We start from the raw sequence: 115,343 nt of genomic DNA, 5'->3' as shown, positions 1-115,343 counted from the left end.
CCTGCAGATGCCAGTTCCATAAACCGCTGCTCAAGGGTGGCATGGGCAATCCGCACATCAAGCACAGCGAGCTCCTGCTGTTCAGCCGTAGTCAGCAGCTCCAGCAAGGCATCCCGCAGATTGCCTGCGGAGTACAAGGAATAGCCCTGCCTTTCCCCTTCGTAGCGGCATTGCTCGAAGGCCTGCCCGGCAAGGGACCGCTCTGTCTGCAGATAGATCCGGCTTAATCCTGCAGCATTCCGTGTCAGCTCCTGTGCCGTACCGGAGAAAGCAATCCGGCCATCCCGCAGAATAATCAGCCGGTCGCAGAGGCTCTCCACCTCTGCCATATCATGGCTGGCCATCAGAATCGTTGTGCCCTGCTGCTTCAGCCTGCGGATCACGCTATGCAGCGATAAGCGGCCCGCCACATCCAGCCCTGACGTCGGCTCATCCAGAATGAGGATATCCGGGGAACCGATGACCGCGAGCGCCAGATGCAGCCTTCTTTTTTGACCCGTCGACATGTCCTTATAAGGCTTGCGCCCCAGATCCTCCAGCCCAAATTCTCCAGCTTCAGCCTCTCCAGTCCCCGCTTTATTCTTGCTCCACTTGCGAAATAGAGTGACTACCTCATAAGCCCTTATATTGGGCGGCAGCGATGCAGACTGCAGTTGGACGCCGATTCTGCCTTCGACCGCGATGGTTCCGCTATCGATACTGCGCAGCTGCTCAATACATTCCAGCAAAGTTGATTTGCCGGCTCCGTTGGCTCCAAGCAAGCCGAATATCTCGCCGCGCCCCACCGTGAAGCTGACCCCTTTCAGTACGGTAATGTCCCCATAGCTTTTGGTAAGGCCTTCTACCCGCAGTACTGTGTTCATCCCTGTGCCTCCAGCTCCGGCAACCCGATGCCCTGATTCTGCAAATACATCTGCAGCGCCTCACCGATAAAAGCATCCGCCCGATTCTGCTTCGCCTGCATCTCAGCAGTCCAGCCCTGCTTGTTCCGGTCGAACTTGATCAGCTCAGGCAGCATTTCCAGATCGCCGCCGGTGAAATCCATCACCATCGCCCACCACTGCGCCACCAGTTGCTGCCCTTCTTCGCTTCCCGGAGCAACTCCCTGCTCCTGCAGCCACAGCGTGTCGTCACACATCCTCTGCCACCGCTCAAACAAGGCCGCCCCCTGCTCAGGTGATCCGGTGTAACGCTCCTTGATATGGGTCAGCAGCTTGTCGTCCAACAGCTTCACGACCCAATACGCATCATTCTTCTGGCGCAGCAGGGCGACAATATCCGCGTATTTGCTGAAATCAACCTCCTGCATCTGCCCCACCTCTGCCTGCAGCAGGGATATCGCCGTATGCGCTTCGGACAGATGGACGATCTGCTGCTCAATCACCCGCTTTTGCTGCTCCAATACTTGAAGAACCTCGGCGGCAGTATCCAGAGAGATCACCTGATTCTTAATCTCGGCCAGTGAGAAGCCCAGAAATTTCATCGACAGAATCTGATGCAGCTTCACCATGTCTTTTTGCGTATACAGCCTCCGCCCGCCCACACTGGTGGCCGAAGGCCTCAGCAGGCCTTCCTTGTCGTAATATTGCAGCGTGCGGACCGTAATGCCCATCTTCTCGGCCAGCTCGCCTACCATCAGCAGCTCCTTCTTCTTCATAACGCTTCACCTCCATTGCTATAAATATACAATGTGACGTCGCGTCATAAGCAAGGATTCTGTGGAGAAATAATGGAGGCGATATCGGATTATTCCACCCTAGAGAAGCTCCAGGCGGCAAGCACCGTGAATAGTACCCCCAAGCCCAGCAGCAATACCGTTTCGTCCCATGCTGTGACCGGATGGTTGAATATTTCCAGATTAAGCCCCATCGCCTGCTTCAGCACAGGGCTTAGATTCTCGGCATCCAGTACAATCCGTTTGATGAAGTCCACAACATAGGTCATGGGATTGAGCTTCACAATCACTTCCATCCACCGCGGAATCCCGTTCAGAGGAAAGAAGGCCCCGGACAAGAAGAACATCGGATACAGCACGACTTGCACCACCATTTGATAGCCTTGAATATTCTTAAAGAAGGAGCCCAGCAGAATACTGATAGATGAAAGCGTGAAGGAGACAAGCAGCATCGCAAGCAGCAGCTTAACGACAATATCGAGGCTTAGCGACATGCCTATAAAAGGCACAAATACAAGCATCAGCAGCCCTTGAATTAACGCAGAGGTCGAGCACCCCAGAATGGTTCCCAAGGCGACGGATACCCGTGACACCGGGGACACCAGCACTTCCTTCATATAACCGAACTGACGGTCCTGAATTAAGGTGAAGCCGGAGAACATGGATGCCGTAAAGATGGCCATCGATACAATGCCGGGAAACATAAACTCTATGAAATCAAACTTCGCCAATTCCTGTGGTGCATTCGCCCCGATCAGCATCGATTTGATCGCACCGCTCATCCCGCTTCCGAACACAACCAGAAACAGGAAGGGCAAAGCAAATGCACTGACGATGGTAAACTTGTCACGGATAAACTTAATTAATGCTCTCTGCCATAAGCCATACACAGCTTCCATTAGATTCAGCCTCCTAGTAGTAAGTTAATCTCTGATCTGCTTGCCCGTCAGTTTCAGAAAAACATCGTTAAGCGTCGGTCTTCTAAGATTGATGCTCGTGATCCTGAAATCGGCATTCTTCACGAATTCCGCGATGAATTCATTGCCCTTCTCAACCTCAAAGATGAGGATGCTGTCTTGTTCCTTCACCGTTCTTCCATATTTCTGCTCCAGCTCTTCCTTCGCTTTCAAGTTGTTATCTGCAGATATCTCAATAATGTCGCCCCCTACGCCATCCTTCAAGCCGGCCGGTGTATCGAGGGCAATAATCCTGCCGTCATCAATGATGGCAATTTTATCGCAGATTTCAGCTTCATCCATGTAATGCGTGGTAAGAAAGATCGTGATCCCAATTTCCTCCCTCAGCTTATGTATATAATCCCAAATATGCGCACGCGTCTGCGGATCAAGCCCCACGGTAGGCTCATCCAGAAAAAGCACCTTGGGGTAGTGCAGCAGTCCCCGCGCAATCTCCAATCTCCGTTTCATCCCGCCCGAGAACGTGCCCACGAAGCTGTTCTTCCGGTCCGACAGTTCAACCATTTCCAGCACCCGGTCAATCCGGGTCATCCGCTCCTGCGCAGGCACCTTATAGAATCGGCAGTGAAGCATTAAATTCTCTTTGGCAGTAAGCTTCTCATCCAGCGTATTGTCTTGAAAAATAATCCCGATCGTTTCGCGCACACTAGCCCGCTCCTTCATCAGATCGAAGCCGCCGATCTTCGCGCTGCCGCCGGAAGGCTTCAGCATGGTGCACAGCATATTGATCGTCGTGCTTTTGCCCGCACCGTTGGGACCGAGGAATCCGAAGCATTCCCCTTCATACACATCCAGGTCCACCCCCTTGACCGCTTCCAGCTCTCCATAGCTTTTCTTCAAGCCTTTGACGTCTATCACTTTCTGCATGTACTCACTCTCCTTGGTTATTTGTCTGCTAGAGTTCTCTATAATACTGCTCCAGCCTGTCCATTATATGCGGCCCAATATCCTTTTGATCCGGGTTGATCAACTTTCCTGAAACTCCTTCGTTGAACAAGTTAATATACTCGGTAATCTGCTTTAGATTAAGTCCTCTTTGCATTAGACCAATCACACCCGGGAAATCAAAGTTGTACTGGGGAATCCATAAGGAATTCTTAATGTTCAAGAACATGTCCTGCACCATATGAAATGCTGTGTTGGAGTCCATTGTCTGATGTGTCCACTCGAAGCCGACTCCTTTAATTCCATGCTTATCCCGATTAGCCCATATCGGTGCAAGCGTCGAACAATACCATACCTGAGGCCGGTAGAACGTAGGGCGGCATTCTTCAATAAATTGTACCGTTTCACGATACGTATCCTGATCTTCTCCGATAAAACCAATAATAAAAGAAGCTTCTGAAACGATACCATATTCATTTAGCAAGCTTATCCCTTGCTTGTATTGCTCCACTGTCGCAGCTTTGTTCATATTCTTTAATATTTTATTGCTTCCGGATTCGATACCCAGAATAACACCTTCGCAACCGCTTTCCTTCATAAGTTCTACCATTTCCCGGTCAGCGAACTGGCAACGAAAATAAGAGTTCCATTTGAATGGGTATTTGTTTCTGATCATCATTCGAAGAATGTCTTTGAATCTTTTAGTCGGTATGTTAAAGGTATCGTCAATAAAACTGACACTTGTCACCCGCTTCAGATCATTGATCGCATTAAGCTCCTTTTCTATCGACTCCACGCTTGTATAGCGGTATTTCCCCGCTCTTTCGGGATACTCACAGAAGTAACAGGAAAAGGGACAGGATATGGCTGTACGAACGCTCACACTTTTACCCAGCCTGTCGGAAAACATGGTCCAGTTAATCATATTTTCCTCAAGCCTGTTGTCCTCCAAAGATAACGATGTAGAGGAATAGACATTGCCGTCTTTATACAAGACATTCTCGATATCGCTCACATTCTTGTTATGTTTTAGCGCGTCAACAACCTTAGATAGGGTTTCCTCTCCTTGCGCTGAATTGATGTAATAATCAGCATTGATGGACTTCAGCATATACTGGATGGCAGTTTCGTTGCTGCCCGACAGATTGTTTGCAATAAACGGACCTCCCAGTATTACTTTTGCTGTCTGATTATATTGTTTGATCAGCTTCATGATTTCAAGTACGGGAAACCCGGAAACGTAAAGAGTCGTAGGAATGGCAATGGCTGTAATGTGATTATTCTTCAGCTTCTCGATCAATAACTGCTTGTCAACCTGAAACGAATTTACATAATCTGTAGTTAGACCTCTTCGCTGCAAGTAGCTGCTCAAATAAGCAATCGCGTTGCTGAATAAATTGCCCAGGTTCAATGGGCCAAAGTCATCTTTCCTCCCTCCCTTCTCGTAATAATAATAGTTAAATAAATCAGGTGCATTGAACAACCTTCCATCTTTCTGTATAAAACTGAAGTTCAGGTCACGATACGCTCCGGATTTCACACTCATAGCTCTAATGATTTTTTCATATTCTTCAAATTTCATCTCGTTATGTCCGATAAACAGGCAATCGATATTATCTCCCATGTGCTTCCTCCAACTTGCCGGACCTCAAAAGCGCTTCGTTTAAGATCCGTTTGATTAACCGGCCGTTGGCATCGGAATATTGGGCGAAGATCATATCCGCATGCGGTCCGGTTCCCTGATAAGTTTGTACAGTCTTGCTGGTGTAGTTGTTCCACTGCCCCTCCAAATCGATTCCGATACTGGAGTCGGATTTCACCACATGGATTTCGGAATGGACAACACCCTCGTGCTCTAAGCTGTTATAAAATTGTGCATAACCTTCTGAACGCTTCAGCACCTCATTCACTATCTGATCAATGTTGATATTGCTGCTATTCTGAACACTGTAATCCAAGAGAAACTTAGAGACCATCTCATCGACAACTCCATGGGTCATGGAGAATTCCTCATGCTTTTCAATGTAAGAATCCATTAGAATGATATCCGATACGCATTGTCCTTTCTCTTCAAGTCTACGTGCAACCTCATATGCCAGATTTCCTCCGGCTGAGTAGCCTAACAGCACGTACGGGCCTTCTTGCTGAATACTCATTATTAATTCCACATAAATTTCTAAATTTCCTTTATTTTCAATATAATCAAAGCTATAGAAAGAATGGGTGTCAATTATTCGTGCCAGACGATGAAACCCTATGGAATATCCAATAATCGGAGGAAAGGCAAAAATATGCCGATCCTTCTTCTCATTTAAGAGCAGCATGGACTTCTCAATAGGCAACTTTCCGCTGTAGTATCTTAAATGATCTACATAATCTGCCAGTTCCTTCAGGGTTGGGTTGGCGAATATATCAGTTACTTTCAGTTGAAGGCTCAGCCGTTCCATGATCAGTGATATCACTTGTACAGCCTTTAACGAATGTCCGCCCAGCTCGAAGAAATTATCATTAGTGCCTACACTTACAATCTCAAGTACATCTCGCCATATGGCCGCCAGCTCCATTTCCGTCTCGCTTGCAGGCTCCACATATTGAACACCTGTATTTAGGTTAATTACGGGATCAGGAAATTCCTTCCTGTTCAATTTGCCGTTTGCTGTTAACGGAATCGTATCCAGTCTCACAAAGTAAGAAGGAATAGCGTAATCGTTCAACTCTTTGGACAAAAACTCCCTAATTTCTAATACAGTCAACTCCTTATCCGAGATCAGGTAAGCACATAAGTAGATATCCCCACTAGAATCTTGTCGGTCGACTACCACGGCCTCGCTGATTGATTCATGTTGGATCAGATACGCCTCGATCTCTCCCCGCTCGATTCGGTATCCCCGAATCTTCACCTGCTGGTCCTTTCTGCCCAAATACTCCAAATCACCGTCAGGCAGCAGCCTTACAATATCTCCAGACCTATAGAGTCTTTCACCCGGCTTGTACGGATTCTGAATAAACTTGCTGTAAGTTAATTCCGCTCTGTTTAAGTACCCCCGTGAGACACCTGTTCCTCCCACACATAATTCCCCGGGAATACCGACGGGTTGAAGCTTCAGGGCATCATTCATGACATAAGCAGTCACTGTGGGCAAGGGTCTTCCAATATTGCTTCGGCCGGATTCAATTTCCTGATCCGTGATTTCTTTGTACGTAACATGAACCGTTGTCTCCGTGATGCCATACATATTAATTAGCTTGGTAAGAGGATAACGTTCCTTCCATTTTTTCAACATGCCGGCCTGTAAAGCTTCGCCTCCGAAGATCAAATATCTCAAACACAGCTCCGCCTCAGACAACTTTGCTTCCTCATTCATTAATCGATAAAATGCGGAAGGCGTCTGGTTCAACACTGTTACCTTCTCTTCCTGTATAAGCAATAGGAACTCCTTAGTATCCTGTGCCACAGCTTTGGGGACGACGACAAGCTTGCCACCGTACAAGAGCGCGCCATACATCTCCCACACGGAAAAATCAAAACAATACGAGTGGAACAGGGTCCAGACATCATTTTCATTGAAGTTAAACCGCATGTTGTCATGCTTTAGAAGCTGTACCACATTCTGATGCTCTATCATCGCCCCCTTCGGTTTTCCTGTTGTACCAGATGTGTAAATGACGTAGGCCAGATTATTTTGCATTGCCTTGGCTTGAATGCGTTCGCAATCATATAGAGCAACATCATTGAATCCATGTTGATTTTTGTGCTTGCTTCTTCCCCTGTTTACGTGTGCTGGATTGTTATCGACCAGGATCATAACATCATAACGGTATTGGGTTAACTCATTCTTGATCGTGTGGATCTTATCCGAGAATCTGATCTCCTGGATGCTTATGATGTCAGTTTGCAGATCTTCAAAGAAGGCTCTGGATAAGAACAACTCCACTGACCAATCGGTTTTGGTCCTGTAATTGCTATTTGGGTAGCTGCGCTTGAACTCCAACATGGATCGAATAAGTTCATCTTTACTATCCTGGTCCATGATATCGCCGATAAAAAGTATGCCAGAACGTTTCATAAGCTTGATAGATTTGTTTATGATATCCCTCAGATAGTTATGACCATGAAAACATTGGACAACGGAGTTGATGATAATAATATCGAAATCCCGTTCTTCGATTTGATTGATATCATGGGCAGGCAGACAGGAGAGCTTGATGTTGTTCAGTCCTGTGGCGGCAACCCGACCTTTATTTCTCTCGATAATTACTTGAGACAAGTCGGTCCCATAATATAAACCAACTTCTGGAGCGATTCTGTACATACTCAAACCGGAAGCGCATCCAATCTCTAACACTCTTGTGTCCTTCCTCAGACACGGCTTAAGCTTCTGATAGATATTGTCGGAATACTCCTCCATTTCCATTTCACTCAGATTGTTTCCTGTATAACTGTTCGTCCAAGCCCCGCCTTCAATATCATTACTGGCATTTAGCCCAACAACCCTCCATACTTCTTCACGCATCAAATCGTTTTTCTCCGCTTCCTTCTCACTATGAACCTCTGTGGAATCAACGCATAGAAATGTACGTAGGCATTCGGTTTCCCACTGCAGCCTGTTTAACGTCCTTATGTTCTTCTTGCTAGAGATCAGCAAAGCTAACCCTGCATCTTCAATAATGGATTTAATTCTTTCTTCCGGTGCTTCCGGATCAATAGGAATATACGCCCCTCCGGATTTTAAAATGCCTAGGGTGACGGCAATCAGCTCATCTGTCTTCTCAAGCATCACGCCAACGAGTGAATCTGGTCCGATTCCATGGGTTTTGTTCAAGTAGTTGGCGTACCGGTTTGCACGTCTGTCAAGCTCGCCGTAACTCACTCTTTTCCCTTCAAATACTACGGCAATGCGGTCAGGCGTCCGGTCTACCTGCTCTTCGAATAACCGGTGGATCGTACTCTCCTTGATATAGGCCGGAACATCATTGTTAAACTCATGGAGTACTGTCTGCATCTCTTCATTCGTAACCATCTCAAGTTCATTAATCTTACTGTTCCTATCGGTAACAATTTGTTGAAGAATACTAATAAACCGTCTGGACATTCTTTCTATGGTTTCTCTCTTATAAAGTTTAGAGCTATACTCCATGATAAATTCCAGGTTACTATCGTTCTCTACAGCACATAACCAAATATCGAATTTAGCCGTTATGTTCTCAAATTTATACAGGGATGCCTGGAGACTAGCGGATTTCAGTCCCTTCATATCCGTATTCTGTAATACAAAAGCTACATCAAACAACGGATTTCTGCTCATATCCCTTTCTAAATTCAGATTGTCTATCAGCTCTTCGAATTGATAATCTTGATTCTCATAGGCTTGCAGCGAGTTCTCCTTTACTTCCTCAAGGAATTGTAGGAATGTCCTCTCACCTTGCGGATAGTTCCTCATGGCAAGGGTATTGACGAACATACCCACAACATTATACAGATCACTATGGGACCGTCCTGCTATCGGTGAACCGACGATAATATCCTCTTGGCCTGAATATTTGGACAGCAATACATTAAACACTGCGAGAAGCACCATATATAATGTGGCTCCGGTCTCTACTGCCAAGGCATTCAGCCTCTCTGTCAATATTGCAGAAACATCAAATGAAATGGAGCCCCCCTCAAAGCTTTGCTTGACAGGCCGGATGAAATCCGTCGGCATTCTGAGAACAGGCAGCTCATCGGAGAATCTGCGCAACCAATATTTTTCCTGCTTTTTAAAGCCATCTGAATGCGCTTGGTTATTCTGCCATTCTGCAAAATCCTTGTATTGCACCTTCAGCTCCGACAACATACCGCCCTCGTAAGAAGCAAGGAAATCGGACATGATGATACCCAGGGATGTGCCATCCGAGATAATATGGTGCATATCAAAAAGAACTATATGTTTGTTCCTTGCGAGCTTCGCCAAACCAACTCTTACTAACGGGGGTTTCGTTAGATCAAACGGCTGAATAAAGCTTAATACGGCTTTATTCATATCATGCTCACCACAATCAAACGATACAATATCGAAATCTTCATACGGAACAATTATTTGCCGGGGCTGATTATCGACCAGAATGAAGGCGGTTCTGAACGCTTCATGCCTCTTGATCAAGACCTGAATGGCTTCTGCAAACCTGTCATTGTCCAATTCACCTTCGATGATCATTGCCGCAGGAATGTTATAGCTAGTCCTAATATCTTCCATTTGATCGAGAATATACAATCTTTTTTGCGCAGAAGACATAGGATAATATTCCTTTTGCTCCACTGGCTGAATAGACCGATAACTGCTTGTTTTCAGGCTTTCGATTAGCATGGAGAGCTCACGAACGATCTGCTTGTTGAAGAACTCCCTAAGTGGCACCTGAACATGGAATTCCTGTGTAATCCTGAACATGATGATGGTTGCCTTCAGTGAATGGCCACCCAGCTCGAAGAAATTATCGGTCACGCCTACATGTTCAATATCCAGAATATCCTGCCAAATTTCAGCCAGCTTAGCTTCGGAATCGTTAGCAGGAGCAACATAAGAGCCGGATGACAACATATTCCCCACAGGCTGCGGCAGCTTATTGCGATCTACTTTGCCGTTAGACGTTAGCGGAAGCTCCTCCATCCGGATGAAATAGGAAGGAATCATGTAGTCAGGTACACCAGCCCCCAGAAACGCTCTTAATTCAGCAACCGAAAGCTCACAGGCGCTTACGATATAGGCACATAAGTAATCGCCATTCATACTATCTTCCCATGGAAGGAGTATAACCTCGCTGATGGCCTCATGCTGAATAAGTCGGGATTCAATTTCCCCCAGCTCAATTCGATAACCTCTGATCTTCACCTGATGGTCGATTCTTCCCAGGTACTCCAGTTCCCCTTCAGCAATCAGCCTGACAATATCACCAGAGCGATATAGCATTTCTCCCGGCTCAAAAGGGTTCTCAATGAATTTTAGCGAGGTCAGTTCTCCACGGTTAAGGTAGCCTCGTCCCACGCCTTTGCCGCCTACCAGCAATTCTCCTGCAACTCCCCTTGGTTGGAGCCTCAAGTTGCTGTCTACTATATAAGCTGTGTAGGTAGGCAATGGTCGTCCGATATTATTTCGGGTAGAGGATATATCCTCTTTAGTTATTTCTTTATGCGTCACGAACACTGTTGTCTCCGTAATACCGTACATATTAATTAGTTTCGTGTTGGAGTACCTGTCGCTCCATTCTTTCAAGAGACCGGCCTTTAAGGCTTCCCCCCCAAAAATCACACAGCGCAATTGGAGTTCAGCCGCCGTCCTCTTCAGTTCCTCTTCCATTAACCGATAGAATGCGGAAGGTGTCTGATTCAGTACCGTCACCTTCTCTTTGATTAACAGATCCAAGAACTCTTTAGTATCCTGCGCGGTGAACTTAGGCACAATAACAAGCTTGCCTCCATACAATAAAGCTCCGTACATTTCCCATACGGAAAAATCAAAACTGTAAGAATGGAATAAGGTCCAGGTATCCTTTTCGCCAAAATGGAACAGCTCATTGTTCTCCATCACCAGCTGTACCACATTTCTATCCTCGATCATTGCTCCCTTTGGCCGTCCTGTAGTCCCTGAGGTATAGATAACATAAGCAAGGTTCTCAGTCTTGCCCATAATATGGGTATTGGTTGTGTCCCAATGATAGGTTTCACATTCATCAACATAAAGAACATCCACTGGATAGGCCAGCCCATGATGCAGATTTTTGTGCGTGAGAATCAGTTTGGCGCAGCTGTCCTCCAAGGTATAGCTGATCCGGTCCGCTGGATAGTTGGGATCAATGGGAAGATAAGCTCCGCCTGACTTCAGAACTCCCATGATACTGATCATCATATCCAGAGAGCGTTCAACAAGGATAGCAACAATATCCTCGGAGTGTATCCCATGCCCGATCAAACCTCTGGCTAATGCGTTAGCTTTCTCATTCAGCTCCCGATAAGTCATAGTTTGATTCTCAAAGACCAGGGCAATATGATCCGGCGTTCTTGCCGCTTGTTCCTCAAACAATTGACAGATCGTCTTATTGCCGTTACCCCAGGCCCAAGGCTTTCTGCAATCCAGCAGCAGTTGATTCCTATCGGCCAAGGTCAGAAGCTCCAGCTCTTCGAGCCGGATAGATGCATTCTCCGTAACCTGATCAAGGATATACTCATAGTGGTGTAGCAGTCTCTCTACTGTCTCCCGTTTGAACAGCTTAGTGCAGTATTCCATCGTCAACCGGATGCGACCGTTTGTCTCAAGCACATTTAAGGTCAAGTCGAATTTGGCGACATTGAAGTTCACAGGGAAAGGCTTCATGCTGACGCCATCAAGTTCAGTGCTGTATACGTCAACGCTCTGCATCGCAAACATGACATCGAAGAGTGGGTTTCTGCTTAAGTCTCTTCTCACACTCAACATATCAACAAGCTCATCAAACGGGTAATCCTGATTCTCATAAGCTTGTAATGAGCTGTCCTTCACCTCCATGAGAAACTGCTTAAAGGTTTTTCCATTATTCGGATAGTTTCTCAAGGCAAGCGTATTAACAAACATGCCGACAATGTTCTCCAAATCGGCATGGGGCCTGCCGGCAATCGGAGATCCGACAACAATGTCTTCCTGTCCGGTATATTTCGCCAATATCACATTGTAAGCAGCAAGCAACACCATATAAAGAGTCGTCCCCGTCCCCATTGTCAGGGTGCTCAGCTTTGCGACCAAATTCGGTCTCAACTCCAGTCCAATGGTATCGCCCTCAAAGCTTTGGACAGCTGGACGCGGGTAGTCAGTAGGCATATTAAGAACAGGGACGTCATCCGTAAACATTTGCTTCCAGTATGCTCTCAGCTTCCTGAGTGCATCAGATGCGAGATAACTGTTCTGCCAATCTGAGTAATCCTTATAATGAATGCGGAGTGGTGGCAGTGTCTGAGCTTGGTACAGGCTTAGGAACTCTCGGACGAGAATATCCATTGAGGTTCCATCGGCGATGATGTGGTGCATGTCGAACACCAGGACATGTCTGTCATGGCACAGTCTCACAAGTCCAACCCGCAGCAATGGTGCCTGACTTAAATTAAAAGGCTGGATGAAGCTTGTGATGAGCTGCTCAACCTGCTGCTCAGTGGATTTCAGGAAACGGATTTCTATGACAGCTTCATGTTGTACTTTTTGAACAGGTTCTCCGTTAACCACCGCGAATGATGTCCGGAACGCTTCATGTCTGTTGACCAATGTCTTGACAGCGTGTTCCACTCGCTCCCGATTCACGGCGCCTTCAATCAGGAGCGTTCCTGGAACGTTGTATAACAAGTCTTCACTGTTGAATTGGCTGAGAATGAATATCCGTTTCTGGGCTGCCGAAACCGGATAGAATTCTTTATCCTGTGCCGGAACAATTGAGTGAAAAACAGCCCGTTTCGCTTCTTTAATGGCAACCGCCAAGTTCTCCAGGGTCTGGTTGCTGAATACTTCTTTGATTGGAAGATGTACATTGAATTCTTTGGCTATCCTCGACACCAGGCTGGTAGCTTTTAAGGAATGGCCGCCCAATTCAAAGAAGTTATCCTTAATGCTAATAGTCTCCACACCTAAAAGTTCATGCCAAATTGCCTTCAAACGTTCTTCAACGTCATCTCGGGCCTCAATGTATTCTGTTCCTGTATCCATCATTTCCTTGGGTTCCGGCAATACATCCCTGTTTACTTTTCCATTGCTTGTGAGCGCAATCTCCTTCACAGTGATGAAATAGGAGGGAATCTCATATTCCGGAAGAGAGCCACTTAAGAATGTTCTCAGTTCAGAGGTTGTCATGACTTCATTCGAAACAATGTATGCACATAATACCTTATGCCCGTTGGAATCAGTCTTGTCCGTTACAGCAGTCTGAATAACTGATGGATGACGCAGAAGCTGAGCTTCCACTTCACCTAATTCAATCCGATGGCCTCTTATTTTCACCTGGCGGTCTATTCTTCCGAGAAATTCAATATTTCCATCGGGCAGCCACCGGGCAAGGTCACCTGTTCTGTACATTCGTTCTCCCTGGAAAAAGGGATGGGGCACAAACTTCTCTTCTGTCAGCGGGGCATTGCACACGTATCCCCGAGCCAAACCTGTGCCGGAAATGCACAACTCACCGGACACTCCAATGGGCAGAAGGTTGTTACAGCTGTCTAATATAAGTGCTTGACAGTTGCTGATGGGCTTCCCCACAGGGATTTTCTCTGATTCTTCTGTAATTTTGAAACTGGTCGCTACAACCGTATTTTCGGTCGGACCATAGTTGTTGAAGAGCTCGTAGCTCTTCTTCTTCACATATTTTAAATAATCACCGCCTGTAAGAAGTTTCTTCAAGGATTTATTGTCCAGCCTCAAGAACTGCTCGCAGATAGGTGTAGGCAAGAAGCTGATGGTAATACCGTGTTCTTCCATGAAGCTGTTTAGTTGTTCTACATCAAGCCTAATTTCTTTAGTTATGATATAAATAGCTGATCCGGAAATTAAATACGGAAATATCTCCCACACAGAAGCATCGAATCCGAATCCGGCATATTTAGTGCTTCGGTCAGTACTTGTCACAGCATAATAAGCGATATGCCAAGAACATAAATTAACCAACGCCCGATGCTCGACCATAACCCCTTTCGGATTTCCTGTAGAGCCTGACGTATAGATCACATAAGCCAGATCCTGTGGTGCATTATCCAAACCAACATCGGAAACGTCTACTGTCTCAATGATCGGGTCATCTAGGCAAACAACTGCTGCAAGATTCTCATAAGGCTTCACTAAATGGCTGTTGCCAAGAAGAAGACAACAATCGCTGTCCTGAAGCATATAGCTTGTTCTTTCAACAGGATAATCAGGGTCAATGGGCAGATAGGCTCCGCCCGCCTTCAAGATACCGAGCATACCAATGATCATTTCAAAAGATGGCTCGGCTATTAACGCAACAATATAATCAGTCCTTACACCTTTTCCCCTGAGAATTGCAGCCACCTGATTGGACTTGTCATTCAACTCCTTATAGCTCATCGTGCGGTTATCATAGACCAGGGCAGTATTATCAGGCGTTTGATTGACTTGTCTCATGAACAACTCATGAATGGTATGGTCTGCCGGGTAATCCATGCCAGTGTTATTAAAAACAGATAGGATCTGTTGCTGTTCCTCTACTGTAGCCAATTCGATGTCTCTAAGCCGGGCATCAGGGTTCTTAACAAGCTGTTTGATAATGTAGACAAGATGTACGGCTAATCTATCCATTTTCTCTCTTGCAAACAGATCTGTGTTGTACTCTAAACGGAATTCTATTAACCCCGTTTCCTTTGCTTCTACAGCTTGCAGGGTCAGATCAAACTTGGATATTTTGTACTCAAATTCATAAGGCTTAAATGTTAGGCCTTCGATTTCTACATCTGCAGCATCCATGTTGAGCATGGAGAATACGGTGTCGAATAACGGATTCCTGCTCAGATCCCTGCTCAGGTTCAGTCTATCCACCAGTTCTTCAAAGGGATAATCCTGGTTGTCCAATGCATCAAGTGATGTAAGCTTCACATCTTCCAGAAACTGTTTGAACGTTTGGCCTGCTCGAGGAAAGCTCCTTATCGCCAGAGTATTCACGAACATTCCCACCATGTGCTGCACATCGGTATGTTGCCGTCCTGCTACCGGAGAGCCAACGATGATGTCCTCTTGTCCAGTGTATTTGTGCAGAAGAATATTGTAGGCTGCAAGCAGAATCATATACACGGTAGCCCCTGATTCAGATGCCAATTCATTCAGCTGCTGAGTCAGTTCCTTCGACAACCCGAATGTAACCGCATCTCCCGCATAGCTCTGAACTGAAGGACGCGGATAATCCACAGGCATATTAAGCAGAGGCAATTCACCTAAAAATTGCTGCATCCAATATTGTTCCTGTCTCTGAAAAGCCTCTGACCGGAACCAATTATTCTGCCACTCCGAATAGTCTTTATATTGAATCCGCAACGACTGACTTGCGCTGCCTTCATAGGCACTCACGAAATCTCTCATAAGTATTCCTATTGAAGTTCCATCTGCAATAATATGATGCATATCAAATATGAGAATGTATTTTTGTTCACATACTTCAATAAGCCCGACCCTAAGAAGCGGTGCTACCGTTAGATCAAACGGCTGGATAAAATCACGGATAATTGATTCCACCCGATCCTCTGAAGATGAGAAAGTTTGAATGTCCACTAGCGTATCGGTATGAATTCTCTGGACAGGTTCTCCATCCGCCAATATGAAAGACGTCCTAAATACTTCATGTCTGCCAACGATCCCCTCGATGCAAGATTTCAGCAGTTCACTGTCCAGCGTGCCCTCAATCGTCATAACCACAGGAATATTATAGCCCACTCCCCCCTGGTCCAATTGACTTAACACATACAGCCTCTTCTGAGCAGCAGATAATTCGTAGCTATCCTTCTTCTCCGCCTGCTCAATAGCTGCGAACCGGCTCTTTTTGCTGAGTTCAATGAATACTGCCAGCTCCTTAAGCGTCTGATTCTTGAAGATAGCAGCAAGCGGCACTTCAACATCAAACACTTTGTGGATCATAGAAATAAGAATAGTTGCTTTTAGGGAATGACCGCCTAATTCAAAGAAATTGTCCAGAATCCCGATTGTATCAACCTTCAGAACTTGCTTCCATACCTCTATTAATGTCTCTTCGGTTTCATTCGTTGCTCCCAGATACTCGATCCCTGTATTGATATTGTTCAGCGGATTCGGCAACCCCCTCTTGTTCACTTTTCCGTTATAGGTTAAGGGGATATAGTCCATCTGAACAAAGTACGAAGGAATCGCATACTCGGGCAGCATTGTAGAGAGATATAGCTTCAAATCATGAACTGTTAAAGGTATTTCCGAAACATAATAAGCACATAACATATTCTCTTGGTGGTTGTCCGAATGGGCCACGACTACGGCTTCTTTAATTTCTTCATGCATGTGCAGAATATGCTCTACTTCGCTAAGTTCAATCCGGTGTCCACGAATTTTGACCTGCTGATCCATTCTTCCACAGTACTCTAATTCCCCGTTAGGGAGCAGCTTGGCCAAGTCGCCGGACCTGTAAAGACGCTGACCGGGTTGATACGGGTTGTCAACAAATTTATCCAGGGTCTGGGCAGGCCTGTTCAAGTATCCTCTACACACACCATCCCCGCCTATACAGAGTTCCCCTACTATACCTGCTGGAAGTAATCTCATGTTGTCACTCATGACGTAAGCCTTTAAAGTAGGGATCGGCTTGCCGATGTTGCTGCAGTTCGTTTGAATTTCAGAGAGGCCAATCTCCTTATACGTTGCATGCACTGTGGTTTCTGTGATCCCGTACATATTGATCAGCTTAGTATGACTGTATTTCCTCTGCCAGTCAGACAGCACTCCCGGTCTCAGTGCTTCACCGCCGAATATAACGTAGCGCAGGTTAAGCCCGCTTCCGCCAGACTCCAAATCTTGCTCGATCAATCTGTAGAATGCAGAGGGAGTTTGATTCAATACCGTAACTTTGTTTTGCTTCAACAAAGTCAAGAAACCGCTTGTATCCTGTGCGATTGGTTTCGGAATCACGATTAGCTTGCCGCCGTATAATAAAGCACCATACATTTCCCATACCGAGAAATCAAAAGAGTAGGAGTGGAACATAGTCCAAACATCCTCTTCGTTAAATTCAAAGGGCATTCTGCTGTTAGACATAAGCCTTACCACGTTGCGGTGTTCAATCATAGCTCCTTTCGGTTTCCCGGTAGTACCGGATGTATAAATAATATAGGCAAGACTGTTCGGGCTGACCTGAGAATGAAACCGGTCATTTCGATATCGGTTCAGCTCTTGAAGCCCGTGTTGAAGCTTAAGCTTCGGTTGGAGCGTTTGTGATGTTCCAGACTTGTCAACATGGATAATGGCGTCATATCGGAATGCAGTCAGTTCATTAGTTATCGTGTGGATCTTGTCAGAAATCTGAATAGCGGTTATTTCCGTGAAATCGGCTCTCAAATCTTCAAAAAAACCTGGAGATAGAAAAAGCTCCACAGACCAGTCTGTCTTCGTTCTGTAGTTCTTGTCCTCATGAGCTTGTTTAAACTCCACAAGAGATTTCAGCAAATCTGCTTTACGCTCCTGATCCATAACATCACCGATAAACAGTATCCCCTGGTTGCGAAGCATGCCGAGACATTTTGAAATTACATTCTTGAAGTAATTGTGTCCATGGAAGCATTGAACGACACTGTTTAGAATCACTACGTCGAAATCTGCTTCTTCCAGTTTATCGATGTCATGGGCGGGAATACATGCCAGCTTGATATTGCCAATACCCTCCTTCTGTACTCGCTCCCTGTTCTTGCCTATAATGACCTCGGACAGATCCGTACCGTAATACCAACCGACCTGCGGTGCCAGTGGATACATACTAAGACCCGAAGCGCATCCGATCTCCAAAACTCTTGTAGTCGAATTCAAATACGGCTTAAGCTTGCATTCAATATTATTCGTGTACTCTTCCATGTCTTCTTTTGACAGATTCCCTCCCGTGTAGCTGCTTGTCCAGGCTCCGCCTTCAATATCGTCCTTCGCATTCAAACCGACGTACTTCCACACCTCTTCGCCCATTAGTTCATTTTTTTCATTTTCTTCTTCCTGCATAACATTATGAGTGTCAACACATAAGAAGGCTTTGAAATTGTTACACTCCCACTGGAGCTTATTTAGGGTCTTAATGTATCTCTTGCCGGAAATAATCAGATGCATCCCAGCATCCTCAATAATCATCTTCAGACGCTCTTCAGGGTATTCCGGATCCATCGGGACATAAGCTCCTCCGGCTTTCAAGATACCGAGTGTGACGGCTATAAGCTCATCCGACTTATCGAGCATAACCCCTACCAAGGTACCCGGAGTAAGATCATGCTCCTGAAGCAAGTAATTGGCATATACATTGGCCTGTTCATCCAGTTGTTTGTAGGTAACCCTTTTGTTTTGGTATTGGATGGCGATATGATGCGGTGTCCGGTCCGCTTGCTCTTCAAAGAGCTGATGTAGCGTCTTGTCCCCGCAGTACTCAGCATCCGTATCATTCCACGCAAATAATAGTTTGTTCTTTTCTTCCAATGACAAGTATTCTATCTCACATAGCCTAGTCTCTGGACTTTCGATCCAATTGTGCAGCAGATTGAAGAAATGCTCGGCAAATGCCGACACCTTGCTCTCATTCAGCTTAGGAATCCTGTATTCCATCTTTACAGCAATACTACTGTCGCCTATATAGAAGGAAACGACCAGTTCCGCACTGTTATTGCAGGCGTTAATAGAATCATGAAAACCGTCGAGCAACACGACCGTTCTAAATTCCGGAAACAAACCATCCGCTGTTTGGATCGCCAACAGCTCTGCTACACCGTCCATCGGGAAATGCTTATGCTCGTCCGCTTCCATCACGACGTGGTTCACATCATTCAATAATTCCTTTAAGGTGAAATTTCTACTCAAATGGCTTCTTAGGGGAAGCAGACGATTCATTCGGCTTTCTAGCGGGTCTGCTTTGAAGACGGGCATTCCAACCAACACATCTTCATGGTTATTGTAAATCACGAAGAGACTCTTCAAGGCAGTCAGTAGAATCAGATAGACTCCCAGCTCCGAGCTGTTGCCTATTTTCATGATTCGCTCGAAATCCCCACCTGAAATTTCTCTTGTGAAGCTTGAACTACCCTTGGATTCTATGCTTGAACACAGGCTATCGGCAGGAATCCCTGCCATAACCAAATCTCCTTGCAGTTTGTTCATCCAATAATGTCTCTCTGTCTGATAGGCTTCGCTGGACATCACAATATTTCTGGTCACTTTATCCATCTAGTATTCGTGCTCCTCCCTATTAGAAATTGAAGCTGATATTTTGCTTTAATGCGGAAGTTTTTTTAAAGCTAGTATCCAGAATTTCAATCTCGGAGAGTTTCCTGTCTTGATTTCCCATGATGCTCGCAACGATTTTCAAATAATCCTGCGCCATCCTATTGACCGAATCCTCTGTGAACAATTGCACACAATAGTAGAAATTGAAGAATAGTTGCCCGGATTGCTCATAGGCTTCGAGCAGGATGTCGAACAGAGCGGATCTGTCCTTGTAAGCAAAATCCATTATTTTGAAGTTATCGTACTGCAAAGGCGGGATGTAAGCGTTCTGAAGGACAAATACGGTATTGAATAATGGGTTTCTGCTCACATCTCTTTTGATTCCCAGCTTATTGACAAGCTCCTCGAAGGGGTAACTCTGATTCTCATAGGCAAGTAATGAGTTCTGCTTGACCTCTTCCAGAAACTCCGAGAATGTCTTGTGACCCTCTGGATAGTTTCTTAGCGCTATCATGTTAGAGAACATTCCTATGGTGTCCTCGAAATCACTATGAAGCCGACCCGCGATCGGTGTTCCTACGATAATATCTTCCTGGACCGAATATTTGGAGAGCAGAATATAAAAGGCGGCAAGCAGGACTATGTACAGGGTGGAGCCTGTTTCAGCCGCTAATCCCTTTAGATTCTGCGTTCCCCATTCGTCCACATTGAATTTGACCACATTTCCCTCATAACTTTGCATTTCTGGCCTCTTATAATCTGTCGGCAAATTCAGCACAGGTAGGGTGCCTGAGAAGCAATTCAGCCAGAATTCCTCCTGCTGTCCAACCTCGTCCGACTGTATAAATGTGTTGTGCCAGACGGAGTAATCTTTATACTGGATTTTCAGCTCCGGTAGTTCAGTACCCGAGAAAAGCGCGAGAAAATCCTTCATCAAGATGCCTGCCGAAGTACCATCTGAGATGATGTGATGGACATCCAGAAAAAGCATGTGCCGGTCTTTGCCGATGCAAACAATCCCTACCCGGAACAACGGCGCTCTGTTCAAGTCAAAGGGCTTGACCATTTGCTTGACCAACCCATTCAAATCCTGGTCCATTGCTTCAAAGTAATCCACTTTGAAGCCGACCGATGGCCATATTCTCTGCATCGGCTCTCCATCAACTGTCTCAAAGGAAGTGCGAAGTGACTCATGCCGATCTATCAGCCTCACAAATGTATCTTCGATTCTGTCCAGATCAAGCTTCCCATCTATAATCTTGATATCCTGGATATTATATCCTATACTCTGCGGCTGCATAAACTGCAACAGAAACAATCGTTTCTGGGCCGAGGATAACGGATAAAGCTCTTGTTGATACGGTATCAGTGTTGCCTTGGATGCAGGCTTCAACCCTCCTTCAATCGTGTGAAGAAAGGTTTGATTCTCATTCAAGGAGAACAGCTTCTCTATCTTCTTGAAATCCAGGTCGCCTATCGAACATAACCCGATATCTACTAATTCAGCGGACTGTGTCAGTGAAGATACCATGATTCCTGTATCGATACAGCCATAGAAATAACCCAAGGATCCATACTTAGGCATGTTCACACCCGCGTTATAGATCATAAATATTGAGAATGCAGAGGATTTATAGATCGCCTTATTAGTGTGATAGTGGGTATCTACAGGTAGTTCATCCTGATCATTGACAATCTGCAGGCTGTTGTCGATTGGACTGTAGTAATACAATCCCATCTTCACTCCCTCAATCCTGTTCTTCTTCACATAAACGAAGATATCAATTGAATAGAGTCCTCCGGCACTGGCGTAATAATAGGTGATCTCCCCTTGAACCCGCTGCTGCATAAATACAGACAGCATCTGGGAAAAATCCGCAAAAGGAATATTCCTGCTCTCATCAAATACTCTGTATGAACGTCTTTCACTCATGTATGAAGGCAATTCATAGGTTCTATGAAGCAAAATTTTGTTCGCTCCGGTTTTGGAAATGCCCCTGTTCAATTGCTTGACTTTGAAATCATGGTACGCTGCGTCATCATAGAGCAATTCTTCTCCATACGGATTCTTAAAAAATTTGCTCTGCACATACGAAACTTCATGATAAGACAGCATCTTGTCCACAAGCACCCGCTTTTGAATCAATTCGTTCAAGAATTTCCGGATATCTCCGGGATGCAAGTCAGAGAACTCCTGCAGAATTTCGTTAACTGTGGTTCCTTTCTGCGCGATGAAATACAGTGTTGGGAATAAATCTAAGGCAATCCCCTGATATGAATACATTTCAATGTCGATTGCATGTTCACTGCGGCTCCAATGAGCTACCGGTGACCAATAATATGTCATTTCCGATGCCTCATGAGTCGTTGGGGCAGCCTCCACAACCTTGAGGCTTGGGTTCCCATTCAGGATTGTTTCACTAATCTGTTCGATAGTCGGCTCTCTAAAGAGAGTAACAATAGGAATTCTCACACCCATCTTACGATTGATTCTGTTGATAAAGTTCTGGGCCTGAAGGGAATCCCCACCAAGCTCAAAGAAGTTATCTGTTACGCTAACCTTCTCCAAACCGAGTAAATCCTTAGCTATGTCCGCAACTTCAGCTTCTGTTGCATTCCTTGGGGAAATATATTGAGTATCCGTATAATCCTGTGCCTCAGGCTCTGGAAGAGATCTCCGATCAACCTTGCCATTGGGTGTAAGCGGAATCCGATTCATCCACACATAACTGGAAGGAATCATATATTGAGGAAGTTCTTTAGCTAAATGCAGCTTTAGCTCGGATGATCCAAGCGATGTGTTCGCACTGTAGTATGTGCATAAATACTTATGGCCGTGCGCATCCATACGGTCGATTACTGCTGCTTGTTTTACGGCTGGATGTTTGATAAGACTACGCTCAATTTCATCGCATTCGATCCGATAGCCATTTATTTTAACCTGATTATCCTGTCTGCCGAGGAATTCGATCCAGCCTTCACGGTGAAGCATTCCATAATCACCTGTACGATACAAGCTGCCCAGTGCAGGATGAGGAATAAACGCATGTCTGGTTTTGTCCTTGTCATTATCATATCCTTCAGCAAGTCCAACTCCGCCAATATACAGCTCTCCCGGTACACCAACCGGACACAGCTCCATAGTAAAATTCAGTACATACAAGCTCTGGTTCGCTAGCGGCATGCCGTATGGTATAGTTCTCCAAGCATCACTCACCTGCTTAATCGGGTAATAAATCGACCATATCGATACCTCTGTTGCCCCCCCAAGGCTAACAACCTCTGCATTCGCAAAAACAGTTTTGATCCTGCCTGGCAAGGTCAGAGAAATCCGGTCTCCGCTAAGAAGTACGAGCCTTAACCCTGTACTTCCCAGGGGTTCTTCCAGATTGTCCACCATCATATCCATGATTGCCGGTACGGAATTCCAGATCGTAATATCATGTCTATCCATCATATCCCACAGTAAGCCGGTATCTCTCTGATCGGAAACCATGACAAGAGTTGCTCCGGTACTCAATGCTCCAAACACATCATAAACCGAGAGATCAAAACACATAGAAGAAAGTCCTATAAAAGTATCTCTTTCCGTAACCGCAAATTTGCGGTTCATGTCCAATATAGTATTGGAGACAGCAGCGTGGGAAATGACAACACCTTTGGGTTTTCCGGTACTTCCTGAAGTGTATATGATGTAAGCTATATCCTTCGTATGATGAACTGAATTAAACTCAGCACTTTCAACTGCAAGGTTGTGATCTGCATACAGTTCTGGCCCCAGTATGGCTCTGCAGCCGCTGTTGGTTCGGATATAATTCTTGCGTTCTTCAGGATACTCAGGGTCGATGGGTACATAAGCCGCTCCGGTCTTCAAAATTCCCAGCATATTCACAATTGCAGGAATACAACGTTCAGCTAACAAGCCAATCCGGTCGTCCCTCCCAATTCCCTGGCGTTTCAAATAATTCGCTACCTTATTGCTTCTTCTATGCAGTTCGTGATAAGTCAAGCTGACCTCCCCCGAGATCACAGCAATCTGGTCAGGCGTCAAGGCCACTTGTTTGGCAAACATTCCGTTCAATGTATCCGGCTCTATATTCTCTGCTGTGCGATTGTAGGTTAGAATGAGATCCTTATCAGATTCAGGCGGACATAACTTGTACTCAGCATCCGAATTTATCAAACCCATCAATACGCCGGTGTACTGGTCAAAAATGGACTTAATCACATTGCTCTCAAACAGCTCATCCACAAACTCAAACCACAGTTCAAGATTCCCATCGAGCTCCATGGCCTGATTATCGATGAAGACCTGCGACGTTTGACCAATCCCAAGCTTCAATTCGCCAAGTTGCTTGAAGTGATCCGCATTTCCATTCATATCGCCAAACAATAAGCTTGTGAATACGATAGGCATTGCTGCTTTGGTACCAAGATTGTTGTATCTGGAGAATTCTCTGATCAATTCAATCCCGTCATAATTCCTGTGCTCTAGAGCTTCCATTAATATAGATTGTACATACCTGGCGCTATCCCAGAAGGAGTGCGCTGGGTTAAGCTCCATCCCAAGCAACACAACGGATGTGAAATCGCCGACAAGCTCATTAACCTCCATGTGAAAGGGGTAACGGTTGAATACGGTAAGATTGACAGCTAGATCAGACTGATTGCTCCAATACGATAACACTCGTGCGTAAGCCGTACAGATCAATGCGGATGGAGTAATATTATGCTGTCTGGATTTTGCCTTCAGCTTGTCCCAATCAGACTTAGTGATGCTGCTGCTGAACCTTGTGAAATGCGGTTCGAAGGCCTCCGCTAGTTTTTTCATTGGCAACTCAGGCGCCTGGGGAAAATGTTCAAGCTTGTCGAGCCAGTATTTTCTGTCTATGGCATAGGCTTCGGAATTCTTGAATGCACTATGGGCCAGAATGTAATCCCGAAAGGTGAACTCCAACTGTTTCAGTTCAGCCTCAGGATTGATATACCATTCAATGAGATCCTTGCCGATGATCTGCATGCTCGCTGCATCGGCAATTAATAAATCACGTCCAAAAAAAAGATAACTCCTATCCTCGGAGAGCTTATAAGCCTTCAGTTCAAACAATGGCCATTCATCCGTCTTAAATATATAATGGGACATGCGCTCCCGTTCTTCCACCATGCACTCGTGCTGGATGTCTGTATGAAGACCGCTGATATCCTTCACTTGTATTACATAATCCGGAACTGATTCAAGAATCTGCTGCTGGCCGTCAGGATGTATTACTGCCCGGAGCATGGGATGTCTCTGGATTGTTTTCTGGAGGCTGCGCTCCAGCCGTTTGATATCGAGCTTCGTTTCAATTTCCATATAGGAATGTGTTGAAATGCCACCCATTTCGAAGTGAGTATCCCTACCCATCAAATAGGCCATCTGAACATCCGTTAAAGGAAAAGGTATGCCGATATCCTCAGGGTTAAGCACAGCCCTGTGGTAAATGGAGGCAGAACCTTCATTCTCCAACTCTCCCTGTGCGGCAGAGAGCTCTTGCACGGCTTCACAATGATCGGAAATTCTCTTCAGATAACTGATGATATGATCTGCAAAATGCTCAATGGTTATCTGAGTGAATTCCGCCCTGTTGTAGCCTACAAGCAACTTCAGTTGGCCTTCCAATATGACAGCGTTCATATCAAGGGCATACAACCGCTTGGCTTCAGGATCAATCAGTTGTCCGGCCGGCAGATCCGAGATGCTGAATCCACTTGAATGCAGCTCCGTGTCAAGCTGCCCGAAGAAATTAAAGCAAATATCCGGCTTGGCATCAAATCTTAATCCCGATTCAGATTCAGGGCTCAAATATTTCAGAATGCCATATCCAATGCCTCTGTTCGGCACTTGCTTCAACATAATCTTAACAGCTGACAGGCTCTTTTCGATGTCCCCATCCTCTGATACCTGCAAGAGAACAGGAAATAATGACGTAAACCATCCGACTGTTCTTGAAATCTCCGTGGTCTCACAAACTTGTTCTCTTCCGTGGCCCTCCAGATCAATGAGCGAATGGCAGTCCCCTGTCCAATCCCTTAAGGCAAGCCCTAGAGCAGTTAGTAAAACATCGTTGTATTCCAACCCGTATGTTCGTTGCGCCGTTCTAAACAGCTTGTCCGTTTCAGGTCGGCTCAGTTGGACAGCAACGGAACTCTGATCCGACTGAAAGTTGCTTATTGGAATTCCATCTTTAGGCAGCTGAGTACCGCTGAAACCTATTACACTCTCCCAATAAGCTGCTTCCTTCTCAAGCTCCTCACTATGTGCGTACTTTTCCAGAGAAGATGACCATTCCTGATAAGAATCTGTTTTACTTGGAAGCTTAATCTCCTGTTGCTGCAGAAATTGTTCATAACCGGAAGCGAAATCCTCAAGGATGATTCTCCAGGAAACACCGTCAACCACCAGATGGTGAATAACGATGAGCAGGAAATCCCCAATGTCTGTTCTAAATAAACATAGCTTCACTAACAGCCCATTCTGAATCGATAGCCCAGATTGGACTCCGTGAGCTTCTTCATTCATTTCAGACGGGTAATCGGTATGCCCGCAGAGATCAATGGTTTTCAGCGTCATTAGATCTTCGTCGAATTTTTTGTTATATTGCTGCCATCTTCCAGTTTCATATGTATAGGTCATACGGAGCGCATCATGATGCCGGAGCAATTGTTTCATTGCTTGTTCAGCTGCTTCAACGTCAATTCCCTCTTTCCGGTAAAGAAGAAGGGATTGGTTAAAGTGACTCTTATTTGCCGATTGCCGTGCAAAGAACCATCTTTGTATAGGGGTAAGCTTCACGATACCTTCCACCGGACCTTGATCTATAGTTCTCATCGGGATTGTAATATAGGAGCTTAATTCTTTAATTGTTGGGTATTGAAACAAATCCTTCATTTCCAGCTTCAGATGATAGTCGTGTAGAATCGACATCATCTTCATTGCTTTTATGGAATCTCCACCTAAAGCAAGAAAACTATCATTGATTCCGATCTTCTCCATTCTAAGGACTTGGACCCAGGCTTGAACAAGCTGTTGTTCTATAGCATTCCGGGGAGCCTCATAAATCCCACCTGTAACGATATAGGATTCCAGCTCCGGCAGTGCTTTGCGGTCCAGCTTACCGTTGTTGTTAACCGGTAGCTTGTTCAATTGCACGAAATAGGAAGGAATCATATAGTCAGGCAGCATCACTTCAAGGGAACCTCTCAACTCCATTGCTGTTAGTTGAACCGGCGCTGTGAAATAGGCGCATAATGACTTGGTGGAATCTTTATCCTCTCTGACGACAACAGCTGCTTCCTTGATCTGTGGTACTTTCAGAAGGACCGCTTCTATTTCTGCGAGTTCAATTCTGTTTCCCCGTATCTTAACCTGATCATCCATTCGGCCCACATACTCAAGATTTCCGTCTGGCAGCCATTTCACCAAATCTCCTGTCCTGTACAGTCTCTCCCCGTCAAGAAATGGATTCGGAATAAACTTCTCCTTCGTCAGTTCAGGGCGATTCAGATACCCCCTTGCCAGTCCATCACCGGAGATACATAGTTCTCCGGGAAGCCCTACCGGTTGAAGCTTCAAACCGTTCATGACGTAAAGCCTCGTATTATCAATGGGCTTGCCAATGGGTACTCTGGTGTACAAGGTGCTCTCTGAGCAATCAAAATAAGAGACGTCAATACACGCTTCTGTAGGACCGTAAAGATTATGCAGCTTGATTGCCAAGGATGCATTCCACAACTGGTTGAACCTCTGGACCTGGACAAAGTTTAGAGCCTCTCCGCTTGCAAACACCTGTCTTAACGTATTCAGTTTATCCACACAGGTATGGCTTTCCACATATTCCAAAAACGGAGAAAGCATGGACGGGACAAAATGTGCTGTCGTTATTTTATGCTTGCTGATTGTGTCAGCGATGATGGACGGATCTTTCTCCCCATCCGGTTGGAGCATGCATACACTTGAACCTGTAAAAGACCACCAGAACAATTCCCACACCGAAACATCGAAAGTAAACGGAGTCTTCTGCAGAATAACGTCAGTCTCCGTTAATGGATATTGCTTCTGCATCCAATTTAACCGGTTAATAACGGAATGGTGCTCAATCATCGTACCTTTTGGCCTTCCCGTCGAACCGGAAGTATAAATCAGGTAACACAGATCTGTGGAATTATTGAACGGGCCCAGATTTTGTTCTCCCATTCCGGATAAAGACAGGTCTTCAAGCTGGATCACTTCGCCCTGAAAGTCGGCAGGTATAGACCCAGCCCGGTAAGCAAGCAGCAGATTCGCCCGGCTGTCTGATAATATGTATTGCTTTCGCTCGGCAGGATAATTAGGGTCTATCGGCAAATAAGCGCCACCTGCCTTCAAAATGGCAAAGATCCCGACGATCATGTGGATCGAACGTTCGACCATGATGGCCACAATATGATCCGGCCCCACACCCTTGCTGCGCAACATGCGCGCTAATTGATTAGCCCTGTTGTTCAATTCCTTGTAAGACACGGCTTCATTGCCGGAAACTACAGCAATATGGTCCGGTGTAAGCTCAACCTGCTCCTCGAACAGGCTGTGAATTGTTATCTCTTTCCGGTAGCTGGCTTCAGTTAAATTAAATTCCACCAGAATTTGCTGTTTCTCTTCCAAAGATAGTAGATCCAGATCTGCAATACGGATTTGAATGTTATCGGAAATCGCCTCAAAAAGACGGAGCATATGCTCGCTAAGACGTTGGATCGTCTGATTTTTGTACAAGTGACCATTGTATTCCAACTGACAGGTAATTGATCCCTCATCTTCAAGAAAGGCGAATATAAGGTTTGAATTCGCATCCCCGATATAACTTCTGTCATGAATATTAAGCAGCAGCACCGAGGTATCAAACAATTCGGAACAGCCGCCTTTCAGATTCTCCAGCAAGTATTCCACTGGATAATTTGCATTCTGATAGGCATTCTGAATCGTCTCTCTAACCTTAAGCAGATAGTCTTTAAACAACCATTGCCCATCGATTTGATCTATAAGTGGCAGCCTTGTGTTAACAAACTCCGCATCCATGCCCTGCCTATAGATAGATGTGCCGATGGATACTAATTCAGCAGCGGTATACTTATAATGAAGACATCTTACGGCTGCCAGCAGGATAACAAACAGCCGTTTGTGTGAATGGTTGCTGATCGTAATTAATTTGGAAGAAGTTGCTTGGCCCAGCTGGAAGTTGAACGTCTCATACCGGAGTTCTCCCTCCTGCTGTTGAATATAATCATAAGGAAAAGCGCCTGTTTCAAAATCCTCCGCCAGCTGCTGTTCCCAATATTGTTTCTCACCGGAGAATTCGTCACTTGCCGTCATTACTTTACGCAATAGTTTCATGTAAAGACCCCCTTGCTGGTTTAACAGACAACCTAAAAAGCAAAGTCCCCGACATCGTCCGTTTCTTGCTTCACAGCCATTAATTGATCTGAAAAAGACAATTCATTAATCGTTAGATTTAGATTGCAGGAAACGGCCTGCAGAATTTTATGATAATAACTGAGGAAATCCTCAATGGTGCTTCGTTTGTACAAACTTGTCTTATATTCCAGAACCATATCAAGCTTATGGTCAGCAGTAGCCGCAATCAGTGTCATATCGAATTTTGAGGTTGTGCTTACATATTCCACGGTTTTGATGACAAGTCCCTGGATTGAGAGCTGCTTGGCAGGATCAATACGGTCTGAAATATTCATCATATTGAAGCAGACATCAAACAACGGATTCCTGTTGTAAACCCGGGTGAAATGCAACTTATCCAACAAGCTCTCCAACGGATAGTTCTGATGGTCATAAGCTGACAAGCTTATCCTCTTCACTTCATTTAAATAATCTTTAAATGTCTGATCCCCATATATACAGCTTCTAATCGGAAGGGTGTTAACGAACATTCCCATGGTTTGTTGAATATCCACATGGGTTCTACCAAGAACATTACAGCCGATAATTATATCTTTTTGCAGGGTGAATTTGCTGAGCAGAACATAAAATGCTGCAGTTAATACCATGTTAATTGTTGTTCCGGCTTCCAAAGCAGCCTTATAGAGCGAAGCACACAGGTTCTCATCCAACACTAGCCTGATGCTATCCCCTTCATACGACGGTACTGAAGGTCTTGGGAAATCCGTAGGCAGATTAAGGAGAGGAATCTCCCCTTTGAACATATTGAGCCAAAACAACTCGGATTTTTTTACTTTTTCAGAGGAATACAAGGCAGCCTGCCATTGGGCGTAATCGCTATATTGCATACCTGGTTCTGAGAGTGGCTTGTGGTCCAATAACTGAAAGAATTCATTCAATAGAATGCCAACCGATGCACGGTCTGCTAGGATATGGTGGATATCCAGCAGCAGAAGGTAGCGTTCTGAGCCAAGCTTTACGGTTTCCACGCGGAGCAGTGGAGGCTCTTCGAGGCTGAACGGCTTGACGAAGTTTCTCATGATCTCCTTGATGTCTTGCCTTGGTGCTTCGGAATGCCCCATCTTAAAATCGGCTTCTTCATGAACGCGGAATACCGGCATTCCATCGTTCATACTGAAGGACGTTCTTAACACTTCATGACGTTTTATTAACTGTATAATCATTCTTTCGAATAGCTCTACATCCAGATGCCCGTGGATATCCAGAGCAATCGGCGTGTTATAGCTGGTATTCCTGGGCAATCTCTGATAGTGAAGGTATATGCCCTTTTGCTGTGCAGTTATCGAATAGAAATCTTTAGCTTCAACATGTTTGATAATACCTGTCTCATTCGTATCCGGCCCTTCTCCTCTATTCACCCCTTCGCGGTCCACATATTCGGAAAGTTCGTTAACTGTTTGGTAGTTGAACACATCCACAATGCCTATGTTCATATTCAGTTGTTTGCTAAGACTATTGACCAGTTTCATAGCAAATACAGAATCACCGCCCAGATCATAAAAACTGTCATATATATTAATGGTCTGGAACCCTAATACCTCCCCCCATACCTTGGAAACCAGCAGCTCGGTGGCGGTATATTCTCCGTCGCTCCGCCCTTGAACCTCAACGTCAACACTGCTAGAATCGACCTTTTGGCTCAGCAACCGCACCCTTCTAAGCTTGGCTTTCAAACCTTCAGAGAACCCAACCGGAACTCTGTCTATCATGTCACTACCGTAATCTAACTCTCCTATGATGACTCTACCTACCTGCTTTTGAAGCACTTTGTCAAACGCCTGGACCGCGTCTTGGGTAGAAATCGCCTTGAACAACATATCCACATTGGAATTGTAATTAACAGCCATACCGGTTTCTCCCCATGCCGGCCAGTTAATCACAAGCATCCTTCTGCCTCGCTGATTGGAGTAGTCAGAGAATGCATCGAGAAATGCGTTTGCTGCCGTATAGTCGCCCTGTCCGGGATACGCAACCAATGAAGCGATAGAAGAGAATAACACGAACATGTCTAGTTCATCATGTTCTGTTAAGTGGCTTAACACCCATGCACCGTATATTTTGGGATGAATCACGCTATGAAAGGTATGGAAGTCTTTATCCAATAAGAGGCCTTGTCCTGCAACGCCTGCGCTGTGGATCACACCTCGAATCCGACCGAATTTACGCCTTAAATCTGCCAAGACAAAAGTCATTTGTTCATAATCAGCTGCATCTGCACTGTAACTAACTATTTCAGCGCCTGCACTTCTGAGAACAGCCAATTGCTTCAGCGTCTTACCTAGCCTTCTCTCTTCCCCAGACAAAATGCTCGCATCCCATCGTTCTATTTCCGGTAGAGGAGTACGGCTAATCAGTGCAAGATTAACGGGTCCCCTGGAGGCCAGGTACTTGCATATCTCCATACCGATTCCACCAGTGCCGCCCGTAATGATATAAACGCCTTCTCCTCCGATTTCTATGCTTTGATCAGGTATAGAATCGAGATTCAAGGCCTGAATTTCTTCCATATAAGGAATGCCATCCCGGAATGCAACCGCTCCTCCGCCCACAAGGGAATGATTCAATGCTTCGGCCAGTTCCGTACCAGTCATGCTATCACCCATGTCAATGCATCTGCAGCGTAGAATCGGATACTCATTGGAGATTACCTTACCCAGTCCGAAGAACGAGGCATGATAGGGCTGTAGCTTATGCTCTTTACCGGTTATCGAATATACATTGCGGGACACCAGATAGACTGATAGCGTCTGACTTCGGATACAACGGACAAGATGCTTGGTTAGGAAGAACAAACTGTGCAAGCCCTGGTCAAGAACAGCACGCAACCCTTCTGTATCTTGTATCTCCTGCTCCTCACTGAGGGAGGCCATATGAATAATATGGGTTAACCCGTCCACCTTGGCGTCTCTCAACAGTGAGACATAATCCTCTTCCTTAGCTGCCACTTCATAGTGATACTCGTCTATCTTCCGATAGGAAGAACCTACGCTTATTTCAACCACCTCACAACCTTGGCTGGTCAGCTGGTGTATCAGATCCTCGGAAATACCTAACTGATCCTTCAGGACCAAGGCTTTCTTTGGAGTAATGAAGGAACTTGCAGCAACTTCAGCAGGAACCCACTTTATGGTATGGAAGGAATCATCACTCTTTAACAGGTTTGCCTTCTTAATGCTGTATCCGTTCACTTCGGCAAAAACTTTGCCTGTCTTATCCCTCATAATAACCTCATAGCTCTTCATGCCATGAGAGTCGGAATGCAATCCGTTATCCGCAGCGGTAATATAACTGGTAAACGTTGAAGGTGTTGGTCCATAGATCTTCATACTTTTGTAGGCAAAAGGCAGATACTTCTCGTCCACAGTCAAAGCCAGGGCATTGAGCGACAGATCCAAGAGTGCCGGGTGAAGGAAATACTGCTTCAAGTCCTCTTGATATTCCTTAGGCAAATGCAGTTCTGCAACAGCGTTATCCTTTCCTGTTATAAGTGCTGCACAGTCCCTCCATCTGCTTCCGAATTCAATAAAGCCTTTCGTGTATTCATTAGGATTAATTTTGCCGACAGATTGTGTACAATGCGCTGAGAATACACCTGCATCCAAGACTGTTTCCGGCTGATTTACTAGTGGCTGGATCTTGCCCTGGACATATTGTGTAAACCAGCAACCGGTGCCGTCCACATCTGCCTCTTCTCCTGCGATAACAAAATTCAGCAAGCCATCTTCATGTTTCACGATAGTTTGGATTTTCTTACTTTCCCCTTCCTTTACCATCAGAGGAGAGATGACCGCGATATCCATTAGCTCCAACTGCTGTAAGCCATAATGCACCTTGCCAACATACATCGCCATTTCGATAAAAGCTGTACCCGGCATGATATAATGGCCTGCTACTTTATGTTCTTTCAGCACCCAGGTGTCAGCAGGGCTTATTTCGTTTACATAAATGTCCTGATTAATGGTCCGCAGGTACAATCTTCCCACCAGCGGATGCTCCTGATCTTGAATCTTTTCTCTTAGGACGGCAGTGTTGCTTTTTGCCCAATATGGCTTACATTCAAAAGGATAGGTCGGCAGCGCGACCTTTCGTGTACTGGAGTCACTGAACAGACTGTCCCAAGGTACACTAGCACCTTCACTGTACATTTGGCACAGATCATCCAATAACTCACGGTCGCGCTGTCCGCCTTCAACATAGCTGCGGGCTTTAGTTACAGACAGTTCGTCATGGGTCCGAATCGCTGACTTGGCAACCATTCCGGGTTCCGACTTATGCATGGCAACGGAAACGGGCTTACAATTTCCATAATAAGCGCAGTGATCCCAAGCCTTCTCTAACCCATCTCTAATGATAAGCTGAAGCCTGTTCCGCAGATCATGGATACCGGTTGCAACCATGGCAAGCCGGTAATCCTGATGAACTCTGCCGGTGTTGGCTGTGAAGCAGACATCACCTATCCGCTCATCCTCAAACTCGCCAAGGCACTCGCTGTATTTACGAATGTATTGCAATAATGCCGCATCGCTTTTTGCTGAGCATGTAAAGATAAACGGTTTATTTATATTAACTGACTGCTTTACGCTATCCTCCACATACTCATCTACAATGACATAAGCATTGGTTCCACTTATCCCAAACGAGCTTACGCTTGCCCGCAGGGGACCTTGATCGGACTTCCAATCCAGCATCCTGTCATTAAAGAAAACCGGCGATTCAACAAAATTAATATATGGATTGGGATTGTTAAAATGGATAGTCGGTGGAATCTTGTTATGTTTCATGGCCAGCACTACCTTGATCAGGCCTGCCAGACCAGAGGCAGCAACCAAATGCCCCAAGTTCCCTTTAACCGTGCCAATCGGACAAAATTGCTTCTTATTGGTGTATCTCCTGTAAGCATTGGTTATACCTTTAATTTCAACCGGATCGCCAAGCGGCGTACCTGTCCCATGGGCTTCAATATAAGAGATCGACTCCGGATTGATCTTCAATCTATCCCATAAATCTGCAATTAGGTTCTCCTGGGCAATCGCATTCGGCGCAGAGATACCGTTCGAAGCACCGTCATTATTGATCGCACTCCCTTTGATAACGGCGTATACATGATCCCTGTCCCTTATAGCTTTGGAGAGCGGTTTCAGAACAACGGCAGTGATACCTTCACCCCAAACCGTACCGTTAGACATGCTGTCAAATGGTCTTAGTGTATGGTCAGGGGACTCTAAAGCCGACAGTTTATTCTCTTGCAACGGCATCAGCATGATCCGGACCCCGCCAGCCACTGCAGTCTCACATTCGTTGTTCAAGAGTGCCCGGCAAGCCAGATGAAGGGCAACCAGACCGGAGGAGCAGGCGGTATCCACTACAAGGCTCGGACCGTTGAGATTCAGGATATAGGAGATTCGACTGGCTAATATCCCAGTAGCAGAGCCATTGAAGGCGATCATGTCAAATTCCTCAATAAAGTCTTTATAGAGGGGTTCGTTTAAATGTGCTTTGCCCACAAATACCCCAGTCTTTGAGCCATTAAGCTTGGAGAAATTTACCCCTGCATCTTCCAAAGCTCCCCAGACCACCATCAAAAACAATCTCTGTATAGGGTCCATTGTCGAGGCCTCAGCCGGTGAAATATTAAAAAAAGCTGCATCGAAGCCTGATATATCTTCCAGATAACCTTGCTTTAGCAATCCTTCTTCCCCTGAGTTCTCCTGAAGCTTCAAAAAACGTCCTAATTCCTCTCTCCGCTTCTCTGGAATAATTTCTGTACAATCATGCCCCTGTATCAACTGATCCCAATATTGCTGCACATTATTAGCCTGCGGAAGCCTGCAATCCATTCCTATGATCGCAATGTCCTCCGAGCTCTCCATGCTCTCCGACTGAGGAGCGGTTGTTTCGTATAATTCCTTCAGCATTACCGCAGCGTCTGTCTTGGACAGCTTCTGTGAGATGACCTGCTCATAAATGTATTTCTTTATGCGCTCCATGCTAGGTTGTACCTCCGGTTCTCATAACTGCGTCTGCATCATTAATGGAAATCTCACCTTTTATCAGCTTATCCAGCACGTCCTCAATTGGCTCAACCTTGGCACTGCTCCGGGTGTATATTTGTTGCTTTAGGTAGGCCGCAAGCTGACTTACTGATGAATAGGAAAAAATATCCGCTATATCAAGCATTCCGGGAAACTCCCGGTCCAATTCTTTGAATAGCTTAGTCGCAAGAATAGAGTCTCCGCCCATCTCATAAAAACCTTCGTATAAATTAATTTCTCTCATGCCCAATACCTTGGCCCATATCTCCGCTAATTGAATTTGGATTTCATCGAGATCCCCGATATCCTTATCGATAATACTTATTTGGGGATTCTCATGGGTTATGCCAGGCTTCAGTCCGACTCGCTTCAATCTTTTTTGAACCTTGGACAGCAGACTGGCGGATACAATTCCTCTTCCGTTTGTTTCGGCTATATGCTCTGTATCCAGTTGCCCGATGATAACGGTTGACAGCTTCTTGTTAAGCACCTCATCAAAAGCAGACAGCGCCTCAGCATTGGAGATGGACTTAAACATCGTATCTATATCGACACCGTAGTCTACAGCCATTCCGGTTTCCCTCCATGCCGACCAATTGATAGAAACCGTATTACGTCCTTGCTTGTTTCTCCATTCGGAATAAGCATTCAGAAAGGCGTTAGCCGCCGTGTAATCGCCTTGCCCCGGATAAGCCAGTATGGACGCCACAGAGGAAAAGAAAACCATAAAATCAAGGTCATCCTGGACCGTCAGCAAATCCAAGTTGAGTGTTCCATGAATCTTAGGTCCGATGACCTTCTGCAGTTCGGCTTCCTCTTTCATAAATATATATCCCCTGCCCGCTAACCCGGCAGCGTGAATAACACCATGAATCTGGCCCCATTCCGCTCTTATCTTATCCATAGCAATCCGAGTCTGTTCGTAGCTGGATATATCGGCGCTGCAATACAGTACCTTAGAACCCATAGACTCAATTTCAAGGATTCTTTCCACCAGGCGGGCCTGCTTGCTGCCGTTCTGAAAAGCAATCAATTCCGTCCACTCCTGGCGCTGTGGAATATCCATACGTCCGATCAATGCCAGCTTCATCGGCTTTTTGGATGCCAGATGCTTCGCAATTACAAGTCCAAGTCCACCAGAGCCTCCGGTAATGACATACACGCCTTCTTCCTTGAATTCGACCGCTTGATTCGGCAGGTCCTCGATATTCAGCAGTTCAACTTGTGGGAAATAACGCTCGTTGGCTCTCAGGGCGATATGAACTCCATTCGGATCGGATGAGTCTGAAAGAGCCTCATGAAGAAGAACGTCATCGCTTGTTTCGGCGTCCAAGTCAATAAACTTGCAACGAATTCCTGAGTGTTCCTTGGCAATGACCTTGCACAATCCTGAGGTCGCGGCATGTTCCGGGTTCAGTACTCTTTCATCCCCTGTCACTTCACAGGCATTTCGGGTTATGAAGACAAGGGCCATATGATCTTTCAACCCGTTGCTCACCAGGCTCTGCAGCAGGTAGTACACACTGAACAGCCCTCTATGCAGGGATTCATCCAATTCGCCTATGGATTTGATTTCAGAAGCTTCTCCAGCGGTCAGCAGATGAACGATCCGCGACAGCCTTCTTCCCTTGAGCTCTTGGATTAGACGGTCGTAGTCCGTTTTAGAGCCTGTTATACGATAGAGGAGGCTATCTGCTTGCTCGTAGACAGCCCCTAGTTCGGCCTCTACAACGTCTCCGCCTATAGCTTTGATTCTCCCCGCAAGTCTAATACTCGCAGCATCTTGATCCCTCAGAATCAAGGTAAGTCCTGTAGGTGCAGGAAGCTCCTTGTGGACAAGAGCTTCAACATTCCACTTAACCGATGTCATGATGTTATCCCTGACCAGTGTTTTGAATTCATGAACTTTTTTAAGTGAGAAGTCTGTAATATTCGCAAAGACCTGGCCGTTCCCATCCATCAGGTCAATATCAAAGCTGACAACCTCATCATTTATACCTGTACGGATCTGTTTAATATAGCTGTAGAAATTAGATGGCATTCTTCCATATAGCTTGATTTGCTTATAAGACAAGGGAAGATACCGCTTCTCAAAGGTAAAGCAGTAAGCAGCCACAGCCATATCAAGCATGCAAGGGTGTATATAATAGGTGTCCAGATCAAGCAAAAACTCGTCAGGGAGAGACAGCTTGGCAAGGGCTGTAGTCCTGCCTATCCACAACTTATGAAAAGTAAGCCACCTTGGACCAAACTCTATAAAACCTTTGGAAAGCTCATTCTGGTTGATAGGAAGAACTCTCGAATTACATTGGTCCTTAAGTGCTCCTATATCATAGGAACCCGTGGCGGAGTCATGATGGGTGCTAAATCTCCCTTCTGCATGTTTGGTCCATTGTTTGAACGATACATGGCCGCCGCCTTCTTCTCTGCTTACTATAGTAAATTCATATTGATCCTCTTTATATTTTACAATGGTTTGAATCTGACGCTTCTCATCCTCATCCAGCATGACAAGCGGTTTATAGAAGCTGATGTCTTTAATGACAACTTCCGCATCGGGAACCAGTCGTTTCCCAGCTTGAACGATCATCTCAATATAGGTGGTTCCTGGCAGCACGTAGCTTCCCATAATCATATGATCATGCAACACGAAATGCTTTTTCGGACTGAAATCCGTTGTATATATAATCTGATCCCAGGTATCTGCCAGCACATGTTCCAGTAAGGGATGAATTGCCTTCCCCGAACTCTTTGAAGAACGCGGCTCAAGGGATTCAACGTTAATCCAGCACCTCTGTTGATCAAATGGATAGGTGGGCAGGCTGATTCGCCTTGCCTCAAAGCCTTCTCCATAGAGGGCATCCCAATCCACTTCGGCTCCCTGTACATAATGAGTGCATAAAAGCTCCAGTCCCTCCTCATTGAACATAGGGACTTTCTCCAGTTGTTCAACCAGCAAGCCAGCTTCTAACGAAAGAGAATCTCTGAAGGCTTTATCCTGCAGCAGGCTATGTTTCCCGTAGAATACGGCTTGCTCCATTTCTTCATACAATCCCTTACGGAGAACTGCCTTTATGTTGTAAAGCAGCTCTTTGGTATCTTTTACTATGAAAGCCAAGCGATAGGGGTGATGTACTCTCCCTGTATTCACAGTTTTGCACACATCATTCAGGCGAACGGGATCGGGCTTGTCCAGAAAATTCTCATAGCTGCGCATCAGTTCAAGCAAGGCGGTTTCCGTTTTCGCTGTCAGCGTAATGATTTGGGGCTGACTATTCGTCTTAATATCTGTTGCGGTGATTACCGGTGCTTCTTCAAGAACGACATGACAGTTTGTGCCACTGAATCCGAAAGAGCTTATTCCGCATCTTCTGGGAACACTATCAACCTCCCATTGTTTCAGCCTGTTATTGATAAACAAGGCGGAGTCAGCAAAGTTAATGGCTTGGTTCGGTTGAGAATAATGAATCGAAGGAGCCAGTGTTCTATGCTGTAACGACATAACAGCTTTCACCAATCCCGCCAATCCTGCAGCCTCATACAGATGCCCCATATTAGACTTTACCGTGCTGACCGCACAGAAGTTCTTCTTGTCTGTGTACTGCCTGAAAGCTTCATTAACCGCTTCTATTTCGATCGGATCTCCCAGCTTTGTACCTGTTCCATGCGCTTCGATGTAAGATAGCGTGGCCGGATCAATCTTCGAATTCTTCCAGGCCTGAAGGATTACTTCCGTTTGTGCCTTTACGTTAGGTGCAGTAATTCCAACAGAGGCTCCATCCTGATTGACGGCACTGCCCTTAATGACGCCATAAATATGGTCGTGATCGTTCAAAGCCCTGCTTAAAGGCTTAAGAACAATACAGATTACTCCTTCTCCGATCCCAGTACCGTCTGAATCGTCATCGAAGGCTCTCGTTCTGGCAGTCGAGGATTCAATACCGATCTTCAACTCGTTAGCCAGAGGGATAATATTTATCTTCACCCCTCCCACCAGGGCCGTGTTGCATTCCCCGCTCAGGAGGCTCTGGCAAGCCATATGGACAGCCACCAAGGATGAAGAACATGCAGTATCCACCAAGATGCTCGGCCCTTTAAGATCAAGAAGATAGGAGACCCTGCTAGGAATAATGGATGTCAGGTTTCCCGCCAGTGCAACGGTAAGATCCTCAGGACTGGTTTCTGCAATAAGATCGATATAACTGTTAAGCGGATGGTTGGAGAATCCGACAAAAACTCCTGTTTGGGTATTCTTTAGTTGATGCCCGCCATAGCCCGCATCTTCTATTGCTGCCCACGCTGTCTGCAAAAACTTCCGTTGGTTAGGATCCATCAGTGAAGCTTCTTTCGGAGACAGCTTGAAAAATTTATAATCGAACATATCGATATCGTCCAGATATGCTGCTTCCATGAAATCCGCTTCTCCGGCTTCCTTCCCCAGGAACTGGAGGTAGGCATCAATGTCTTTTTTTCTGTTATCAGGTATCGGACCGATCATATCCTTGCCGCTACGTAGATGTTCCCAGAATACGTCCAAATCTGTACCGGTGGGCATATTGGCTCCGATTCCAATAATTGCAACTCCGCTGTCTCTGTCATCGGTGCTCTCCAACTTCTGAGCCGGTACGCCGGCACCATATGTAGGGTCCTGCTCACTTAAATATTGGGCCAGCTCTGAGATGCTCGGATATGCAAACACTTTAGTCAGACTTAACCTGCCTACGAATTGCTTATCCAACGCTTGGAACATTTGAGTTAATGATATCGAATCTGCGCCCAAGTCAAAAAAATTATCATAAACATCGATTTCCTTATAGCCAAGGACGTTCATGCATATTTCAGCAACCTTCTGTTCGATGGAACTGTATTGATTCGTAAGCTTACCCTTAAGCTTTACTTTTGTTCCCATGGACGCAGCCTCATGTTTGACTGGACGCTTGCGGCCGTTTAACTGTGTAAGCTTTGACCTCAGTTCTTCCGATAGGCTGAATGACGTATTCTTCAGTAGGGCTGCCGCCATATGGTTATCGAAGTTAAGTTCCCCGATCAGAACCCGTGAAAGATCGCGTGCAAACACCTTCTCGAAACCATTCATCCCTTTCTTGGTCGATAAAGCCTTGAAAATCGTATCCATTGTGAATCCTGTCTGCAAAGCCATACCGGTCTCTTTCCAAGCTACCCAATTAATAGTAAGAGCAGGCTTTCCGTTTATCCTCCGATAATCGCAAAAGGAATCCAAATATGCGTTCGCTGCAGCATAATCCCCTTGCCCTGGTGCTGCGATTATGGATGATACTGAAGAAAACATAACAAAGAAATCAAGTTTTTCCTTGCTTGTTAAATGATGTAGAAGCCACGTTCCATGAACCTTCGGACGTAAAATGGCATCAAAGCCCTCTTTGGTTTGATTGGCAATAAGACAATCGTCTGTGACGCCCGCACTATGAATAATTCCATCAATCTTGCCGTACTTTGCGCTGATACGATCAATAGCTTGCTCCATATGTTGCAAATTGGAAACATCTGCGCGAAGGTACTCCACGGTGGAACCTGCAGCCTCCAAACTCCGGATTGCAGCGATTCCTCCGGTGAGCTTATGATCCGCATTGCTTACTATTAATTCATCCCACTTCTCCCGTTCCGGTATGGATGTACGGTTCATTAAAATGAGATGAACCTTCGCCGCTGCAGTTAAATATTTCGCAACTTCATAACCAATCCCGCTTAATCCACCGCTGATGAGATACGTGCCATTTTCTTTAATCTCAACATTCGAATGAGTGGTGGCTTCAAGCTGAAGAGATTGCAGGTATTCTGCATACCTGACACCGTTTCGATAAGCAACCTGCCCTTCATTATTCTCGCAACTGAGTTCGTCAAGCAACTGCTCCACAGTGAAGGTATCGTCAACATCAATAGTTCTGCACGAGACTTGCGGGAATTCACGATTGATTACTTTGGCCAATCCTATCATTGTTCCGTTCTCGGGTATAACCAGATCGTCTTGCGCTGCGACTTTGCCGGCCCTCCCGGCAATAAGATCAACACGAATTGGATCTGACGTTTCCAGATGCTTTAGCGCCTTCGCCAAATAAAAAACGTTATAAACTCCCAACTCCAGATTACGATCCAATTCATTGAGATTTTGAGCTTCTGCTTCAAGCCCAGCAGCTAACAAATGGACGATATGAACGGGGAGATCAGGAGAGACATTCCAGAATAAGCGTGCAAAACCTTCTTCCGAGTTGTCGATTACATAACTGCTGGTGTTGATCCGCTCAAAGGACTTGCCAATAGTTACTGAAATGACAAGATTCCCTGTTCCTCGAAGCTGTTCTTCGATCGATTCATAACTGCTGGTAGTATTTTTGAACAAGATTATTTGTTTGGAGACTGCTGTGCCGTTGCCCTTCACCAACGCATTAGGTTCCCACGCCATCGTAAAGAAGGGATTCCCGCTTTCTGGCTGAGAACCGTCTATGGGTTGATCGGCAATGCTACACCAGCATCGTTCCCTGTCAAAGGAATAAGTAGGCAGGCTGACTGTTCTAAGTTTTTCTTTATCGTATAGAAGATTCCAATCAATCGTTGCACCGCTTGCATACAAGCTGCATATTTCTTGGAAAAGTCCTTTATTTCCCTTGCCGCTGCTTACATATTCTTTCATCTTAAACCTGGCCAGGCAGTTCTTACCTTCCAATTGCTCTTCCGTAAGGTCTCCGTCTCTGAGTGCACCCTTCGTTCGGTTAACTATTGTAAATTGGTTGAAGTATATATTCTCTTGCAGCAATCCGTCTAAGCCCGAAGCACATAAACTCTCTATGGAATTCTTAAGCTCCTTCAGTTCAGTGGCAATGATAGCCAAGCGGTAATTAAAATGATCCCTGCCCGTGTTCGCTGTGTAACATAGATTCTTCATACAGATTGCAGGGTTCTCACTTAAAAATGTTCGATAATCGAGAAGCAGCCTTTCCAACGAGCCTCTTGACTTTGAGGATAGAGTCAGTACGCTCGGTCCCCCTCTGTACGCTTCAGGGCCTGCTTCAACTTCCGGGGACTGCTCCAACACCATATGGCAATTCGTTCCACTAAAGCCGAAGGAGCTGATACCTGCCCTTCTCTGTTCTCCTCCGAAGTCCCATTTCGTCCATTTATCCTGCACATACACTGGAGAATCTTCAAACTCGATTCTCCGGTTCGGCCGGTTGAGGTGAAGGGTTGGCGGTATTTCCCCATGCTTCAAGCAAAGGGCAAGCTTAATAAGTCCAGCGATACCGGCTGCCTCGTTTAAATGTCCTATATTGGATTTCACTGAACCAATCGCACAGAACTGTTTCTTGTTTGTGAAGCGCTCAAAGGCTTTCTTAATTCCTTCGATCTCAATGGGGTCACCGATTCTGGTCCCTGTTCCATGGGCCTCAATATAAGACAGAGTCTCCGGGTTGATTCTGGCATTATTCCATGCCTTAGCAATTACATTTGCCTGCTCTGCCACGTTAGGAGCGGTTATACCAATGGAGTTCCCATCCTGATTTATAGCGCTTCCTTTAATTACCGCGTATATGTGATCCCGATCCCTTAACGCCTTACTCAACGGCTTCAACATTACCGCCGCTGAACCTTCGCCAACGCCGATTCCGTCGGAGCTGTCGTCAAAGGCCTTGGAACGGTAAGTCGGAGAATCCAGGCCAAGCTTCACCTTATTCTTAACTGGAACCAGAAACAGCTTAATTCCACCAACAAGAGCCGTGTCACATTCTCCATTCCTGATCGATTGGCATGCCAGATGCACAGCAACCAGAGAGGAGGAGCAAGCTGTATCAACAACCAGACTGGGGCCTTTCAAATCAAGGTAATACGAGATTCTGCTGGGAATCATGGATGACAGATTCCCTGTAAAAATGCCTGGATTCAGGGCATCGCTACTGCTGGCTAAAATATCCTCATATGTATTTCCGACCGTATCACCGATATATCCGACAAAAACGCCGGTTTTGCTGCCAATAATCTTACTTCCTGCATAACCTGCATCCTCTATTGTTGTGTAAGCAGTCTGAAGAAATAGACGTTGAACCGGACTCATCAGGCTGGCTTCCGCCGGAGTAAGCCGGAAAAAGCGGTAGTCGAATGTATCCACTTCATCAAGAAATGCCGCTTGAAAGTATTCATATCCCTCCAGAGCATTAGGGTTCACGGACAAATATTTATCAATCTCCGCGCGTCTGGTTTCAGGAAATTCTGTTATCAGGTCTTTGCCGTTCTTGATATTATTCCAGTATGCGTCACAATCCTTGGCTCCGGGGAAATTAACAGACATTCCGATAATGGCAATATCCGTATTATGAGCGTCTTCATCACCTATCCCCCTATGCCCATTAATAAGAGGCGTTTCATTTGACTGGACAAGACTTAATTCCGAGAGATTAAATCCCATAACATCACCCGTCTATGGTTTATTGGAAGAGCCCTTTATGCAAGATCGCTTCAGTGGAGAACATTGCTGACGTCCCCGACTCCCTGAACAATTGCTGTAATCTTTCCGTTTGCTCGTCAATAGGTGCTTTTTTAGTTACAAAAACGGATTTTAGCATTTGGATGGCCTGAACCATTTCATCATAAGCAGGCTGTCTGTTCTCACTCTCTATCTTGTCCTGCATAAGCTTCACCTGCCGATAGGGCTCTACAACACCTAATCTGTACTCCCCCTCGCTCCAATTCCGGTTTCTTGTGCAGATTGCGATTGCCAGACAGCGCTCCACTAAGCTGTGAGTACTAGTCGTTGCTTCAGGCTCCGTTGTCTTCCATGCATTAAGTAATTCCTCCATAAGATCCATGCTCTCTACACCTTTGTAGGAATAGGTCTTAATCTGGGGTTCATTCCATTTCATCAAGTTTCTCAGCACGTTTCTGGGCTCCATTTCGATGGCTGCTTCCACTTGATTGTACTTAAGGTACTGCATGGACTTGCTCCACATCACCGTACTGACCATCTGCCTTGTAAGATAATCCGCAATATCATGATAGGATCTATAAGGGAGTGCCGTTACGTTGGATAATACCGGCCATTTCAGTTCACTGAACTGAATTCTGTTCAACTCCGCAGCAAACTCACAGGAGGCTTGTTTCATCAACGGACTGTGGAAGGCAGCGCTTACGTTTAAAAGTGTCGCATATGCTCCTTCTTCAGTGAGAAGTTCGCAAGCCTTGGTCACCATTCTTGTATCTCCCGATATCACGATCTGATCCGGTGAATTGATGTTGGACAGAACAAGGATTTGATCATGATTCGAATATTCCGCACATTTCTTCTCAATCATTTCTAATGGCATACCGCTTATGGCCGCCATCGACCCAGGAGCGGAAATACTAGCTTCTCTCATCAGATAACCTCTTCTTCTTACAAGGCGTAAACCATCTTGAAAGCGGATTGCGCCACTGGCAACCAAAGCCGAAATTTCTCCGAGGCTGTGTCCGGCAAGTATAAACGGCTTAATCGGTGTTTCCGCCATCAAGGTCCGGAAAGCTGCCATACTTACAGTAAGAATTGCTGGCTGAGCGTTATAGGTATCTGTCAGTTCCGTCAAATCCCCCTTAAAGCATAGCTTTGCAACATCAAAACCCAGCACATCATTGGCTTCTTCGAATATTTGTCTGGCTACAGCTGATTCAAGAAATAAAGCATTTCCCATTCCGACGTATTGAGAGCCCTGCCCCGGAAATAAAAAAGCGGTTCTGACAGCCATCTGTCTACCTCCTAAGTACATACTGGCTAATAAGGGTTTCTATTAATTTCTGGTACTGGCTAACGACTCTACCCATGCCTTCCTTGCTCAGTCTTAACGCGTTGTACTCACAAATAAAAGTAAGCGTATCCTCGTACTCATCGATCCTGCCTGTGATATCGAAAATCTCCATTAAGTTCAGATTGGAGTTCAGATTGCTTCTCGAATAAACAAGCGCCAACACTGATCTTTCACTCTTTAGTATCCGGGCATCCGCAAACGCATGGATGCTCCTGCCGCTGCCGGAACCACCCTTTCGGATGTGAAGCACCTCTTGCAGTAATCGGGAAAAATCCATAGTTTGACTAAAATCAACTGTGACAGGATAAATTCTTCCCTCATCATGCAGGACCTGAAGGGGAACTGACTGAACTCCGGCTATTTGTGAAACCGCAAAGGCAAACAACAGCACTAATACATCTTGGACACCAATAGCTTCATTCGCTGAAATGTCCCGCAACATACTATAGTGTTGTTCTTCCATCACAAAGCTGTATTCTTGAATAGGGCTCTGAAGGTAAGAAGCATTGTTATCTACAAAAAAGGTTTCGGGCAGCTCCAGCAATGTTATGGATTGGGAAGGCTCCTGCTTTCGGGAAGCGCTATCAATATGTTCTGCCAGCCCTTTGATTGTTGGTGTCTCAAATGGGTCCGTGATATTTATAGTCCCAGGATAATCAGCATCAATGTAGGATATCATCTGAACCATAAGAGTGGAGTTCCCTCCAATCTCGAAGAAATTATCATTCACACTGATTTGATCAGCTTCAACTTGCAGCACACAGGACCATATCTGGAGCAGTTTGTGTTCGATCCCATTAACCGGAAGATGATCCTGCGCCTGCTCAATACTCCGATTGGCCAACTGCTTCAATTCTAGTGAAATATCGTTGAACAGACCCATGCTATATTCATCTGCGAGCTTATACCGCTGAATTTTCCCGCTGGTGGTTTTCGGAAGCCTGCGCAAGGGAATAACGTCTTTCACCTCCACACCCAGCTGTCTACCAACCCATTTTTTCACGTCCGCATACATATCAAGGAACTCTTCTAGCTTCTTTTTATGAATTACAAACACGACGATTTCTTCCTTCTGCTGCTCTGCATCAAACACTCCGCATGCAGCCACCCCACCATATTTCGCTCCATCTATCTGTTCTACGATTCTTTCTATATCATAAGGATAATAATTCTGCCCATTGATGAAAATAATGTCCTTTAATCTTCCGGTTATAACGAGTTTTCCATTCTGTAAGAATCCTAAATCCCCTGTTCTCAACCATCCGTCCCCGGTCAATATACGGTCCGTCGCTTCCTGATTCCTGTAATAGCCGCTGGTCACATTTCTTCCGCTAATTTGAATCTCCCCAACTGTTTTTTCATTGAGCACATTATCTTGGGTATCGCATATTCGCAGTAAACAGTCGTCCACAGGAGAGCCTACTTCCACCAAAGTGATGCAATCGGCATCCTTGGGATCGACATTTCGGATCATATCAAGAACATTCAAATTACGGCGGTCGAGATTCACTTCCTTCAACTCTTCGCCTGGAACGGGAAAGGAGACAGCGACCGATGCTTCCGCAAGTCCGTAAACGGGAAAAATAACGGTTTCCTTAAGACCATATCTGGACATCTGATCCAGAAATTCATGACACAATTCAGTAGAAATAGGCTCAGCACCATTGTATATAATCTTGACATGGGATAGATCCCAGTCGTAATTGCTTTCAGGCTTGTAAAACGATAACAAATACCTAAATCCAAAATTAGGGGATGATAAGATTGTTGCTTGATGCTCAGAAGTTTTTTTCAGCCACAGGGTAGGCCTTCTGATAAATAAGGAAGTTGGTATGAGATATTGGTTGATACCTGCTACCAAAGGAAGCATATGGGAACCGATCATTCCCATATCGTGGGTTAGGGGCATCCAGGTCAGCATAGAGTCTTGTCTGCTTGTTCCTGAACATTTGATGGAGGCGTAGATGTTCGCAAGTAAGTTATCGTGAGTCAGTATGACGCCTTTGGGTTCTCCTGTTGATCCAGACGAGAATTGGATGAATACGATTTCAAAATCTTCCAGAGGCTCGATCTGCCCCGCTTGGGAAACCGGTTGCATTTGATCCACAAGCAAGGTTTTAGCATTTATTCCATGCAACTCCCCATTTAAGTCGTTGGACTCTGCATATTTCTCTAAGTATGCCAGTTGCCGCTTGCTTGTTGCCAGAAAGGGGTTGTTTAATATTTTCATAATCTGAAAAACTTTATTTCTGTGTTCATCATTATTGCCTATCGTAACCGGAACGGGAATTATTCTACCAAGAATACATGCCCAAAAAAAAGTTACAAAATCGATTTGATCCTCAATCTGTAGAACCAGTTCATCTCCTGACTGAACTCCATTGGCCTGGAGCACACCCAGAATTAAAGCTGCCTTCTCATAAAGGTCTTTGTACGAAACGAACGTTTCCTCATCATCTCCGGCAATAAACGTAATACCTATGCTGACTTCACTGCTTCTTTCCCGGATGGCTTCAACCAAAGTACGAAACCTTGTCATGTTATCCTCCTTCGTCAGCGAGCAAAGAAACTATTCAACAAAGCTGTATTAATAACTTCAACCACCTTATGTTTATCATTATGTATAAAAAAGTGCCCACCATTGAATACATGGAATTCACAGCTGCCGTTGACATGCTTCTTCCAAGAACCGGTATCACCATATGTATAAATGTCATCCTTGCCGTACATCACTGTTACGTTCGTATCCATTTTTCTGCCTGTGGGCTTGTACTGATAGGTCTGTACAATTTTGAAATCTGCCCTCAGCAAGGGAATAAAGATGTCTGCCAGCTCTTTGTTATCAAATATTTCCCTTGGAGTTCCCTCATACTGCATCACTTTATTAGTGAACTCCAATTCCGGCAAATTATAAGTGATTTCATAATCTGGTATTTCAGGAGCCTTTCTTCCTGATATAAAGAGATGGACGGGTGCCTTATGGTTCATTTCCATAATTTTAAAATACAGTTCATACAAAATAATACTCCCCATGCTGTGTCCGAAAATAGCATAGGGCGTTTGATTAAGATCAGGTTTAATGCTCTTGTATACATCATCCACTGCCTCTTCGATACTGTTGTAATACGGCTCGGAAAAACGCTTTCCTCTTCCCGTAAGCTCAACCGGACATAATTGAACAACATCTGCAAGTTCACTTTTCCATTTTAGATAGGAATATGCCGAACCTCCTCCATAAGGCAAACAAAATAATTTAACCTGACGCATATTGTCAACTCCAGACTAGTTAAATCTGCTTATGGTTTGGTTTTATTTGTATTTTAATGTAACTTTATAGAAAGTATATAATAATAGAAGCAAATATGTAAACCAATATTTTTGGGGAGTCTGAAAGAGTAATGAGTATTCACTAGTTAGAACGACAAAAAGGACTTCAGCCCGAAGGCTGAAACCCTTTTTGTCGTTTGTTATTGATGCGGTCAAGAGGACTCGAACCTCCACGATATTGCTACCACTGGCACCTGAAGCCAGCGCGTCTGCCAATTCCGCCATGACCGCATATTATAATAGCAAATTAATCGCTACCCTTAAGACTATACACTCTTTGTAGGAATTAATCAACTATTATTTTATCAAGCATAGTTTAAGCTTCCATCTGTTCTCCCGAACCTTTTCTGGGCAAACACATATACCGAATGATCAGCTCCGCGGCTAAAGGCCCCGGAGTTTTTGGTTGTTTGGACCTGTAGGTGAATGATAAATATGTACTTGTTAAATTTATCATAATAAGGTATTTTGGCTTTAAAACTAATGATAAGAAGGTGTAGTATCTTGGATGCATTGGATTCCAAAATAATAGTAGCGCTGATGGACAATGGCAGAATGACCTGGGCAGAGCTTGCGGGGCTGCTGGGCCTGTCTTCCCCGGCGGCGGCGGACCGGGTACGGCGGCTGGAAGAACAAGGAGTAATCAAGGGCTACACGGCGCTGATCAATGCCGAATCCGCAGGCTACGGGCTGACCGCGCTGGTGGCTGTCTCCCTGGAGCGCCCGAAACACCGTGAGGCCTTCCTTGCACTGGTGATGTCACTGCCGGAGATTCAGGAATGCCATCACACCGCAGGTGAAGATGATTATCTGCTGAAGGTTCGCTGCAGGGGGACACGCGATCTGGAGCGGATTCTCAGCAGCCAGCTGAAAGAGCTGGACGGCATTGTACGAACCCGGACAACCATTGTGCTGGACACGCTTAAAGAGACTCCGAACCTGCCCCACCCTCCTGTCGAATGAGCCAGACTGTGATGTGGTCCGTGCTCGCGAGCGGGTATGGCTTTGGCCTGCTGCTTGCTGCCCCGGTAGGTCCGATGTCCCTGCTCTGCATGAACCGTACCCTGCGGCAGGGCTTCCGGGCCGGACTGGCCACTGGCCTTGGCATCGCTGCGGCTGATGCCTTCTATGCCTTCGTATCTGTATCCGGGCTCAGGCTGGTGAGTGATTTCACCGCCGCCTATGCCTTGCCGCTACAGCTGCTGGGCAGTCTTTTTCTGGGCTGCCTGGGCGTTAAAGGACTGCTGCAGGGTAGAGACGGTGAACAGGAGGAGCGCCGTTCCTGGCGCAACTTCAACTTCCTGTCCGCCCTGCTGCTGACACTGGCGAACCCGGCCACGGTGCTGACCTTTCTGGCGCTGGCAGCCTCGCTGGGCCATGCGAGCGGCAGTTCCCTGCTGCTGCCGTCCGGGATCGCGCTCGGCTCCTCCAGCTGGTGGCTGCTGCTGACTCTAACGGTCAACTGGCTAAGCCGCAAGGTATCCCCCGCTTTTATTCACCGGATGAATGTGATTTCAGCGTTAATTTTTATCGGCTTCAGTCTGGTTAGTCTTATAGGCGTTATCAATAAACTCTATTAACTCTATATATTTCACTTATAAGGAGGCTATGTGGTACAACATAGATACATAGGATGTTACTGTTACTCCGGCCACGGTATGATGAGAACCATCGAAGACTTAGATTCGCGTTATTCGCCTGATTTCTCGCGGTCCGACTGAATTTAGTTGCAGTTTCGCATCTATTTGCTCGAAACGTTCCAGGTAACATTCTAGTTGCGCGTCGGGACCACCTAAGTTGTAACTAATCATAGGATGTCCACGAAAGGAGTCTGCTTATGGATCAGTTATGGAATACAAGCACTTATGATAAGGATATGGCATTTGTGTCGCGTTACGGGGAGTCTCTCGTCGAGCTGCTGGACCCGCAGCCAGAGGAGCATGTGATTGACTGGGGCTGCGGCAGCGGTGATCTGGCGGCGGCCATTGCCGCCCGGGGCGCAGTGGTGAGCGGAATCGACGCTTCAGCCGAGATGCTCGAGGCGGCGCGCAGCAAATATCCGCAGTTCCGGTTCATCCTGGCCGACGGCCAGACCTACCGGGCCGAGGAGCCGGCGGATGCGGTCTTCAGCAATGCCGCCTTGCACTGGCTGAGCGATGCCGGCGGCGCGGCCGCCTCCATCTCGGCCAGCCTGCGCCCGGGCGGGCGCCTGATCGCCGAGTTCGGCGGTCAGGGCAACATCGCATCGGTCAGCGGCGCGCCGCAGCCGGCTTTTGCGTCAGCCGGCTGCGGCGGCAAGCGGCGGCTGCCCTGGTATTTCCCCAGCATCGGTCAATACGCCTCGCTGCTGGAGCAGCATGGGCTGACCGTCGAGCTGGCGCTCTGCTACGACCGCCCGACTCCGCTCGCGGGTGGTGCGGAGGGTCTTCGCCGTTGGCTGGATACCTTCGCCAACGGCATCCTGAGCGTGCTGACGCCGTCAGAACGCTCGAATGTGCTCAGCTCCATGGAACAGGAGCTGAAGCCGGCGCTGTACCGCGAGGACCGCTGGGTGCTGGACTACCGGAGAATCCGGGTAGCGGCGTTTAAGCGGTGAGGCGCGCGGGAGCGTTGGCGCGTGGAGCGTAGGTGTGTGAGGCGCGCGGAGCGTGAGGCCGTTCGCGGCGGCGGGAGCCGGCGCTTAGGCCGCATGAAGCCGGTATGGGCGCTTGAGCCGGCGTGTGGACGCGCAGAGCCGGTGCGTGAGCGCGTGCGTAGGCACGCCAGGGGAACGAGTACGCCGCAGCGACCGACCGACGCGTAGCAGGCGCGGGTACGACACCGGCGTACCCCGGTAAGTCGATCCTTCCTGACCCTCAGTAAGAGCAAACCTGCAAAAGTGCAGGTTTTTCAGCCAGAAAAGGCCTGAAATGACTAAATTCCTGCAAATATACATCTTTATTCGGAGTAATGTTCTTAAATGTAACATAGGCATCTAAATACCTGCACAATTGCAGGTATTGATGGGTACGGCGGCCAGCCGTTGTCAAAGCCTGCACTTTTGCAGGCTTTTCCCTCTATATTACGCCCCCCAACCTCCTACACGTCCAACAGAACACATGCTGTGCCGCGGCTCCCCCTTCTGCGAGCGAGATCAAGGAGCAGGTGCAACCGCCCAACCGCCCACTTGATGTATACGCAAAAAAACTGCCAGCCCCGGTGGCCGGCAGGAATCTTTTTAGAGATAACAGATGAATTAAACCCAGAGCGCTTTAGAGATAATTACCAGCAAGATGAACAGAACCAGGATCGCACTAGTCGAAGTGAAGCCGCCATGTCCTCCAGCATATTCGCCCATTGTAATTCCTCCTTTATGGTTGAGTACAAGATAATATATGTGACTACGCCCGCCAGCGTCTGGGTATCCCGGCAATAAAACAGGATTGACAAATCCCGGAACCATCTTTAGTATCCTTAAGAGAAGGCTATTTGAGAATCAATCTCATTTACGAAGGAATACACACTGCCTACTAATCCATCAGAAAAGAGTGAACACTAGATGCTGCGTCGTTTCTTCTCCTATTACCGTCCTTACCGAAAGCTGTTTATTCTGGATTTCACCTGTGCTGTGGGTGCAGGGCTGCTGGAGCTGGCATTTCCGGTCGCCGTGAACAAATTTATAGATGATCTGCTGCCGGGCCAGGACTGGCCGCTGATCCTGATTGCCTGTGTCGCCCTGCTGGCGATCTATGCGCTCAACACAGTCATGCAGTACGTCGTTACCTATTGGGGGCATATGCTGGGTATCAACATCGAGACGGATATGCGCAAAAAAATGTTCGATCACATTCAAAAGCTCTCCTTCCGTTTCTTCGACAATAACAAAACCGGTCATCTGATCGGACGGATCACGAATGATCTCAATGATATCGGCGAGGTAGCGCATCATGGTCCTGAGGATGTGTTCATAGCGATCATGACTCTCGTCGGCGCTTTTGTGCTGATGGCGCAGATCAATCTGGAGCTGGCGATCATTACCTTCATCGTGGTGCCGCTAATGGGCTGGCTGATTATTTACTTCGGACGCAGCATGACCTCCACCTATCACCGGCTGTTCGGCAACGTGGGCAGCTTCAATGCCCGGATCGAAGACAATGTAGGCGGAATCCGTGTGGTGCAGTCTTTTGCCAATGAAGCTTATGAAAAAGAATTGTTCGCGGTCGACAACCAGAAGTTCCGTGAGACGAAATTGCTGGCGTACAAGCTGATGGCTCGCAGCTCTTCGATCAGCTACATGATGACCCGTCTGGTTACTGTACTGGTGATGGTCAGCGGCGCGTGGTTCTTCATTCAGGGGAAGATTGAGATCGGCGAATTCGTCGCGTTCATTCTGCTGTCCAATGTGTTCTTCCGCCCGATTGACAAAATCAATTCCGTTATTGAGAGCTATCCCAAAGGGATCGCCGGCTTCAGACGTTATCTGGAAATTATAGATACCGAACCGGATATCAGCGATAAACCTGACGCAGTGGATGTACAGGCGTTGCACGGGGATATCCGCTTCAACCAGGTGTCCTTCGGCTACGAGCCGAACCGGGAGGTGCTCAGCGAGATCAGCCTGACGGTGAACTCGGGGGAGACGGTGGCTTTTGTCGGACCTTCGGGCGCAGGCAAAACCACCATCTGCAGCCTGCTGCCAAGGTTCTATGATGTCACCGGGGGCGCAATCACCATCGACGGGATCGATATCCGTGATATGAAGCTGGCTGACCTGCGCAAGCAGATCGGAATTGTGCAGCAGGATGTGTTCCTGTTCTCCGGCACGATCCGCGAGAACATCGCATACGGCAAGCTGGAGGCAGAGCTGCCCGAAATCTGGGAAGCAGCCCGCCGCGCCCACCTGGAGGAATTGATCCTCAGCCTGCCGGACGGTATGGATACGGTGATCGGGGAACGCGGCGTGAAGCTGTCCGGCGGCCAGAAGCAGCGCCTCGCGATTGCCCGGATGTTCCTGAAGAATCCGCCGATTCTGATTCTGGACGAAGCCACCTCGGCGCTTGATACCGAAACGGAGGCGGCGATTCAGGAATCGCTGGCCGCCCTGTCGGTGGGCCGCACGACCCTGGTCATTGCCCACCGGCTGACCACGATCAAGAATGCCGACCGCATCGTCGTCGTCAACGAGGACGGCATTTCCGAGGAGGGCCGCCACGAGGACCTGGTGAACGCCGGAGGCACGTACAGCCGCTTGTATCAGGCCCAGTACAATAACTGATTCGCTGATAAGAAGCAGTCCTTATTCATAGCAAAAGCCGTCATCTTACGCTCAAGTGTGCAGGAATACACAGCTGAGCGGGATGACGGCTTTTTTCTATATATAATAAGATAAAAGTTACTTCCAATCCTCCAGCAGCTAGCCACTTTGGAACCTTCGGAGTAATTAGATGCGGAACTGCAACAAAATTCAGCTGAAACTCCAATCAGGAGACGAATAAGTGTGAACCTGCAGCTAATCTCGGGTAAATCGGGCCTGATACGTTTAAACGCCCAGATTAGATGCCTTTTCGGTTACTACTTAGGTCCCCTAGCCCTCTTCGCTCGTAACCCTCGCTTCGATTTCAGATGGTTGCGGACTCAGGAGCCTCTATTTGCTGTACATAGGCCGTTTTGCAGGATTAACGGACCCAGGAGCCTCTATATCACAGAAAACCCTCGCTTTAGAGCCTGTTTTGACGACTTAGGGGCTATACGGTCCGTAAGACGTCAAAAGATCGCAGATAAGAGGAAATAGGGGCTATATGGTCCGCTAGAATGCAGGTTACCTAGTTCAAGGGCTTGGAGTGTCGCAGGGTCCTAAGTAGTAACCCTTTTCGCATCTATTTCTTCCTAAACGGAAAAAATCAGCTATTAGGTGCATTTTCGCAACTAAATTGGTGGAGTGGTAACTCCGCGTCTAATCATGTCCACGCGCACGCTCAATATTATACGTCCACCGTTCCCAGGAACCGCAGCGCCAGCTCGCGGTAGAAGCGGATCGAAGCCAGATAGGCTTCAATGTCGACCCATTCATCAGCCTGATGGGCCTGGGCCGGTTCGCCGGGACCATAGATCAGCACCGGCAGCTTGCCCCCGTGGTGCAGCACCGAGCCATCGGTGTAGTAGGACACGCCGCGAGCCGCCTCGGCAGATTCACCCGTGATCGCAAGCGCCGTCTGGATGAGCCGCCCAGCGGGATCACTGTATACGGAGCTTCGGTCCAGCAGCAACTCTACGCTGTAGTGGTAACCGGCATGCAGCTGGGTAATCATCGCCAGCTCCTGTTCAATCTCGGCAAACAGCCGGGCATGCTCCAGCGGAGGCACGGTGCGGATGTCCACATCAATGATGCAATGATCCGGGACCACATTCGTCTGGATGCCGCCTGCGATGTGGTTCACCGACAGGCTGCTGGCGCCCAGCACAGCGTCCTGGGCCTGCCACTTCAGGGCATGCCGGTGCAGCAGCGTAATCACCGCTACCATGCCTTCAACGGCATTGACCCCCAGCTGCGGCATGGAGCCATGGGCGCTGCGCCCATGCAAGGAAATCCGCAGCCACAAGGCGCCCTTGTGCCCGACGGCCACCCGGCTTGCCGTCGGCTCGGCAATGACGATGCCGTCGAGTCCGGCAAGGCTGTGCTGCTCTGCATACAGGCGCGCTCCGCAGCTGTCCACCTCTTCGCCCGCGGTGGCCAGCCACAGCAGGTCGCCGTCCAGGCGGATGCCCTCCTGGCGCAGCGAGACCATCGCGAGCAGCATGGCGGCCAGCCCGCTTTTCATATCGGCCGCGCCCCGGCCATACAGCCGCGACCCTTCAATCACTGCGCCATGCGGCGGATAACGGCCTGCCGTCTGCGTCCAGGCCGAGACGGTGTCCAGATGGCCGCAGAACATCAGCTTCCGGCGTCCGCTCCCCCGCAGCACTGCCTCCAGATTGCTGCGGCCGGCATCCAGCAGTACCGCTTCGCTGTCCATCCCGTGTCCGTGCAGGAACTCCTGCAGCAGCAGCGACAATGCATGTTCATTGCCGGGCGGATTGCAGGTGTCCGTCTCAATCATCCGCTGCAGCAGCGGAACCGCCACTTCGCGGCTCATTACCTTGTCCATGCTTCCGCCTCCTCCAGTAGCGGCGACTTCGCCTCAAGTGGCGAAGTGCCTGCTTGTGCCGCTTGGGCACGTTTCTATATTGAAATCTACCGGAGAACCACAGCGTTCGCAAGATCAAAACGCACGGTCGGGCAAGATCAGCGGAAGTATTGGCGAATCTACCCCTTCACCGCGCTCCCGGCCACACCCTGGATGATGTAGCGCTGGCCGATCAGGAAGACCAGGATCATCGGGATAATACCCGCCGTGGCCGCTGCCATCATGCCGTTATAATCGACATTGTTCTCCAGAATGAAATTCTGCAGGCCCAGCGGCACGGTGTAGAGGTCTTTGTCCAGCAGGAAGACGAGCGCATTCTCGTAATCATTCCAGTGCCAGGAGAAGTCAATGATCGCCAGGGTAGCCAGGGCGGGCTTCGCCAGCGGCAGCACCAGCCGGAAGAAAATGCGGAAGTGCCCGGCTCCGTCGATGAAGGCAGCTTCCGAGATCTCTGCGGGTACAGAGAGGAAGAACTGGCGCAGCATAAACACACCGAAGATCGTGAACATCCCGGGCAGGATCAACGCCCAATGGGTATTGTAGATGCCTGCCCACTCAAACATCAGAAATTTGGGCACAAACAGCACCTGTGGCGGAACCATCATCATCGAGAGATAGACGAGGAATAGCGGTTCCCGGCCCTTGAATTGAATCCGTGCGAAGCCATAGGCGGCGAAGGCAGACAGGAAGACTGCACCAGCCATGCTGATCAGCGATATTTTGAGTGAATTCAGGTAATAGGTCACGAAGCTGTCGCTGCCGCTCCATACCTTGATGTGGTGCTCCCAGTTCAGGCTGGCGGGAATCCACTGAATTGGATATTTGAAGACATCTGCCGGACTTTTGAACGAAGTGCTGATCATCCAGATGAAAGGCACAATCATCAGCAGCGCGAAGCCGGACATCATCAGTGTCATCATCAGTTTGCGCAGATCGAGAATGGAATCTCCCCTGATCTTCCTTGGTTCAGCAGCCGTCTTCGGGCCAGTTACTCGTTGCATTGCGATTCCTCCTATAGAACGTGAACTTAAGAATGTTATTTTTGAGTTGTCCGGGTAGCCCTATGCACCAGGCAGTCTGACAACTCCGCCGTTTCATTCTTAAGTTCATCTTATATAACAATCAGTTTTACATCTGCCCGTCCCATGTGCTCCTGAGCTTAATAATGAACCCAGCGTTTCTGTCCAAGCCACTGCAGCACGGTAAAAATCATAATGATTACAAACAGCGCCCAGCTGATGGCTGCCGCATACCCCATCTCGTAATAACGGAAGGCGTTCTGGTAGATGAACAGAGAGAGCACGGTCGTGCTGTTTCCGGGGCCGCCTTGGGTAATGGCCTGAATAATGCCGAAGTTCTTGATCGTCATGATCAGTCCGGTAATCAGCAGCAGGAAGGTGGTTGGGCTTACCAGTGGCCAGATGATCCGGAGCAAGGTCTGCAGCGGGCGCGCCCCGTCGATTCGTGCCGCCTCCAGCAGCTCTTCCGGAATTTCCTGCAGCGCGGCCAGGTAGATGATCATGTTGTAGCCGAGCATAAACCAGATCCAGATGATGTCGATGGCATACATGGAGGATTCCGTAGTTGACAGCCAGCCAGGCGGATGGGCAATGCCAATGCCTTGCAGGAATCCGTTGATCGGACCCGAGGTCGGCTGGAACAGCAGCATCCAGACGAAGGCGATGGCTACACCGCTCGTAATGTAGGGCATGAAATAGAGCGCCCGTAGTGTTTTTTGCAGATAGACGGATTTGTTCAGCGCCACAGCTACTAGAAAGGACAGCAGAATGGACACCGGCACAGCCAGCAGGAAGATAAAGGTGTTGCGGAGCGCCACATAGAAGATCTCGTCGCCCAGCATCCGCCTTATATTCGCCAAGCCCACAAAGTTCGTATCCGGGTCCATAAACCGGTAGTCCGTAAACATCAGATAAAAGGAATACGCCGCCGGTATGATGAAAAACAACAGCACACCCAGCATATTCGGCCCGATAAACAGGTAGCCCAGCCGGCTCTGCCGCTTCATCCATGATTTATTCATTGTTACTCCCACTCCTGTCTGCTTGATCTCCCTTTCAGTGTAGCAAGCCGTTCCCGGCGGCATAAGGAACATAACCACCGAGCTGATGCCACAAAAGTATGCATTTGCCGAGAGTACCGCCAGTAGAAAAAGCTGTGGAAATGTTCTATCGTTAAAACACGTCGATCCCTCCCAAACCACTTTCGATCCCTCCCAAACCCTCCCTTCCAAGGGAGGGCCCCAAAGGGTTGCACCCTCTGGACACCTGCAAGTTTGGCGAAGGAGTCTGGCGGTACTGTGATTAGGGGGCTTTGGTGGTAGGATCGCTTATCCCTGCGGGACCGCTTGGACGCTGCTGATGTTGGCCGACTATCCCTGACGGGATGCTCGGCCGGGGACTACAGTCAAAGACGGGCTGTTCCTTCGGAATGCGCAAAACCTTAAGAGCAAAGACGGGCTGTTCCTTCGGAATGCGCAAGACCTGAAGCGCAAAGGCGGGCTGTTCCTTCGGAATGCGCAAGACCTGAAGCGCAAAAGCCGGCTGTTCCTTCGGAATGCGCAAGACCTGGATCGCAAAGGCGGGCTGTTCCTTCGGAATGCGCAAGACCTGAAGCGCAAAGGCGGGCTGTTCCTTCGGAATGCGCAAGACCTGAAGCGCAAAGGCGGGCTGTTCCTTCGGAATGCGCAAGACCTGAAGCGCAAAGACAGGCTGTTCCTTCGGAATGCGCAAGACCTTAAGGGCAAAGGCAGGCTGTTCCTTCGGAATGCGCAAGACCTGGATATCTTGTACTTCGGTCGGCTTCATCATTCTTTTCGGGACAGCTGGCGTTATGCCAGCGAACGCCAAACAGCAGACCCCCTTATGCGGAGGCCTGCTGTTTCTGACTGGAAATAAACTACATATTATCCCATTATTATTTTATGGATTCTGCTTCAGCCACCCATTGTGGCGTTTGACCATATTCTGCACGGTCTCTGCTGCGGTCTGGTTGCCGAGGAAATACTTCTCATATTCCTGAGCCCGCATATCGACGACCTCCTGGGCAATGCCGCGCACAAAGGTTGGCGTCTTGTCGCCGTAAAGCATAAATTCCAGCGACTCCTTGTCATAGGTATCGGCATGGTCGCCCAGCAGATGCTCAATGGCGGTCTGCTGATCCACCGCATTCGAGGACGGCAGGCGGCCGCCTGCGGCCATCGGAATCATGCCGCCGTCCGCATACCACTTCAGGAATTCCCAGGCCGCATCTTTATGCTTAGACTTCGCATTGATGGAGATGAGATCGCCGAGGCCGCCGCTTTTGATGAAATCCGCCTCATTCTCGGTCAATCGCGGAATCGGCGCAAACGCAATCTTGAATTCACGCGGGAACTCCGTCATGTTATTCGAGCTGCGCAGCAGCCATTCGCCGATGTTGATCATCGCCGCTTCGCCGGAGAGGAACATATTCTCCACCGGCATCTTGGAGGTCAGCTGCTCGCCGAGCGGCGGTGTAGTCAGGTCTTCCTTCATCATCCCGTTCAAGGTCTCCAGCCACTTCGTCACCAGCGGATCATCCATATTGGAGCTGCCATCCGGCTTAACGTAGCCATTCTTGACCATCACCGAGTCCAGTGAGTCCACGAACGGGGTGGTGTGCTGCACCAGGCCATATTTGAACCCCTCCGCTTTCAGCTTCACAGCATATTCCCTCGCTTCATCCCAGGTCCAGGCCTTGGGAAGAGCCAGCCCCGCCTGATCCAGCGCTTCCTTGTTCACGGCGATGAACTGCGCATTCTTCTTCGTAGGCATGCCATAGTATTTGTCGTCAATCTTCCAGGAAGCGGCGTCCGTCCCCATCTTCTCATCAATATTGTAGTCACTGAATTCACCCAGATCGAGCGCGGTGCCGCCTTTCACGCGTTTATCCAGATTGGTGAGCGTATAATTGACGAACAGATCCACATTCTGGCCGGTGGACAGCGCGGTGTCCAGCTTGAGATTGCCGTCATCATCATTGACGAAGCGCACATACTCCACCTGGACATCGGGATGCTCCTTGTTCCAGTTATCCACTACCTCCTGCGGCCCGTTCTCCGGCGGCACAGCCCCCCACATCGTCAGCTTGACCTTGTCGCCGCCTGCATTGCCGCTCCCGCTCTCGTTACCTGCCTGGTTGTTCCCGCCACAGCCGCCCAGCATACCGAGCAGCAGCACGCTTGCCATGATCCGTACAGCCAATCTTTTTTTAGTTCCCATAAGCTCCTGAGACCTCCCTGATTCTGAAGTGGATTGTTTCTTCCTGTTCATCGTAGCAGGGACCCGGCGCTGCTTATAAGCAACAAATCCACCTTCCTGACGGAACAAATATGCGGGATTTCCCAGGGTCAGATCACACACAGATTTATTCTATGGGCTACGGCGCCCGGTGACGGTATTGGCTTGGGGTAACTCCCGTCCAGCGCTTGAATATTTTGATGAAATAATTATCATTGGCGAAGCCGACCCGGTGGCCGATCTCCTGAACCGCCAGATCACTGCCGCGCAGCAGCTCTGCCGCCTTCTCCATCCGCACGCCATGCAAATAATGGATCAGCGTATGGCCGGTTTTCTTCTTGAACAGGGCGCTGATATAATTCTCCCCCATCATCACATATCGCGACATGGACTTGACCGTGATATCCTGATCGAAATGGCGGCCGATGAACTCAATGATCTTGCTGATCTCAGGATGGCTAACCACCGGCTCCTGCAGCGGCTGGAAGCCGGAGTGGGCGGGTGCTGTTGCGTGCGCTTGAAGACCGGCCTCATCGTCAGCCTCAACTTCAACCCCCTCACCCTCCTCAGCTACCGGATGAATGTCATCGGCTGAGCTGCGGCGTGGCCCCGAACGTTCACCAACTGCGGCGGCGGCTTCCGTGCCGTGGCCCTGCTTCCCTGCCCGTTCATCCAGCTCGGCGCTCACCTTGCGCAGCGTATCCCGCAGCGAATTGACGCTCATCGACAGCTTCAGAATGTAGTTGGAAGCGCCGTATTCCATAGCCTGGCGGACATATTCGAATTCGCCCATGCAGGTCAGCATTACGAACTTGGCAGACAGTCCGGCCTGCCGGGTCTGCTTCAGCAGTTCAATTCCGTCCATGCCTGGCATGATAATGTCGGCCAGCACCAGATCCGGCTTAAGACGATGGATCAGCTCCAGCGCCTCCACCCCGTTCCCGGACTCTCCGACCACGCGGAAACCAAGCTCCTCCCATTGAATGATCTCCCGGACCGACTCCCTGACGAACACTTCATCCTCCACAAGAAGAACATTCCACATCGCTGATTCCTCCTTAAACTTGGGTAGTGGGGTGCTGCTGATAAGGCGTAGACAACAGAAACGGAATGCTGAACCGGATCAGCGTGCCCGGTTCCAGCGCAATCAGCTCGAAGATGCTCTGATGCCTGAACAGCAGCTGCAGCCGCTCCTGCAAGTTGGACAGTCCGATTCCCGGGCGGCTGCGCGGAATCTGGAGGCGGCGGGACTGCTCGATGCCGATCCCGTTATCCTCCACCTCCAGCGTCAGCCGGCCGCCGTCAGCCTTATAGATCCTTATGCAAATCCTGCCCCGCTCTGGCAGATGGGCTACTCCATGGCGGATCGCATTCTCCACCAGCGGCTGCAGGCTCAGCTTCGGCACCAGTGCGTATTCCAGCTCATCGGCGAACTCACAAGTCACCTCGAAGCTGCCCTGGTAACGGATGCGCTGGATATGCAGATAGGCCTGCACCAGCTCAATCTCGTCCTTCAGGTAGACCATCTCCACCTGCGAGTTGAGACTGACCTCCAACAGCTTGCCGAGCGAGACACAGATTTCGGAGATTTCCTCATTTCCGCTGCGAATCGCACTCCATTTCATCGTATTGAGTGTATTGAGCAGAAAATGCGGATTCATCTGCGCCAGCAGCATATGGAAATGAACCGCTTCCTTCTGGCGTTCCTCCGCCTTCAATTGCCCGATCAGCTTGTTGGCATCATCCAGCATGGTATTGAAGGTGCGGGTCAGCTCCAGCACCTCGCCGCGGCTTCGGCCTTCAGGGATGCGGATCTTGAGATTCTTGCGCACGACATCCTTCATCTTGAGCTGCAGATGGGACAGCGGGCGGGTGAAGGTGGCGGAGATCATGAAGGCCATGATCACAAACGCTGCCATAAATCCAAAGAAGGTCAGGAAATAACGCTGCTTGAGCCCGGAGATCTCATCAAAAAGCACAGCCAGCGGAATCCGGTTAATCATATACCAGTCCAGCGATTCGATATAGACGTAATTGAGCAGGGTTCCCGACTCGTGATCTGTCAGATACGCTTCAGCAGGATGCTGCGCAATTTCCCGGGTAATGACGGCAGAGAGCGAAGCCTCCTTGGAGGAGCGGGCAACCGTCTCCCCATGGCCGGTAATCAGGAAATAATCCTGGTTGCTCTGCGAATCCTTCAACACAGACTGGAACCAGAAGGAATAATCGATGCTGATCCGCGCCAGCCCGTAGCGGCGGCCGCTGTCATCCTTCATATAGGCGTAGAGTGACAGCAGATACGGGCTTGAGGACATTTCGCGCAGCACATTGTTCTCGTCCCTGGAGTCCCACTGGTAATCCGCTGCTGCGGTATCTCCAGGGGCAGCAGCCGCACCCTCACTCGCACCCTCACCCAGATGCTGGCGGAAACGTTCGCGGTAGGGGGCGTACTGGAGGGCTTTTTTAGGCAAATAAGACGTGTATACGCTCTCATGAAAATCCAGCAGTGTAAAATATACCGACGGATTATACAGAAAAAAGCTGTTGTTCAGCATCTTGAATTTCTCTTCAATCAGCGATTTATTCTCCAGAGGCGAACGGCTGTCCGGCACAGTCAGCACATTCCTAACCACCGAATCCTGCTCCAGAAAAATCAGCGTCTTGAACGCGATGCTCATCTGGTCCTCCAGTGTGCCGTACATCTGCACCAGCTGCTCATGGCTCTGCTGGCTGATCTTCTCCTCGACCATAGACTCAATCTGGCGGTAATTGTACACATTCAGCACGCTGAAGGGCAGCAGGATCAGCCCCAGAAAAGCGCCAAACAGCCGGTATTTCAGCTTTTGCGGCAGCATCGTCTTCCAGTCCGGCAGCTTCATCCGGTTTCCCCCTAACTATCCGATAGCATTCATTCGTAAGTGCTCCTATTATAGCATCTGCCCGCCATGGCAGGCCTGTCCTGCAGCAATTGTATGGTTATGTTGCATTAGTGCGGTGCGGTGAGACGGTTATGCACAGATTTGTTCTATTGGGATAGAGCGCAGAGCAAGATCCTGCCCTAGACCCGATGCTGCTGCCGGTAAGCCGCCGGACTGACACCCGTCTCCTTCGTGAACACCCGGCTTAGGTAAAAGCCGTTCTCGTACCCACAGCGCTCCGCGATCTGCGCCAAGGTCAGCTCCGTTTCCTGCAGCAGACTTCTGGCCTTCTGCAGACGCAGTGACTTCAGGTACGCCGAAGGTGTTTCCTGATAAGCCTCGCGGAACCGCCGTGTAAGTTGAACGGGGCTTAACGCGAGAGCGTGCGCCAGCTCACGCAGGCTCAGCTCGCCCGCTGCCTGGGCGGCAATCCGCTCGGCGGCTTCCGCCATCAGCGCATCCTCGGTGAACCGCCGCTGCTGCGCCTCCCGCCCGCTCTCCAGCTGGTGCAGCCGCAGCAGATCTGTGGTCAGGTGGCTTTTCCATGTTAACGCTGCGGCAGAGTGGTCCTCGGCGGCTTCCCGCAAATAGGCATAATTGGAGCTGAGCCGCTTCGTATCGTTGATATGGATAATCCCTGCGGTCGGCGCTATCCCGTCCTCAGCAGCAGAGCAGCTGAATTGAAAATAATGAAAGGTCAACGGGGTGACCGTTTGACGTACAAATGGCGTTCCGGGAGGACAGACCACCAGATCGCCGAAGCCTGCGCTCCCGGAATGGGAAGCAATCTCATAACGGAATGTCCCATCTTCCACGCCAAAAGCTACCCAACTCTCATAGCAGTCACTGGCTAGCGCAAACTGCGCTTTCTGCTTCCAGTAGATATGATTCAGCAGCTCCATGATCCAACCCACCTTGATGAAATAAAGTATATGCCCAATGATAGTATAGTGTATTTCAAAAGTAAACTGGCAAGTTCATTATGAAATTAGAGATATGCTGTACAATACTTCCAAACATGAGGTGGACGATGATGAAAGAGGAGCTTATAGAGAATGAGATCACGGTCATAGGGGGTGGACTGGCCGGAGTCTGCGCTGCCATTGCGGCGGCAAGGCTTGGACAATCGGTGGCCCTGGTCCAGAACCGGCCGGTGTTGGGTGGCAATGCCAGCAGCGAAGTACGCGTCTGGGTTTGCGGGGCAACCGCCCACGGCATCAACCGCTACGCCCGTGAAACCGGAATCATGGGTGAGCTGTTCGTGGAGAATCAGTACCGCAACCCTGAAGGCAATCCCTATCTGTGGGATTTGGTGGTGCTTGAAGCGGTGAAGGCGGAACCGAATATCACACTTTTTCTCAATACAGATGTGCATGAGGTCCAAGCGCAGGGCGATGAAGTTGACCGCACCATCACATCGGTAACCGGCTGGATGATGGGCTCGGAACGCAGAATTACCTTCAAGAGTAAGTTCTATCTGGACTGCACGGGTGACGGACTGATCGGATTTCTGGCGGGAGCGAAGTTTGCGCTTGGTCGGGAAGCCCGCAGCGAATACGGCGAAGAATGGGCGCCGGAGGTGGCAGACGACATTACGCTTGGCAGCACTTTGCTGTTCTATACCAAGGATGCCGGGATGCCGGTCAACTTCGTGCCGCCTTCCTTCGCCAAGGATATCGCCGCAACCTCCATTCCGATCCGCCGGGTGATCCAGAGCGGGGATTCCGGTTGTCATTACTGGTGGATTGAATGGGGAGGCGAGCACGATACGGTGCACGACAATGAGAAGATCCGTGACGAACTGTGGTCCGTTATTTACGGCATCTGGGACTACATCAAGAACTCCGGCAAGTTCAGCGCAGAGAACATGACCCTGGAATGGGTCGGCTCAATGCCGGGCAAGCGGGAATACCGCCGCTTCATCGGCGATTACGTGCTGAACCAGAATGACATTATCGCCCAGCGCGAGTTCGCGGACGGCGTGGCCTTCGGCGGCTGGTCGATTGACCTGCACCCGCCGCAGGGCATGTACGCCGAGGCCAGTGGCTCCAAGCACCAGCACGCCGATGGCGTCTATTCCATCCCGTTCCGTTCGCTGTATTCCGCCAATGTGCGGAATATGCTGATGGCCGGGCGGGATATCAGCGCTTCCCATGTCGCCTTCGGCACGACACGGGTCATGGCCACCTGCGCGGTGATCGGCGAGGCGGCCGGAACCGGGGCAGCGCTCAGCAGCCGCCTGGGCATTACGCCAAGGCAGCTGCATGATCAGCAGCTGCCGCTGCTGCGGCAGACCCTGCTGCGCCAGGATGCGTCGATCATCGGGCTGCTGAACGCTGATCCGCTGGATCTGGCCCGCCAGGCCGATGTCCGCGCCTCCAGCACCCGGTCGGTGCTGGCGCTGGAGCACCCTGCGGCCGCCTGCCCGCTGCGGCAGGATGTTGCCCTGCTCTTCCCTGTCGATCCCGGCTTCTCCGGGTTCGAGCTGCTCGCAGATGCGGAGACTGACAGCGAAATCACTATAGAGCTGTGGGACACGGGGCGCAAGGAGAACTATGTGCCGCATGCCCTGCTGTCCACAGCCACTGCCGCTGTGCAGCGCGGCACGCAGCAATGGGTCCGGTTTAGCCTGGAGTGGCAACCGTCTGAACCGCAGAATGCATTTGTAGTCATTAAGGCCAACGAAGCGATTACACTCCACATTTCCGCCGAGCCGCTCAGTGGCGTGCTGACCTTCTACAAGAAGGCTCAGCCGCATGCCCCGCAGAACCTGGAGGACCACTCGATGGAACAGCTGGTGCTGCGCTGGGCGATGCAAGGTCAGGCCCGCCAGCCGCTGTGCTTCCGCCTGGCATCGCCTACCTTGGCATTCGCAGCGGGCCGGGTGATTGACGGCTACCGCCGTCCATTCGGCGGACCGCAGCAATGGATGTCCGCTGCCGTGCAGGAGGGCCAGCCGGAATGGCTGGAGCTGTCCTGGCAGCAGGAGCAGGCGCTGGCGGAGCTTCAGCTGACCTTCAACGATGATGTGAATGAGGATCTGATCAACCTCCATCATCACCGCACCCCATTCACGGTGATTCCCGAGCTGGTGCGGAATTACCGGCTGGAAGCCCTGAATGGCTCTGGAGAGTGGCAGGAGATAACGCGGATAACCAACAACCGGCGGCGCACCGTGGTGCATCGGCTGGAGCAGCCTGTGCAGACGCGCGGCCTCCGGGTAGTGATCGAATCCACTAATGGCAGCCGATATGCGGAAGTGGTCGAGCTCAGAGCCTACAGCGAGGCCGGAGCCTAGGCTGCTGCATAGACTGAATTCTGGTTATTACTTAGGCCTCCCGCCTTCTCTCTATAGGCCAGTAAGCTGAATAACGCAAACAACCTGTCTCCCGGTCCATGTGGACGGAAGACAGGTTGTTTGCGTTTAGTTGTGTTCTGCAGGACAGGTACGGTAACTCCTGCCTTTGCTGGCCAGCTTGTGCGGGTGAAATCAACTTGGCTTGTCCTATTTATTGGCGACATACACCTTCAGCAGCTTGCCCTTGATGGTGGTTTCCTTCATTGCCTTCAGCACCAGCGGGCCTTTGCCGTTCAGGATGTCGACATACGACACATTGTCCTGAATCGTAATGATTCCGATATCCGCTGCGGTCATGCCCTCCAGCTTGGCCAGCGTGCCGACAAAATCAACGGCGCGCAGCTTCTTTTTCTTGCCCCCGTTGAAGTACAGCTTCAGGATGTCCTGGCTCATGATTTCGCTCTTGCCGGTTTTGAGAACCGGCTGCTTGTTGATCTTCTGTTCAAAAGCGGCCTTCGCATGCTCCACTGCTGCATCGGACGGAGCCTTCATCGGAGGCAGGCTGAAGCCAATATACTCCTCAATCTCACGGACCCACTTCTGCTCATTCGGGGTGACGAAGGTGATCGCTTTGCCCGCTTTGCCCGCTCGGGCCGTTCTGCCAGTGCGGTGTACATAACTTTCTTTTTCCAGCGGAATATCGTAATTGATCACGTGGGTAATATTCTCGATATCAATTCCTCTGGCAGCCACATCGGTGGCGATCAGGTAACGGAACTGGCCCCGCTTGAACGCATTCATCACCTCAAAACGCTCGTCCTGCATCAACCCGCCATGGATTTTGTCACATGGATAGTCCAGATCGGCCAACCCTCTGAACAAGGCATCCACCTGATCCTGGGTCCGGCAAAAAATAATGCAGCTGTCCGGGTTCTCCACCGTGATGATATCGCTCAGCAGCGAGAACTTAGCAGCTTGCGGCACTTCAATTAAGGCATGCTCAATCGTCGCAGTGGTGATGCCGCTGGCTTCAATCTCGATGTCAGCCGGCCCGCTCATATATTTGCGGCACAGGTTCTTGACGGCCTCCGGCAGCGTCGCCGAGAATAGCATCGTCACACGGTCCTTCGGCAGCTGCTTGATGATCTTCTCCACCTGCTCGATGAATCCCATGTTCAGCATCTCGTCCGCTTCATCAATCACCAGATATTTGATCCGGCTAAGCGTCAGTGAACCCCGCTCGATATGATCAAACACCCGTCCAGGCGTACCTACGACAACATGTGTCTTCTGTGCCAGCTCGGCCTTCTGCGGCGCAAACGGCTGCTTGCCGAACAGGGCCACGGCCTTGATCCGCTTGAAGCGGCCGATATGGGTAATATCCTCGCTGACCTGGGCGGCCAGCTCCCGGGTTGGCGTCAGAATCAGCGCCTGCGGTTTATTCTCCGTCCAGTCAACCAGCTCACAGACCGGGATACCGAACGCTGCGGTCTTGCCGCTGCCGGTCTGCGATTTGACGATCAGATCCTGCTGCTTCAGTGCTACAGGGATCACCTTGCGCTGCACCTCGGTCGGCTGCTCATAATTCAGCGTCTCCAGGGCTCTGACAATCTCTTCATCCAGCCCATAATCCTTAAATGTTAATTCACTCATCGCTTATTACCTCTTCTATGCTGATTGTTCCGGTTCCAGCAGGGTTCCCCGCGTTCTTACCATCTCGTGCATACTCCTAGTATAGCAGCTATTCGCTGCCTTCATTCCATTCCTTGTAGAACTGTTCAAGAAAAACCAGCATGAACGCATGCCGCTCCTCTGCCAGCTCGCGCCCGTGGTCCGTGTTCATCAGATCCTTCAGCTTCAGCAGCTTCTCATAGAAATGATTGACCGCCGTGCCTTTGCTGTAATCCCGGTACTCCTGCTTCAGCGATTCATCGCGCGGGGAAATCTGCGGATCATAGACCGGACGACCTTTGGCCCCGGAGAATACCAGGGTGCGGGTGATGCCAATCGCCCCCAGCGCATCCAGCCGGTCGGCATCCTGCACCACCCGCCCTTCGAGCGTCTGCATCGGCGCACCACCGCCGCCGCTGAAGGACATCGTCTCAATAATCAGCATGATATGTTCGGTAATTTCCCGGTCCTCCAGCTGTGCTTCCAGCCAGTCCCGTACCTTCTGCAACCCGGCTTCCTTGGACGGATTCAGCTTCTCGTCGGCTACGTCGTGAAGCAGCGCCGCCAGTGTGCAGACGAGCACATCAGCTTGCTCGATGCCGGCGATTTCGCGGGCCATGTTGCGCACCCGCTCGATATGAAACCAGTCATGGCCTGTCGTGTCATGCGCCAGCTGGTCTTTGACATATTCTTCGGTTTGCTTAATAAGCTGCGGTATATTCATACATTTAGTAGTCCTCTCTTATTTGCGGCAGTGCAGCAAGTTATGGGTTGCATGTGTTTCGCCCTTCGTTTATAATCGGCTGTATTCCAGTCTGAAGGGTTTGATTCCGGTGAACGCAAGTTTAACTATACTGAATCAACTTCATCATCACAAGCAGCGTTAGCACTCCTGAAATTTTCAGGGAGCTCTAACGCTTTTCGCGTTTGACCTCCCTGCGGCATAGTAAGCGCGCAGGACCAAGAGGTCCTGCGCGTTTTTTTGTAAATATAAGAATTTATATGTTTCACGCCATAAATTATCCTTCTATTTCTCGCTGAAACGTCCCCGTCCTTTTAAAAGGACGGCGAAGCCGTTTCCACTTGTTTCGGCAGAAACGTACTGGAAATCCACAAACAGAAACAAAGGAGCTGCTAATAATGCAAAATGTAAAAGGAACCTACGACTTCTTCGGGAAAGAGCAAGCCTTGCGGCGCCAGGTACAGGAGGTGCTGCAGGAGCTGTTTGTCGTTTATAATTACGAGTCCATGGACACCACCCTGCTCTGCGAGCTGGAGCTGCTGACCTCCAAATATGCGGGCGGGGCTGAAATCCTGAAGGAAATGTACCAGCTGAGCGACCAGGGCGGGCGCAAGCTTGGCCTACGGTACGATCTCACTATCCCTTTCGCCAAGGTGATTGCGCTGAATCCGGGGATCGAACTGCCGTACCGGCGATATGAGATGGGTAAGGTTTTCCGTGACGGCCCGGTCAAAAAAGGCCGCCTGCGCGAGTTCCTCCAATGCGATGCCGATGTGGTCGGGGTGGCCGGACCGGAGGCGGAGGCCGAGCTGATGTTGCTTGCGGCAGAAGCCTTCCGCAGGCTGGAGCTGCCGGTGATCATCAAGTGGAACAACCGGCAGTTTCTGAGCGAAGTGCTGGAGGCGCTGGGTGTGCCCCAGCCGGAGCAGCAATCTGTGATGCTGACACTTGATAAGCTGGCGAAGATCGGCAGCGCCGGAGTGGGCAGCGAGCTGCTGGCCAAAGGGCTGGATGCCGCTGCAACGGATGCCATCCTGCAGCTGATCGCTGCGGAAACACCGGACTTCGCGCAGCTGTCGGCGCAATACGGCCTGGTTGGCAAGCCGGGTGCGAAGGATGTGCTGGCTCTCCAACTGCTGCTTCGCGCCATCGGCCTGGAAGATACATGCCGCTTTGATCCCTTCCTGTCACGCGGCCTCTCCTTCTATACCGGCACCGTATATGAAATCTTCGATGCTTCGGGCGTCTTCCCTTCAAGCCTTGGAGGCGGCGGCCGGTATGACGCAATCATCGGACAGCTGGTAGGTCGCGAGGACATCCCCTACCCTACGGTTGGGCTGTCGTTCGGGATGGAGTCCATCATGGCACTGCTGGCCGAACGGTCCGGTACGGTGAGTACCGCAGCCGAGGTCGTGGTGCTGCCGATTGGCGACACCCTGCCACAGGCGCTGCTGGCCGCCGCCGGATTACGCGCGGCGGGTATCCGCACGGCGCTGGATACCAGCGGGCGCAAGCTGAAGAAGCTGCTGGCTGCTGCGGTGGCCGCAGGCAACCGCTACGCGCTGCTGATCGGCGAGAGCGAAGCCGCCGCCGGCAAGGTGCAGCTGAAGGATATGCAGCAACGGGAGGAGCTAACGTTGACGGTTGAGGAGGCCATTGCGCTTATTTCCAAACGGAAGCTTTTATAATAAAATGGGAGATACCAGTTTAGTTGCAAATCTACTACTTAGGTCCTCTGAAGATGTAAAATGCTACACTACTAGAGATTTCAGAGAAATTAGCTGCAAAAGTGCATTTAATTTCGCTGGAATTCCTGTTATTGGGCAAATACGTGCGAATCTGCAACTATTTTCAAGTAAAACGATGGTTTAAGGCTCAGAATCCGATATTAGATGCGTTTTCGCACTTATTTGCTCTAAAACAGCAAAAATCTTCGAATTAGATGCAGATTCGCAACTAATTCGGTGTGGACTGGACTGATGTGGTTTGATGCTCCCCTCCTATTGGGTCCTAAGTAGTAACCGATTCTGCAGCTAATTCCTCTGAAAGCTCCAGCGTTGCCTTAAACATCCTCAGCGTGACCTAAATAGTAACAAGCAATGATCCCTAATCATAAGGAGTGCTCAATCATGACTATCACTTATCAAATAAACACCCCGCTCACGGCCAAGCAAGCGGCAGATATCTTCATCAGCTCCGGGATCAAACGTCCGGTGGAGGACCTGGCCCGCATCGGCCGAATGCTGGAGCATGCCGACATTCTGGTGACCGCCTGGGACGGGGATCAGCCCGTGGGGCTGGCCCGGGCCATCACCGACTATGCCTACTGCTGCTATTTATCCGATCTCGCGGTATGCCGTGAGTATCAGCAGCAGGGTATTGGCAAGAAACTGATCGCCACGCTGCAGGAGCATCTGGGCGAGGAGTCGATGCTGCTGCTGCTCGCCGCTCCGTCCGCGATCGACTATTACCCGCAGATCGGCTTCGAGAAGCTGACGAGTGCCTTTCTGATCCCGCGCAGCAAGTAGAGCCTGGCGTTTACAGTGGTGTGCATGTACAGTAAGATGCCGCGCCGCTGTACTCATCCCATAAATCCAAACAGCGGCAGTCTTGGACGAGAAACTATAGTCCTGGACTGCCGCTGTTTTATTGAATTATCGTTTCCGTAAGCATCAATTAGCCCCAAAGCAACAACGAATCCAACACTTCTACATTCTTCAGATTTTTGCCACAAAAGTATGCTCTGCGAAATTGGAAAGCTCGATAAAATGATTTCTTTCGTAAAACCTTTTGGCCCCGCTATTGGATTTAGCCACACGTAAGAATATATTGTCCATTCCCATTACTTTCGACATACGGTGAATACTATTTTTCAACATCAGGCTTCCATAACCGCGGCTCTGGTATTCGGGATGTATAACAAAATCTCGAATATACTCACCTGTAATAATATAGGCGCCAATCAATTTGTCATCCATCCAAAAAGATCTTACCCGTTCTTCTGATTCGTAATCTTGTAGGGAATTCATGAAATGATCCGGATCTTTTTGGTAGCTATCTGTGCTCCAGCCATTTTCAAGATTCAAGTCATAATAAGCTTTCTCAAATAATTGAATAAAATGGCTGAGCATCTCCGGGGAAAATCCTTTTTCTACAAGTGGTAATGTCTCCGGCATTTTCATTTCCTTGCTGAAATCATACTGAAGCTGAAAACCTTCCATATCGGTCACAAAACCATGTTCTTTAAGAAATTGAATCAGTTCCCTATTTTTCCCATACACATTAAAACAAACTTCTCTTGTTTCATTTGGGCTAAAATGTCTACTAAGTTGCTTCCCCATAAAATTTAATAAGGTTTCATCATGGCTGTAACGAGCAAAAACCGCAAATGCCATGATATAATCATCATCCTCAACGATACAATATGCACCATGATTTAGAAGTGAATCTTCATAATCAATACTCCCAATTTCACAGTGTTTCCATTAGTTCAAACTATTTGTAATCTTCTATTAACATACCCTTGAATGATTTCAAATCCCGTACTTGTATATAGCTGTAACGCTTTCTCGTTACTAGCTAACACCTCTAAATCAACACCATTTGGATCCTGTTCCAGACCTCGATTTACAGCAAATTCAAGTATTTTCCTTCCATAACCTTCTCCTTGATACTTACTATTAACAAAGAATAGGGGAATTTCTGCATTAGCAATAATTGCCGCACCTATCATTTCCCCTTCTTTAAAGAACAAATAAAAATTATCTTTATCTATCAATCTTTCTTTTCTATGATGCGCTAAAGTATCTTTACTTGCACTCAAATACCAGTTATGAGGGGTAATATCATTCTCTGCTCTTAATTTTGAGAACGCTTCACTTTCAAGGCTGATTTCCTGCATATAATATTCGTCTTCATATTTCTTCACATCAAGTTCTGGTTCTTTATATTTACCACTAATATATTTGAGTTTATAATATGAGAACCAATAATCAAACCCAATCTCGTCAAAAAAACCTTCCCAAATTCCATTCTTTATATGACAAGTATTAATCGAGGTAACAGAATTTCCCTCCATCCGTTTTTTAGCCTCAGCCCAAAGTTGTGAACCTATTGATTTAATATGTTCCTCGGATGAAATCCCCATTTCAAAGTCACACTTATTTTCATATACATTCATATGAATAAAACCCTTTATTCCATCTTCATCGTATACTAGGATTTGTTTCGAATTTCTTATATTTTCTATTTCTTCATATGTAGGTTTATTTTCTCTTGTATAAATATCTATAATCTCATTCATATCATTGTTCGTAAAATTTCTAATCATTTTACCTCACCTTTTCTTTAACAATATTTCGCTACAATTTCTTCTTCAGAAAAAATTGTTTAATTCCTTCCGGATATTCATCATTCACGGCAAAAACCTCATAGCCCATGCGCTGATAAAATTCCGGCGATTGATATGTAAATGTGCAAGTATGAGCAAATATACAGCCAAGCTCTTTCCCTTGTCTCTCTGCTTCTACTATCATGATTTTTCCATATCCTTTGTTTCTGTATTCATCAGCTATCCAAAATACATCAAGATACAAACCATAAGACCAGGTTTCACAAAACAAGCCTCCTACGACTTTGCCTGATTCATCTTTTAGATATAAATTTATATCCTTGCCAGGTTTCTTGAGTAAACCATTTGTTGCACGAACATTGTACTCATATAGATTGTCACACACCTGATTGTAATCAGTATCCTTCGAGTCTGCTGTAATCTTGATATTATCTAAAATTATATCTGACAAATTCTCACCCCATAAATTGATTACAGTATCTTTCATTATATTCTACTAATCAAATTATACTGTAGGAAAGCTTTTACATAGTGGTAGAGAACTATTAAAGCTAAACTATCCTACTAGGCTTTTCGCCTGCCTGCATCCATCTGCCTTCTGTTACGGACCGAGGGGCCGCTATTTGTGCTAAATTTGGCTTATATGGTGCTTTTACGGACTGAGGAGCCGCTATTGGAGTAACTTTGCTTCGTTTGATGCCTGAATTCGCCGAATAAGGGTCTTACGGTCCGCAACTGTAGAAAAATAGGCAAAATCGCATAAATAGAGGCTATAGTGTCCGTAGTGAAGGGGTTGATTAGTTAATATGGAATTAAGTGGCTGTTGTTGATTCTGTACTATTTCTTTCCCTCTTTCTTCTATTCGTCGAATACAAAACAAATAATAGAATAAACCATAAAGGCGTCAACAATAAGGCCGGACGCGTGTCTTCAGCAAACAGCATAATGATGAGTATTATCGCAAACAACGCCAGGACAACATAATTAATAAATGGTGTGAACGGTGCTTTAAATTTTGATTTGGCCTGCAATTCCGGCTTTGTTTTCTTATACCGCAAATGGCAAATCAGAACAACACCCCAAACCCAAATGAAACAAATGGCACTAATGGTTGTCACGATTCCAAAAGCTTGTTCGGGAATCAGCCTACTCAAAAGAGCTCCCACTGACAAGACAAGCGTGGATATGAATAAAGCATTGCTTGGTACATGATTTTTATTCAGCTTGGCAAAATGGGATGGGGCCTGGTCCTTCCTGCTTAAATTATAGAGAATCCGGCTTGTGGAGAACATCCCGCTGTTACAAGCAGACGCAGCTGAGGTTAATACGACAAAGTTAATAATTCCTGCGGCAATCGGGATCCCCACTAGACTGAACGTTTTGACAAAAGGACTCTCTGCCGGATTCAGCTCCGTCCATGCGTTGATGCTTAACAGGGCAATAATGGCACCAACGTAGAAAAATAGAATTCTTAATGGAATTTTATTAATAGCCGACGGAATGTTTTTCTCTGGATTGGAGGTTTCCGCTGCCGATACACCGACCAATTCTACCCCGACAAATGCAAATACAACCATTTGAAAGGAAAGTAAGAAACCTGAAATCCCATTTGGGAATACGCCTCCATGTGCCCAAATATTGCTGAGAGCAACCGTTCCGGCATCTGTCTTGAAACCAATCACCACCAGAAACGCTCCGATGGCAATCAACGCGAGGATCGTCACTACCTTGATTAGAGCAAACCAGAATTCCAATTCCCCAAAACTTTTTACAGTTAATAAATTAAGTCCTAATAAAATGATTAAACAAATGACAGCAGGTATCCATTGCGGGATGTCAAACCAATATTGCACATATACCCCAACAGCGATAATATCAGCCATTGCCGTCATGATCCAGCAGAACCAATAGGTCCATCCGGTTACAAATGCTGCCCGCGGTCCAAGATAGTCTTCGGCAATGTCTGTAAACGATTGATAACCTGCTTTAGACAACAGAAGTTCTCCTAATGCCCTCATCACAAAAAAAACGGCGATACCCACGATTAAGTAAGCAAAGATGATGGAGGGTCCTGCCAGCTGAATAGCTTTTCCTGATCCTAAAAATAGTCCGGTACCGATGGTTCCCCCAATTGCAATGAGCTGAACATGCCGATTCTGTAAATCTCTCTTTAATTCTTGTGGTGCCAAATGAAGCTCCCCCTCTACACTCTGGATAATTCTCGTTCTTGTATGTGAAATTATGAACAAGTGAAAATAACAACAAAAAAGAGACTGGAGGCGCTCCAATCTCTAGGTCTAAGAATATTAAATAAAATACATTATTTATTCTGAAGATTATCAAAATAACAAATAGATTATTCAGTACTCTTCTGTCCTTTTGCCTGAGATTGTGAACCCTTCGGCGCCGGGGAATCCCCACGGTCTCTCCAGAAGCTGCTCCTGCTATAGTGTGATCCATAGCAATCATAGCTTACAAGTTATTTAATTTTATGGTCATAACTTCATTTAAATATTTTTCAATATTACTTATAGTCAAATATTTTGTCAATAACATTAATTACAGCCGTGTTAACCCGTTGATTGATCATTTGATAATAAAGTAATAATGATTCCCAACTCATGCCACCGATAAGACCTATTGTTCTCATAAGTGCAGCTCCTCTTTCACTCTATTTCAATTATTATGCGCTCCTAACCGTCAGCGAGTAATCTGTTAGTGGTATTACGGCTAAATTGATTCACAGCACTAAACAGAGCTTTTACAGATGAGGCCATAATATCAACGTCAAAGCCGCAACCCCAATATACGCTACCGTCTGAAGCCGTGATACCGATATAAGAGACAGCTTGTGATTTAGAGCCTGTTTCCAGAGCGTGCTCTTTATAGATCAAATCGGTATAATGCATTCCAAGATCGGTTTGCAGAGCATTGCTGATCGCATCGAGTCTTCCGTTTCCGGTGCCTTCAATTTCCTTGACTTCATTGCCGGTCCGTATAGTGACGATGGTTTGAAAATCTTCATTGTCTGTAATGCGGTATTTGACAAACTCGACAGGTGTTTTTATATTTACATATTCCTTCAAGAAAATATCGTATATTTCATCGGGCATCAGTTCCTTTTGCTGCTGATCCGATACGTTTTTAACGAAGTATCCAAAGTTTTCGCCCATTTTCGTCGGGAGATCGAGTCCGTACTTCAACTGCAGCACGTATCCGATCCCGCCTTTGCCGGACTGGCTGTTAATGCGGATAATATCGCCTTCATACTCCCTACCGATGTCCTTGGGATCAATTAGCAGATAAGGGACCGACCAATGCCGGGGCTCCTTTTCCTCGAGCCATTTCATTCCTTTAGCAATGGCATCCTGATGCGAACCGGAGAAAGCGGTGAATACAAGCTCACCTCCGTAAGGATGTCTTTCGCCTACTCTCATTTTGGTCAGTCGTTCATAAACGCTGATGATCGCAGGGATGTTCTCAAAATTCAGCTTCGGGTCTACCCCGTGTGAATACATGTTTAGAGCCAGCGTCACAATGTCTACGTTCCCTGTTCTTTCCCCGTTTCCGAACAAAGTGCCTTCGACGCGCTGGGCTCCGGCCAGTACCCCCAGCTCCGCATCCGCCACACCCGTTCCCCTATCGTTATGCGGATGGAGCGACAAAATAACATGCTCCCGGAAATTCAGGTGCTCGCTCATATACTCGATCTGGCTGGCGTAGACGTGAGGCATCGACATGGATACCGTTGCAGGAAGATTGATGATGACTGGGTTCTCCGCCGTCGGCTGCCATACGCCGAGCACGCTGTTGCAGATGTCCAGCGCAAAATCAATTTCTGTACCTGTAAAGCTTTCGGGTGAATACTGGAACTGAAAATTCCCCTCCGTTTCCTCCGCGCACTGCTTCAACAGTTTGGCGCCATTCAAAGCGATGTCGATAATTTCTTTTTTGGATTTGCGGAATACCTGTTCCCGCTGCGCCACGGATGTCGAGTTGTACAAATGTACTACAGCTTTTTTCGCGCCTTTCAGCGCTTCAAAAGTTTTGCGGATAATATGCTCTCTCGATTGGCTAAGCACTTGGATCGTTACATCATCCGGAATCAATTCCTGCTCGATCAATGTGCGTAGAAAGGTGAACTCCGTTTCCGATGCTGCGGGAAATCCGACTTCGATTTCCTTAAATCCGATATCTACAAGCAATTTGAAGTATTCAAGCTTTTCCTCCAGATTCATCGGAACAATTAATGCCTGATTTCCGTCGCGAAGGTCGACGCTGCACCAAATCGGCGCCTCTGTAATATATTCCTTTTGGGTCCAGTTCAAGCTTGTCTCCGGCTGCATAAAATATCCTCTGGCGTATTTCTCAACATTTTTCATGGATATCCTTCCTTTCATCGATTTCTGTAATTATTTGCCAAAGATCGAATGCGCAAAAAAAGCCTTTCATCTCCACTAACAGGAGACGAAAGACTTTGACATCTCACGCGGTACCACTCCGAATTCATGCCATAGTCGGCATGCACTCAACGGATACAGGGTTGCAAAAACGGACAAGCCCTGTATCCTCCTGGTGATAACGGTCAGGCTCCGGCTCCACCTACTATACTGGTTCAGCGAGCAACTCCAAGGCGAGTTCCGATTTTCTCCACGGCTGTTTCGCACCATCCAACAGCTCTCTGTTTGCTTGGAAAACCGTACTATTCCTTCTCAACGTATTTTAATATTTGAAGTAATGTTATATCAGCAATACGATTGTGTCAATTGTAATCTGATCTTACACATATAACGGAAATGGGGTCATTAGAATATAACTGTTGAATCACCATAAACTCATAGAGTATTATAAAAATTTTGTGCCAAATCATCCAGATTATCTATATCAATTATATGGAGGTCTGATATGCAAGAAGGATACCATAATTCGCTCGATAGGGTTATTTTTCCACGTTACGATTTTTCGACAAGAACTTTTGACTGTCCAGTGTGTTACAATGATAAGATTTAGTCTGCCCGAGTTGACAAATGCAGTTCGCGGTATTTGGCCGGTGTAATTCCTTCCTTCTTCCGGAACGTCGCGACAAAATGACTGACATCATTAAAGCCAGCAAGTAATGACACTTCCTTAAGTGCCATATCTGGATTCGTGATCATAATCTTCTTCGCCTGTCGAATTCGCAACTGAATGAGGAATGAATACGGACTCATACCAAATGCGTCACGAAACAGCTCATTTAAATAAGAAACGCTTATCTGTGCCTGCTCTACAATTTCCGGAAGTCCAACGTTAGCTGAGCAATTACTCTCCATCCACTGCACAACCGGACGCAGTTTATCGTAGTATTGCGACAGCGAAGGCTGATTATTGCGCATCCCGTATTTTCTCAGCAACATTAGAAAATGATAAAGCTCCGTCGATGACTCCAACCCAGAGAACTCCTCATCTCGGTCTGCCTTATAAAACATTTCCCCAATTACATCTGCGAATGATACTTGATCTGCCTCCTCCGTATAGATCGCAGACACATTCATGTTAAGCGAATCTAATATTGCTGATGCAGCTGTGCCTCCAAAGGTAATATAGATCGTAGACCAACGATCCGAATCTGAAAATGGATGATATGAGTGCGGTGTAAATGGTGTCAGTAGAGCGCCTTTCCCGGTTGTAAGTGCGAAGTGCTCCCCGTCCATTTCAAAGCTGCCTTCTCCGCTTAGGGTATAAAGCCAGTGGTAATACGGATAACCATCCGGCCTGACAAACATAAGCTCCCATGCACTATATCCAATTGTCTCAATAAATAAAGGGAGCGACCTTTCTAAGGAATTGAATACACGCCGTATGTTCTCATCGTCCCATTTCAACTATGACCCCACCTAGCTGCAATTGAATTCAAAATACACTTTTCTGTATTACAGCATGAAATTCCTTTTCTTGTAAACCGGGAATTGAGCAAATATTGAAAAAGAGCATTTTGCTTGCCGCTAGGTGAGGAAAATGCTCTTCTTATTTCCAATAACGATACTATAGATTAGTACGATTTATAAAACTTAACATTATCTACGTTAATCCAGTTATTCGCATTAGCGTCCGAATAGATGCCAATCTCCGCCTGCCCGTTCGTTACCTGGATGTTGTCGATTCTGACCTTCATCCATGATGTTGTGCTGACCGGCAGAGCCGTCTGCTTCTCGGTTCCTCCATAGCTATTGGCATAAATATAGGCTGAATTTTGCCCCCCGCTGTTTAATACCCAAGCCGTTAACGAGTAGGTACCATTCGCAAGACCCGTCTTCACCTGATAAGTCGAAGCTTTGTACGCTTCAGAATTCCAGAAAGTCAGCTTATAGTCGCCAACAACGCCCGGCTGTCCTGTCTTAATGGAGCTCAGATTAGCCGTTGTATTCGCCCATACTCCCCAGCCGGAAGGTGTGCTCGTATAGCCGTTCGCATCAAAGCTACCATTCGTCAACAGGTTCGTTGGTGTAGTTTCGCTGAATACAGACAACGACGATAAGGCATTCCCGTCAAAATCAAACAGTGTCTGGTTGTCCCACGGATTGGATAATAGTCCCGTATCATTATTATACAGAGCGCCCTCTTCCGTTCCCCAGTTCGCACCTTCTACCGAAAGCCATGTCGGTTCCCACCAGAAGATTCCCCGGCCGTGACCGTTCGGCACATCCTGCACAATTTCTTTTAAATCCCGCATATAAGCAACTTGTCCTGCAGGAGATGCCGGATAGCCGCCCACGCTTTCTTCTGTTGTATAAAACACGTTGCCGAGACCATCGCCGTCGTCAAGCGTAAACCCGTAGGCCGTCTCAACAATCATGACGTCCTTGTTATACCGTTTGCTGATATCGTTCAGGTTGTACGATAACTCGCCCATGGTGCCGTGCCAAAACGGGTAATAGGACAAGCCAATAATGTCAAAGTCGACTCCTTTGGCTATAATGTTGTCAAACCACCACGTATACAAGCTGTTGTCACCGCCATGATCCAAATGCAACACGATTTGGATGTCTTCTCCGGAAGAGAGCGCGTCATTCACTCCGTCAATACCAGCGGACAACAACTCGCCCAATTTCGTGAAGTCAGTAAGACCATTTCCAACCTTACCGTCATCCCACAATACGCCACCAGGTATTTCATTGCCCATCTGAACGATTGCAGGCATGACATTCTCAGCTTTCATCGATGTAATGACGCTTTGCGTATAATCGTGAACGGTTGTTATTAGCTGAGAATACGTAAGCTTATTCCATGCTTTTGGCTTAGTCTGATTACCCGGATCTGCCCAATGATCACTGAGTTGAATATCAAGAAAAATGCCCATGCCTTTCGCTTTTGCCCGTTTAGCCAAGGCAATTGTCGTTGCAAGGTCGTTCGTACCGCCGCCGTAAGAATTGCCTTGGCTGTCATACGGGTCCACCCAGAGCCGAAGCCGGACATAGTTCATCCCATCTGAGCTCAAGATCTGCAAGGCATCCTTCTGCACGCCGCCTTTGTAGAATTTCCCGCCCTTCTGCTCCACCTCGTTCAGCATCGATACATCCCCGCCCAGGATGAACGTACCGGCGGCCTCTGCCTTCTTACTGCCGATGTTTGGCAGAATAAGCGTGATGGCACATACCAGCAATAAACTAACTTTTACCCATTTCCTCACAATTAACACTCCTTCTTAGATTTAAATTGTCGAAACACATCTATTGAATCGAGAGCCTCTCCCTGGAAGTCAAACCATGCTTGATTGGCCCAATGATTCCCCATTGGAGCGACATCATTACCGTACTTCATCCCTTCAGGACTTGCCCAGGTTGTCCCGTCCACCGGCAGCCACGCTGGCTCCCAGTACACAATGCCAAGCCCTTTTCCACCAGGCACCTGATCGACCGTCTGCATCAAGTCATATAGAAACTGTGCTTGTCCTTCTACAGTAGGGGGATAACCCGCATTCTTAGCCAGTTCATCCGTGAAAATATCCGCGCCTGTTGGACTCTCAGCCGTATGTCCATATGCCGTTTCAATGATAAGTACCTCCTTGTCATATCGGGCGCTAATATCATCAAGATTGAAGCGCAGCTCCTCCAGACTTCCGTGCCAGATCGGGTAATAGGATAGACCAATAATGTCGTAATCTACGCCGCGCGCCGCCATTTCATCAAACCAGGTGCGATAAAGCACGTTTGCGCCGCCAGCATCGAGATGCAATATAACTCTCATAGGACCAGATTCTCTGGCCGCCCGAATTCCTGCGTTCAATAAACGTACCAGTCGGTCGAAGGCGGCCTTCCACTCGACCGCTTCCATCTCTTCAAATTTTTCCCGATCGAACAAATACTTCGGTGTTCTACCGTCCGGCCACAACATGCCATTTGTTGTCTCATTACCAATCTGAATGAGCTCAGGTAATACGTTACAGGCTCCACACACATCCAATACTTCTCTAGTGTAGTTGTATACTTTCTCCTCGAGCTGCTCGAAGGATAACTCCTGCCAGTTCTTTGGTTTAATTTGCTTTTTCGGGTCAGTCCAGAAATCGCTGTAATGAATACACAGTATGAACTGCAAGCCTTGCTCTTTCGCTCTTCTCGCCAGCTCGATGGTCGTCTCCAGATCATTCGTACCGCCCATATAAGGGCAGCCTTCCTCGTCATAGGGATTTACCCACAAGCGGAGCCGGACGACATTCAACCCCTTGATCTGCATAATCTCAAACAAATCTTTCTTCTGATTCCCTAGGAAGAACTCTCCTCCGAGCTCCTCTACCTCTTTCAGCATGGAAACGTCTGCACCTTTAATAAAAGTTGGTTTCATCTGTATCTATCCTTCCTATCCTTTGTCTCCGCCAGCTGTTAGGCCGTTGATCAAATATTTTTGCAGTACGATATACAAAATGGCAATTGGGATAGCGACGATTACTGAGCCTGCCGCAAATAAAGTGAATTCATTTTTCGTCTGATCGCTGATCATGGAATAGAGTCCAATGGCAACAGTCTTCTTCTCCTCACTGGAGATAAGCAGCCTTGGCAATATAAAGTCCATCCAAGGAGCGGCAAATTGCAATACAGCTAAAAAAGTCAGCATCGGCGATGCCAGCGGCATAATAATACGAATAAAAATTTGCGTACGCGATGCCCCGTCGATCAAGGCCGCTTCGTCAAAGCTCATCGAAATGTTATCAATATATCCTTTCAGCAGCCAGATATTATACGGCAGCTGTGCCGCAACGCCTACAATAGCCAGCCCCGTCAGACTATCGAGCAGACCAAAGTTCAGGAACAGCATGTATACGGCTATGGCGGTCAGGAAAGCCGGGAACATTTGCAGGATAAGCATCGTCAGCAGACTCGCCTTCTTCCCTTTAAACTTGAACCGCGAGAAAGCATAGGCTCCTAAGGTCGAAAGCAAAACCCCAAACACCATATTGGCTGCCGCTACTTTGAGCGTGTTCACATACCAAATTGGAAAGTTCGTATTCCGGAAGAGATCAATATAATTGTTCAAGGTGGTATGATCCGGTATAGGCGAAGCATTGGCAAGCCCCTTCGAACTGCCAAAGGAAGAGCCGACAATCCAGATCAGGGGATAAATGATGATAACGGCTACCACGATGAGCTCGATGTAGATCAGTGTAGTTTTTAATATCGTCGTGAGGCTTGTGCGTTTAGCTTTCATCTTAAATCTCCTCCAACGATTTCGATTTCCGCAGATTGATGAGCGAGAAGCTCGCCACGATCAGGAAGACGATAATAGACATAACGGCTCCCATATTGTAAAGCCTGTTATCGAGCGTCAGCTTATACAACCAGGTAATCAAGAGATCCGTGTTTCCTGCGAAATTGTAATCCGGATTGGCAGGTCCGCCTTCGGTCAGGAAGTAAATGACTCCGAAGTTATTGAAGTTGCTGACGAAAGAAAGCATCAGCAGTGGCGCAGTCGCCTTGTATACAATCGGGAACGTGATTTTCCAGAATGTCTGGCTGGAAGTCGCACCATCCATCCGGGCAGCTTCGTAATAGCTGTCCGATACCGTCGTCAATGTGCCCCCGATAAGTGCCATAAAATAAGGGAAACCAAGCCACAAATTGATTAATAACGCTAATATTCTCGCAAGGTACGTATGATTCGGATCAGTGAACCAGTATATACGCTCATCCGTTAGGCCGGTATCAAGTAGAAACTGGCTGATCGGTCCAAACTGTCCGTTAAACATCGACTTGAACACCAGCGCCGAGATCATCGCCGGAACCGCCCAAGGCAGAATATAGATGCTCCGCCACAGCTTCTTCAACTTCACATCCGAATTGTTCAGCAGCACCGCCTGGAAAAACCCAAAGAAGTAGGTGGTGATTGTCGCCAAAATCGCCCAGACGAACGTCCACAAGAGTACGTTCAGAAACGTATGCATCCAGGAGAAGACTTGCGTCACCGTTACAAAGTTGTCGAAGCCGACCCAATGGACAAGCTTGGTAGGCGGTGTATTGCTGCGGCTGTAATCAGTAAAAGCAATCAGCACGCCGAATACAATCGGCAGTATGCATATAAACAAGGTCAGCAGCGCCGCCGGAGACAGCACGATATAGGCGTACATCGATTCCCACAGCTGCTTCATATCTTGCAGCGAGCTTTGATGGATGCCAGATTCGTTCATCCGGCGTCTTGCCATCACGGCATCTCTAATGTTCCATACGTAGAAGAAGACCAGAATCAAAATAACGAATAACGCGATAATTCCGTTCGCCATTAAGACGATGGAGTGATCACCGGGCGTTAGCCCGGACATCCCCATTTTCCTTGGCTGTGTACCTAATGTGACGAGGCCCCAGAGTCCTTTCAAGAAAAAGCCGCCGTTATCTCGCAAGCGGAAGCCTGCTGACATGTCATTGTAATGGCCGGTTGTCAACTCTGCTGTTAGGCTACCTGCACCAATAAGAAAGAACACGAGGCCTTTCAAATACTGACGGTTCAGCCATTGGCCGCCCCCCCATACAATTGCGGATAGTATCCCTGTTGCCCAAGCCGGCGTTGTCTGTTTGTTATTGGAGTTATTCATGCCAGCTTATTTACCCAATGCTTTCAGATCGGCATAAGCTTTTTCAGCCTTTTGCTGCGCATCGCCGACCGACAGCAGATTATCCCATACATTGACAATTAGTTCGTTGCCGGATGTGTACATATACTCCGGAATTTGCGGCGTCAGATCGGCATTCTCCGATTGGGCGATAATGCCTGCGATATGCTCATTGCCGTTAATTCCTTCAACGTTTTGAATTTGATCCGCCTGTAAGGCCGGGATAGCGCCGATCGATTTATACAATGCGGCAGCTCCTTCGTCAGAGGCCATGAAATTAGCAAACACTCTTGCAGCAGCCGGATACTTTGAATAACCAGATACGAGGGCGACTGAAATCCCTGTCAAGGAGGCCGCTTTATCACCCGAAGCCACTTTAGGCAACGTCGTTACACCGTACTCGAATTTGTTGTCAGCAGCCGCTTTATCAAAGTCTTTGAATACCCAAGGTCCTGTAATGACATAAGGAGTCTTACCTTTCACGAATTCACTTTCAATGGAATCCCATGTCGCATCAGCGGAATTGACATCCCAGATGCTGCGGAGGGTCTTGTAATATTTCAGACCTTTCGTGAGCGCCTCCGAGTCAAAATGAGGCTCGTCCAGGTTATTATCTTCGTACAGATGCCAGCCGAGCGAGGACAATACCGGGTAAGCGTAATAGAGCTGTCCCGCGAGGAAACGGATTGTCCATTGATTGGTTTTGCTGTCATTGTACGTTTTGGCAAGTTCCATAACCTCATCCCAAGTCGTTGCTGGTTTGTCGCTGCCCGTTAGCGCTTTCAAAAGTGTCTTGTTATAAAAGAGTGCAATCGACTCTGTTGAGATCGGCACGCCGAACATTTGGCTGTCTTTGCTCACCACATCAATAAACGTGCCCGGCATTCTTTCCTTCAATGTCTCCTCATATTTGCCGAGTGGAGCAGCTGTTGCATTATCGATTGCTTGTGCCAGTTTATTGTAGCTGGACATGAAGACATCAGCACCCTTGCCCGCTTCACCGTCGAGCGCCATACGATCTATACTGTCTACCTTTGCAACGACTTCATACTCGACTTTCACTTTAGGATATTTCACCTTAAACGCTTCAACTAGCGCTTTGGCATATTCCTCATATTCTAGCCAAACTTTAAGCGACTGCTCTCCGGAGGAGATTTCTGGCTCCATCACATAGTCCTTAGCGGCATCATCCCACTTGAGTCCACCATCTTCCGCTGCCGCGGTCGATTCAGCGTTTGAGGTTCCCGTATTGTTAGATGATGTTGTGGTATCCGATGTGGCGGTATTATTCGAGCCGTTGCCGCAACCCGATGCGACTAGCATAGCTGCGACTGTAAAAGATATCCCTAAAAATCCGTATTTCTTCATGCAGATTTCCCCCTCTGTTTTTAACAATATTCGGTTACACAAGTCAGATTATATAGTACTTCCATTTCATTTTATATATTGAATACCAATGGTTAATCGTATAAGAATCTTATACTGCAATACTATAAAGAAAGCTGAAGACCCTGTTGGAAGGAGCATCTTCAGCTTTCTAGTTTAAGCGCAAAACATATAATCCTTATATTTCAAATCGAGTAGGCCCATGCGCAATTGCATGGGCCTACTCGATTTGATCTCGGTACGATCTTCCTTGCGGTCATAGGCTTTGCAATAAACGATCCGGGTCTTCTCTGGATGCAGTTCGAGTTTACAGTCCTTGAATCTTTCCTTCAATCGCTCCAGCAGTCGCTCTGCCTCTGCTTTCGTTCGACAATGGACCACTGCATCCGCGTAGAGAACGGGAGACAATTGAAAAGGAACTCGTCGCCATTGACGCGCAGAGGAGGAAATACTTTAAACTGTACGAAAGGGACGGTGTGGACGAACGCCTGCTCTTCGAAAGGCTGAGCGAGTTAAAGGAACAGCAGGAGAGGCTCCTGAAAAACCGACGTAGAGCAGAGGTTAATGGAATGTACCTCAGACCCGATTCCGATTTAGCAGGTGCAGCAATTGCCGGGCCAGCTCCACTCGTTGCTACACTCTTCTCTTCCTTTCTTATCAGCTTTACCAGTCTAGTGTAGCTAATCCGATGTATTTTACACCAATTCTTTTATTTCAACTCACGCCTGTTGATTACCCAAAATAAGGAATAAAAATTGAAAAAAGGCCGTTCTTTCGGTACAATCGATTCCACCACAGAACTCGATTCGAAAGAGGCGACCTCATGAAAAATTCTAGCACGTTCACCCGTTTAGTTCAAACCCTATTGACGGAAGAAGATGTGACTGAAATCTTGCAAGCACTGGACTATAAGGACACCGCTAGGAAATTCACGGCAAGCCAGTTGCTGCTTTTCTTCATGCATTCGGCTTTAGGGCAGTGGGACAGCTATCGTTCGGGCATAGGAAAGGCGGTGAAGAGTGGTTTAATGCCTGTTTGTTACTCTACCTTCTCCTCCAAAGCCAGTGAGGTGCCGTATGCATTGTTCAAGCAATTATTTCATCGATTTCTTTCGAAGTGCAATCGAGCCACCAAGCGTCATCTGGGCATTCCCAAAAACTTGCTATTGGTAGACTCTACGACCATTACAGTGGGGAAAACCCGACTGCCCTGGGCCTTGTTTCATGGTGAACGTGCAGGGATTAAACTACATGTGGCCTTGTCGGCAGGCACGGAGCAGCCGGTTCAGGTGATCGAAACCATCGGCTCTGCTCACGACGGTCCGATTGGAGAACAGCTCGCGAACAAAGACTATATTCTGGTCAATGATCGTGCATACGGAAAAATCAAGCGTTTTGATCAGTACGTACGAGAACAGCAGTGTTTCGTGACGCGAATTAAAGAAAATGTAACCCTGGTTTCCTCTCATTCCCTAAAGAGAGTAGAGGATGCTGGCTCCAACGTCGTCAAGGACATCACGTGTTATTTGGGCACGCCCCAATGCCAATCGAAGCTTCGGCACCGTGTGGTCATTTTCACGGATGATTATGGTCATGACATTCGAGTAGCCACCAATCTCAGGCACCTGGCTGCAGAACAGATTGCAGAGATGTACAAGGCCAGATGGGGAATTGAAGTGTTCTTCCGGTGGATCAAACAAAATTTGAATGTCCCCATTCTGTTTGGGACGACAGAAAATGCCGTATTCAATCAGTTATTTGCTGCACTCATGACCTATGTGGTCTTGAAATGGCTCTACGTTCGGTCCAAATCTTTTGTTATTGCGTGCAAATCCATTCCTCTTATTCGATTTAAAGAATGTGGTTCAGTAACAAGTTACGGGAGAATCGACGAAATTCTACAAATGGAAGACGCGAAGAAAGAAGAGTCACGGGTCGTTGTCGATTATTGTGTCAGCCTGACTTTTTCTCCTGGCGATCCTGGTAGTTTCGCCAGCGGTTTAACGCAGTCTGCTGTTCCTTCATCTCCATTCGGGCTTGGAGGGACTGGATGGAGTACCCAAAACCTTGCTTGTTCATCGCACGAAGCTGGTTGTTTTTCCCTTCCGTTTTCGCATTGGAGATTTTGCAAAGGAACCGGTTCATAATTTCGGGAAGCCAGTTCCAGACGGTTCTCAAAAGTCGATGGAAGGGCTCCAAGTCGGTAGCGAGGACTTCTCTTTCCCAGTCAGCCAGAAGCGTGAGTCCCTCTTCGAAGTCCCGGCAACGGTACAGTGCTCGCAGCTTTTGGTGAAGGGAGATGGCTCTGGCCAGTTCCGGAATCGCTTCTTCCCACGCTTGGAGTCGTTTTCTCTCCTCTTCCGTGAGGTCCTCGATCGGCTTGGAAAAGAGTTCCTTTTCTTGTTTCATAGCCAGAGCTTGTTCCTTGTTTAATTTCGTCTGTACGTTCTTCCGCACACCATCCAGCGCTTTGGAGGACGCTTGAATCAGATGAAAGGCATCGATGACAATCGTCACATGAGGTAAAGCCGTTTGAATCGCGACCTTGTAGGGCTCCCACATATCAATGGCTATGCCAATGATCCGCTCAGGTGTAGCGAATTGCTGTAGAAGGGAAATCACTTCTTCCTTTTTGCGGGACGTATGCATGCGAATGAGCTGTGGACGCCACGGAACCGTCAAGTCGTAAACGACCAAGCGGTAGCTTCCCTTTCCTTTGGCCAAGCCGATCTCGTCGATCCCGAGGAAGGCAGGCGTGGTTCGCTCCTGCGGTGTATCGCCAACCGTCTTTTCGTAATGGCGCGAACATGGACTTTGATATTTTGCCCACTGCATCCGAAATCTTCACCGACGCTTTGAAAGGTTCCATCTGCAGCTGCATAAAGTAAAGCGGTTCTTCCGGTTTCAGTCAAACGTTGGTAGGGAGCCAGCCAATGGAGCGGTTCCATGAAGGTACGGGAGCAGTACGAGCATTTCAATCGCCGATGAAAAAAAGAGTCATAGACGGGGGTTCCATTAAAAGTTCCCGAAATGACCGTCTTGGCGACCTGTTCATGCACGTGAGTGGACCAGGCTCCGCAATCGGGGCAGTGCCCTCCTACGTCTGGGAGGTGCAAGGTTCGATGCAACCCCGCATTGGAGTAGCCGTAAGGTATTTCTATTTGATGCAAAATGTGAAAACACTCTTTTTTTGATTCGAAAGCCATGCTAAAATGGGAGAGCATCCAAATCATCCCTTTCGTATGGTAGGTAGAGGTACTTTACCAATACGACTAAGCAAATTATCGGAAAAACTGTTAAAGCGATACGCATCAAACAAGGACTAAGCCAAGAAGATCTAGCGCACGAATGCAATGTCGACCGGTCCTATATTTCCATGATTGAGGTTGGAAGAAACGAGCCTTCCGTCACGAAAATATTTGATCTCTGCAAAGGACTGAAGAACAAGCCGTCTGACTTTTTTAAGCTGATTGAGATCGAATATGAGAAAGCGTGGGAGAGCGAGTGAACGTGAATAAGAGCGGGGCATGAAGCTATTAGCTTGTGTTCCGCTTATCGTTTTTATGGGGCATATGTTGTAAATCATAGGTTAATCTAACCCTTGATTTCAGCATGTCTATATAGGTCTTGCTGAACAAAGAAAATCGCTTCGTCGCTATATTTCATGGATGAGTGACTAAAAGGTAGAGAACATGTCCAGACTGTTCCTAAGAAGATTAAGAGGAGCGGGATCAGCGATGTGGACGTCCAAAAGCTTTAGCAAGCCGCTGGCCGGGATATAGCCTGAATCTGGGCATTGTTCAGCAAGCCCTATATAGTTTTCGGGTGTTGGCGATTGACCATAGTAATTTACACAACGTCCTCAAGTTGTTTATGCTGTTCCCAAGTGAAAGTAAAAAAAAGCCAAGGAATGTATCTCCTCGACTCTTATAATCAAACATATTCTGTTTTCTACTGGTTACTCTTTGTTTTCACCGTCACTTCAAAGCCAACATCAAGTTAACTATATTTTTGCTTGATTTCAGCAATCCATGCTGGAAGTTTAGTAGTTAGCTTCATATTATGCCTTAACAAGTTGCCAGCCGTTTGGTTAGTTGCCTAAAATAATCAACACTACTAATGAGTTCATTGATGTTAGGAACAACATCAGGCTGTGAAGACGAATTCAACCGAACATGAAACGAGTATGAAATGGAAAAGCATCTGAAAATCCTGCATTGTTGTAAGTCCTACCAAACAACAAGAGGATATGACAGATGCCACTTCAGTATATCAACGAAATGCTTGGATTACCAGAGATACAGCTTCATAATATCGTCTATATGGATGCCCGAGAATTTCATCTGGAAGCATCGCAGTAGCCTACAAACAACCTTGCGCTATCTGCCATTCGGAACAAGTTATGAAGCGTATTGGCCGCAAATCCAAGATCATCTATGCCAAATGAAGCTCAGTAAAAATTTGAAAGGTCACGCCGAATTTATCCGTTACATCAGCAAATCCAGGGCTGAAAGGTTCATCTTTAAACGGCATATTGACTTGACCTTCTTGCCGCAAGGCTTCATAAATTCGTTTTGATTCTTCTACGTCGTTCGTTGTAATGCAGATGGTTACCCGTTTCCCGTTTTCAATAGGCGAACCGCCTGGAGCATCCGAAAACATGAGTTCCGTTACAGCGACTTTTAACTTGGCGTGCGCTACAAGACTCTTCAGATCGTCAGTGAACGTATTGGGCATGTCCGGCATTTCACCGTAAGTAACCATGGAGAGGATTTCTGCACCGATGGCTTGTTCATAAAACTGAATGGCTTCCTTACGCGTTCCTCCAAAGTAATATAAGGGGTAAATTTTACCGTCATAAGATTGTTCCTCCTCGAGTTTTGATTCGATTGTGATTCATAAGTATAGACGATCCGGCCACCGTAAAATCATCGGTATATCAAAAAATCCTGCTTCGCGTCCAAACCTGTCGGCAATCCAAATCGAACAAATAAATCGGAGTCAATGAAATGATGGATATGAGCTATCTTACCTTTTTCCATCTCGAGGATATGAATGCTCCATGGAGCCAGCAACCCATCTCTTCTGGTAAACACCCGCTTGGCCGAGAAACGATCCGAGAACCATCCCGCCAACGGGATGACGGCCGACATGGCCAACGTATACGCGGTAATCACCCATTGAACAGTGCCTGGGTATCGAACGACTGAACCAGCTTAGGTACAGCCATGTTCATGACCGTACTATCCAGGATAACCAGGAACATGCCAGCAGCGACAGTCATTGATATTGGTAAAATCTTTCGCAATGAAAATTCAGCTTGTGCGTTCTGGAATTGCGCCATCATGATTTCAGACCTTCGCCATTTTTTGAATACCGCGCTGCCATACTTCACGGATCGATAACGTATCCGAAATATGGGTTGTCGGGTCGCCGTCAATTAACACCAAGTCAGCTCTTGCCCCTTCCACAATACGTCCGCGGTCATCCAGGTCGAAGCGGCGAGCCGTCTTCGAAGTTGCTGACTGAAGGGCTTCTACAGGCGTGAATCCCGCTTCCACCAATAGCTGCATCTCGTGGTGTACGCTAACTCCATGGGCAAGCCCGCCCAGCGTTGGAACCGGGACAGAGACATCCGTACCCACAAGAATGTCTACACCTGCGTGGTGAAGGTCCATCACGTTCCGATAGTTGTCTTCCATACTGCCTTGCGGGTAGGTATTGAAGCTGGCATTCAGAGTATCGATCCATTCCGGACTAAGCTTGGAACTCACAAGCGGATCTCCCGCCATTTCCGATGCGGGTTTACCGATAATCGAGGAGTTCAAGACGAGACATGGCGTAACAAAGGCTCCAGCCTCCGCAATCATTCTCACCAGATCCGGAGTCGTTTCAGGGCGGTCGATGAATAAGTGAGCGAGTCCCTCGACTCCGACTTCTATTGCTTGCCGGGAGGATTCCGCAGTCAATACATGGGCAATCGCAATCTTGTGATGCCGATGCGCTTCCTCTACAGCTGCTCTCAGAATGTCCTGGCTTAAGACAGGCAGTCCAGGCGCTGCTAATACTGTCCCTTCTTCGATCATAATCTTGATATAGTCGGCTCCGTCTCTAACCTGTTCACCCACGAATGCTATAGCTTCGTCCCGGGTCGATACCGCAGGAGCCTCCCCATGATCATGTGCATGAGCGGCCAGCAGGGCATTTCGATCTTCCTCGCTCATCTTCTCCAATTCCTTCAGTACAAAATCCGGAATTTCCCCATCCCCAGGCATGAGTTCATCAGGATGCCCACCGGGAGGTGTGACCCCCATTCCTGCAGAACGTACGTCAGCAATATCCTCGATCCCTTTCAATTGTGCCTCGCGGCCATTTTTCGTGAACCCGCCCATCATTTCCAGTTCCGTCGTAACTCCGAATTGTAGAGCGTCCCGCAGGCCATCTACGGAAGTGTGAACGTGCGCATCGATCAGACCAGGAAGCAAAGTCCCTCCTTCAGCATCGATAATGATCGCATGTTCCGGTATTTCACCACCCACCGATATGATCTTTTCACCTTCGATCAGGACCGTTCTTTCTCCAATCACTTTCTCGCCGTCAAAAATACGCGCATTAATAATTGCAGTAATCATTGTATTTCCCTCCTGTAATGGAATGTTATTTGTTTATAGATAGAAATATAACAGTTAGAATTCTAATTGTCAATAATCTAATTAAATGGTTTATAGCTATATGAAGTTGACAGTAACTCATCTAACTATTAAGATTGCTTATAATTAGAATTCTAACTATATGACAGGAGTCGGCTGCAGGATGACAGAACAAACTTTTCATACCCCCTATTCGGATTTGATTGTAACTATCGGAATGAAAATTAGAAGCATGGCAAATACCCGATTGTCAGAACTGGATCTGAACGCTCAGCAGGGGCGGATGATGGGCTACATTTTTGAAAATCAGGATAACGGTGTGATCCAGAAGGATTTGGCCGACCATTTTAACCGTAAGGGAGCCACCATCACCAGCATGCTTCAAGGGCTGGAGAAAAAGGGGTACATTAAACGGGTAATCCCGGAAGATAACGAGCGGCAAAAAAAAATATACTTATTGAAAAAGGGGAGTGACCTCGTCGAGGAATTCAACGAAATATTCATGGAAGTAGAAAAAAGCATTACCCGGGGTCTTAACGAAAAAGAAACCGAGACCTTCATGAAATTATTAATCAAAGTAAAAGCGACCATGTAGCAAGTAAAAAACGATCTACGAGACGATCAGGCCGAGCCTATCCTACGAGCTTGTGCGTACCCGGATGGTAAAGTTGAGGGCTGTACGCAGTCACTCCTCCTTTCCCTTCCAGCACAAGCAACGTCGGCGCAGGAATCTTATTCAGAGGCTATTTCCCCTGAAATTTTCGCCCTACTTGTGATACGGTTCACCGTGCTGGCTGAAGCGGCAAGTTTTGTTTAATATGTTCTCTACATAGATTACATGAAAATTTCATGATACCCTATCTTATATAATGATGGAGGAGGACATATCGAAGTGATAGTTGCTACTCCAATCAACAAGAATTGTCAGGCCTATCCTTCCAGCATATATGACCTATTATTAAATCCGAAGGAAAAACATGAAGATCACATTAAGAAGGTATAGATTACTTTCCGATTTCGAAAGAGTCTCTCAGTTCATGCGATTAAACTTCAACAAATATCAGTTGGGTGGTAATGTCCCGCAGCCTTTTTGGGAGTATGCGCATACACATCCTTATTTTGAACATTCTCTAACACACCGATTCGGTATTTGGGAGGAGAACGAAGAAATGGTAGGTGTAGCTTGCTATGAAATGAACATTGGCGAATGCTACTTTTCAACCAAAGAAGGATATGATTTTTTAAAACAAGAAATGGTTGAATATGCAGAGACAGAGCTATCTAAGAGATCATCTGACCAATACAGCCTGGATGTTAGGGTATATGACTATGAAGAAGAACTAATAAAATTGCTTGTCCAAAAAGAATATCACAAGACATACAGTGAGCCGATCCGAGTTTACAATTACGTTTCAGGTTTTTCCACGCGCACATTACCCGAGGGATTCACTTTCATCACTTTAGAAAATGAAAATGACCTGCGTAAAATTAACGATGTATTGTGGCGGGGATTCAACCATGGTGACGAGCCTGACGATGACCTTGATTCCAGACTGCTCATGCAGAGTGGACCACATTTCAGAAAGGACCTTACCGCAATTATAAAAGCTCCCAATGGAGAGTACGCCTGTTTTGCCGGAATGTGGGTTGATGGTATGAACGATTTTGCATATCTTGAACCACTCGCTACAGCTCCGCGATATCGCAGTTTAGGGCTGGCAACTGTAGCCGTAACCGAGCTAATGAAACGCACTGAACAGCTGGGGGCTACATATTGTTTCGGAGGTGCCCCCGACTTCTATCCCAAAATCGGGTTTGAAACCGCCTGCCACCGGGAAATGTGGTCAAAAACATGGTAGCCGTCAGACATACAGGAGCGACAATTGACAAAGCGGATATGGTCTGCCATATTCCCACTTCTCTCTCGGAATTTAACCGTTAGTTTCTCATTCCTTCACCTGCTTCCACCCGTATTTGGGTAGGGGCTTTTTTTCGCACAGCAAAAAATCATAGGCAAGACGCATCGTTCCGACCGTAGTGATCGACTGCTTTGTAATTTTAGGGTAAACGGTAAGCCCCAGCGAAACCGCCCATCCGATAACCGGATGAGCGGTTTTGTACATACTACTTCTCCTGCTCCTTTATCACCTGCTCAATCCCGAGCAGAATCAGCTTCAGGCCGAACTCAAACGCCCCATCGGTCCCCATTAGCTCGAACAGCCCGTTCGTAAACATCCTCCTGAACAGTCCCGCATCTGTCTCGCTCATGGAATCCAGGACCCGAATCAGCTCCTCACCCGGAGGTGCTCCCTGGTCTTTAAGGATCGCAGAGACATTGTGCTCATGCTGATAATTGTCTAGAACGAAGTAGAAGACATAGTTCACAAGCGTAGTAACCACTTGCATTTTCTGCGCTTGCGCAAGCGGCGTCGATTCCACGCAGAGCAGCATACGGTTGGTGAACCGGATGATGTCCGGTTCGTGGGGCAGCGTCATCATCATGAGCTGCGTAGAGCAGGGATATCGGCTGAGCACGCTCCGTACTGTTACCGCAAGCCCTGTCAGTTGCTCCTTCCAATCCCCCTCGGAGTGGAACTCCTCCAGAATCACCTTCGATACCTGATTGGCCAGGCGCTGGTAAAGATTCTGTTTGCTCTTGAAGTACCAGTACAGGGAGGGAGCCTGAATCCCCAGCCTGTCGGCCAATCGTCTCATGCTGAATTTCTCGATGTCCTCCTCTCCAAGAAGCTCCCACGAGGCTTCCAGAATCCTGTCCTCTGAAATTTGAGGCTGCTGCTTTTTCATCGTTATCCGCCCTTTATCTAACAGTGTAAGTTTATGCTTTACAGGTTTATAGGTTCATGATATCATCTAACACTGTAAGGTTCAATCTAACACCGTTAGATTGGATAAAATAAAGAAAGTGGTGATCCAACATGGATGCAGAAAACCTTTATTACTTTGAAAAAGCACCGGTCGCAAAGGCCGTAGCTCACTTCGCTATACCGATGATGCTAGGCACATCAATGAATGTCATATACTCCATCTTGAATGCCTATTTCCTTGGTACACTCCATAATACTGCTATGTTAACCGCACTCGCGCTAACCTTGCCGCTATTCGCAATCATTATGGCGCTGGGCAACTTGATTGGCATGGGCAGCGGTACCTACATCTCCCGTATGCTAGGAGAGAAAAAGTATGATGACGTAAAGCAAGTGTCTTCATTCGCTTTTTACAGCAGCTTAGTTCTCGGTCTTATCGTGATGGCCGTGGGTCTCCCGTTGATCGATCCCATCGTTCATGGCCTGGGGGCAACGCCTGACTCCTTCGGATTCACGAAGGACTATGTCACTATTATGCTTATGGGTTCACCATTCGTCGTATTATTCTTCACGCTGGAGAATATCGTGCGCTCGGAGGGTGCAGCCATCACGTCGATGATCGGTATGATTCTAAGTGTTGTTGTAAATATCATTCTCGATGCACTCGTCATCTTCGTGTTCCATTGGGACGTGATCGGCGTTGCGTCAGCTACGGTCATTTCTAACTTGGTTGCGAGTGTATACTACGCCCTCCATATGGGATATAAAAGCCAATTTTTAACTGTCTCCGTAAAATGGTTCAAGGCTACCAAAGACATTCTGGGCAATGTATTCAAAATCGGGGTTCCCGTCTTTATTATGAGCATCTTTTTGGGGGCAATGTCGCTTATCTTCAACCATTTTCTTGTCGAATACGGGGATTCAGCCGTAGCGGCTTACGGAATTTCATCACGTTTATTGCAATTTCCTGAGTTTATTCTAATGGGCTTATGCGAGGGGGTCGTGCCGCTCATTGCCTTCTCTTTTACAGCGGATAAATTGCGCATGAAGAATACCATTGGATTTACGACCAAAGTGATTGTGGGGTTAGCAGCCGTATTCGGCATCATCGTCTATTTAGTTTCCGACCATTTAATTGGTCTATTTACAAATGACCCGCAATTAATTGAAATGGGCAGCTACATTCTGCATGTGACGTTCTTATCCTTGTTCATTACAGGAATGACCACTTTGTTTACCGGGGTCTTCCAGGCAACAGCACAAGGAACAGCCGCGTTTATTATGTCAATTATTCAAGGAGTTACGCTGATTCCTGTGCTTTATATCGCCAATCAAATGAACGGCTTCCACGGGGTGGTCTGGTCGATTGTCATTGCGGATGCCGCCGCATTCCTTGTCGGTGCCGTCATGCTGTATGTTCTGCGGAACAAATTGCAGCCGGAATTGGATAGTTTGGTACAGTAGAAATTATATAACAGCCAGATCAGCCAACCTTGGAGTTCTGCCGCCTCTTTAAAAAAAGAAGGTGCGAGAAGCCGGTTCATCACCGGACGCTTTTCGCACCTTCGCTTTTTTTGCCTAAATCAATGCGTTGAAATGGCCCTCTGAGTTTACCGTCGCCGTCCGGGGATCGGTCAGACCGACGCCCTTGAGGCCTCCCTTTCCTTCAGTCCGCCAGAGCGGAAGATGGTCTTGAAGCGGAGGAGCTAGTACAAAATCGACCGGGGTGCTACTCCCACTTTTCTGTACCATTTGGGCCTCCATCAGTCGAATTTGCCGCTGCAGCTGCTCCCGGCGATAAGGAGTCCGCATCTCTCCGCCCTGCGCTGCATTCACCTTGTCCAGTTCCATCAGCAACCGGTTCCGCTGCTTCTCCAGAGAACTGACATCGCTTTGTGTGCCACCGTAAGCTGCAATGGCCTGTACCGGACTGATGCCTGATACTGTCTGTGCCGCCATGATCTGTCCCTCCGTTTCCTTGGCTCTTACTCCAAATTCAGCCAAATTTGAAAGTTCTAATCATGTCTATTACCCGGCCACCCCCGCCATGACAACATCCCAAACGCATATCGAAAAAAAATCGTCGCATAGTCTCAGTCGGCCGCTTGTTCGACCATACTAAAGACCCATCGAGGACCTGTAAAAGTCCCTTGCAAGTTCTTGAATACCTCCGCTCCCTTTTTTAAACGGGATTACGGTACGGTTCACAATAACATCACTAAAGCTATTACATCTGTAAAGTTAGCCAAGCAATGTACGAATATTCCCAATTTCAAAGAATCTTTTTTGTATACCAAATAAAATAATGGTGAAAATGCCACAATTCTTGCGACTATAAGCCAAGGAGACCAGAAATGATAAACTGCAAATAATACGAGATTGACCAGTACATGATTGAGGTTGGCAGAAACGAACCTTCCGTCAAAAAAATTTTTGACCTTTGCAAAGGGCTAAAAATCAAGCCGTTCAACTTTTTCAAAATGGTTGAGGTGGAGTATGAGAAAGCGCGAGAGAACGAGTGAATGTAAATAAGAGCAGGACATAGGGCTGTTGACCTGTGTTCCGCTCTTGTCGTTATATTGCGATATCATCCATTATAGGGTATAAGCACCTCATGAGACTCATCTACGAAAAAACGGGAAGGATACCCCTTGAATAAAGTTGGAACTCCTTCATCAAATGCTTGATTAAGGCTTGCAGCGTACTTATCATAACCCGAGTCAAGCAGCCAAATGTAGCATCTCGCTCCCCATTCATGATCTCTTGATAAATCATCATCATAACCTAGGACATCCGAGCCATAACCAATTAATCCAGCAGCATGTTTTTCCAATAGTTGCGGGAAACGTTTGGCTATTATTGGCCTTACGATCTCCCAATAAAACCCTCACTTAAGTCGAAACCCTTCATTCGTGAACTCCATCCTATGTAGCTGTGCGCACCACAATTTTTTTACCGGTAACCTAATGCTAACACTTCGCCCAGAAATTACTAGAATATTTTTTTGGATTCTGTTATCATTTAGATTGAAGTCTTGGTGCAATATTGAAGTCCCATATTTACTCTAGAAGCCGGATATTGTTCCAGGCTTTTTTCTATTGAACTAATCATTGAACACCTGCTAAAGAATATTTGTGAGGGAGAGGGTAATATGGAGTTTAGAAGGGTATTTGACACGATTCCTGAGAAATTTGACAAATGGCGTCCTCATTATGGCAATGATGTTTTTGCTGACATCATCAAGAAACACAGTTTGATCTAATATATTCTGCTGCTGCAATGCAGTGGATACAGAAGAAATTGGCGTCTCACGATCCTTTGAGCTTTTGAAAACTGGCGGTACTCTTGCAATGATGTTGATGTACGGTGATTATAGAACGCCTAACGAAGCCTTATATAATAAAATACAAAAAGTATATAACGATTACTTTCGCACTGAAACTCCATATACACAAAAGTTAACGTACGAGAATGTTGTCAATTATGGATTTGTTGATTTTGAACGTCGTGAATTCTATAGTGGACGGGAGTTCACAGCAGATGAATATGTTGAGTATCTTGGTACACATTCTGATCATATGATGAAGACGGCAGATTTTTTAGAGATAACGGACATCAAGTAGAATGGATAACTTCTATGATATATTTTGAAAAACTCTTTAAAAAAGGGGCATACATCCTTGATGGTTGTGCAGGAACAGGGAATTATTCATTTAAACTGGCAGAGTTGGGGTATAAGGTAATAGCCGGAGATATTGTTCCTCATAATGTTGATATTATAAGAGGTAAGCAAGATAAAAAGCCAATTTTGGCTGATATTTATACGGGAAGTATAACTGATTTATCACATTTCGAAAGCGAAACATTTGATGTTGTTTTGAATATGGGAGCATTTTATCATATCGGTAACGAAGAAAGAAAGCTTGCAATGAAAGAATGCTTACGTGTGTTAAAACCAAAAGGACTTTTGGCTATTTCATATATTAACAACACAGCAAATTCAGTACTGAACATACGCGATAGACTTGAAAATATGGAAGATGTACTTACTTGGTATAATAACAAAACAAAGGATGGTATATTCCTACATATGTCTCCACTAGAAATCGAACAAATCGCAAAAGTCTATAATACAGAAATAGTTGCTCATATTGGAACAGATGGGATCGGATATCTTCTTTCGAATAAAATAAATGAGGCTAATCAGGAAGATTTTGAACAATGGATTCAATTTCATTTGCAAACTTGTGAAGATAAAGGTTTATTAGGCTATAGTTTGCACGGATTAGCTTTTTTGCAAAAAATGTAGCATCCCCAAGTAGAGCAACCGGATATTGACTACAACAATGCGCTCCTACACCGGCCTATAGCTGGTAAAGGAGCGCATTGTTCGCTTATTAAAAGACATTTTTCCAAAATGTTCACAAATCATGCTAACACCCTAACATGATCATTCTGATGCGAGTTTTTCTCAAAAAACTTGCCGCTACTTATGATACGGTTCAGCGCGCTGTCTATAACGGCAAGTTTTAAGGCCATCCCTATGCATTCTTCAATTAAATTCCTTTGCGCCCCCCATACGTCACAATATTAGGGTGTAACACTTGGTCCGTAGACCTCGAACTCATAGATTCTTGCCGCAGGGTTTGTGGTTTGCGTAGGCGTCGTAACGTTCAACTTGATATATCTTGCTGATACTGAAGCGATATTGTCTACCGTCACGCTTTTTGTATTATTGGCCACTTTGACTACTGTGCTCCAATCCGTACCATTAATACTGACCTGAATATTATAAGCTTTCGTGTTATATGAAGTGGTCTCTCCGCCTTCCGCTGCGTGCTTGATGACGAATTGATTCACTTGCTTCACAGAGCCAAGATCGATCTGCAGTGAGCGGTTGCTGGACTTGGAGCACCATTTGCTATCGTTGATGACGCTGCCTTCCACAGCTTTGGCCGCAGTTTGCGAGGCGTTGCACGTACTGTCAACCGTCGCAGGTCTATTCAATGCTAAATTCGGAGAACTCACAATTATCGTGTACGTAACCTTATTCGTTCCGGATTTCGAGGTCACGATGATCTTCATGCCCCAGGTAACCTCTTATCTTCGCTGTGATCCTTTTCTTTCCCTGACTAAGGCCTGACCCTTCCATCATTCGTGCCCCTTTCTCCTACCCTAAAGATTACGGACTTTGCACCATTCATAATGGTATTCACACAAACGCGGAAGAATGCTTGTTTATCGCGGATCTAGAACAGTATTTTTAGACGAATTTCAGACAAATAACGGTTTGTAGCCTTTAGTCAACACAATCATTGAAAATATGATTAGTATGAAATATCATACTAATATGTAGATTGATTATCAAAGGAGAGATTTATAATGCAGCATAAAAAAGAAAACAGTCATGGATTCGGGCACGGCAAAGTGCTGGGAACAACATCAATGGGTGAGAGAGGACAAATTGTTATTCCTAGAGAAGCAAGGGAAGAACTTGATATCAAGCCAGGTGAGAAATTCATCGTTTTCGGGAATAAGCGCAAGGGCGCTGTCATTCTGGTCAAAGCAGAAATGTTCAACAAATTTGCAGATTTCTTCATGAGCGCTTCGAAAAAGTTTGAAAGTATGGCCCAGGCGATCTTTGATAAAAACACTACAAATTCAGAAGAAGATGATGATGAACCTGAGGTGGATGAAAGAGGACCAGAGGTAGATAAAAAAGAATGAGCGAATTCTTTAAATTAATGAAGGATGTCCGGTTCAGGAGAACCATGCGGATGATTTTTAAGTTCGTCTGGGATTTCTGGTGGCTGGGCAAGCAAAAGTATTTTATTTCGGGGCGGCGCTTAGAAGCAAAAACAAAAGCCTTATACCGCAAACAGGCAACGTATTTCACGAAGACCGCCATGGACATGGGTGGGTTAATTATCAAGCTTGGGCAGCATGTTAGTGCGCAAGTGGATATTTTGCCGAAGGAAATTCTTGATGAATTGTCAAAGCTGCAGGACTCCGTAGATTCAGTAGATTTTGCCGAGATACAGCAAAAGGTAGAGAGTGAACTCGGAGTATCCATTAGCGAGATCTTTGCTGAGTTCAGTACAACTCCTATCGCAGCGGCTTCCTTAGGACAGGTACATCGGGCGACATTACGAACAGGTGAAGAAGTCGCAGTGAAAGTGATGCGTCCCGGGGTCGAGGATATTATTGCAATTGATTCGAAATCCATTCAAATTGCTGTTCGTTTATTGAAACTCCAGCCCAAGATCGCAGCATTCATGGATCTCGATGCGGTGTATGATGAGTTCTACGACACTGTTATGGATGAGCTCGATTATCAAAAAGAGGGGCGAAATGCAGAAGAATTTCAGCTGCAGTTTATCCATCGGGAGGATATCGTTGTTCCAGGCATTCATTGGTCCTATACCACTTCAAAAGTGTTAACCATGGAGTTTTTGGAAGGTGTAAAAATCAATGATTTTGCCCAGCTTGATGCTTGGGGTGTGGATCGGACTACATTAGCGAAGTCATTGCTGGAGATTTTTGTAGAACAGATTCTGGTAGAAGGTTTCTTTCACGCAGACCCGCACCCGGGAAATGTTCTCGTGCAGCCTGACGGCACCATAGCATTAATCGATTACGGAATGGTCGGACGAATTGCCGATGATATGAAGACGCAAATGGTCGCACTTCTAATGGCCGTGTATTTAAAAGATGCTCACGGCGCAATCGATGCCCTTACCCGTTTGAGATTTTTAAGAAGGAATGTGGATTTAGAGGTATTTTCAAGGAACCTCACGTTATTATTTGAACAAATAAACGGTGATACGTTTGACCTTAATTTCGTGACGTCAGGTGACAATGCTGAAGAACTGCGTGATTTCCTCTACTCTCAGCCCTTTCAGTTACCGGCAAATACAACATTTTTGGGAAAAGCGATGGCCACGGTGTATGGACTTTGTCTAGGCCTGGACCCTGAGCTCGATTTGATTGGGACTGCTAAGCCTTACATCCAAGAGGTTGTGCTTAACGATCTGCGGGGAAGTGTCTTTTCCACCTTCGTAGATGAAGGCAAGAATCTTCTAAAAGGAATCCTTCCTACGACAAAAAAGTTCATATCTGCAGTAGATAAAATGGATAGCGGAGATTTACGGGTGAAGCTATCGGGCTCTTTTGAGAAAAAATTGATAGATACGCAAAATAAAAATACACAGCGGATTATTGCAACAATCATTGGAGCAGTATCCCTTCTGACTGCGGCAAACCTGTGGAATGAAGTGAATCATATCGTTTCTTATGTGCTCGGCACGTTGGGGCTGCTCATTATGCTAAGCCAACTCAAAACGAGAGAACGCCTCCGTGATGTAAGACATGCCAGGCAGATGAAAGCCATGCGTGAACATAGCAGATTGGAAAAGCCGAAGTTTCATTCCCATAAATAACTGCCCAAGCTCAACAACTATATGTTTACAGTTCGACGCCGAAATAATCAGGGTCATCCTTTGCGGGATGGCCCTTTTGTTGTCACGATGACTATTACTTCATCTGCCCTTTCAATCCATACATTTTAATCCAATCAACCTGCCAATTGCATACAACAATGAAGAAACGGAGAGGTAGCGCCCCAACATCTCCGTAGGAATTATGGTTAGCCGATAGCAGCTGCGTCAGCACCCCATTCAAAACCAGGGAAGCACGTATATCACGTGTAAATACGGAAGCCACCTATGTCGAGCAGAGAATTATAATAGCGATTTAATATTTTATCGTATTATTCTTCACATGCACTAAGATTTCACAATGATAAGCTTAATAATGTATGCCTTATGACACTTTAGGAGGTAATATAATGAGCAAGTACGACGAAGCCATGAAGCTGCTGGAAGAACAAGTGGGTAACAAGGACGGCCTGATCTCTCTGTCCACCATCGCGCTGGAACCGGGGGCCAATGGCAAAAGCCGTCCCGCCTCCCGCATTGTGGACGCCTATTATGAGGACGGCGCGTTCTACACCGTTACTTACGCGACTTCAGGCAAGATGCAGCAGATCGCCCAAAACCCCGAAGTCGCCGTTTGTATCATCGTCGAGAACTTTACGGCCGATGGTATCGGTCAAAACCTGGGCTGGGTATGTGACGAGAAAAACGCGGAGATGATGACAAAGCTGCGCACAATATTCGCCGATTGGTATAACGAAGCCAATAACGACGAAGACCCTAACACATGCCTGCTGCGCATTCGCCTGACAAAGGGCCTGTGGAATGACGCCCATAAAGGGATCAGAAATGAGATTGATTTTGTCAATAAGACGGCAAATTAAGTGGTCTATGTGGTTCGCCTTATTGGATTAATGTGAAGTAGACAACATAACAGTTCAAATAAATACACCTACAAAGAATCAATCCAAATTCTTTGTAGGTGTACATCATAATGGGTTTCAGGTCTGGGCTATATATTTCGTTCCTCATACTCAAAGGGTTCTTCACAAGAGTAAATGTCATGGAAAAAACCGAAATACGGGATATCGTCTTCCAGGCATTTTATATAATACGACAGCTCCTGATCACACTCCGGCCCTTCGCTGTTGTTTCTCATTACCTCGAATGCATCTATAATACCCTCCATGAGGTTTGCTTGAATAAGCAAGGGCAATATATTCAACATCGAATGATCAAGCCTGGTTTCGGATCTGTATCCCGCGAGGACTCTTTCAAAATAATCCTCCATAAACTTTTTACGTTTACCGGCGTCTGGTTCAGATTGTATCCAGCCCATTCCGTTTCCCCAGATACTGGCCAAGTCAAACATATACCAACCGAAACAAGAATTATCGAAATCATAAACGGTTATTTGCCCGGTATCAAAATCTATAAAATAATTCCCATCGTTGTAATCAAAATGAATCATACCGAACGAATCATGGTTCCTGTCCAACCCTTCCAAGGTTTTAAGGAGCCCTAACAACTTCTCTTTAAGCAAAGATAAAGAGCTGGGTATCAGTTTATCGATATATTCGGCATTGTATTTATCAAAAAAACTGTACCGGGGATGGACTGGAGCATACCCTTTCGACAATTGGTGCAGCTTCCCCAGAACTTTACCGCAGTTATAATAGTATTCAGAAAGAGGAACGCCTTCCCGATACCGATAATGATTATCCACAATCATTTTCCCTCTAGCCTTTTCAAACAGGCAGACAAAAAAGGTGTGATTATTATGAGTTATCTCTTCCAGCAGATTCCCCTTTCGGGAACTGACTACATTCGAGACACTACCGCCATGCTCGAATAAATACCTGACATACTCAAGTTCACCTAGAATATCTTCCCGGCTTCTGTCATTTAAGAAGGCGATTCTGAGTATTTTTGCATCGGTGCCTTCCTTCACACAGGTATAAACGACATTACGCCCTCTCTTATGTTCCTTAACCGGCTTAATTTCATAGCCTTCTAATCCGTACAACTCTGATACAAATGGAAGTAAATTTGCATCACTGATTTTAACAACCTCGTTATAATTTATAATATCTCCTCCAATCAAAATTCTTGCAACTACTTCCCACACTGAAATTACTACAGAAGAAACACAAAAAATGGATATTACTTCTGTGAGGCTAAAGGATAACCACCTTGTTATGCATTGATATATCACTCCTTCTGCCGTATATTATACCTAAAAACCCCTTTTAAACTCTAGGGAGACTTTTTATATAATAAAACTCGCTTTTAAAGCCTGAAACCCGCCTTTGATTCCTCCGTTTTTTAGAGTTAATATTTCAACGAATGTTTCATTTGGGATGAGACTACCCCAAACCCATGTCGCTCAATATGCTATAGCAGGCTCCTACACGTTTCGATCAAAAAACCTGTCCCTACTTATGATAAGGTTCTCCATAACGGTTCTAACGGCGATTTTTTTCAAATCCTCCTTTCATTTCAATAAATGCCTCAGCTTATCTGGGTTCCTAACAAAGTATAAGTTGCGAATCGAATTTCTCTCGACATGCATGAGCGCAACAGTTACGATGCCCTCTCCTGAACGGACAACAAGTCCTGTTTGGCCATTTATATCCCTCATTTCTACATGCACGCCTCCTTCGTAATGAGGAGTCTTACGAATTAAGCCGAGAAGGAACCGGGCGACGAGATCGCGCGATTCAATAGGATGGACGGCGGCGAAGGCTTTACCCCCTCCATCTGAGACCAACACGACATCTTTGGCGAGCATGGATACAACCATATCCACGTTACCCTGTTCGAGAGCCGCTAGGAGTCGCCGGACCCACTCTTCGCTTGCTGCTTCGGGATTGACTGGTTCATCGGGGGTAATCCCCATCTTTCCTCTCGCACGGCTGATCAGCTTGCGGCAATTCGCTTCGCTTTTGCCAACGAGCTCAGCAATATCAGCATATTCAAAGCCGAGCGCCTCACGAAGCACGAACACTGCCCGTTCCGTAAGGGACAGCCTTTCAAGCAAAACGAGCATAGCATAAGACAGCAGCTCGCCTTGAACAACCGATTCAAACGATTCATCATTCGGAGTAAGAAGGGGCTCAGGAAGCCATTGTCCAAAATACTGTTCCCGCCGCTTACGCGCCGAATTGAATAAATCCCGACAGCGATTAGTTACCATTTTGCACAAATATGCTTTAGGTTCAACCAATCGTTCCAGCTTTAAAATTCCATCCTTTTCCACTAACCCTCTGTTTACATTATTTTAACAGACTTGCCGAATCCCATGTGAATTTCCTTATTCGCCAACCCAGCTTTCCTGTAAAAATAATATCTAACCCCCATTGATGTGTCCATACCATTCCCTGCTCCGGACCTAAGGCAAAACAAAAAAAGTAAATAAATTCCTTATGTGGGGGTGTTGGATGCCCTGCAATATCCGCCGACAAAATCTTTCCAAGCCTTGCTGCTTGGGCGGTCGCTTCCTTACACGTCTTCCCATCCACCCGTCCGCTAGCAGGGTCTACAATTCGCGCGCAGTCGCCGATACTGTATACACCCTGGGCCCCTTGAACCCGATAACTTGCATCTACGATCACGTATCCTTCCGGAGTGATCGGCAGCCCGATGCTTTGCAGCATTGGGTTGGGTAACAGCCCCAGCGTCCAGACACATAGGCCAACGGACATCGTCTCGCCGTTAGATAAAGTTAACGCTCCCTCTTTCTCCTGTAATACCCTACTCCCATGTAAGGTAGTTACTCCGCAAGCGTCAAGTGAACGTTCCAGTTTAAGCCCTACCTTTGCCGGGCCTGCTGGGAAAAGCCTCTTATTCGCGTTAAATAATTTTATCCTTACAGCACTCGGGTCAAGTCCCAATAATACCGCATCTTCACGAATAAAATAAGCTAGTTCGGCAGATGTCTCGATGCCGCTTATGCCCGCTCCAACAACGGCAATGGTCATTAATCTCTGACGTTCTTTCGCGCTTTTTTCCTTTACGGCTTCCTTTATATTCGCGCGCCACGCCTCTCGGATCTTCCACGCAGCGTCTAAACTCGCTAATGCCATACCTCCTTGATCAGGGTCGGGTTGCCGCACGACGCTGCCCACCGCCAAAACGAGGAAGTCATATTTTATCGAATTCTTATTTCCTTCAGCATCCTGACAAAGTAGCCTTCTTTCCCCTGATTCGATTTTCGTTACAGTAGCCTGAACGAATTCAACCCCCTCGGGAAATAACCTAGTCAGAGGGATAGTAATATCTTCATCTCCGACCGCGGGCTTAAAAAGCAATACTTTGCGAAAGTGATAAGGGTTCTTATCGATTAAAATAAGTCGGAGTGTTCGTTTACTTGCTTGACCCTTAAATGTTTTCCGAATCGCTTTAACTGCATTAATACCTGCATATCCTCCGCCAATAACGATGCATGTCAATCCTTTTATTGCAACCACTCCTTATTCCGTTTGCATATAAAACGAGATACGGGGTCGTTTTGTGACAACAACGATATGTCGATGACTGCCGATTATCTGTGCTTGAAAAATTCTGCCCCCTCAAAGACTCTTTCCAAATCTAGAAGTTGAAAGAGGCTGAACCTAATACCAAAAAATTTAGCCGTCACTTGTGACACGGTTCACCGCTTGTAGTTTGAACAATACTGTCACATCTCATCTATTCATTCAGAACCATCAATATTAAGCACTCCACATGTGTTGTCTGGGATATGGGGACATGTATCACTCCTATCAGCTACTGTCAGCTTTTTTGGGCGTTTCGTTCCCCGATCGGCTTGAATTCTTGTTCTTCTCCCGTTATAACCTTTTCAATCACACTTTCGAATACATTTCGATCATATTCAGAAAGGACAGTTGCTTTGCAAGTGGGATATAAGCTTTTTCTTGTTCCCGTTGTTTCCATTGGTTATAATAAAATCCCTCCACTTTAACACCAGCCCCTGCGCTGGTGTTATTTTGTTGATGCCAAAGCAAATACAGGAGGGATTCAATAACATGGAAACTACGATTAAGGTAGAAAACATGAGCAAGTCTTACGCCAAAGTCAAAGCGGTTGATCGACTCAATCTGGCGATTTGTCGTGGGGAAGTGTTCGGCCTGCTGGGCGCAAACGGCGCAGGCAAAAGCACCGCCATTGAATGTCTGTTAGGCACCAAGCAACAGGACAGCGGCACGGTGACCATATTGGGAATGAACCCGCAAATCGAACGAAAGAAACTGTTTGAGAAGGTCGGCGTTCAATTTCAAGAAGCCAATTACCAAGACAAAATCAGAGTGGGAGAACTTTGTGAGGTTACAGCATCCCTTTACAAGACCGCTGCGATATAAAGCTTTTAGAGCATTGCTCAAAACAGAATGCAAACTGTCGCTAAGAGGACTGGACATGTTCATCTTTGCAATCTGCATGCCTGTCGTCGCTGTGATCCTAATAGGGACGATTTTCCGGGATAAGCCGGCTTTCGATGGCGCAGCTTATACCTTCCTTGAGCAATCCTTTGGAGCACTGGCTACCATTGCGATCTGCGCCGGGGGCGTATCGGGCCTTCCTCTGGTAGTATCCGATTACCGAAACAGAAGGATACTGAAACGCTTCAAGGTAACGCCGACCAGTCCCGCTCTCATCTTGGCCGTACAGGTTGTCATTTATGCGATCTATTCCATCGTTTCGCTTATCCTGGTTTATTGGACCGCAACGATTTTCTTTGGTTATCAATTTCAGGGTTCATGGCTTTCATTTGCAGGCGCATACTTGTTGGTCATGCTGTCCATGTTCAGCATCGGACTGCTGGTGGGCGGACTTGCGCCCAACATGAAAACAGCAAGCGCTGTAGCCAGCCTGCTCTATTTTCCCATGCTGATTTTTTCCGGGGCGACCTTGCCTTATGAGATTATGCCCGCGCCGCTTAAAAACGCTGCCGATCTATTGCCGCTTACACAGGGTATTAAGATGTTGAAGGCTGCTTCGCTTGGCATACCCATAGATAGTGTCATCGTTCCCGTAATCGTCATGATTGTACTTGCACTGCTGTGCTTTGGGCTGTGTCTTCGTTTTTTCAAATGGGAATGAGGGAATATGTTTCGTGTAGAGCCGAAATTATGGCATTGAAACGGTGAAACAGTAAGTTGCAATGTTACAACCGCCATGATTAGGCATAAGCCACTAATCCCGGCCCAGCTTGCCAACCCACTCCTCTATCTGTTCTATTACCCCTTTAGGAGGGTCATTGTTGAATTTCCATTCGGTATAGCAGTGTAACATACCAAAGAGCAGTAGAAATATAATCAGTATAATCATTTTCTTCATTTTCTTCATTTTGAGATGACCTACTCTAACCTTTCTCACTATGCTTTAGACCTTTCAATATAAAGGCAGAAAGGCAGCCGCAAAGTAGTAAGCTAATGCAGCTAAGTATTACTTGACTTGTTGATGCGTCATAGTAGCCAGCAAGAGTAAATACAGCCGTAATGGGATAAAACGCTTTTAGGAAATTTGACATACTCATAAATAGTCCGGCAAAAGAATAAATTTCAGCAAATAATAACGCAAGCCAATACCCCTTTTTTATACGCGATACAAAAGCAATAATGGGTGAGATAGCAAGGAATATACCTAAGCCGTCCAGAAAATATGCTTTCAGAAAACCTAAAACCATTTCTACTGACAAATCGGAAAAATGTAAGATGGCCTCAACCAAAAATGTGATAGCAAAGAGCAGCAAGTAAAGGAGTATGCTGAACACGAAAGTAACAATCATTTTTGCAGCGGTTAAGTTCGCTTCATTTACAGGAATAAGCCGCAGAGATTTTATAGTGTCCTCTTGCTCTTCACGACAAATTATATAACTACCCAAAAGGGCAATGACCGCAGGAAGAACAAAAAAAGTTGCCCATGGTTGAGCCATAGTCATATACCAGCCTGCATTGTCTATATTCCGAGAGCTATCATATACATCCCGCCCTCCTAAAAAGACAATAACCGCTACCATAACTGTTGCAAAAACTGCAATCCAAACAATATTTGAACGGCGAATCTTTTGACGTTCCGCCCAAAGCAATTTTTTCATGGTTCACATCTCACTTTCTTCTTCCCAATGCGATAATTGCAAGTAATACTGCAACAATAACCCAAACGCAAATACAAAGTAATGCTAAAGGAATGTTGATTGCTTGTGTAAATACTAGACCCGGAATATCTCCATTTCGCATAACAATAACTGCCATACTAGTTAATGGGTGTAGATACATATTTACCGTCATTAAAATAAAACCGAGAAAGACATAGACCAATGTTATAGAAACTGGGAGAATGTATCCTTTTTGCGACGCAGCTATTGCCAAAATCGGCAGCATTACAAAAGAAGTAATAACACCAATCTCTAAACATTTTTTCAGCAAATTTAAAACACTTCCCCAATCAAATGCGACATATCCGGGAAGTACACTGAACATAACAGAAGCAACGGCTGTAATCAGCATGAAACAAATGGAGTAAAGCAAAACTACAAAAAATTTACTAAAAAAGTATCCCATTTTGCTGATAGGCACAATCCAAAGTTGTTTGAGCATATCGTGCTGGTTTTCCTCGTACATAAGCATGGTGCAAAGTGTTCCCAAAACAACAGGCAAGATAAACCAAAGCGTAAAACCAAACGCTGACCATTTATAAAACTGTAATGGATCACCACCTGTTTCTTTCACATATTTGAAATATAATAGTGCAAAAAACGGCATAAAGAGGGCGGCTAACAACATTAGCCAGACAAATTTCCTCCGGCGCAGTTTTAGGAATTCTATTTGAATAAGTCTAAGCAATGCCTTCTCCTCCTGTAATTTTTTTGAAATAGTCCTCTAAGGTGTCATTACAAAGCCCCGAACTGATAACGGTTATATTCTGCGTCACAAGGGCTTTATTGATTTCACCCATATCCAGAGCGGTGTCATAAAGCCGTAAAGTATGGTCGTCTTGAACAGAATAATCTTTTAAGTGAAATTGACGTTCTAAAATCAGTGACGCTTTTGGAATGTCTGAAACTTGCAGCAGGATATATTTACGGTTTTTCTTTTCCATTTCGCTCATGCTACTTTCTTCCAAAAGAACTCCGTGGTCGATGATTCCAATATCATCAGCCAATAATGAAATTTCCGAAAGAATATGACTGGAAATAAGAATTGTCTTTCCTCGCTCAACGCTCAAATTCTTAATAAAATTTCTTACTTCTGCAATGCCGATAGGGTCAAGACCGTTTGTAGGTTCGTCCAAAATCAGCAATTCCGGGTCATGCAAAATAGCGTTCGCAATACCAAGACGCTGCTTCATTCCAAGAGAATATTTACTAAACAGCTTTTTGTCTTTATAAGGTAATCCTACTACTTTCAATGCGTTTTCAACTGCGTGTGGCGCGGCTGTACCACGCAGCTTCGCAAAAATCTCCAAGTTTTCCGTTCCTGTCAAATTTGGATAAAATCCCGGTGTTTCGATAATAGCACCGATACGGGGATATACTCGTTTTTCCCGGCCTTTGATATTCTTTCCGAACACATCTACCTCGCCGGAAGTGATTGAGGTCAACCCTAAAATCATTTTCATAATAGTGGTTTTTCCGGCTCCGTTGCGTCCTAACAGACCGTAAATCCGGCCTTTTTTTACATGGAGATTGACCGAGCTAACGGCTGTCTGCTCTCCGTAAATTTTTGTCAGTTGTTTCGTTTCAATCACAAAATCATTCATATAGAATTTCCTCACTTTCAATAATGTGCTTTCGCAATGTGATAACCGATACAATGGCAGAAACAATCACAATTAAAGTATAAAACATTAACCTTGCCAAAACCTTGCCGTAATCTTGCTTTTATCTTGTTTTAATAGCAAGAAAGCCCTGCACTTTACAGGGCTTTAGGAAGTAATATTGTAAATATGGTTTCCGTACCGGGAGTGCTATCGACAGTGATAGTTCCTTTATGAACGCTGACAAGTTCCTTAGCAATAGCCAAACCTAAACCATTTCCTTTTGCAAACCGTGAGTGGTCACATTGGTACATTCTTTCAAAAATATGTGGGAGGTTATCAGAAGATATACCTTTCCCGTTGTCTGTTATTACAATTTTGGCCTGATGTTCATTCTCAAAAATACGCAGCGCCATATTATCCCCCCCACTGTGGGTAATAATATTTTGTAATAGATTATTGAGAATACGGGTATACGCAGTTGCGTCTATGCGCATGGAATACTCTGTTTCAGGTATGTCAAATTCATATTCAAAATGGCTGTTTTCTAAAATAGGAATCCAATCAGCTATTATATTACGGGATAACTCATTCAAATCAAAAATCTCAAAACGAAAAATTTGTTCCCCGGAATCTAATTTAACCCATTCAAACAGATTTTCTACAAAATGTTTTAAGTTCTGGGCTTTATCAGACGCAACATGGATATATTCGTCCTTTTCTTCTCCTACAACAAGTTTACTTTCGATTGCTTCCAAATAACCAACCAAAGAAGCAAGTGGAGTTTTCACATCATGGGAAAGACTTGCCATTAACCGTTTGTATGCCTGTTCTGATTGCTTTTGCTGAATAAGCCGTGATTGGCTGTTGATTGCAATTTCGTTAATACCATAACAAATTTTCCTTGTCATATCGCTCTCCATTGCTAAAACACGTCGATTAAGGTTTCCATTTTTTATATCTTCTAAAGCGTCTTTCATAAGTGCAAGCTGTGTTTGGACACGCCGTAAGACAGAAATAAGGTACGCTATAATAAGCAGGGCAAGAACCAACGCAAAAAGCAGATAAACACTCATATTTATTGTCAAGCCTCCTTATTAAAACGATAGCCTACACCTCGGACTGTTAAAATATAAAATGGATGGTCGGGGTCTGGTTCAATCTTTTTGCGCAATTTACTGATGAAAGACATAATGTTACTATCGTCAAAGGCATATTCTTCTTCCCACACTTGCGTATAAATCTGTTTTTTGGTAAATACCCGGCCTTTATTAGAAGATAGAAACAAAAGCAAATCAAACTCTTTGCCTGTAAGCTCAACTGAAATATCATTGACAGAAACCATACGGTTTGCTTTATCAATGACCATTCCTTTCAGCACCATGTACTCCGTATCTATTTCCGTCGTAGGGTTTAAGGTGGTATAGCGGCGGATAAGAGAATTGACACGAGCCATCAGCTCGTTAATACTGAACGGTTTTGTCAAATAATCATCAGCACCAAGCCGCAGCCCGGAAACTTTATCTTCCTCATCGCTTTTAGCGGTGAGCATAAGCACCGGAATATTACTTGTTTCCCTGATTTTTTTCAGAACTTGAAAACCGTCTATATCCGGCATCATTACGTCCAAAATCACAAGAGAAAGAGAGCAGTTATTTTTATTTTCGTCGGCCAGACGCAGCCCCTCCACACCGCCATGTGCAATAATAGCAGATAAATTCTCTTGCTCTACGCATTTTTTCATAAGAGCGCAAAGCTCTTTGTCATCGTCTATAATCAAAACATTATTCATGTTGCAGCTCCTTTCCTCTCTTTATTCTGCCGTCAATCGGTTTTTCCGCGTCCTTTGGTATCAGCCACATATAACCGAGTTTTGAAACTCCCGGTATGCGGTTTTCTTCGCAAAGTTTTTGTGCGCGCCGTTCTGAAATGCCCCATTTTTTTGCGGCTTCGGGAGCTGAAATATATTCCATAACTTGACCATCCTTTCGTTTGCAAACAATATCACTATATATTATATACGGACAGCCGAATAATATTAATATGCAAGCACAATAAAGGCTCTATACGAAACATAGTGCTTGAAATTCAAAATCTATATTCAAGCCTGTCCCGTTTGCTGCTCCGATGAATTCGTCATTCGTAAAGGCAGCAACTGCACACGTAGAATTGGTAATTGTAGTGCTAGCGACAGAAAGGTATATCTGCTTGCTCCTGCGATCCGGCTGTTCTGCAACGCCTGCCGCTGTGGTTTTGTTTGGCAATGTGCTTTTGTTGCTTCAGGTAACCGGTACAGCACGACCTTCGAGATGCAAGCGATTCGTACGGCAACTGCTGCTACCGTGCGGCAAAGTGCCGACATCCACCGACTTCCAGCCACAACCCTTCAAACCAAGCAGCAAAAATGGCTGGCAGCAGAAAGTGACCGCCTACAGGAGCAAGCCTGGGAGGATGCGACCTGCAGTGCGAATCTCGTTCTGGGAGTTGATGATTTCGCGATTCGGAAAGGTCACACGTACAATACAGGAATCCATAACTTAAGGGGCCAAACGCTGCTCGATATTATACCAGGTCGTAAGTGGAGGAACTTCGAGCGTATGCCAGTCAACATCCGGCATTTTTGTCCTTACGTCCGAAAGCCGTGGTCATGGATTTGGCTCCGTACTACCATGCTTGGATCGCGGAATGTTTTCCGGAAGCGATTCGAATTGCAGATCGGTTTCCTTCCACCTGAAAAACAGCTGGAACTAAAAGAGTTACTGGACTACTCTCCATTGCTCAGACAGGTCTACGACTGGAATAGGAAAGCTTTGGCCATTGGTACGACTGTTCACCGGATGCAAGAACAGCAAGTATCTGGTTAGACCGTTGGCTCGAGCAAGGGAAAGGCTTGCGGCATCCGGCTATAGCCGTTTGCATGAAAACCATTGGGAACTGGAGGCAAGAGATCATTAATTACCATCGTTGCCGATGGACCAACGCTGCGGTTGAAGGAAGGAATAACCGAATGAAAGCCTTTCAGCGCAGACACTATTTTACCCGTAACCGAGCAAAATAATTAGATAGAATAGTATTCGTGTTTTTTACAGAAACCTTTATAAAACAAGAAAATTCACCCTTTTGCGAGAATTACATGTGATTTTTAGCTGTGTCAATAAACAAGAATTATCACTCCATATAACTAAAAAAGAGCGCCTAATTAAAGACGCTCCGTACACTTTACTACATGTCTACACACTCGACGTCAAAACCAAGGTCCAGCACGACCGAAACCTCAATTGTTTCCTTCAGAACCTTATTTTTGAAATCGGCGCCATCCTTCGTAAATGTCATAAACGGCGCAAAGTGCCCAAAACAAAGGATTTCTACGTATCTATTCGTTGCATTCCTACTACGGCCTCCACATGTGTTGAGTTAGGAAACACAATATCATCGGTCAAATCTGGTTGACACCGGAAGCGCCCGAAGTGCCTGAGTTTGCTAAACATTCTATTCGTCTCCTTCTCAAGTTTTGGTGTCACTCATCAAGGTCCACACTATTCTCCTTTCCCCATGTACACAACATTTCCAGCACAGGCATCAACGTGAAGCCTTTAGGCGACAATGCATATTCAACCTTCGGCGGAACTTGCGGATATTCCGTGCGAATAAGCAGGTTATCCGCTTCTAGTTCTTTCAAATGGGAACTCAGCATCTTATGAGTGACGTTTCCCAACGCCCGCTTCAGCTCGCCGTAGCGAAGAATTTCTTTTTTCCATATCCAGAACAAAATATGCATCTTCCATTTGCCATCAATTAAAGAGATTGCATAAGAAAATGGTGCAACATTCACATCTTCCAGAATCCCTTCCTGCTTGTTCAATTCCACTCTCTCCTTTTAGATAGTATCTATCTTAGATACGCATCACCTTACACACTATAACGGCTAAATTAAGAGGCATCCATTAATGGATGCCTCGCAATCTTTATATCTCTATTAGACTGAAAACTTCGAAATACTTTCCTGAAGCTCTTGAGCCAGCTCGGACAGCATTCTTGAAGCTGCTGCTATTTCCTCCACACTGGCCAATTGCTCTTGTGCCGAAGCGGATACGTCATAGGTTCCCTCAGAGGAGGCCAAGGTGATTCTATTAATCTGTTCAAAGGCTACTACCAGTTCATGGGTTTCGTGCGACATTTCTTGGGAAGCATCGGAGACGCCTCTTATCTGTTCATTGATTTCTTGGATAGAACCTTCTATTTCAGCAAAGGATTGACCGGCAGTTTGGACGGCATAAATGCCGACCTCCACTTCCTTCTCCCCTTGGCTGACCATTGCAAGGGTCCGGCTTGTCTCCGATTGAATCGAGTGAATGACCTCAGATACGCGTTTCCCGGATTCAGCAGTCTTCTCCGCTAGCTTGCGTACCTCACTGGCAACTACCGCAAAGCCCCGCCCATGCTCGCCTGCTCTCGCCGCTTCAATCGCCGCGTTCAGAGATAGAAGGTTCGTCTGGTTCGCTATATCCGTAATAATCGCAATAATGTCTCCGATTTCTCTGGAGCTTTCGGCCAAGGCACTGACCACGATTGAAACCTCGCTTACATTTTTTGATACAGCGGACATTTGGTGAATTGCTGATTCAACCGCCTGAATCCCTTTGGAGGCTAGCTCGGATGCTACATCCACAGATTCCTTGACATGAAT

The 115,343-nt window shown here is 46.9% G+C and carries 73 protein-coding genes, 1 tRNA gene, 2 pseudogenes, 1 riboswitch and 1 other annotated feature (2 of these 78 only partly in view); of the genes and pseudogenes, 21 read left to right on the top strand and 55 right to left on the bottom strand.

Going from position 1 to position 115,343, the window contains the following annotated elements; genetic code table 11:
- The 13 genes from B9T62_RS07110 to B9T62_RS07050 form a co-directional block, all read right to left on the bottom strand.
- Positions 1-863: the 5' portion of an ABC transporter ATP-binding protein gene (locus tag B9T62_RS07110; protein ID WP_087914624.1), read on the bottom strand. Its footprint begins 16 nt before the window's first position; only the first 863 of its 879 coding nucleotides appear in the window; its start codon is at positions 861-863; its stop codon lies off the left edge, out of view.
- Positions 860-1,657 (bottom strand): MerR family transcriptional regulator, encoded by a 798-nt coding sequence (locus tag B9T62_RS07105; protein WP_087914623.1) that lies wholly within the window; start codon positions 1,655-1,657, stop codon positions 860-862. Before B9T62_RS07105 ends, B9T62_RS07110 begins: the two co-directional genes overlap by 4 nt.
- An 89-nt stretch (positions 1,658-1,746) precedes the next feature.
- Entirely contained in the window at positions 1,747-2,574 is an 828-nt protein-coding gene (locus B9T62_RS07100; protein WP_087914622.1) for an ABC transporter permease, read from the bottom strand.
- 24 nt (positions 2,575-2,598) lie between these two features.
- Positions 2,599-3,519 carry an ATP-binding cassette domain-containing protein gene (locus tag B9T62_RS07095; RefSeq protein WP_087914621.1) on the bottom strand — a complete coding sequence of 307 codons (921 nt, stop codon included), beginning with the start codon at positions 3,517-3,519 and terminating at the stop codon, positions 2,599-2,601.
- A 28-nt stretch (positions 3,520-3,547) separates the two neighbouring features.
- Positions 3,548-5,161, bottom strand: a complete 1,614-nt coding sequence (locus tag B9T62_RS07090; RefSeq protein ID WP_087914620.1) for a PhpK family radical SAM P-methyltransferase — start codon at positions 5,159-5,161, stop codon at positions 3,548-3,550.
- Positions 5,151-19,460 carry a non-ribosomal peptide synthetase gene (locus tag B9T62_RS07085; RefSeq protein ID WP_087914619.1) on the bottom strand — a complete coding sequence of 4,770 codons (14,310 nt, stop codon included), beginning with the start codon at positions 19,458-19,460 and terminating at the stop codon, positions 5,151-5,153. The genes B9T62_RS07090 and B9T62_RS07085 overlap by 11 nt, the downstream gene beginning before the upstream one ends.
- 22 nt (positions 19,461-19,482) lie before the next feature.
- A complete protein-coding gene (locus B9T62_RS07080) occupies positions 19,483-28,866 on the bottom strand; it encodes a non-ribosomal peptide synthetase (protein WP_087914618.1) in 9,384 nt (3,127 codons plus the stop codon).
- A gap of 32 nt (positions 28,867-28,898) precedes the next feature.
- On the bottom strand, positions 28,899-34,817 hold the full coding sequence (locus B9T62_RS07075; protein WP_281257760.1) for an SDR family NAD(P)-dependent oxidoreductase: 5,919 nt from the start codon (positions 34,815-34,817) through the stop codon (positions 28,899-28,901).
- Positions 34,818-34,935: 118 nt separating this feature from the next.
- Positions 34,936-43,413 carry an SDR family NAD(P)-dependent oxidoreductase gene (locus tag B9T62_RS07070; protein ID WP_087914616.1) on the bottom strand — a complete coding sequence of 2,826 codons (8,478 nt, stop codon included), beginning with the start codon at positions 43,411-43,413 and terminating at the stop codon, positions 34,936-34,938.
- Positions 43,414-43,432: 19 nt separating this feature from the next.
- The gene (fabD, locus tag B9T62_RS07065) at positions 43,433-44,722 is read right to left on the bottom strand and encodes an ACP S-malonyltransferase (protein ID WP_157685494.1); all 1,290 of its coding nucleotides are present in this window, start codon (positions 44,720-44,722) and stop codon (positions 43,433-43,435) included.
- A gap of 4 nt (positions 44,723-44,726) precedes the next feature.
- Positions 44,727-47,321, bottom strand: a complete 2,595-nt coding sequence (locus B9T62_RS07060) for a non-ribosomal peptide synthetase (RefSeq protein WP_087914614.1) — start codon at positions 47,319-47,321, stop codon at positions 44,727-44,729.
- A gap of 14 nt (positions 47,322-47,335) precedes the next feature.
- Positions 47,336-48,049, bottom strand: a complete 714-nt coding sequence (locus B9T62_RS07055; RefSeq protein WP_087914613.1) for a thioesterase II family protein — start codon at positions 48,047-48,049, stop codon at positions 47,336-47,338.
- 207 nt (positions 48,050-48,256) lie between these two features.
- Positions 48,257-48,340, bottom strand: a tRNA-Leu gene (locus B9T62_RS07050).
- Positions 48,341-48,613: 273 nt separating this feature from the next.
- Here B9T62_RS07050 and B9T62_RS07045 point away from each other — a divergent pair.
- The 3 genes from B9T62_RS07045 (at position 48,614) to B9T62_RS07035 (ending at position 50,705) form a co-directional block, all read left to right on the top strand.
- Positions 48,614-49,072: an Lrp/AsnC family transcriptional regulator gene (locus B9T62_RS07045; protein WP_211296421.1), complete on the top strand. Its 459-nt coding sequence runs from the start codon at positions 48,614-48,616 to the stop codon at positions 49,070-49,072.
- 11 nt (positions 49,073-49,083) lie between these two features.
- On the top strand, positions 49,084-49,689 hold the full coding sequence (locus B9T62_RS07040) for a LysE family translocator (protein WP_169834342.1): 606 nt from the start codon (positions 49,084-49,086) through the stop codon (positions 49,687-49,689).
- Positions 49,690-49,946: 257 nt separating this feature from the next.
- Complete coding sequence (locus B9T62_RS07035) at positions 49,947-50,705, top strand: class I SAM-dependent methyltransferase (protein ID WP_087914611.1); 759 nt, start codon at positions 49,947-49,949, stop codon at positions 50,703-50,705.
- Between the two features lie 639 nt (positions 50,706-51,344).
- Here B9T62_RS07035 and B9T62_RS40180 read toward each other — a convergent pair.
- A complete protein-coding gene (locus B9T62_RS40180) occupies positions 51,345-51,446 on the bottom strand; it encodes a YjcZ family sporulation protein (protein ID WP_211296420.1) in 102 nt (33 codons plus the stop codon).
- A gap of 201 nt (positions 51,447-51,647) precedes the next feature.
- On the opposite strand from B9T62_RS40180, the gene B9T62_RS07030 reads away from it, so the two are divergent.
- Positions 51,648-53,363, top strand: coding sequence for an ABC transporter ATP-binding protein (locus B9T62_RS07030; RefSeq protein ID WP_087914610.1), 1,716 nt, complete (start codon positions 51,648-51,650; stop codon positions 53,361-53,363).
- Positions 53,364-54,069: 706 nt separating this feature from the next.
- Here the strand turns inward: B9T62_RS07030 and B9T62_RS07020 are convergent.
- The 8 genes from B9T62_RS07020 to B9T62_RS06985 form a co-directional block, all read right to left on the bottom strand.
- Positions 54,070-55,233, bottom strand: coding sequence for a M20 family metallopeptidase (locus B9T62_RS07020; RefSeq protein ID WP_087914608.1), 1,164 nt, complete (start codon positions 55,231-55,233; stop codon positions 54,070-54,072).
- 158 nt (positions 55,234-55,391) lie between these two features.
- On the bottom strand, positions 55,392-56,192 hold the full coding sequence (locus tag B9T62_RS07015; protein WP_169834508.1) for a carbohydrate ABC transporter permease: 801 nt from the start codon (positions 56,190-56,192) through the stop codon (positions 55,392-55,394).
- 239 nt (positions 56,193-56,431) lie between these two features.
- Positions 56,432-57,313 (bottom strand): carbohydrate ABC transporter permease, encoded by an 882-nt coding sequence (locus B9T62_RS07010; RefSeq protein WP_087914606.1) that lies wholly within the window; start codon positions 57,311-57,313, stop codon positions 56,432-56,434.
- A 280-nt stretch (positions 57,314-57,593) separates the two neighbouring features.
- Entirely contained in the window at positions 57,594-58,139 is a 546-nt protein-coding gene (locus B9T62_RS07005) for a hypothetical protein (protein WP_087914605.1), read from the bottom strand.
- 72 nt (positions 58,140-58,211) lie between these two features.
- Positions 58,212-59,531, bottom strand: a complete 1,320-nt coding sequence (locus B9T62_RS07000; protein WP_087914604.1) for an ABC transporter substrate-binding protein — start codon at positions 59,529-59,531, stop codon at positions 58,212-58,214.
- A gap of 157 nt (positions 59,532-59,688) precedes the next feature.
- On the bottom strand, positions 59,689-60,594 hold the full coding sequence (locus B9T62_RS06995; RefSeq protein ID WP_087914603.1) for a response regulator transcription factor: 906 nt from the start codon (positions 60,592-60,594) through the stop codon (positions 59,689-59,691).
- A 13-nt stretch (positions 60,595-60,607) separates the two neighbouring features.
- Positions 60,608-62,428: a sensor histidine kinase gene (locus tag B9T62_RS06990; protein ID WP_087914602.1), complete on the bottom strand. Its 1,821-nt coding sequence runs from the start codon at positions 62,426-62,428 to the stop codon at positions 60,608-60,610.
- A gap of 179 nt (positions 62,429-62,607) precedes the next feature.
- A complete protein-coding gene (locus B9T62_RS06985; protein ID WP_087914601.1) occupies positions 62,608-63,369 on the bottom strand; it encodes an AraC family transcriptional regulator in 762 nt (253 codons plus the stop codon).
- 131 nt (positions 63,370-63,500) lie between these two features.
- On the opposite strand from B9T62_RS06985, the gene B9T62_RS06980 reads away from it, so the two are divergent.
- Positions 63,501-65,765, top strand: coding sequence for an FAD-dependent oxidoreductase (locus tag B9T62_RS06980; RefSeq protein WP_087914600.1), 2,265 nt, complete (start codon positions 63,501-63,503; stop codon positions 65,763-65,765).
- Between the two features lie 207 nt (positions 65,766-65,972).
- Here B9T62_RS06980 and B9T62_RS06975 read toward each other — a convergent pair whose 3' ends face one another.
- Positions 65,973-67,418 carry a DEAD/DEAH box helicase gene (locus B9T62_RS06975; protein WP_087914599.1) on the bottom strand — a complete coding sequence of 482 codons (1,446 nt, stop codon included), beginning with the start codon at positions 67,416-67,418 and terminating at the stop codon, positions 65,973-65,975.
- Positions 67,419-67,506: 88 nt separating this feature from the next.
- The gene (locus B9T62_RS06970) at positions 67,507-68,160 is read right to left on the bottom strand and encodes an HD domain-containing protein (protein ID WP_087914598.1); all 654 of its coding nucleotides are present in this window, start codon (positions 68,158-68,160) and stop codon (positions 67,507-67,509) included.
- Between the two features lie 416 nt (positions 68,161-68,576).
- On the opposite strand from B9T62_RS06970, the gene B9T62_RS06965 reads away from it, so the two are divergent.
- Complete coding sequence (locus tag B9T62_RS06965) at positions 68,577-69,866, top strand: histidine--tRNA ligase (protein WP_087914597.1); 1,290 nt, start codon at positions 68,577-68,579, stop codon at positions 69,864-69,866.
- A 441-nt stretch (positions 69,867-70,307) separates the two neighbouring features.
- The gene (locus B9T62_RS06960; protein WP_087914596.1) at positions 70,308-70,706 is read left to right on the top strand and encodes a GNAT family N-acetyltransferase; all 399 of its coding nucleotides are present in this window, start codon (positions 70,308-70,310) and stop codon (positions 70,704-70,706) included.
- A 189-nt stretch (positions 70,707-70,895) separates the two neighbouring features.
- On the opposite strand, the gene B9T62_RS06955 is transcribed toward B9T62_RS06960, so the two are convergent.
- From B9T62_RS06955 to B9T62_RS06905, 11 genes are all read right to left on the bottom strand, one after another.
- Positions 70,896-71,573, bottom strand: coding sequence for a GNAT family N-acetyltransferase (locus B9T62_RS06955; protein WP_087914595.1), 678 nt, complete (start codon positions 71,571-71,573; stop codon positions 70,896-70,898).
- A 95-nt stretch (positions 71,574-71,668) separates the two neighbouring features.
- Complete coding sequence (locus B9T62_RS06950; protein WP_087914594.1) at positions 71,669-72,508, bottom strand: GNAT family N-acetyltransferase; 840 nt, start codon at positions 72,506-72,508, stop codon at positions 71,669-71,671.
- Positions 72,509-72,539: 31 nt separating this feature from the next.
- A complete protein-coding gene (locus B9T62_RS06945; RefSeq protein WP_245864373.1) occupies positions 72,540-73,016 on the bottom strand; it encodes a GNAT family N-acetyltransferase in 477 nt (158 codons plus the stop codon).
- 325 nt (positions 73,017-73,341) lie between these two features.
- Positions 73,342-74,718 carry an amino acid permease gene (locus B9T62_RS06940; RefSeq protein WP_087914593.1) on the bottom strand — a complete coding sequence of 459 codons (1,377 nt, stop codon included), beginning with the start codon at positions 74,716-74,718 and terminating at the stop codon, positions 73,342-73,344.
- A 172-nt stretch (positions 74,719-74,890) separates the two neighbouring features.
- Positions 74,891-74,971, bottom strand: a riboswitch (glycine riboswitch).
- Positions 74,972-75,222: 251 nt separating this feature from the next.
- Positions 75,223-76,911, bottom strand: a complete 1,689-nt coding sequence (leuA, locus tag B9T62_RS06935) for a 2-isopropylmalate synthase (RefSeq protein WP_087914592.1) — start codon at positions 76,909-76,911, stop codon at positions 75,223-75,225.
- Positions 76,912-76,989: 78 nt separating this feature from the next.
- Positions 76,990-77,254, bottom strand: a binding site (T-box leader).
- A 281-nt stretch (positions 77,255-77,535) separates the two neighbouring features.
- Complete coding sequence (locus B9T62_RS06930) at positions 77,536-78,393, bottom strand: AraC family transcriptional regulator (RefSeq protein ID WP_245864372.1); 858 nt, start codon at positions 78,391-78,393, stop codon at positions 77,536-77,538.
- A gap of 167 nt (positions 78,394-78,560) precedes the next feature.
- Positions 78,561-80,198 carry a glycoside hydrolase family 53 protein gene (locus tag B9T62_RS06925; RefSeq protein ID WP_087914591.1) on the bottom strand — a complete coding sequence of 546 codons (1,638 nt, stop codon included), beginning with the start codon at positions 80,196-80,198 and terminating at the stop codon, positions 78,561-78,563.
- Between the two features lie 2 nt (positions 80,199-80,200).
- Positions 80,201-81,349, bottom strand: coding sequence for a glycoside hydrolase family 53 protein (locus B9T62_RS06920; protein WP_087914590.1), 1,149 nt, complete (start codon positions 81,347-81,349; stop codon positions 80,201-80,203).
- Between the two features lie 15 nt (positions 81,350-81,364).
- Entirely contained in the window at positions 81,365-82,210 is an 846-nt protein-coding gene (locus B9T62_RS06915) for a sugar ABC transporter permease (protein ID WP_087914589.1), read from the bottom strand.
- A 1-nt stretch (position 82,211) separates the two neighbouring features.
- Positions 82,212-83,588, bottom strand: coding sequence for a carbohydrate ABC transporter permease (locus B9T62_RS06910; protein WP_087914588.1), 1,377 nt, complete (start codon positions 83,586-83,588; stop codon positions 82,212-82,214).
- A gap of 6 nt (positions 83,589-83,594) precedes the next feature.
- Positions 83,595-84,974 (bottom strand): extracellular solute-binding protein, encoded by a 1,380-nt coding sequence (locus tag B9T62_RS06905; RefSeq protein ID WP_157685492.1) that lies wholly within the window; start codon positions 84,972-84,974, stop codon positions 83,595-83,597.
- A gap of 841 nt (positions 84,975-85,815) precedes the next feature.
- On the opposite strand from B9T62_RS06905, the gene B9T62_RS06890 reads away from it, so the two are divergent.
- On the top strand, positions 85,816-87,138 hold the full coding sequence (locus B9T62_RS06890; protein ID WP_087914586.1) for an IS4 family transposase: 1,323 nt from the start codon (positions 85,816-85,818) through the stop codon (positions 87,136-87,138).
- On the opposite strand, the pseudogene B9T62_RS40545 reads toward B9T62_RS06890, so the two are convergent.
- A pseudogene (locus B9T62_RS40545) lies at positions 87,080-87,826 on the bottom strand (ISL3 family transposase); the annotation flags it as partial. The gene B9T62_RS06890 and the pseudogene B9T62_RS40545 sit on opposite strands and share 59 nt — an antisense overlap.
- A 445-nt stretch (positions 87,827-88,271) precedes the next feature.
- On the opposite strand from B9T62_RS40545, the gene B9T62_RS06875 reads away from it, so the two are divergent.
- Positions 88,272-88,499 (top strand): helix-turn-helix domain-containing protein, encoded by a 228-nt coding sequence (locus tag B9T62_RS06875; RefSeq protein ID WP_087914583.1) that lies wholly within the window; start codon positions 88,272-88,274, stop codon positions 88,497-88,499.
- A 926-nt stretch (positions 88,500-89,425) separates the two neighbouring features.
- Here the strand turns inward: B9T62_RS06875 and B9T62_RS06870 are convergent.
- From B9T62_RS06870 to B9T62_RS06860, 3 genes and pseudogenes are all read right to left on the bottom strand, one after another.
- A pseudogene (locus B9T62_RS06870) lies at positions 89,426-89,850 on the bottom strand (VOC family protein).
- 314 nt (positions 89,851-90,164) lie between these two features.
- Positions 90,165-90,338 carry a hypothetical protein gene (locus B9T62_RS38780; RefSeq protein WP_211296419.1) on the bottom strand — a complete coding sequence of 58 codons (174 nt, stop codon included), beginning with the start codon at positions 90,336-90,338 and terminating at the stop codon, positions 90,165-90,167.
- A 4-nt stretch (positions 90,339-90,342) separates the two neighbouring features.
- A complete protein-coding gene (locus B9T62_RS06860; RefSeq protein ID WP_087914581.1) occupies positions 90,343-91,623 on the bottom strand; it encodes an amidohydrolase family protein in 1,281 nt (426 codons plus the stop codon).
- Positions 91,624-91,804: 181 nt separating this feature from the next.
- On the opposite strand from B9T62_RS06860, the gene B9T62_RS06855 reads away from it, so the two are divergent.
- Together B9T62_RS06855 and B9T62_RS06850 are read left to right on the top strand one after the other, a co-directional pair.
- A complete protein-coding gene (locus B9T62_RS06855; RefSeq protein WP_087914580.1) occupies positions 91,805-92,236 on the top strand; it encodes a MarR family winged helix-turn-helix transcriptional regulator in 432 nt (143 codons plus the stop codon).
- Between the two features lie 382 nt (positions 92,237-92,618).
- On the top strand, positions 92,619-93,500 hold the full coding sequence (locus B9T62_RS06850; RefSeq protein ID WP_157685491.1) for a GNAT family N-acetyltransferase: 882 nt from the start codon (positions 92,619-92,621) through the stop codon (positions 93,498-93,500).
- Positions 93,501-93,587: 87 nt separating this feature from the next.
- Here the strand turns inward: B9T62_RS06850 and B9T62_RS38775 are convergent, their stop codons facing one another.
- Together B9T62_RS38775 and B9T62_RS06845 are read right to left on the bottom strand one after the other, a co-directional pair.
- Positions 93,588-93,764, bottom strand: a complete 177-nt coding sequence (locus B9T62_RS38775; protein ID WP_157685490.1) for a hypothetical protein — start codon at positions 93,762-93,764, stop codon at positions 93,588-93,590.
- 1 nt (position 93,765) lies between these two features.
- The gene (locus B9T62_RS06845; protein ID WP_087914578.1) at positions 93,766-94,446 is read right to left on the bottom strand and encodes a TetR/AcrR family transcriptional regulator; all 681 of its coding nucleotides are present in this window, start codon (positions 94,444-94,446) and stop codon (positions 93,766-93,768) included.
- A 131-nt stretch (positions 94,447-94,577) separates the two neighbouring features.
- Between B9T62_RS06845 and B9T62_RS06840 the strand changes: the two genes are divergently transcribed.
- Positions 94,578-95,930 (top strand): MATE family efflux transporter, encoded by a 1,353-nt coding sequence (locus B9T62_RS06840; RefSeq protein WP_087914577.1) that lies wholly within the window; start codon positions 94,578-94,580, stop codon positions 95,928-95,930.
- A 114-nt stretch (positions 95,931-96,044) separates the two neighbouring features.
- Here the strand turns inward: B9T62_RS06840 and B9T62_RS06835 are convergent, their stop codons facing one another.
- Positions 96,045-96,425, bottom strand: a complete 381-nt coding sequence (locus tag B9T62_RS06835) for a hypothetical protein (RefSeq protein WP_087914576.1) — start codon at positions 96,423-96,425, stop codon at positions 96,045-96,047.
- A 245-nt stretch (positions 96,426-96,670) separates the two neighbouring features.
- The gene (locus tag B9T62_RS41435) at positions 96,671-96,853 is read right to left on the bottom strand and encodes a CPBP family glutamic-type intramembrane protease (protein ID WP_342746188.1); all 183 of its coding nucleotides are present in this window, start codon (positions 96,851-96,853) and stop codon (positions 96,671-96,673) included.
- 897 nt (positions 96,854-97,750) lie between these two features.
- On the opposite strand from B9T62_RS41435, the gene B9T62_RS06825 reads away from it, so the two are divergent.
- Positions 97,751-98,089 carry a hypothetical protein gene (locus tag B9T62_RS06825; protein WP_157685487.1) on the top strand — a complete coding sequence of 113 codons (339 nt, stop codon included), beginning with the start codon at positions 97,751-97,753 and terminating at the stop codon, positions 98,087-98,089.
- A gap of 14 nt (positions 98,090-98,103) precedes the next feature.
- On the top strand, positions 98,104-98,775 hold the full coding sequence (locus tag B9T62_RS06820) for a class I SAM-dependent methyltransferase (protein ID WP_087914574.1): 672 nt from the start codon (positions 98,104-98,106) through the stop codon (positions 98,773-98,775).
- 281 nt (positions 98,776-99,056) lie between these two features.
- On the opposite strand, the gene B9T62_RS06815 is transcribed toward B9T62_RS06820, so the two are convergent.
- Entirely contained in the window at positions 99,057-99,551 is a 495-nt protein-coding gene (locus tag B9T62_RS06815; RefSeq protein WP_087914573.1) for a discoidin domain-containing protein, read from the bottom strand.
- A 297-nt stretch (positions 99,552-99,848) separates the two neighbouring features.
- Here B9T62_RS06815 and B9T62_RS06810 point away from each other — a divergent pair, with 297 nt between their 5' ends.
- The 3 genes from B9T62_RS06810 to B9T62_RS06800 all read left to right on the top strand — a co-directional run bounded on the left by B9T62_RS06810 (position 99,849) and on the right by B9T62_RS06800 (position 102,783).
- A complete protein-coding gene (locus B9T62_RS06810) occupies positions 99,849-100,193 on the top strand; it encodes an AbrB/MazE/SpoVT family DNA-binding domain-containing protein (protein WP_087914572.1) in 345 nt (114 codons plus the stop codon).
- 50 nt (positions 100,194-100,243) lie between these two features.
- Positions 100,244-101,905: an ABC1 kinase family protein gene (locus B9T62_RS06805; protein WP_157685486.1), complete on the top strand. Its 1,662-nt coding sequence runs from the start codon at positions 100,244-100,246 to the stop codon at positions 101,903-101,905.
- A gap of 407 nt (positions 101,906-102,312) precedes the next feature.
- Positions 102,313-102,783 (top strand): pyridoxamine 5'-phosphate oxidase family protein, encoded by a 471-nt coding sequence (locus tag B9T62_RS06800; protein WP_087914570.1) that lies wholly within the window; start codon positions 102,313-102,315, stop codon positions 102,781-102,783.
- Between the two features lie 128 nt (positions 102,784-102,911).
- Here the strand turns inward: B9T62_RS06800 and B9T62_RS06795 are convergent, their stop codons facing one another.
- The 3 genes from B9T62_RS06795 to B9T62_RS06785 form a co-directional block, all read right to left on the bottom strand.
- Positions 102,912-104,000: a phosphotransferase enzyme family protein gene (locus B9T62_RS06795; RefSeq protein WP_087920163.1), complete on the bottom strand. Its 1,089-nt coding sequence runs from the start codon at positions 103,998-104,000 to the stop codon at positions 102,912-102,914.
- A 393-nt stretch (positions 104,001-104,393) separates the two neighbouring features.
- The gene (locus B9T62_RS06790; RefSeq protein WP_245864370.1) at positions 104,394-105,158 is read right to left on the bottom strand and encodes a sigma factor-like helix-turn-helix DNA-binding protein; all 765 of its coding nucleotides are present in this window, start codon (positions 105,156-105,158) and stop codon (positions 104,394-104,396) included.
- A gap of 16 nt (positions 105,159-105,174) precedes the next feature.
- Positions 105,175-106,368 carry an NAD(P)/FAD-dependent oxidoreductase gene (locus B9T62_RS06785; RefSeq protein WP_342746159.1) on the bottom strand — a complete coding sequence of 398 codons (1,194 nt, stop codon included), beginning with the start codon at positions 106,366-106,368 and terminating at the stop codon, positions 105,175-105,177.
- Positions 106,369-106,926: 558 nt separating this feature from the next.
- Between B9T62_RS06785 and B9T62_RS06780 the strand changes: the two genes are divergently transcribed.
- Both B9T62_RS06780 and B9T62_RS06775 read left to right on the top strand, forming a co-directional pair.
- Positions 106,927-107,259: an ATP-binding cassette domain-containing protein gene (locus B9T62_RS06780; protein WP_245864369.1), complete on the top strand. Its 333-nt coding sequence runs from the start codon at positions 106,927-106,929 to the stop codon at positions 107,257-107,259.
- Complete coding sequence (locus tag B9T62_RS06775; protein ID WP_281257697.1) at positions 107,219-107,998, top strand: ABC transporter permease; 780 nt, start codon at positions 107,219-107,221, stop codon at positions 107,996-107,998. The genes B9T62_RS06780 and B9T62_RS06775 overlap by 41 nt, the downstream gene beginning before the upstream one ends.
- A gap of 262 nt (positions 107,999-108,260) precedes the next feature.
- On the opposite strand, the gene B9T62_RS06770 is transcribed toward B9T62_RS06775, so the two are convergent.
- The 6 genes from B9T62_RS06770 to B9T62_RS06745 all read right to left on the bottom strand — a co-directional run bounded on the left by B9T62_RS06770 (position 108,261) and on the right by B9T62_RS06745 (position 112,629).
- Positions 108,261-108,995, bottom strand: a complete 735-nt coding sequence (locus tag B9T62_RS06770; RefSeq protein ID WP_087914569.1) for an ABC transporter permease — start codon at positions 108,993-108,995, stop codon at positions 108,261-108,263.
- 10 nt (positions 108,996-109,005) lie between these two features.
- Positions 109,006-109,743, bottom strand: a complete 738-nt coding sequence (locus tag B9T62_RS06765) for an ABC transporter permease (protein ID WP_087914568.1) — start codon at positions 109,741-109,743, stop codon at positions 109,006-109,008.
- On the bottom strand, positions 109,736-110,659 hold the full coding sequence (locus tag B9T62_RS06760) for an ABC transporter ATP-binding protein (protein ID WP_087914567.1): 924 nt from the start codon (positions 110,657-110,659) through the stop codon (positions 109,736-109,738). The genes B9T62_RS06765 and B9T62_RS06760 overlap by 8 nt, the downstream gene beginning before the upstream one ends.
- A gap of 155 nt (positions 110,660-110,814) precedes the next feature.
- On the bottom strand, positions 110,815-111,732 hold the full coding sequence (locus tag B9T62_RS06755; RefSeq protein WP_169834341.1) for a sensor histidine kinase: 918 nt from the start codon (positions 111,730-111,732) through the stop codon (positions 110,815-110,817).
- An 8-nt stretch (positions 111,733-111,740) separates the two neighbouring features.
- A complete protein-coding gene (locus tag B9T62_RS06750) occupies positions 111,741-112,448 on the bottom strand; it encodes a response regulator transcription factor (RefSeq protein WP_087914566.1) in 708 nt (235 codons plus the stop codon).
- Positions 112,441-112,629: a helix-turn-helix domain-containing protein gene (locus tag B9T62_RS06745; RefSeq protein WP_087914565.1), complete on the bottom strand. Its 189-nt coding sequence runs from the start codon at positions 112,627-112,629 to the stop codon at positions 112,441-112,443. Before B9T62_RS06745 ends, B9T62_RS06750 begins: the two co-directional genes overlap by 8 nt.
- Positions 112,630-112,737: 108 nt before the next feature.
- On the opposite strand from B9T62_RS06745, the gene B9T62_RS06740 reads away from it, so the two are divergent.
- Together B9T62_RS06740 and B9T62_RS41695 are read left to right on the top strand one after the other, a co-directional pair.
- Positions 112,738-113,520 (top strand): transposase, encoded by a 783-nt coding sequence (locus B9T62_RS06740; RefSeq protein WP_157685484.1) that lies wholly within the window; start codon positions 112,738-112,740, stop codon positions 113,518-113,520.
- Complete coding sequence (locus B9T62_RS41695) at positions 113,511-113,714, top strand: transposase (protein ID WP_087914563.1); 204 nt, start codon at positions 113,511-113,513, stop codon at positions 113,712-113,714. Before B9T62_RS06740 ends, B9T62_RS41695 begins: the two co-directional genes overlap by 10 nt.
- Before the next feature lie 459 nt (positions 113,715-114,173).
- On the opposite strand, the gene B9T62_RS06730 is transcribed toward B9T62_RS41695, so the two are convergent.
- Complete coding sequence (locus B9T62_RS06730; protein ID WP_211296418.1) at positions 114,174-114,524, bottom strand: winged helix-turn-helix transcriptional regulator; 351 nt, start codon at positions 114,522-114,524, stop codon at positions 114,174-114,176.
- A 108-nt stretch (positions 114,525-114,632) separates the two neighbouring features.
- On the bottom strand, positions 114,633-115,343 hold the final stretch of the coding sequence (locus B9T62_RS06725; RefSeq protein WP_087914562.1) for a methyl-accepting chemotaxis protein. 987 nt of this gene lie beyond the right edge of the window; the window shows 711 of its 1,698 coding nt (coding positions 988-1,698); its start codon lies off the right edge, out of view; its stop codon occupies positions 114,633-114,635.

Origin of the sequence: Paenibacillus donghaensis (assembly GCF_002192415.1) — a bacterium.
Classification (GTDB): Bacteria; Bacillota; Bacilli; order Paenibacillales; family Paenibacillaceae; genus Paenibacillus_AQ; species Paenibacillus_AQ donghaensis.
Note: the sequence above shows the minus strand (reverse complement) of the source record. Positions and strands in the feature narration are given on the sequence as shown.

Excerpts from the sequence above, each read along its gene's own strand:
- B9T62_RS07105 (WP_087914623.1), bottom strand. The coding sequence starts at position 1,657 with ATGAAGAAGAAGGAGCTGCTGATGGTAGGCGAGCTGGCCGAGAAGATG.
- B9T62_RS07100 (WP_087914622.1), bottom strand. The coding sequence starts at position 2,574 with ATGGAAGCTGTGTATGGCTTATGGCAGAGAGCATTAATTAAGTTTATC.
- B9T62_RS07095 (WP_087914621.1), bottom strand. The coding sequence starts at position 3,519 with ATGCAGAAAGTGATAGACGTCAAAGGCTTGAAGAAAAGCTATGGAGAG.
- B9T62_RS07090 (WP_087914620.1), bottom strand. The coding sequence starts at position 5,161 with ATGGGAGATAATATCGATTGCCTGTTTATCGGACATAACGAGATGAAA.
- B9T62_RS07085 (WP_087914619.1), bottom strand. The coding sequence starts at position 19,460 with ATGGATAAAGTGACCAGAAATATTGTGATGTCCAGCGAAGCCTATCAG.
- B9T62_RS07080 (WP_087914618.1), bottom strand. The coding sequence starts at position 28,866 with ATGAAACTATTGCGTAAAGTAATGACGGCAAGTGACGAATTCTCCGGT.
- B9T62_RS07075 (WP_281257760.1), bottom strand. The coding sequence starts at position 34,817 with ATGGAGAGCTCGGAGGACATTGCGATCATAGGAATGGATTGCAGGCTT.
- B9T62_RS07070 (WP_087914616.1), bottom strand. The coding sequence starts at position 43,413 with ATGGGATTTAATCTCTCGGAATTAAGTCTTGTCCAGTCAAATGAAACG.
- fabD (WP_157685494.1), bottom strand. The coding sequence starts at position 44,722 with ATGGCTGTCAGAACCGCTTTTTTATTTCCGGGGCAGGGCTCTCAATAC.
- B9T62_RS07060 (WP_087914614.1), bottom strand. The coding sequence starts at position 47,321 with ATGACAAGGTTTCGTACTTTGGTTGAAGCCATCCGGGAAAGAAGCAGT.
- B9T62_RS07055 (WP_087914613.1), bottom strand. The coding sequence starts at position 48,049 with ATGCGTCAGGTTAAATTATTTTGTTTGCCTTATGGAGGAGGTTCGGCA.
- B9T62_RS07040 (WP_169834342.1), top strand. The coding sequence starts at position 49,084 with ATGTGGTCCGTGCTCGCGAGCGGGTATGGCTTTGGCCTGCTGCTTGCT.
- B9T62_RS07035 (WP_087914611.1), top strand. The coding sequence starts at position 49,947 with ATGGATCAGTTATGGAATACAAGCACTTATGATAAGGATATGGCATTT.
- B9T62_RS40180 (WP_211296420.1), bottom strand. The coding sequence starts at position 51,446 with ATGGGCGAATATGCTGGAGGACATGGCGGCTTCACTTCGACTAGTGCG.
- B9T62_RS07030 (WP_087914610.1), top strand. The coding sequence starts at position 51,648 with ATGCTGCGTCGTTTCTTCTCCTATTACCGTCCTTACCGAAAGCTGTTT.
- B9T62_RS07020 (WP_087914608.1), bottom strand. The coding sequence starts at position 55,233 with ATGGACAAGGTAATGAGCCGCGAAGTGGCGGTTCCGCTGCTGCAGCGG.
- B9T62_RS07015 (WP_169834508.1), bottom strand. The coding sequence starts at position 56,192 with ATGATGACACTGATGATGTCCGGCTTCGCGCTGCTGATGATTGTGCCT.
- B9T62_RS07010 (WP_087914606.1), bottom strand. The coding sequence starts at position 57,313 with ATGAATAAATCATGGATGAAGCGGCAGAGCCGGCTGGGCTACCTGTTT.
- B9T62_RS07000 (WP_087914604.1), bottom strand. The coding sequence starts at position 59,531 with ATGGGAACTAAAAAAAGATTGGCTGTACGGATCATGGCAAGCGTGCTG.
- B9T62_RS06995 (WP_087914603.1), bottom strand. The coding sequence starts at position 60,594 with ATGTGGAATGTTCTTCTTGTGGAGGATGAAGTGTTCGTCAGGGAGTCG.
- B9T62_RS06990 (WP_087914602.1), bottom strand. The coding sequence starts at position 62,428 with ATGAAGCTGCCGGACTGGAAGACGATGCTGCCGCAAAAGCTGAAATAC.
- B9T62_RS06985 (WP_087914601.1), bottom strand. The coding sequence starts at position 63,369 with ATGGAGCTGCTGAATCATATCTACTGGAAGCAGAAAGCGCAGTTTGCG.
- B9T62_RS06980 (WP_087914600.1), top strand. The coding sequence starts at position 63,501 with ATGAAAGAGGAGCTTATAGAGAATGAGATCACGGTCATAGGGGGTGGA.
- B9T62_RS06975 (WP_087914599.1), bottom strand. The coding sequence starts at position 67,418 with ATGAGTGAATTAACATTTAAGGATTATGGGCTGGATGAAGAGATTGTC.
- B9T62_RS06970 (WP_087914598.1), bottom strand. The coding sequence starts at position 68,160 with ATGAATATACCGCAGCTTATTAAGCAAACCGAAGAATATGTCAAAGAC.
- B9T62_RS06965 (WP_087914597.1), top strand. The coding sequence starts at position 68,577 with ATGCAAAATGTAAAAGGAACCTACGACTTCTTCGGGAAAGAGCAAGCC.
- B9T62_RS06960 (WP_087914596.1), top strand. The coding sequence starts at position 70,308 with ATGACTATCACTTATCAAATAAACACCCCGCTCACGGCCAAGCAAGCG.
- B9T62_RS06955 (WP_087914595.1), bottom strand. The coding sequence starts at position 71,573 with ATGGCATTTGCGGTTTTTGCTCGTTACAGCCATGATGAAACCTTATTA.
- B9T62_RS06950 (WP_087914594.1), bottom strand. The coding sequence starts at position 72,508 with ATGATTAGAAATTTTACGAACAATGATATGAATGAGATTATAGATATT.
- B9T62_RS06945 (WP_245864373.1), bottom strand. The coding sequence starts at position 73,016 with ATGAAAGATACTGTAATCAATTTATGGGGTGAGAATTTGTCAGATATA.
- leuA (WP_087914592.1), bottom strand. The coding sequence starts at position 76,911 with ATGAAAAATGTTGAGAAATACGCCAGAGGATATTTTATGCAGCCGGAG.
- B9T62_RS06920 (WP_087914590.1), bottom strand. The coding sequence starts at position 81,349 with ATGAAACCAACTTTTATTAAAGGTGCAGACGTTTCCATGCTGAAAGAG.
- B9T62_RS06915 (WP_087914589.1), bottom strand. The coding sequence starts at position 82,210 with ATGAAAGCTAAACGCACAAGCCTCACGACGATATTAAAAACTACACTG.
- B9T62_RS06910 (WP_087914588.1), bottom strand. The coding sequence starts at position 83,588 with ATGAATAACTCCAATAACAAACAGACAACGCCGGCTTGGGCAACAGGG.
- B9T62_RS06905 (WP_157685492.1), bottom strand. The coding sequence starts at position 84,974 with ATGAAGAAATACGGATTTTTAGGGATATCTTTTACAGTCGCAGCTATG.
- B9T62_RS06890 (WP_087914586.1), top strand. The coding sequence starts at position 85,816 with ATGAAAAATTCTAGCACGTTCACCCGTTTAGTTCAAACCCTATTGACG.
- B9T62_RS38780 (WP_211296419.1), bottom strand. The coding sequence starts at position 90,338 with ATGATGGCGCAATTCCAGAACGCACAAGCTGAATTTTCATTGCGAAAG.
- B9T62_RS06860 (WP_087914581.1), bottom strand. The coding sequence starts at position 91,623 with ATGATTACTGCAATTATTAATGCGCGTATTTTTGACGGCGAGAAAGTG.
- B9T62_RS06855 (WP_087914580.1), top strand. The coding sequence starts at position 91,805 with ATGACAGAACAAACTTTTCATACCCCCTATTCGGATTTGATTGTAACT.
- B9T62_RS06850 (WP_157685491.1), top strand. The coding sequence starts at position 92,619 with ATGAAGATCACATTAAGAAGGTATAGATTACTTTCCGATTTCGAAAGA.
- B9T62_RS38775 (WP_157685490.1), bottom strand. The coding sequence starts at position 93,764 with ATGTACAAAACCGCTCATCCGGTTATCGGATGGGCGGTTTCGCTGGGG.
- B9T62_RS06845 (WP_087914578.1), bottom strand. The coding sequence starts at position 94,446 with ATGAAAAAGCAGCAGCCTCAAATTTCAGAGGACAGGATTCTGGAAGCC.
- B9T62_RS06840 (WP_087914577.1), top strand. The coding sequence starts at position 94,578 with ATGGATGCAGAAAACCTTTATTACTTTGAAAAAGCACCGGTCGCAAAG.
- B9T62_RS06835 (WP_087914576.1), bottom strand. The coding sequence starts at position 96,425 with ATGGCGGCACAGACAGTATCAGGCATCAGTCCGGTACAGGCCATTGCA.
- B9T62_RS06820 (WP_087914574.1), top strand. The coding sequence starts at position 98,104 with ATGATATATTTTGAAAAACTCTTTAAAAAAGGGGCATACATCCTTGAT.
- B9T62_RS06815 (WP_087914573.1), bottom strand. The coding sequence starts at position 99,551 with ATGAAGATCATCGTGACCTCGAAATCCGGAACGAATAAGGTTACGTAC.
- B9T62_RS06810 (WP_087914572.1), top strand. The coding sequence starts at position 99,849 with ATGCAGCATAAAAAAGAAAACAGTCATGGATTCGGGCACGGCAAAGTG.
- B9T62_RS06805 (WP_157685486.1), top strand. The coding sequence starts at position 100,244 with ATGATTTTTAAGTTCGTCTGGGATTTCTGGTGGCTGGGCAAGCAAAAG.
- B9T62_RS06800 (WP_087914570.1), top strand. The coding sequence starts at position 102,313 with ATGAGCAAGTACGACGAAGCCATGAAGCTGCTGGAAGAACAAGTGGGT.
- B9T62_RS06780 (WP_245864369.1), top strand. The coding sequence starts at position 106,927 with ATGGAAACTACGATTAAGGTAGAAAACATGAGCAAGTCTTACGCCAAA.
- B9T62_RS06770 (WP_087914569.1), bottom strand. The coding sequence starts at position 108,995 with ATGAAAAAATTGCTTTGGGCGGAACGTCAAAAGATTCGCCGTTCAAAT.
- B9T62_RS06760 (WP_087914567.1), bottom strand. The coding sequence starts at position 110,659 with ATGAATGATTTTGTGATTGAAACGAAACAACTGACAAAAATTTACGGA.
- B9T62_RS06755 (WP_169834341.1), bottom strand. The coding sequence starts at position 111,732 with ATGAGTGTTTATCTGCTTTTTGCGTTGGTTCTTGCCCTGCTTATTATA.
- B9T62_RS06750 (WP_087914566.1), bottom strand. The coding sequence starts at position 112,448 with ATGAATAATGTTTTGATTATAGACGATGACAAAGAGCTTTGCGCTCTT.
- B9T62_RS06745 (WP_087914565.1), bottom strand. The coding sequence starts at position 112,629 with ATGGAATATATTTCAGCTCCCGAAGCCGCAAAAAAATGGGGCATTTCA.